At 58.3% G+C, this 115,343-nt stretch carries 93 protein-coding genes and 4 pseudogenes (2 of these 97 cut by a window edge); 38 read left to right on the top strand and 59 right to left on the bottom strand.

What is annotated here, in order from left to right:
* From ACD590_RS38075 to ACD590_RS38065, 3 genes are all read left to right on the top strand, one after another.
* Positions 1 to 230: the 3' end of an N-acyl homoserine lactonase family protein gene (locus tag ACD590_RS38075; RefSeq protein WP_064843771.1), read on the top strand. Its footprint begins 547 nt before the window's first position; only the last 230 of its 777 coding nucleotides appear in the window; its start codon lies beyond the left edge, outside the window; it ends in the stop codon at positions 228 to 230.
* A 151-nt stretch (positions 231 to 381) separates the two neighbouring features.
* The gene (locus ACD590_RS38070; protein ID WP_007636440.1) at positions 382 to 1,071 is read left to right on the top strand and encodes a GntR family transcriptional regulator; all 690 of its coding nucleotides are present in this window, start codon (positions 382 to 384) and stop codon (positions 1,069 to 1,071) included.
* A gap of 109 nt (positions 1,072 to 1,180) precedes the next feature.
* The gene (locus tag ACD590_RS38065; RefSeq protein WP_064843770.1) at positions 1,181 to 2,413 is read left to right on the top strand and encodes an alpha/beta fold hydrolase; all 1,233 of its coding nucleotides are present in this window, start codon (positions 1,181 to 1,183) and stop codon (positions 2,411 to 2,413) included.
* 373 nt (positions 2,414 to 2,786) lie between these two features.
* Here the strand turns inward: ACD590_RS38065 and ACD590_RS38060 are convergent, their stop codons facing one another.
* Entirely contained in the window at positions 2,787 to 3,554 is a 768-nt protein-coding gene (locus ACD590_RS38060) for an SDR family oxidoreductase (protein ID WP_040114027.1), read from the bottom strand.
* A 129-nt stretch (positions 3,555 to 3,683) separates the two neighbouring features.
* Between ACD590_RS38060 and ACD590_RS38055 the strand changes: the two genes are divergently transcribed.
* The 16 genes and pseudogenes from ACD590_RS38055 to ACD590_RS37980 all read left to right on the top strand — a co-directional run.
* Positions 3,684 to 4,193, top strand: a complete 510-nt coding sequence (locus ACD590_RS38055) for a flavin reductase family protein (RefSeq protein ID WP_064843768.1) — start codon at positions 3,684 to 3,686, stop codon at positions 4,191 to 4,193.
* Between the two features lie 70 nt (positions 4,194 to 4,263).
* Entirely contained in the window at positions 4,264 to 4,683 is a 420-nt protein-coding gene (locus ACD590_RS38050; RefSeq protein WP_007636445.1) for a carboxymuconolactone decarboxylase family protein, read from the top strand.
* Between the two features lie 56 nt (positions 4,684 to 4,739).
* Positions 4,740 to 5,864 (top strand): LLM class flavin-dependent oxidoreductase, encoded by a 1,125-nt coding sequence (locus ACD590_RS38045; RefSeq protein WP_064843766.1) that lies wholly within the window; start codon positions 4,740 to 4,742, stop codon positions 5,862 to 5,864.
* A 127-nt stretch (positions 5,865 to 5,991) separates the two neighbouring features.
* The gene (locus tag ACD590_RS38040; RefSeq protein WP_064843764.1) at positions 5,992 to 7,161 is read left to right on the top strand and encodes an ABC transporter substrate-binding protein; all 1,170 of its coding nucleotides are present in this window, start codon (positions 5,992 to 5,994) and stop codon (positions 7,159 to 7,161) included.
* An 82-nt stretch (positions 7,162 to 7,243) separates the two neighbouring features.
* The gene (locus ACD590_RS38035; protein WP_064843762.1) at positions 7,244 to 8,455 is read left to right on the top strand and encodes an LL-diaminopimelate aminotransferase; all 1,212 of its coding nucleotides are present in this window, start codon (positions 7,244 to 7,246) and stop codon (positions 8,453 to 8,455) included.
* A gap of 2 nt (positions 8,456 to 8,457) precedes the next feature.
* A complete protein-coding gene (locus tag ACD590_RS38030) occupies positions 8,458 to 8,856 on the top strand; it encodes a GFA family protein (RefSeq protein WP_064843760.1) in 399 nt (132 codons plus the stop codon).
* A gap of 538 nt (positions 8,857 to 9,394) precedes the next feature.
* Positions 9,395 to 10,954 carry a sugar ABC transporter ATP-binding protein gene (locus tag ACD590_RS38025; RefSeq protein ID WP_064843758.1) on the top strand — a complete coding sequence of 520 codons (1,560 nt, stop codon included), beginning with the start codon at positions 9,395 to 9,397 and terminating at the stop codon, positions 10,952 to 10,954.
* Entirely contained in the window at positions 10,954 to 11,922 is a 969-nt protein-coding gene (locus tag ACD590_RS38020) for an ABC transporter permease (protein WP_064843756.1), read from the top strand. The genes ACD590_RS38025 and ACD590_RS38020 overlap by 1 nt, the downstream gene beginning before the upstream one ends.
* 12 nt (positions 11,923 to 11,934) lie before the next feature.
* On the top strand, positions 11,935 to 12,951 hold the full coding sequence (locus ACD590_RS38015) for an ABC transporter permease (protein ID WP_064843754.1): 1,017 nt from the start codon (positions 11,935 to 11,937) through the stop codon (positions 12,949 to 12,951).
* 16 nt (positions 12,952 to 12,967) lie between these two features.
* Positions 12,968 to 13,477, top strand: coding sequence for an NADPH-dependent FMN reductase (locus tag ACD590_RS38010; RefSeq protein WP_064843752.1), 510 nt, complete (start codon positions 12,968 to 12,970; stop codon positions 13,475 to 13,477).
* Positions 13,478 to 13,492: 15 nt separating this feature from the next.
* On the top strand, positions 13,493 to 14,296 hold the full coding sequence (ribB, locus tag ACD590_RS38005) for a 3,4-dihydroxy-2-butanone-4-phosphate synthase (protein ID WP_081284273.1): 804 nt from the start codon (positions 13,493 to 13,495) through the stop codon (positions 14,294 to 14,296).
* Between the two features lie 6 nt (positions 14,297 to 14,302).
* Positions 14,303 to 14,465: pseudogene (locus tag ACD590_RS38000) on the top strand (IS6 family transposase); the annotation flags it as partial.
* 357 nt (positions 14,466 to 14,822) lie between these two features.
* Positions 14,823 to 15,824, top strand: a complete 1,002-nt coding sequence (locus ACD590_RS37995; protein WP_237359384.1) for an AraC family transcriptional regulator — start codon at positions 14,823 to 14,825, stop codon at positions 15,822 to 15,824.
* A 271-nt stretch (positions 15,825 to 16,095) separates the two neighbouring features.
* Positions 16,096 to 18,363, top strand: coding sequence for a methyl-accepting chemotaxis protein (locus ACD590_RS37990; RefSeq protein WP_064843750.1), 2,268 nt, complete (start codon positions 16,096 to 16,098; stop codon positions 18,361 to 18,363).
* Positions 18,364 to 18,537: 174 nt separating this feature from the next.
* The gene (locus tag ACD590_RS37985) at positions 18,538 to 21,237 is read left to right on the top strand and encodes a sensor domain-containing protein (protein WP_064843748.1); all 2,700 of its coding nucleotides are present in this window, start codon (positions 18,538 to 18,540) and stop codon (positions 21,235 to 21,237) included.
* Positions 21,238 to 21,287: 50 nt separating this feature from the next.
* A pseudogene (locus ACD590_RS37980) lies at positions 21,288 to 21,627 on the top strand (IS6 family transposase); the annotation flags it as partial.
* A 443-nt stretch (positions 21,628 to 22,070) separates the two neighbouring features.
* Here ACD590_RS37980 and ACD590_RS37975 read toward each other — a convergent pair.
* The 11 genes from ACD590_RS37975 to ACD590_RS37925 all read right to left on the bottom strand — a co-directional run bounded on the left by ACD590_RS37975 (position 22,071) and on the right by ACD590_RS37925 (position 34,926).
* Positions 22,071 to 23,240, bottom strand: coding sequence for an ABC transporter substrate-binding protein (locus ACD590_RS37975; protein WP_064843746.1), 1,170 nt, complete (start codon positions 23,238 to 23,240; stop codon positions 22,071 to 22,073).
* 220 nt (positions 23,241 to 23,460) lie between these two features.
* A complete protein-coding gene (locus ACD590_RS37970) occupies positions 23,461 to 25,977 on the bottom strand; it encodes a methyl-accepting chemotaxis protein (protein ID WP_096771276.1) in 2,517 nt (838 codons plus the stop codon).
* 183 nt (positions 25,978 to 26,160) lie between these two features.
* Positions 26,161 to 26,817, bottom strand: coding sequence for an SDR family oxidoreductase (locus tag ACD590_RS37965; protein WP_183621733.1), 657 nt, complete (start codon positions 26,815 to 26,817; stop codon positions 26,161 to 26,163).
* A 376-nt stretch (positions 26,818 to 27,193) separates the two neighbouring features.
* Positions 27,194 to 27,379, bottom strand: coding sequence for a hypothetical protein (locus ACD590_RS37960; RefSeq protein ID WP_013984708.1), 186 nt, complete (start codon positions 27,377 to 27,379; stop codon positions 27,194 to 27,196).
* A 95-nt stretch (positions 27,380 to 27,474) separates the two neighbouring features.
* On the bottom strand, positions 27,475 to 28,737 hold the full coding sequence (locus ACD590_RS37955) for an NAD(P)/FAD-dependent oxidoreductase (RefSeq protein ID WP_040140070.1): 1,263 nt from the start codon (positions 28,735 to 28,737) through the stop codon (positions 27,475 to 27,477).
* Positions 28,738 to 28,814: 77 nt separating this feature from the next.
* On the bottom strand, positions 28,815 to 29,126 hold the full coding sequence (locus tag ACD590_RS37950) for a putative quinol monooxygenase (RefSeq protein WP_013984706.1): 312 nt from the start codon (positions 29,124 to 29,126) through the stop codon (positions 28,815 to 28,817).
* Positions 29,086 to 30,237 (bottom strand): NAD(P)-dependent alcohol dehydrogenase, encoded by a 1,152-nt coding sequence (locus ACD590_RS37945; protein ID WP_064843743.1) that lies wholly within the window; start codon positions 30,235 to 30,237, stop codon positions 29,086 to 29,088. The genes ACD590_RS37950 and ACD590_RS37945 overlap by 41 nt, the downstream gene beginning before the upstream one ends.
* 62 nt (positions 30,238 to 30,299) lie before the next feature.
* A complete protein-coding gene (locus ACD590_RS37940; protein ID WP_013984704.1) occupies positions 30,300 to 31,298 on the bottom strand; it encodes an ABC transporter permease in 999 nt (332 codons plus the stop codon).
* A 5-nt stretch (positions 31,299 to 31,303) separates the two neighbouring features.
* On the bottom strand, positions 31,304 to 32,245 hold the full coding sequence (locus ACD590_RS37935; protein ID WP_013984703.1) for an ABC transporter permease: 942 nt from the start codon (positions 32,243 to 32,245) through the stop codon (positions 31,304 to 31,306).
* Between the two features lie 9 nt (positions 32,246 to 32,254).
* On the bottom strand, positions 32,255 to 33,781 hold the full coding sequence (locus ACD590_RS37930; protein WP_170961474.1) for a sugar ABC transporter ATP-binding protein: 1,527 nt from the start codon (positions 33,779 to 33,781) through the stop codon (positions 32,255 to 32,257).
* A 56-nt stretch (positions 33,782 to 33,837) separates the two neighbouring features.
* Positions 33,838 to 34,926 (bottom strand): substrate-binding domain-containing protein, encoded by a 1,089-nt coding sequence (locus ACD590_RS37925; RefSeq protein WP_013984701.1) that lies wholly within the window; start codon positions 34,924 to 34,926, stop codon positions 33,838 to 33,840.
* A gap of 666 nt (positions 34,927 to 35,592) precedes the next feature.
* Between ACD590_RS37925 and ACD590_RS37920 the strand changes: the two genes are divergently transcribed.
* Entirely contained in the window at positions 35,593 to 36,699 is a 1,107-nt protein-coding gene (locus ACD590_RS37920) for an NAD(P)-dependent alcohol dehydrogenase (RefSeq protein WP_064843739.1), read from the top strand.
* Positions 36,700 to 37,438: 739 nt separating this feature from the next.
* Here ACD590_RS37920 and ACD590_RS37915 read toward each other — a convergent pair.
* The 22 genes from ACD590_RS37915 to ACD590_RS37810 form a co-directional block, all read right to left on the bottom strand.
* Positions 37,439 to 38,926 carry an NAD-dependent succinate-semialdehyde dehydrogenase gene (locus tag ACD590_RS37915; RefSeq protein ID WP_013984698.1) on the bottom strand — a complete coding sequence of 496 codons (1,488 nt, stop codon included), beginning with the start codon at positions 38,924 to 38,926 and terminating at the stop codon, positions 37,439 to 37,441.
* A gap of 23 nt (positions 38,927 to 38,949) precedes the next feature.
* Positions 38,950 to 39,969, bottom strand: a complete 1,020-nt coding sequence (locus ACD590_RS37910; protein ID WP_013984697.1) for an ABC transporter permease — start codon at positions 39,967 to 39,969, stop codon at positions 38,950 to 38,952.
* Between the two features lie 11 nt (positions 39,970 to 39,980).
* Entirely contained in the window at positions 39,981 to 40,955 is a 975-nt protein-coding gene (locus ACD590_RS37905; RefSeq protein WP_050577727.1) for an ABC transporter permease, read from the bottom strand.
* On the bottom strand, positions 40,952 to 42,505 hold the full coding sequence (locus ACD590_RS37900; protein WP_064843738.1) for a sugar ABC transporter ATP-binding protein: 1,554 nt from the start codon (positions 42,503 to 42,505) through the stop codon (positions 40,952 to 40,954). Before ACD590_RS37900 ends, ACD590_RS37905 begins: the two co-directional genes overlap by 4 nt.
* Before the next feature lie 89 nt (positions 42,506 to 42,594).
* Positions 42,595 to 43,761, bottom strand: coding sequence for an ABC transporter substrate-binding protein (locus ACD590_RS37895; protein ID WP_064843736.1), 1,167 nt, complete (start codon positions 43,759 to 43,761; stop codon positions 42,595 to 42,597).
* A gap of 25 nt (positions 43,762 to 43,786) precedes the next feature.
* Positions 43,787 to 44,683 (bottom strand): alpha/beta fold hydrolase, encoded by an 897-nt coding sequence (locus tag ACD590_RS37890; protein WP_064843734.1) that lies wholly within the window; start codon positions 44,681 to 44,683, stop codon positions 43,787 to 43,789.
* Positions 44,680 to 45,063, bottom strand: coding sequence for a hypothetical protein (locus ACD590_RS37885; RefSeq protein ID WP_064843732.1), 384 nt, complete (start codon positions 45,061 to 45,063; stop codon positions 44,680 to 44,682). Before ACD590_RS37885 ends, ACD590_RS37890 begins: the two co-directional genes overlap by 4 nt.
* Positions 45,064 to 45,142: 79 nt before the next feature.
* Positions 45,143 to 45,571: a carboxymuconolactone decarboxylase family protein gene (locus tag ACD590_RS37880; RefSeq protein WP_170961475.1), complete on the bottom strand. Its 429-nt coding sequence runs from the start codon at positions 45,569 to 45,571 to the stop codon at positions 45,143 to 45,145.
* Between the two features lie 91 nt (positions 45,572 to 45,662).
* Positions 45,663 to 46,550 (bottom strand): NAD(P)-dependent oxidoreductase, encoded by an 888-nt coding sequence (locus tag ACD590_RS37875; protein ID WP_064843728.1) that lies wholly within the window; start codon positions 46,548 to 46,550, stop codon positions 45,663 to 45,665.
* Between the two features lie 88 nt (positions 46,551 to 46,638).
* A complete protein-coding gene (locus tag ACD590_RS37870; protein ID WP_040140051.1) occupies positions 46,639 to 47,322 on the bottom strand; it encodes a GntR family transcriptional regulator in 684 nt (227 codons plus the stop codon).
* A 423-nt stretch (positions 47,323 to 47,745) separates the two neighbouring features.
* On the bottom strand, positions 47,746 to 48,663 hold the full coding sequence (locus tag ACD590_RS37865) for a LysR substrate-binding domain-containing protein (RefSeq protein WP_040140048.1): 918 nt from the start codon (positions 48,661 to 48,663) through the stop codon (positions 47,746 to 47,748).
* Between the two features lie 43 nt (positions 48,664 to 48,706).
* Positions 48,707 to 50,323, bottom strand: a complete 1,617-nt coding sequence (locus ACD590_RS37860; protein WP_064843727.1) for a ribulokinase — start codon at positions 50,321 to 50,323, stop codon at positions 48,707 to 48,709.
* Positions 50,324 to 50,330: 7 nt separating this feature from the next.
* Positions 50,331 to 51,038, bottom strand: a complete 708-nt coding sequence (gene araD, locus ACD590_RS37855) for an L-ribulose-5-phosphate 4-epimerase AraD (protein WP_064843725.1) — start codon at positions 51,036 to 51,038, stop codon at positions 50,331 to 50,333.
* Between the two features lie 7 nt (positions 51,039 to 51,045).
* Positions 51,046 to 52,020, bottom strand: coding sequence for an ABC transporter permease (locus ACD590_RS37850; RefSeq protein WP_081284272.1), 975 nt, complete (start codon positions 52,018 to 52,020; stop codon positions 51,046 to 51,048).
* Positions 52,013 to 53,548 (bottom strand): sugar ABC transporter ATP-binding protein, encoded by a 1,536-nt coding sequence (locus ACD590_RS37845; RefSeq protein WP_064843723.1) that lies wholly within the window; start codon positions 53,546 to 53,548, stop codon positions 52,013 to 52,015. The genes ACD590_RS37850 and ACD590_RS37845 overlap by 8 nt, the downstream gene beginning before the upstream one ends.
* Positions 53,549 to 53,607: 59 nt before the next feature.
* Positions 53,608 to 54,678: a sugar ABC transporter substrate-binding protein gene (locus ACD590_RS37840; protein WP_004129729.1), complete on the bottom strand. Its 1,071-nt coding sequence runs from the start codon at positions 54,676 to 54,678 to the stop codon at positions 53,608 to 53,610.
* Positions 54,679 to 54,770: 92 nt separating this feature from the next.
* Complete coding sequence (locus tag ACD590_RS37835; RefSeq protein ID WP_064843721.1) at positions 54,771 to 55,175, bottom strand: cupin domain-containing protein; 405 nt, start codon at positions 55,173 to 55,175, stop codon at positions 54,771 to 54,773.
* Positions 55,175 to 55,642, bottom strand: coding sequence for a cupin domain-containing protein (locus ACD590_RS37830; RefSeq protein ID WP_004129736.1), 468 nt, complete (start codon positions 55,640 to 55,642; stop codon positions 55,175 to 55,177). Before ACD590_RS37830 ends, ACD590_RS37835 begins: the two co-directional genes overlap by 1 nt.
* Before the next feature lie 9 nt (positions 55,643 to 55,651).
* A complete protein-coding gene (locus ACD590_RS37825) occupies positions 55,652 to 57,154 on the bottom strand; it encodes an aminoacyl-histidine dipeptidase (RefSeq protein WP_064843719.1) in 1,503 nt (500 codons plus the stop codon).
* Between the two features lie 315 nt (positions 57,155 to 57,469).
* Positions 57,470 to 58,375, bottom strand: a complete 906-nt coding sequence (locus ACD590_RS37820) for a LysR family transcriptional regulator (protein ID WP_004129742.1) — start codon at positions 58,373 to 58,375, stop codon at positions 57,470 to 57,472.
* A gap of 349 nt (positions 58,376 to 58,724) precedes the next feature.
* Positions 58,725 to 59,483: an SDR family oxidoreductase gene (locus ACD590_RS37815; protein WP_245303124.1), complete on the bottom strand. Its 759-nt coding sequence runs from the start codon at positions 59,481 to 59,483 to the stop codon at positions 58,725 to 58,727.
* The gene (locus tag ACD590_RS37810; RefSeq protein WP_028753504.1) at positions 59,480 to 60,262 is read right to left on the bottom strand and encodes an SDR family NAD(P)-dependent oxidoreductase; all 783 of its coding nucleotides are present in this window, start codon (positions 60,260 to 60,262) and stop codon (positions 59,480 to 59,482) included. The genes ACD590_RS37815 and ACD590_RS37810 overlap by 4 nt, the downstream gene beginning before the upstream one ends.
* Positions 60,263 to 60,710: 448 nt before the next feature.
* Between ACD590_RS37810 and ACD590_RS37805 the strand changes: the two genes are divergently transcribed.
* Both ACD590_RS37805 and ACD590_RS37800 read left to right on the top strand, forming a co-directional pair.
* Complete coding sequence (locus ACD590_RS37805; RefSeq protein WP_040140034.1) at positions 60,711 to 61,562, top strand: SDR family NAD(P)-dependent oxidoreductase; 852 nt, start codon at positions 60,711 to 60,713, stop codon at positions 61,560 to 61,562.
* A gap of 29 nt (positions 61,563 to 61,591) precedes the next feature.
* A complete protein-coding gene (locus ACD590_RS37800; RefSeq protein ID WP_064843716.1) occupies positions 61,592 to 62,293 on the top strand; it encodes a RibD family protein in 702 nt (233 codons plus the stop codon).
* Positions 62,294 to 62,407: 114 nt separating this feature from the next.
* Here ACD590_RS37800 and ACD590_RS37795 read toward each other — a convergent pair whose 3' ends face one another.
* The gene (locus ACD590_RS37795) at positions 62,408 to 63,181 is read right to left on the bottom strand and encodes a DeoR/GlpR family DNA-binding transcription regulator (protein ID WP_040140030.1); all 774 of its coding nucleotides are present in this window, start codon (positions 63,179 to 63,181) and stop codon (positions 62,408 to 62,410) included.
* A gap of 230 nt (positions 63,182 to 63,411) precedes the next feature.
* Between ACD590_RS37795 and ACD590_RS37790 the strand changes: the two are divergent.
* Positions 63,412 to 63,572 (top strand): annotated as a pseudogene (locus ACD590_RS37790) (Re/Si-specific NAD(P)(+) transhydrogenase subunit alpha); the annotation flags it as partial.
* 112 nt (positions 63,573 to 63,684) lie between these two features.
* Here ACD590_RS37790 and ACD590_RS37785 read toward each other — a convergent pair.
* The 12 genes from ACD590_RS37785 to ACD590_RS37730 all read right to left on the bottom strand — a co-directional run bounded on the left by ACD590_RS37785 (position 63,685) and on the right by ACD590_RS37730 (position 76,712).
* Complete coding sequence (locus ACD590_RS37785; RefSeq protein WP_040140026.1) at positions 63,685 to 64,551, bottom strand: N-acyl homoserine lactonase family protein; 867 nt, start codon at positions 64,549 to 64,551, stop codon at positions 63,685 to 63,687.
* On the bottom strand, positions 64,523 to 65,026 hold the full coding sequence (locus ACD590_RS37780; RefSeq protein WP_237359381.1) for a hypothetical protein: 504 nt from the start codon (positions 65,024 to 65,026) through the stop codon (positions 64,523 to 64,525). Before ACD590_RS37780 ends, ACD590_RS37785 begins: the two co-directional genes overlap by 29 nt.
* Positions 65,023 to 66,066, bottom strand: a complete 1,044-nt coding sequence (locus ACD590_RS37775; RefSeq protein WP_096771277.1) for an aldo/keto reductase — start codon at positions 66,064 to 66,066, stop codon at positions 65,023 to 65,025. Before ACD590_RS37775 ends, ACD590_RS37780 begins: the two co-directional genes overlap by 4 nt.
* A gap of 249 nt (positions 66,067 to 66,315) precedes the next feature.
* Complete coding sequence (locus tag ACD590_RS37770) at positions 66,316 to 67,272, bottom strand: L-threonylcarbamoyladenylate synthase (protein ID WP_064843713.1); 957 nt, start codon at positions 67,270 to 67,272, stop codon at positions 66,316 to 66,318.
* 119 nt (positions 67,273 to 67,391) lie between these two features.
* Positions 67,392 to 68,372, bottom strand: a complete 981-nt coding sequence (locus tag ACD590_RS37765) for an aldo/keto reductase (protein ID WP_064843712.1) — start codon at positions 68,370 to 68,372, stop codon at positions 67,392 to 67,394.
* Positions 68,373 to 68,375: 3 nt separating this feature from the next.
* Positions 68,376 to 69,659, bottom strand: coding sequence for a 3-oxo-isoapionate-4-phosphate decarboxylase OiaX (oiaX, locus tag ACD590_RS37760; RefSeq protein WP_096771285.1), 1,284 nt, complete (start codon positions 69,657 to 69,659; stop codon positions 68,376 to 68,378).
* Between the two features lie 5 nt (positions 69,660 to 69,664).
* Positions 69,665 to 70,699: an aldo/keto reductase gene (locus ACD590_RS37755; RefSeq protein ID WP_064843711.1), complete on the bottom strand. Its 1,035-nt coding sequence runs from the start codon at positions 70,697 to 70,699 to the stop codon at positions 69,665 to 69,667.
* 64 nt (positions 70,700 to 70,763) lie between these two features.
* Entirely contained in the window at positions 70,764 to 71,762 is a 999-nt protein-coding gene (locus ACD590_RS37750; RefSeq protein ID WP_004129775.1) for a substrate-binding domain-containing protein, read from the bottom strand.
* A gap of 95 nt (positions 71,763 to 71,857) precedes the next feature.
* Positions 71,858 to 72,820, bottom strand: a complete 963-nt coding sequence (locus ACD590_RS37745; RefSeq protein ID WP_004129777.1) for an ABC transporter permease — start codon at positions 72,818 to 72,820, stop codon at positions 71,858 to 71,860.
* 38 nt (positions 72,821 to 72,858) lie between these two features.
* Positions 72,859 to 74,391, bottom strand: a complete 1,533-nt coding sequence (locus ACD590_RS37740) for a sugar ABC transporter ATP-binding protein (RefSeq protein ID WP_040140011.1) — start codon at positions 74,389 to 74,391, stop codon at positions 72,859 to 72,861.
* 70 nt (positions 74,392 to 74,461) lie between these two features.
* Positions 74,462 to 75,349, bottom strand: a complete 888-nt coding sequence (locus ACD590_RS37735; protein ID WP_028753509.1) for a 3-keto-5-aminohexanoate cleavage protein — start codon at positions 75,347 to 75,349, stop codon at positions 74,462 to 74,464.
* A 10-nt stretch (positions 75,350 to 75,359) separates the two neighbouring features.
* The gene (locus ACD590_RS37730) at positions 75,360 to 76,712 is read right to left on the bottom strand and encodes a four-carbon acid sugar kinase family protein (protein WP_064843710.1); all 1,353 of its coding nucleotides are present in this window, start codon (positions 76,710 to 76,712) and stop codon (positions 75,360 to 75,362) included.
* A 151-nt stretch (positions 76,713 to 76,863) separates the two neighbouring features.
* Here ACD590_RS37730 and ACD590_RS37725 point away from each other — a divergent pair, with 151 nt between their 5' ends.
* Both ACD590_RS37725 and ACD590_RS37720 read left to right on the top strand, forming a co-directional pair.
* Positions 76,864 to 77,658, top strand: coding sequence for an SDR family NAD(P)-dependent oxidoreductase (locus ACD590_RS37725; RefSeq protein ID WP_004129782.1), 795 nt, complete (start codon positions 76,864 to 76,866; stop codon positions 77,656 to 77,658).
* Positions 77,659 to 77,758: 100 nt separating this feature from the next.
* Complete coding sequence (locus ACD590_RS37720) at positions 77,759 to 78,460, top strand: FadR/GntR family transcriptional regulator (RefSeq protein ID WP_004129783.1); 702 nt, start codon at positions 77,759 to 77,761, stop codon at positions 78,458 to 78,460.
* 216 nt (positions 78,461 to 78,676) lie between these two features.
* On the opposite strand, the gene derI is transcribed toward ACD590_RS37720, so the two are convergent.
* From derI to tkt, 5 genes are read right to left on the bottom strand one after another with little or no spacing between them, the layout of a single operon-like run.
* Positions 78,677 to 79,132 (bottom strand): D-erythrulose-4-phosphate isomerase, encoded by a 456-nt coding sequence (derI, locus tag ACD590_RS37715; RefSeq protein ID WP_040140203.1) that lies wholly within the window; start codon positions 79,130 to 79,132, stop codon positions 78,677 to 78,679.
* 12 nt (positions 79,133 to 79,144) lie between these two features.
* Positions 79,145 to 79,915 carry a triose-phosphate isomerase gene (locus ACD590_RS37710; RefSeq protein WP_064843709.1) on the bottom strand — a complete coding sequence of 257 codons (771 nt, stop codon included), beginning with the start codon at positions 79,913 to 79,915 and terminating at the stop codon, positions 79,145 to 79,147.
* Positions 79,916 to 79,957: 42 nt separating this feature from the next.
* Positions 79,958 to 81,007 carry a class II fructose-bisphosphate aldolase gene (gene fba, locus ACD590_RS37705; protein WP_064843708.1) on the bottom strand — a complete coding sequence of 350 codons (1,050 nt, stop codon included), beginning with the start codon at positions 81,005 to 81,007 and terminating at the stop codon, positions 79,958 to 79,960.
* A gap of 6 nt (positions 81,008 to 81,013) precedes the next feature.
* Positions 81,014 to 82,036, bottom strand: coding sequence for a class 1 fructose-bisphosphatase (locus tag ACD590_RS37700; protein ID WP_064843707.1), 1,023 nt, complete (start codon positions 82,034 to 82,036; stop codon positions 81,014 to 81,016).
* Positions 82,033 to 84,027 carry a transketolase gene (gene tkt, locus ACD590_RS37695; RefSeq protein WP_064843706.1) on the bottom strand — a complete coding sequence of 665 codons (1,995 nt, stop codon included), beginning with the start codon at positions 84,025 to 84,027 and terminating at the stop codon, positions 82,033 to 82,035. The genes ACD590_RS37700 and tkt overlap by 4 nt, the downstream gene beginning before the upstream one ends.
* Before the next feature lie 456 nt (positions 84,028 to 84,483).
* On the opposite strand from tkt, the gene ACD590_RS37690 reads away from it, so the two are divergent.
* The 10 genes and pseudogenes from ACD590_RS37690 to ACD590_RS37645 all read left to right on the top strand — a co-directional run.
* The gene (locus tag ACD590_RS37690; RefSeq protein WP_096771278.1) at positions 84,484 to 85,614 is read left to right on the top strand and encodes a substrate-binding domain-containing protein; all 1,131 of its coding nucleotides are present in this window, start codon (positions 84,484 to 84,486) and stop codon (positions 85,612 to 85,614) included.
* A gap of 55 nt (positions 85,615 to 85,669) precedes the next feature.
* Positions 85,670 to 87,253, top strand: coding sequence for a sugar ABC transporter ATP-binding protein (locus ACD590_RS37685; RefSeq protein WP_064843704.1), 1,584 nt, complete (start codon positions 85,670 to 85,672; stop codon positions 87,251 to 87,253).
* Positions 87,243 to 88,220 (top strand): ABC transporter permease, encoded by a 978-nt coding sequence (locus ACD590_RS37680; protein ID WP_064843703.1) that lies wholly within the window; start codon positions 87,243 to 87,245, stop codon positions 88,218 to 88,220. Before ACD590_RS37685 ends, ACD590_RS37680 begins: the two co-directional genes overlap by 11 nt.
* Before the next feature lie 29 nt (positions 88,221 to 88,249).
* Positions 88,250 to 89,110 carry an NAD-dependent epimerase/dehydratase family protein gene (locus ACD590_RS37675; RefSeq protein ID WP_064843702.1) on the top strand — a complete coding sequence of 287 codons (861 nt, stop codon included), beginning with the start codon at positions 88,250 to 88,252 and terminating at the stop codon, positions 89,108 to 89,110.
* A gap of 13 nt (positions 89,111 to 89,123) precedes the next feature.
* Positions 89,124 to 89,849, top strand: coding sequence for a GntR family transcriptional regulator (locus tag ACD590_RS37670; protein ID WP_439021068.1), 726 nt, complete (start codon positions 89,124 to 89,126; stop codon positions 89,847 to 89,849).
* Between the two features lie 12 nt (positions 89,850 to 89,861).
* Entirely contained in the window at positions 89,862 to 90,977 is a 1,116-nt protein-coding gene (locus ACD590_RS37665; protein ID WP_064843701.1) for an isocitrate/isopropylmalate dehydrogenase family protein, read from the top strand.
* Positions 90,974 to 91,303 carry a putative quinol monooxygenase gene (locus ACD590_RS37660; protein WP_064843700.1) on the top strand — a complete coding sequence of 110 codons (330 nt, stop codon included), beginning with the start codon at positions 90,974 to 90,976 and terminating at the stop codon, positions 91,301 to 91,303. The genes ACD590_RS37665 and ACD590_RS37660 overlap by 4 nt, the downstream gene beginning before the upstream one ends.
* The gene (locus ACD590_RS37655) at positions 91,300 to 92,010 is read left to right on the top strand and encodes a haloacid dehalogenase type II (RefSeq protein WP_064843699.1); all 711 of its coding nucleotides are present in this window, start codon (positions 91,300 to 91,302) and stop codon (positions 92,008 to 92,010) included. The genes ACD590_RS37660 and ACD590_RS37655 overlap by 4 nt, the downstream gene beginning before the upstream one ends.
* Before the next feature lie 14 nt (positions 92,011 to 92,024).
* Positions 92,025 to 93,503 (top strand): aldehyde dehydrogenase, encoded by a 1,479-nt coding sequence (locus ACD590_RS37650; protein WP_064843698.1) that lies wholly within the window; start codon positions 92,025 to 92,027, stop codon positions 93,501 to 93,503.
* 3 nt (positions 93,504 to 93,506) lie between these two features.
* Positions 93,507 to 93,587 (top strand): annotated as a pseudogene (locus ACD590_RS37645) (hypothetical protein); the annotation flags it as partial.
* A 252-nt stretch (positions 93,588 to 93,839) separates the two neighbouring features.
* Here ACD590_RS37645 and ACD590_RS37640 read toward each other — a convergent pair.
* Positions 93,840 to 94,673, bottom strand: coding sequence for an oxidoreductase (locus tag ACD590_RS37640; RefSeq protein WP_096771279.1), 834 nt, complete (start codon positions 94,671 to 94,673; stop codon positions 93,840 to 93,842).
* A gap of 390 nt (positions 94,674 to 95,063) precedes the next feature.
* Between ACD590_RS37640 and serA the strand changes: the two genes are divergently transcribed.
* Positions 95,064 to 96,302, top strand: coding sequence for a phosphoglycerate dehydrogenase (gene serA / locus ACD590_RS37635; RefSeq protein WP_096771280.1), 1,239 nt, complete (start codon positions 95,064 to 95,066; stop codon positions 96,300 to 96,302).
* 329 nt (positions 96,303 to 96,631) lie between these two features.
* Here serA and ACD590_RS37630 read toward each other — a convergent pair whose 3' ends face one another.
* Both ACD590_RS37630 and ACD590_RS37625 read right to left on the bottom strand, forming a co-directional pair.
* Positions 96,632 to 97,198, bottom strand: a complete 567-nt coding sequence (locus ACD590_RS37630) for a hypothetical protein (protein WP_088395843.1) — start codon at positions 97,196 to 97,198, stop codon at positions 96,632 to 96,634.
* Between the two features lie 129 nt (positions 97,199 to 97,327).
* Positions 97,328 to 98,002: a transcriptional regulator gene (locus ACD590_RS37625; protein ID WP_081284270.1), complete on the bottom strand. Its 675-nt coding sequence runs from the start codon at positions 98,000 to 98,002 to the stop codon at positions 97,328 to 97,330.
* Between the two features lie 457 nt (positions 98,003 to 98,459).
* On the opposite strand from ACD590_RS37625, the gene ACD590_RS37620 reads away from it, so the two are divergent.
* Positions 98,460 to 99,053 carry a DUF6088 family protein gene (locus ACD590_RS37620; RefSeq protein WP_096771281.1) on the top strand — a complete coding sequence of 198 codons (594 nt, stop codon included), beginning with the start codon at positions 98,460 to 98,462 and terminating at the stop codon, positions 99,051 to 99,053.
* Complete coding sequence (locus ACD590_RS37615; RefSeq protein ID WP_096771282.1) at positions 99,046 to 100,068, top strand: nucleotidyl transferase AbiEii/AbiGii toxin family protein; 1,023 nt, start codon at positions 99,046 to 99,048, stop codon at positions 100,066 to 100,068. Before ACD590_RS37620 ends, ACD590_RS37615 begins: the two co-directional genes overlap by 8 nt.
* 211 nt (positions 100,069 to 100,279) lie before the next feature.
* On the opposite strand, the gene ACD590_RS37610 is transcribed toward ACD590_RS37615, so the two are convergent.
* The 4 genes from ACD590_RS37610 to ACD590_RS37595 form a co-directional block, all read right to left on the bottom strand.
* A complete protein-coding gene (locus ACD590_RS37610; protein WP_096771283.1) occupies positions 100,280 to 101,590 on the bottom strand; it encodes an HlyD family type I secretion periplasmic adaptor subunit in 1,311 nt (436 codons plus the stop codon).
* Positions 101,587 to 103,386: a type I secretion system permease/ATPase gene (locus tag ACD590_RS37605; protein ID WP_245424573.1), complete on the bottom strand. Its 1,800-nt coding sequence runs from the start codon at positions 103,384 to 103,386 to the stop codon at positions 101,587 to 101,589. Before ACD590_RS37605 ends, ACD590_RS37610 begins: the two co-directional genes overlap by 4 nt.
* Positions 103,358 to 114,484: a calcium-binding protein gene (locus tag ACD590_RS37600; RefSeq protein ID WP_439021067.1), complete on the bottom strand. Its 11,127-nt coding sequence runs from the start codon at positions 114,482 to 114,484 to the stop codon at positions 103,358 to 103,360. Before ACD590_RS37600 ends, ACD590_RS37605 begins: the two co-directional genes overlap by 29 nt.
* A 797-nt stretch (positions 114,485 to 115,281) precedes the next feature.
* Positions 115,282 to 115,343, bottom strand: the end of a protein-coding gene (locus ACD590_RS37595; RefSeq protein ID WP_179874269.1) for a hypothetical protein. The gene runs 511 nt beyond the window's last position; 62 of the gene's 573 nt are visible here — the last part of the coding sequence; its start codon lies off the right edge, out of view; it ends in the stop codon at positions 115,282 to 115,284.

Below are 115,343 nucleotides of genomic sequence, written 5' to 3'. Positions count from 1 at the left end.
GCGATGAAGTCGTCGTCATCGCATCGGACGCACTCCATTTTCAACGCTATCTGGAGCATGACGACGTCTTTCCGCTTTTTGCCGATTACGCCGACGTACTGGAGGGATACCGAACGCTCCGTGAACTATCAGGACCGTCCGGCTTACTTGTTCCAGGCCATGATCCCGCAGTCCTGACGGGTTTTCCATCGCTGTCACCCGATCTCGCTTTTGCAAAGGTTCTACGGTAATGGGGACGCGTGGAATGTCCGGTAAGAGATAAAGCTGAGGCGTTCTTCGCTTTTGTCAGACAATCGGGTTGTCTCACCAGGATAACCCACCATATAGTACCATGACTTGCACGGCCGCTTTCGGCCTTGGTAAAACGGACTTTTGGATCCAATGGGTGATATGGATTTACAGATTGCACGACAGAGTGCCACATTGCGCACTCAGGTAGAAGATAAACTGCGGCAGGCGATATCAAGCGGCCGTTTCAAGCCGGGTCAGCGCCTCGTTGAGCGAGAACTCTGCGAGTCGATCGGTGTAGGACGGACATCAATCCGCGAGGCGCTTCGACAACTCGAGGCCGAGGGCCTCATTACCAGCTATCCGCACCGCGGTCCCGTCGTCAGCACTATCACTTACGAAGAAGCCGCTCAGCTCTACAGCGTCAGGGCTTTGCTAGAGAGCTATGCCGGAAAGGAATTCGCTGAAAACGGAACCGCCCAGGATATCCATACACTCAATGAGGCGGTTGCTGAGTTTGCGGAAGCGGCGGCAAGCGGCGGTGGGAGCAGGCTCATCAAGGCGAAAACCGCGTTTTACGATTGCCTGATGCAAGGGAGTGGAAACGTCTTCGTCAAGCAAATGCTGACATCGCTCCACAATCGGGTGACTCTTCTGCGCATGACGTCGATGACGCAGCCGGGGCGCTTGAACCACAGTGTGGAAGAGATAAAGGAGATCGCTGCGGCCATTACTGACCGAAACGGAGCGAAAGCCGCCGCAGCCTGCAAGTACCACATCGACATGGCGGCTAAGGTCGCACTGGACTACCTTCGTAAAACCTCCGAAAACGACGGCGATTAAAGGAAGCGGCAACAGCCGGTATTGACAGATTGTCTGATAATCTGCTTATTCGAAGTCATGGCGCTGCCGACGCGTGCGGCCTGGCGCTCGTTCGAACAGGGAGGTTGCTTTGGGCACTTTTAATGAATTGCGGTCCCGCATGGCGGAGGCTCTTGGGGATCCGGAATTGCCCCGGCTCACTCCGGACCTGACAATGGACATCGCCTTCTACGTCGGCGATCAGGTGATCGCCCTCAATTTCGCTGAAGGCGGCGCGGCGATCTGGGGGGAAAGCGATGACCCCCAGGTGACAGTGAGGGCCACTGCAGACGCCTGGGAGCAGCTTCTGATGACGCCGCCGCCCGCCACCTTTCATTCCTTCACGGCGTTACAGCTTGCAAACCCTCTCTTCGAGATCGCCGGCTCACCGCTCGCCCTCGCGAAAGCACGCCCGGCTCTGGAACGGGTGATTGAGCTCGTCGTAACGTCCCCCGAGATGAAAGCGGAGCATGCGCAACGCGACCTGCGTCAAATCCGGGGGCAGTATGCCGTCGTCGATATCGATGACGTCCCCCATGAAATATATTACGAAGAAGCAGGCGAGGGGGTGCCGGTCCTGTTTCTCCACACCGCCGGAGCGGATAGCCGCCAATTCTTGCCTCAGCTGGCGGACACCGAGCTTGCGAAAAACTACAGGCTGATCGCGGTTGACCTACCATTCCACGGTCGGTCCATGCCGCCGCTGACATGGGACGGCGCACCCTACAAGCTCACGGCATCGCTGTACCTGAAATGGTGCACGGCCATACTCGAACAGGTGGTTCGCGAAAAGGCGATTGTCGCGGGTGGGTCCATGGGCGCGGCAATGTCGCTGGTTCTCGCCGCGGAACGGCCGGAGCATGTCCTCGGGATCGTGGCGATCGAGCCACCTTTCCGCTCCAAGGGACGCCGGAACCCATACCAGCACAACGTAAACGTACACGGCTCACTTCATAACTCGGCGTATGTCAGAGGGATCATGAGCCCACTCAGCCCCGCAGGGGACCGCAGGAGGTCAAGCTGGATCTATTCGCAGGGAGCACCCGGAGTTTACCCAGGCGATCTTTCCTTCTACAGCGACGAGTTCGACGGAGCAGTGACAACTCCCCGGATTGACCCGTCGCGCACCCCGGTGGCGCTGCTCTCGGGCGACTATGACTACTCAGCCACTCCGACGGATGGGGCCAGGCTCGCCGAACTTATTCCGGGATGCCTCCACCTCGTCATGGATGGGCTGGGTCATTTCCCCATGTGCGAACACCCGAATTTCTTTCGGAGCTATCTTGTAAAAGGGCTCGAGTTCGTACGGCAAGCCGCGCGCTAAGCGGTCGCAGTGACTCTGGTCGCTCGGTGCAACACGCCGGGCGATCAAATTTGAAAGTGGGCGGGCGCCTACCGAGGCTTCGCAATTGGCGTCCCGGCGATGACACAGCCGGCATCGGGGGCGGCATCCTCACGCTCCCGAGAAATTCCGGTAAGAAATTGGAAAAATTCCCGCGATATCTGAGTGAAGGATCAGGCGCGGCGATGCGTTTAAAAAATGCCGTAGCGGCGCCTCATCGCAGGGTCCTGATCACGCAGCCTTGCGCGTGATCTCTATCTTCCCGCCGCGGCCTCTGTGTTTCCGACATGTAGTTGCCACAGTAAAGGTGCCTCCCCTTGGTCAAGAAGGAGGCACCCATCAGCACCCATGTGCTTTAGCGCACCAAGTGGTTCCCGATCGACGATCCTCCGTCGACGGTGAGAGTGCTTCCGGTCGCAAACCGCGAGCGGTCCGAAGCTAGAAAAAGCATCGCCTCGGCGATCTCTTCCGGGTCGCCCATCCGGTGCAGGGCTGCACGGGCGTTGAAGTCTTCCCGCAGGGCTTGCGGGTCTGCCGCTTCGGCGAAAATCTTGGTGAAATAGGGAGAGTCGATCGTTCCGGGGGCGACAGCGTTGACGCGGATCCCGTCTTTTGCGTGGTCCAGTGCCATGGCTCTCGTGAGTGCCGAGATCGCGCCTTTCGACGCCACGTAGGCCGTGCGGTTAGCGATGGCTGACACGGCCGTGTATGAGGTCGTGTTAATAATGGATCCGCTGCCCTGTTCCGCCATGATGGGAACCACGTATTTCGAGCATAGGAATATCCCCTTCACGTTCACCGCCATGATCCGGTCCCAGTCGGATTCGGCGATGGTCGTGACGTTTCCGGTCATTCCGAACCCCGCGTTGTTGACGAGAACGTCGATACGCCCCCATTTTTCCTTAACTGACCTAACCATCGCCTCTACTTCGGCGGACAAAGACACATCGGCCTTTAACGCGATCGCACCTGTCCCCATTTCTCGCGCGACGTCTCGTGCGGCATCGATGTTGACGTCGACGACGCCAACCTTAGCGCCCTGGCGCGCAAACAGTTCAGCTGTAGCGCGCCCGATCCCGCTGCCAGCCCCCGTCACCACACATACTTTCGATTCCAGATCCATAATCGTCTCCTCTTTCGCTGTATCGAGAAAACATTTTCGCAGACAATCTGTCAATGACGAATAAAACGTGTTGACAGATTGTCTGCTAATCTGCTTATCTTGGCTATCAAATGACTTGGGGAGGTAACCATGGCTGGTGCTGAAATAGCAGCGCAAGCGGCGTTCAAGACCGCTTTGCGCCGGTTCACATCGACAATTTGCCTGATCACAACGGAATGGGAAGGTGCCCGTTACGGAATGGCTGCAACCGCCGTCCAGTCGGTGACGGCTGACCCGCCGACCCTCCTGGTTTGCATCAACCAATCTGCTTCGATCAGCGGCCCACTCAAGCTTACGGGAAAATTCGCGGTCAACATGCTGCATCTTAGCCATGCGCCTTTGGTTCCGCTGTTTAGTGGAAAACTGAAGGGAGAGGAGAGGTTCGCGCATGGTGAGTGGATCACGGCTGGCGGCGTTCCCATCCTCGGCGACGCCCAGGCCGCATTCGTCTGCAGCCTCAACTCCGCAGTCTCCGTCGGCACCCATGATGTCGTTCTAGGGGAAGTTATCGAGGCCCGGTTTATCGAGAATATTGCCCCGCTCCTCTACGAGGACGGGAAATTGGTTAGATCGGCAGCGCTGATCGATGCTGCCGCCTGAAACGTTTGGCCGAGCTTTTTCGGCCTATCACATCCACCAGCCTTTCGGCCGATAATGAGGAGTTTGATCCGTGACTATTGCCACCGATGTGAAATCGCAAGTGAATGGGCGTCCCGTCAGTGAACGGTTCGAAAAGGGTCTGCAGACCCGTCGGGAGGTTCTCGGCGGTGCATATGTCGACGCTTCGGTAAACAAGGCGACCGAGTTCAACTGGCCGATGCAGGAGCTTGTCACCGAGTATTGCTGGAACGAGATCTGGAACAGGCCCGGCCTCGACCGCCGTTCACGCAGCCTTCTCAATCTGGGCATGATTTCCGCCCTTAACCGCCCCCACGAGTTGAAGCTGCACGTTCGCGGCGCGATCAATAACGGCCTCAGCAAGGACGAGCTTCGTGAAGTTTTCCTTCAGGTCGCGATCTATTGCGGCGTGCCCGCGGCGATCGACAGCTTCCGCGTCGCACAGGAAGTCTTCGAGGACATGGGCATCTAATCGGTGCCCCGACCTTCGGGCCGGGAACAGACCAACTCTGTGGAGGAGACTTCAATATGACGACCAGCGATGATTTCCGCGCCGCCGGAAACCCGATGTTTAACAGCAACAAGCTGAAGCTTGGCGTATTTGGAACAAATTGTTCGAGCGCATGCGCCATCACCACCGCGGAATCAACGTTCGAACCGACTTTCGAACATAATGTCGAAATTGCCAAAAAGCTCGAAGCGGCTGGGTGGGAATGCATGGTGCCGATCGCCCGGTGGCGCGGTTTCGGCGGGCCGACGAACTTCAACGGCGTGAACATGGACACGTTCACCTGGGCCGCGGCCCTGGCTGCCGTGACCACGAAGCTGCAATTTTTCTCGACGACGCATATCCCGACCCTGAACCCGATCGTCGCGACGAAGATGGCGACGACGATCGACAATATTTCGAAGGGCCGATACGGCCTGAACCTGGTGACGGGTTGGTTTACCCCGGAAATGGAGATGTTCGGCGTTCCGATGATGGAACACGACACCCGCTACGAATATGCCACGGAATGGATGGAAATCGTTGACACCTTGTGGAAGAAGAACGGTGTCACCTATGACGGCCAGTTCCTCAAGGTGAAAGACGCGTTCAGCGAGCCGAAGCCCTATAACAAGGAGACGGGCCGCCCGGTCCTCATCTGCGCCGGCTCCTCGGGCAAGGGCCTGCACTTCACCGCGAAGTTCTGCGACTTCAACTTCGGCTTCATGCAGGACATGGAATCGGGCGCAGCCTGGGTGAAGAAGGTGAAGGAACTGGCTCGCGAGGAATACAAGCGCGAACTCGGAACCTTCACCGCGTGCCCGGTCGTCGTTCGCGAGACCGAAAAGGAAGCCCAGGACTACTATGACTACTACGTGAACCAGAAGGGCGATTGGGAAGCCTGCGAAAACATCTGCGAGGTTCTCCAGGTTCAGTCACAGAACCACTCGGCGGAGATGTACCAGAAGTTCAAGGAGCGCTTTATCGCTGGCTGGGGCGGCTACCCGATCGTCGGAACGCCGGAACAGGTCGCCGACAAGCTCGTCGCGTTGAGCAATACGGGCGTCGACGGCGCGCTTCTCACAATGGTCGACTACAACGAAGAACTGCCGTTCTTCAACGACCGCGTCATGCCCCTGCTGAAACAGGCTGGCCTCAGGAACTGACCGTTCCGCGGGCGGCTAAGCCGCCCGCCACCGATCCGAAATCGAAACACGTTTCACCAATTCCGTGGCTCGACGCCAACGGCGTCGACTGCTGTAGCGGATGTACGAAGGGGAGGAGACCCTACACATGCTGAAGAAGGTTTACACCGCATTGAGCGTGATCATCGGGCTAGGCCTGATGACCACCGCCGCATTCGCGGACGGATTAGACTCGCTACCACCGGACCAGAAGCAGCTTTACCAGCTCGTGGACCCGGCAATTCCCCTCGGCGGTACGCCGCTCAAGGATTTTGTGGCGAAGCGGCCGCCGCCGTGGAAAATCGGCTACGCGTCCACTTATGCCGGCAACACGTGGCGTGCCCAGATCCTCACTGAAATGAACGAGGTTCTGCTTCCCAAATACAAGGAGGCTGGACTGGTATCTGACCTTGTCGTCACGCAGTCCGACCTGAAGGACGCGACGCAAATCCAGCAGATGCGCCAGATGGTCGACGACGGCGTCGATGCCATCATCATCTGCTGCTCGAACGTGACGGCCATCAACCAGACCATCGAATACGCGCATTCCAAGGGCGTCCCGGTTTTCTCCTTCTCGGGTTACGTGACATCGCCCTACGCGATCAATGCGACCGAAAACAACACCCAGGGCGGTTACACGGCCGCGAAATGGCTGGCGGAGGAAATCGGCGGTAAGGGCAACGTCCTGACGGTTTCAGGCATCCCGGGCTTCGCATCGTCCGACAGCTTCAATGTCGGTGCCAAGAAGGCGTTCGACGAGTATAAGGACATCACCGTCGTGGGCGATGTCGCTGGCAAGTGGACCGATCAGGTCGCCCAGGTCGAAGTCCAGAAATTCCTCGCGACCAACCCTACCGAAATCGCAGGTATCCTGGTCCAGTCGGCGTCGGAAAACGGTGTCGTCAACGCGGTCCAGCAGTCCGGGCGCGACATGATGCCAATCGTCCTCGGCGGCGAGGCGTCGGCGGCGTGCTACTGGCGCAACAATCCCGACTTCATCAGCCAGAGCTTCCATTTCTGGCCGCCGCGGGCCGATGCTCGCCTGGTGTGGGACGTGATGATGAGGACACTCCAAGGCCAGGGGCCGAAGATCCAGTCGATCCTGCGACCGGCTCTTCCCTACACGATCGACGATGTGAAGGAAGCAATTCCGGAAGATTGCGATCCGAACTCCACGGCGTGGATCGAGCCCAAGGGCGACGCATGGTGGCCCGCGGACGTAGCAGCACAGTACTTCGAGCGCCCGGAAGATCCGCTGGCCTGGCGCCCGAAGAAGTAATCGACGACCTCCCAAGTTGTCCAGCGACCTCCGCGCCGGCTTCATCCGTCGGCGCGGAGGACCTACGATAAGGAGCCAGAAGTTGGAATTCCACAAGATACAGCGTTTGCCTCCTTACGTCTTCGACCAGGTGAACCGTCTCAAGTCCAGCGCGCGCGCGGCCGGAGTCGACATCATCGATCTTGGAATGGGCAATCCCGATCTTCCCACGCCAAGCTGGGTTGTGGACAAGCTATGCGAAGCGGTGCAGCATCCGCGCACGCACCGCTATTCGGCTTCCAAGGGCATTATCGGGCTTCGCCGCGCCAAGGCTGCGTATTACGCCCGCCGGTTTAATGTGAAGCTTGATCCGGATACCCAGGTTGTTGCAACGCTCGGGTCCAAGGAGGGGTTTGCGAACATGGCGCAGGCCATAACCGCCCCCGGGGATGTCATTCTCTGTCCGAACCCTTCCTATCCGATTCATACGTTCGGATTTGTCATGGCAGGGGGCGTGATAAGGTCGGTACCGGTCGAGCCGGATGAGACCTTCTTCCAAGCTCTCGAAATGGCGGTGCGGCATTCGGTACCGAAGCCTCTGGCGCTCATCATAAGCTACCCGTCGAACCCCACCGCTCGCGTCGCGACGCTCGACTTCTATAAGGACGTCATCGCCTTCGCGAAGAAGCACGATCTCATCGTTCTGTCGGATATCGCCTACGCTGAAATCTATTTCGACGGTCCGCCGCCGCCGTCTGTTCTCGAAGTCCCCGGCGCGATCGACGTGGCCGTCGAGTTCTCCTCGATGTCGAAGACATTCTCTATGCCCGGTTGGCGCGTTGGGTTTGCGGTGGGCAACGAACGCCTCATCCGGGCGTTGACGCGCGTGAAATCGTACCTGGACTACGGAGCATTTACGCCAATCCAAGTCGCCGCCGCTCATGCCCTAAACTCGGACGGGGAGGACGCCGCGCGGGCCCGAGACATTTACAAGACGCGCAGAGATACACTGGTGAAGACCTTTGCCGATGCCGGTTTCGACGTTCCAGCTCCTGCGGCGACGATGTTCGCATGGGCTAAGATACCTCCGGATTTCCGACACCTTGGCTCGCTGGAGTTTTCGAAACTCGTGCTCGAGAAGGCACAGGTCGCGATTTCGCCTGGTATCGGTTTCGGCGAGATGGGTGACGAATTCGTACGGCTGGCTCTCGTGGAGAATGAAGACAGAATCCGGCAGGCTGCACGGAACCTGAAGCGGTGGCTTTCCGCGAGCGCGCGACCGCCACAACTCGATAAAGCAATGAAAGGATTTTGAAGATGCCGATCCTCGGATCTTGCCAATGTAAAGCGGTCCAGTACGAAGTGTCGGAACTGGACGGCCCGATGTGGAACTGCTTCTGCCAGACGTGCAGAAAGTCCCATGCGGCCGATCATAACACTGCCGCCAAGGTGAAGAGTGAGAACTTTAATCTGATTTCCGGCGATGACGTCCTTCACAGCTTTGAGTCGACGCCTGGAAAACTGAGGTGGTTCTGCTCACGGTGTGGTTCGCACGTTTATGCCGAACGGCCTGCCAACCCGGAGATGAAGGTGCTGCGGGCAGGCACTTTTGACACTGATCCTGGTTCAGTTCCTATGTCCAACGTCTGGCTGTCCCACGCCACGCCGTGGCTTGCCCACGACCCCGCGAAGGAAAACTTCGAAGAATTCCCGTGATCCTTTCACGGTTGCGCGCCCCTATGGGCTGATCGACAATGAGTGCGGTTTGCCCGGGCACGCCCGTGAAGGGGCTAAATCGAGTGGCACTTGCCGCGTTCGAAGCGTGGAGGTTGGGCTGTGACGTATCCCCCAATTGAAACGGTCGCCTTCATCGGAGTGGGTGCGATGGTAATTCCCATGACCGGACACCTTCAACAGCGCTTTGGTCTTGGCTTGATAGCGGAGGCCGCCAGATCGCTTCCGATCTGGCGGACGAGTTCCGGTTGAGAACCACTGACCGGACGTCAGGTGCGTGCCAACGCGCTTTCGCAAATATCGGGGCGTCTAGCGACCATATCATCGTGATTTCATCGAAACCAACTCGACATCCCGACAAGGGCATGACGTCTCTATTGACAGATTAGCAGACAATCTGTCATTCTGCAGTTCGCCGGGTGAGTACTCGGAGCATTCAAAGACGGCAGTCACAACCCAGCAAGAGGCCGGGCATCGGATGCCCTGGCGCGATTTGCTGCTGCCTAAAGGGAGGATGGGCATGACGAATGACGTCGCCGTAAGCATGACGGCCGTTGCCAAATCGTTTGGCGAAACGAAGGCTTTGAAGAAATGCGATTTTGTCGCCAGGGCAGGAGAGGTGCACGCGATCGTTGGCGAGAATGGCAGCGGCAAGAGCACCATGGCGAAGATCATGTCCGGCGTTATCGCTGCCGATGGAGGATCTGTCCTAATCCTTGGCAAGTCCATCACCTCGCCAGTCGATGCCAAAGAGGTTGGTCTCGCTACGATCTTCCAGGAAGTCCTTGTCGCCGATGAGGCAAGTGTCCTCGACAACCTTTTCGTGGGAAGCGAGGACCTGTTCTCGCTTCGGAAATCCTCCAAGGAACGTGGAAGCGTTGCGCAAAGCCTTCTGGACCGCCTGGTCGGAAAGCATATCGATCTCAGGCAGAACGTCGGTGATCTTCCGCTCAGCATCAAGCAATGGATCGTTATCGCCCGCGCCGTCCTGAGGAAACCCAAGGTCTTGATCCTGGACGAGTCCTCGGCTGCACTCGATCTCGACGCGACCGTCCGGCTCCACGAAGAGATCGATCGGCTCCGGTCCGAGGGGTGCGCGGTAATCATCGTCACGCACCGCATCGCTGAGCTCGTCCGTATCGCCGACCGGGCGACAATACTGAGAGACGGTTTCACCGTCGGTGTCCTTGAGAAATCCGAGATCACCGAGGCGAACCTCCTCCGCATGATGACCCCTCAAGACCGCCAGATTTCCGCCGCCGCTTCAACGTCTGCAGCGGGCCTGTCGGGTGATCGCAAGGAGGTTCTTTCCGTGCATGGCGCGCGCCCCCAAGAGGCATCGCAACCCTTCGACTTCGTCCTTCCGCAGGGATCTATCGTGGGCGTTGCGGGTCTGGACGGCCAGGGCCAGGACGCGTTCGTGCGACTGGTCGCCAGGATTATGTCGCCGTTCGGAGGGGAGGTCCGGATCCTGGATCGGGAAAGCACCGGTCTCGTCAAAGTCAGCACGCTCGACGACGCCGCGAATAAGGGCATTGTGTACGTATCCGGAGACCGGAAGCGGGAAGGAATTTTCCCACAGCAGAGCATTTTCGAGAACCTCGCCATCGGTATCTACCAAAAGAACCTGGGGCCGTTCGGTGTCATCAGGCGTAAAAGGCTGAAGCAGACGTTTGCCCGGGAGGTCGAGCGGCTCCGCGTCAAGATCGGGCACCCGGACAACCGCATTACGTCCCTTTCCGGGGGTAACCAGCAGAAGGTCCTGATCGGTCGTGCCTTCGCCAATGATCCCAGAGTGATCGTTCTTAACGACCCTGCTCGAGGCGTGGACCTCAACACCAAACGCGACCTGTATCGCGAGCTTCGGCTGTTTGCCGAAGGTGGCGGCTCGGTAATCTACCTTTCAAGCGAGATCGAAGAGTTTCTCGGTTTCGCCGATCGCGTTGATGTCTTTCACAAAGGGAGCATCCATCGTTCCCTCGACGGCCCCGACATCAACGAAGAAACCATTCTCGCTGCAATGTTCGGCCGCTCGGTTGCCGACACCATGGAATTCTCCAAAGAGAGAAAGGCACACTGATGTCGCAACGTTTTGGATTTCCTGCGCTCGACAGGTCGCTGACCGTACCGCTCGTTCTTTTCGGAGTGTTGCTCGTCGCCGCAGCCGTGCTCTCGCCGCGGCTGTTCACCGCAACCGGAATGGGCGGAGCAATCATCGTCGCAGCACCTTTGATCCTCACGACGCTGGCCCTGACACCGATCGTGATGGCAGGCCGCGGTTCGGTCGACCTTTCCGTTGGCCCGCTGATGGGTTTCGTGAACGTCACCCTGATCGGCTGGCTCTCAGCAAGGGGTTACACGTCTCCGCTCGCAGTGATTTGCTGGGTGGTGGCAGTCGGCGCACTGTATCAGTTGCTGCAGGCGCTCATCATCATCTACGTCCGGGTCGCCCCCATCATCGTCACGCTCTCCAGCTTCCTCGTCCTTTCAGGCTTGAACCTCATGGTCATGTCAAGGCCGGGCGGCGTTGCGCCGGACTGGATGATGACGTGGGGAGCAGGAACGACGATCTTATCTCCGGTGCTGATCATCGTCTTGGCGGCGTTGGCTCTTTGGGCCGTTATGCGCCGGACCACCTTTTACTCCCACCTTCGCATGACAGGCGCTGACGAACGGATGGCCTACACGAGCGGGGTGAAAGTCGACACCGTACGCATCTGCGCCCATCTCCTCGGCGGCGTCTTCGTCGGCCTTGCCGCGCTCAGCTATACGGCATTGATCTCTTCTGGCGATCCTACCCAGGGAAGCAGCTACACGCTCCAGGCGGTTACCGCCCTGGTGCTCGGTGGCGCAAACCTGGCTGGCGGGAGAGGAGGAGCTTTGGGGGCCACGCTTGGTGCGCTGAACATGTTCCTCATCTCGTACCTGCTTTCCGCCTTCAGCTTCGGAAGCGTGACGGGGTTCGTGACGCAAATGGCTTTCGGCCTGATCCTCGTGGCATCGCTCCTCGTCAACGTATTCATGACGGCCCGGCGCACGGCTTTCTAGAGAGGACTGGTAATGACTTCACTCACAACGGAACAGACGATGAGCCAAATCACAGGACGATCGGTAAAGCTTCAGCGCAGCATCGTAATTGGCTTTGGTCTGCTTGCCGCACTTCTCGTGTTGGGTACGATCCTTGTTCCGGGGTTTATCTCGCCCCGTAACGCGCGTTCGATATTGCTGCTTGCCGCTTTCCTGGGGCTTGCATCGTTGGGACAGACGCTATGTGCCATGGTTGGCGCGCTTGATCTCTCCATTCCATATGTCATCGGGGGAGCGAATATTCTCTTCCCAAGCCTGTTGGTCACCGGGATGCCTGCCTGGCTGGCCGTGATAGCGGTCGTTCTCCTGGGAGCAGCAATCGGGCTTGCGAACGGCTTTTTGAGCTTCAAGCTGCAGGGCCAGGCTCTCATCATGTCCCTTGGGGTCGGCTTCGCATTTGTCGGCGCGGTACAACTCTACACCTCCATCGGTTCCGACTACGGCGGAACGGTTTTCGCCCCCGTACCGGACTGGCTCCGCAATATCGCCGCGTTCAACGGGAAGACCTTCGGGCTGCCCCTGCCGCCAGTGGTACTGGTGTGGCTCCTCGTCACGCTCGTCACCATCTGGGCTCTGTATAACACATGGTTCGGCCGCTCCATCTACGCCGTCGGCGGCAGCAGGACTGCAGCGGCACGGCTTGGCATTTCCGAAACCAAGGTCTGGACCAGCATTCACGGTATCAGTGGGGCGATGTCGGCACTGACGGGCGTATTGCTGCTCGGGTTTTCCGGCGGCGGCTTCGTTGGCGTCGGAGACCCATATCTCTTCACCACCGTTGCGGCCGTTGTGATCGGCGGCACCTCGTTGCTCGGTGGCGCAGGCGGATACGGGGCAACCGTTCTCGGGGTACTCGTATTGACGATATTGACGTCCCTGCTGGTCGGGCTCGGCCTCAGCTTTGCCGCGCAACAGGCGATCGTGGGTTTGCTGATCGTGCCGATGGTGGCCGTCTACGCGCGTACCCCGCATATCCGCAACCAGATCTGATCGGAGGGCCGGCAAAATGAAGATTGTCGCGATAACCGGCAATGTCTCGCGCCCCTCCAAGACGCGGGCGCTCGGGGAATACGCACTCTCGAGCGTCTCGCCCGGCCACGGCCGGTATCTCTTTGACCTGGTCGATGTTCTCCCGGTGTTAGGAACCACGCTGTGGCGTTCGGAGGCTCCTGCTGGACTTGCGAACGTTCTTGACGCAATCCAATCTTCAGACGTCCTCGTTGTGGGGACACCGGTCTTCAAGTCCTCGATGACCGGTCTTCTCAAGCATCTTTTCGACCTCTTCGAAATGACAGCCCTGCAGGGTAGACCCGTTTTGATATTCGCAACGGGCAAGGCCGAGGCCCATGGCGAGCATGTCGAGGCTCACCTGCGCTCATTGATGGGCTTCTTCAAAGCCGAGGTTCGCGGTGACTTCATCTATGCGATGGACGGCGACTTCCCGGATTCGGCACCATCTGCGGAACTTCGGGAGCGGGTCGACCGCCAACTCGCACGCACTCTGGGCCATGGTTAGTTCAAGGAGAAGAACATGAAGTTTGCTTCCATCGAGAGCGCGGTTAAAGCAATCGCCGCCGGAGAGATGATCATCGTCGTGGACGACGAAGACCGGGAAAACGAGGGCGACATCCTCGTTGCCGCGGAGAAGGTGACGAACGATCATGTTGCCTTCATGATGCGTTATGCGCGCGGCCTGATCTGCGTTCCCTTGACCGGGGAGCGGTTGGACGAACTGGATATCCCGCTCATGGTGGAGCGCAACTCGGATTCCATGCAGACGGCGTTCACGGTCTCAGTGGACCTGATAGAAGGCGTATCGACCGGTATTTCCGCAGAAGACCGCGCCAAGACCATCAGGGCGCTTGCCAACGCATCGACGATGCCGGAGGAGCTGTCCCGGCCAGGCCACATATTCCCCCTGCGGGCAAACCCGTCGGGTGTTCTCGGACGCCCCGGCCATACGGAAGCCGCGGTGGATTTCGCTCGGCTCGCCGGGCTCGAGCCAGCGGGTGTTATCTGCGAAATCGCCAACGACGACGGCACTATGGCGCGTCTTCCCGAACTCAGCGAATTCGCCGCGCGCCACAACCTTCTCATGGTGACCATCGAAGCCCTGATCGATTATTGCCGCGAGATCGATGAACGCGGCCCTCGTTTAGAGGACGCGGGCGCGGCGGCGGCGCTGTCGAATGTTTCGTATCTGGCAAGCAGACGTACTACATGCCCCCAGCGGGAGAGCGGAACTACTGCGTTCGCAGTCTCTGATACAGCACAAGAAAAGTGCGTTTCGCAGGTGCCAACGGGGGGAACGGACCTTGGGTTCGCTGTGCGATGATTGGGCATGACAAACCGTGACCCGCTTTATCGCCCCCGCCGCTTTCCTGCTGAAATTATTGCGCACGCGGTGTGGCTTTCTTTCCGCTTTGCTTTTGCGCCTGCGGGTGATCGAGGCCATGCTGGCCGGTCCTGGGATCATTGTCTCGCACCAGACGATCCGCCTGTGGGCAGAGTAATTTGGTCATACCTCCGCCAACAACAAGCTTCGATCCTACCACGCTGTAAAACGAGAGTTCATGCCGGATGTAGCGCTTCGGCTCCACCCTGTTCCACACCCCACCCCATGACCTCACCACGAGCCATCGTCGCGAACTGGGAGTAGAAGCGATGAACCTATGGGCCCAAATTGCTCGCGCATCACTGACAAAATCGACCGGCGTCATGGGCTCGTCTCTTTGCCCTTAAGTCTAAGATTCCCGTCGAAGTGACGGCGAAGGACCGGCTGCAAACCCTCAATTGCCCTGTTCGCCCGTCGATGGCGAAAGGCCGACCTCATGCTTGGAAACCGTTTCGGGAAGGAAGTGATGATGTGGAGAGTTGAGAGTGTCCCCTCCAAGATTGACCATTTCTCGCTCAAAGGCACTTGCAGCGAGGAACTCGCGGAAGCGCTTTCCAGGCTTTCCCCGCAATCTCCAGCGCATGTACAGGGCGACAAGACGATCGCCTACGATATACATGCGATTACCAATGGCCCGATTGCAGTTATTGCCGCGCATTACGAGGGCGACCTAACGGTCCAGCACCAGGGACCGGCGGAGGCAAACATTATCATGCTTCCACTATATGGGCGATCGGTCGTTACCGTGGACGGCAGACAAATCCTGTCAGAGGGAAGGCGTGGCGTTTTCGTGAACAGTATGTCGGCGAGTACAACCCAATTCATTGGGCCCAGGAAACATTTGGGTCTTAGGATCTCCCATGATGAGCTGACGCGCCGTTTAGCACGTCGGCTCAATACGCCAATAAGAGGCAGCCTCGATTTTTCGCCAGAAATCGACCTATCGGTCGGGTTCGGCTCCCTTTTGGTGCAACTGGTACCAGTGCTTTATGCTGGATTACGAGACGGAACCCTCCTTCAATCGCCGATAGCACTTAATCTCCTCACCGAAACGACGATAGAGCTTTTGATCGAAGCTGCGCAGCATCGCTACTCACCTGAGTTATGCCGCGTTGCTGAACCACCCTTACCCAAGGCCGTTAAGCGGGCGGTCGACTATATGCGTGCCAATATTGCTCGGCCGCTATCTCTTGAGGAAATCGCAACGGCTTGTGGCGTGAGCCGACGCACTCTTCAGAGCGGTTTTCGCAACTTCCGAAATACGACCCCTCTGGCATTTCTGCAGCACCTACGGTTGGAATCAGTGCATCAGGAACTGATGACAGGCGAGCCTGGCATCTCGGTCAAGCAGGTCGCTCTGAAATGGGGCTTCATTCATAGAGGCAGATTTTCTGCGGACTATCGCAAGCGCTATGGAGTATATCCCTCTGAAACATTGCGTATATCGGAGGCGGATTGCGCCGACTGATCTACGATCAGTCAGCGCGCTCGACCGTCTTCGAGGCTTGATAGCAACAGAACTCTCCAGCAAACCGACTGGCTCGGCCCAAGATCTGTCTTGCAGATGATCCCCTGAACGCAACGATGTTCCGATCTGCGCAACGCAGTTTCAAATCAGTACAGGGGTTAATCATATGGTAAGTCTGCCGAGCTCATCTCATATGTAGCGGTCGATTTCACAATGTTCTTGACCGCGTCGCTAATGGAATCCGGTGTAATTTATAGTCCATGAGGAACGTATGTCCAGACTGCCGCTATCCCTACTTTTAATGATTTTGGCAATTATTCCGTTGACGGCGTTCGTACTCATCGGAGTATCAACATCACTGGGATATTACCACGAATATTCTATGTTCCGAAGCGCACAAACAACGCAGCAACTTGGGCGGGAAGGCGGATTCCTCGCCCAGGCTATAGCGGCGGAAGCGTTTGCAGGCGCCGACGTCCGTCGGGCGAAGCGAGCCGCATCGGACAGGGCTTTTACAGCGGTCTTTTCCGCTTACGACTCTTGGAAAAAGGCATTTGACGATCCGGCCATAGAACGGGCAGTGCAGATCATTCGTGAAAGGCGAGACAATATCGATAGCTTCCGCCGGCGCATCGATGACGGAACGGCGGGCGAGGCGGAGGGAGCCGTTGCCTTGCGCCCAGCTGCCGTTGCGGGTTTGGAGCTCGTCCGTCGCACTGGGGCGACTGTCAATAATTTGAATTTGGCACGCCAAATTACCGGTTTTCACGCGCTGATGCAGATCACGGAAGCTAGTTTGCTGGAGATCAGGCCCGGCCGAGCTTTCATCAAAAATTCAGCGATCTCCGTCGATCTATTTTCGTCCCTCTTACAATCAAAAAATCTAAAGCAGCTTTATGTGCCTACGATGCACGAATTTCTCCCTGCCGATCTCGTCAAATCTTATGACGACTTCGAGGCCAGCGCCGCAGGCAAGTTCATCGCGGGCGTTCGCGATCAGATGTATGCGAACCAGCCGGGCGTTTCCTTCCCCCCCGAGACGTTGGATCGATGGAATGAAATCACCCAACAGCGGGCTGCTTTGTTGACCGAGCTCATAATGCGCACCGGCGACAAGTTGGACGAGATGGCATTTCAGCGGTACGCCGATCTTCGCAATGCCTTTATCGGCTACTCCGGCGCCACGCTTCTGATCATGTCTACGGTACTCATTCTGTGCATTTCGGTCGTTCGGAGAATTTCAAATTCCATTCGGACTCTGACAAGCCGAATGAAGGCACTCGCAGAAGGCGATACGTCGGCGCCGGTACCCTTGACGATCCGACGCGACGAGATCGGGGACATGGCGCGTTGCCTTGAGTTTTTCCGCGGCGCGGCCATACAAAAAAATCAAATGGAGACATCCGCGGAAGCTGAGCGCATTCGTTCTGAGAAAGAGAAGCTGGATATTCAGATAAGGGCTGAAAAAGAAGCAGATGAGCGCCTCGTTCGAGCGACGACGGCATTGGCAACCGGGTTGAAGCGGATGGCGGATGGAGACTTGATTTATGAGATTGAGGAGCCGTTAGCGCCACAGTTTGAAAGGTTGCGCGGCGATTTCAACGCTTCCATTCGTCAGCTCCGGGACGCGCTTGTTACCGTCGGCCATTCAGTCGAAACGGTCACGAATGGCAGCTCGGGCGTCTCGGCCGCATCTGAAAATCTTTCAAGACGCACCGAGCAGCAGGCGGCTTCGCTCGAGGAAACTGCAGCGGCGTTGGAGGAAATAACCGTCAACGTTGCATCGACGACAAAGAGGACGGCCGAGGCGCGCGGAGCCGTCCAACAGATGCGAGATCATGCGGAAATGTCCGGTCGGGTTGTACGCAATGCTATCGGAGCCATGCATCGCATTGAAAACTCCTCCAAACAGATTTCGCAGATCATCAGCGTCATCGACACGATCGCCTTTCAAACGAACCTCCTGGCGCTGAACGCCGGCGTCGAAGCAGCGCGTGCTGGCGACGCGGGAAAAGGCTTTGCGGTTGTTGCCCAGGAGGTCAGGGAGCTTGCGCAGCGCTCAGCGACAGCGGCAAAAGAAATCAAGGATCTCATCGGCAATTCAGCTCTGGCCGTCGACGAGGGCGTAAGGCTCGTGAGCGAAACCGGATCGGGCCTGAGAACGATTGAAGAGCTTGTGCAGGATGTAAATCTTCATATGGACGCAATCGCAACGGCCTCCCAAGAACAATCGTCGGGCCTGCGCGAGATCAACGGCGCGGTTAATCATATGGACCATGCCACTCAAGAAAATGCGAGCATGGTCGCGGAGATGAATTCTGCAGGATCACACCTCGCCCAAGAGAGCCAAAGCCTAGCCGCGCTGTTGAGACATTTCCACTTCAAAGACGAGAGCGGGGATTTCAAGCCACAGAAGGTCTCGGGCGAACCTGGCAAGAGTTTCCCGGCCGGTCAGACAATGGTTGACCGCGGAAACTATCCGATGCGCCGCGGTAACCTGGCGCTCGCGCCTTCGAATGATGATTGGCAAGCGTTCTAAATCATATGGGCGGCGTCGCCGACCACAGTCAAATACACATCTTTGATGATTGTGAACGAGAGCGATATCCCGGTGGGGTAGCGGCATGGTACTCCGCCAAATGACTTGTGCGGTCCTAACAAAACCCTGGCTTGACGCATGATTGTTCAGCCACGTTACAAGAGGACTTGGCACATGAAACAGATACGTCAATCGGAACTAACATCCCGCCTCGGACAGCCTGTAGAAACGCAGATGGCGACTGATGCTCAAAACATCCAGGGGCGTCACGCCTTACGCAATGCGGTCAATGCCAGTCCTCCGCTTGCTACGGGCACGGCACCGCCATTTTCGGAGGCCTCCATTGTCCGGCCATCGCCCGGTCACGACGAGGATGTCGCGAGGCTTGGGCAACCCTTTGAGAAGTCTTTTCGGGCGCCCCCCCGGCAACCTGAGACAAACGTCGACATGCCATTCAACGCCGAAGAGATGTCCAGTGCCGTCGTACTCGACGCGATCCCGCTACCCGTCTTCTTCAAGAACAGAGATGGGGTACACCTTGGTTGCAACAGGGCGTTTGAAAGCTTCTCCGGTCGCTCAAGAGCAGAGATTATCGGAAAAACCGTTTTCGATTTGGTACCCGCACCCATAGCCGAGACGTATGCCGCGTTGGACGAGGCGCTTTTTGCAAATGGCGGTGTTCAGCAATATGAAGCAAAGGCCACCGCCGAAGATGGTGGCGTAGTTGATCTTTTACTCAGCAAAACAGCGATCACTGATATAGCTGGCAATAGGGTCGGCTTGGTTGGCGCGATGTTGGACATCACAGAGCGGAAACGTACGGAGCATGATCTCAAAGAGGCTCTTGAATTCGCAGAGGGAATTATCGCCGCCATTCCTGACGTTCTGTTCGAGGTAGATGCCGACGGTCGCTACCTGCAGGTCTGGGCCAGGGATCAGGAGCTCCTGGCGCAACCAAAAGAAGTGCTGCTCGGCAAGCTTGTCCGCGATTCGCTCCTTCCAGATCAGGCCGACATCGCTATGCTGGCTCTTGAAGAAGCCGATGAAACCGGCGCCTCCTACGGTCGATGTATCCGTATCGCCCTTCCAAATGGCGAATCCCGTTGGTTTGAACTGTCGGTCGCAAAGCGACCAAGCAGCAATCACTCAACCGTCACTTTTCTTGTGTTATCTCGCGATATTACAGAGCGAAAGCACGCCGAGGGAACAATCATTGAAGCTCGGACTCGCCTCTTGAGTGTACTGCAGACCATTCCGGACATGGTATGGCTGAAAGACGTAACAGGCAAATATCTGTTGTGCAATCATGCCTTCGAAGGATTGGTCGGCAAGGCAGAAGCGGAAATCGTCGGGAGAACGGATTATGATCTGTTTACTCCCGAACTCGCCCAGTTTTTTCGGGACAAGGATAAAGAGGCCATGCAAGCCGGCCGTATTCTCATCAATGAGGAACGGATCACCGATCACGAGGATGATCGATCAGTGCTTTTGGAAACTCGTAAGGTTCCGGTATTCGCGGGGGGAAAGCTGACCGGGATTCTCGGCGTGGCCCGCGATATCACCGAACTGGACACGTCCCGTAAGAAAATCCGTCAGATGGCATTCTATGATTCTCTGACCGGCCTCCCTAACCGGACACTTTTCAATGAGCAGTTACGCGAGATGATCAGGGACGCGGCTTCGGCGGGCCAGCGAGCCGGGGTGATGCTAATCGACATGGACCATTTCAAAGCAGTCAATGACACTATGGGACATCCCGTCGGTGACGAGTTGCTGCGGCAGGTGGCGACCCGCTTGAGAGAAGGCGTCCGTACTACCGACACAGTGGCGAGACTCGGTGGCGATGAGTTTGCTGTCTTGCTTCCGAATGTTAAGGACACTGAGGATTTGGCTCAAATTGCCAGCAGAATGCTCGCCGCATTCGGAGAACGTTTCATGCTTTCCGACAGGGAGTTCTTTGTATCCTGCAGTATTGGGATATCGGTATTTCCAAATGACGGCGACGCACCCGACGATTTGGTGAAATATGCGGATTCTGCGATGTATCTGGCAAAGCGTTCTGGGCGTAGCAACTTCCGCTTTTACTCAAGAGATCTCACGATTGGGGCTGAAAAGCGCCTGGCGCTCGAATCAGACCTACGCCTTGCTATGAAACGTGGGCAACTTGAACTCCATTATCAGCCAAAGGTCCTTTTGGACAACGGAAAGGTGATCGGTTCAGAAGCCCTGCTTCGATGGCATCATCCGAAGGTGGGAATGATCCCTCCGGGCGAATTCATAGGTGTCGCCGAGGAGACCGGATTGATCATCGATCTGGGACGCTGGGTGCTGCATGAGGCGTGTCTGACGGCTGCCGCCATGAACGCAGATGGACTGTCCCCGCACAAGATCGCGATAAATTTGTCTCCCAAGCAGTTTCAATGCCCGCATTTGTCGCAAACGATCGCGGACATATTACAGGAAACCGGTTGTCGTGCGGAGTGGATCGAGGTCGAAATAACTGAGAGCCTCCTGCTCCACAACTGTGAGGGCGTTTCGACGACACTCTCTCAATTGCATGCGAGCGGAATTTCCATAGCGATCGATGATTTCGGCACCGGCTACTCATCTTTGAGCTATTTGGCCAACTTTCCCATTGATACCCTCAAGATCGACCGGTCATTCATCAATCGATCCGACAAGCGTAGTCGGGAACTGGTGAAGGCAATTCTCTCGATTGCGCGTTGCCTAGGGCAAAATGTGGTCGCTGAGGGCGTGGAGACGGTTGAACAAGAAAAATTCTTGACTGAAAGCGGCTGCGCTGTGGCACAGGGCTTCTACTATAGTAAGCCCATTCCGAAGTCCGAACTTCTCGTCGCGAACGCACGCCCCTGAGGGCATCGTGACGGCAACGGACCTTGGGATTTGTCGTGCGATGATATGGCATGATGGATCGTGACCCACTTTGTCGCCGCGAGCCCTTCTTGCTGAAATTATTGGCTACGCGGTGTGGCTTTAGTTCCGTTTCGTTTTTGAGCCTGCGGATGGTCGAGGACATGCAGGGCCGCTCGTGGGATCATTGCCTCGCACCAGACGATTGGCCTGTGGGCAGGGCACTCTGGTCGTACCTTCGCCAACGACATTCGCCGCCGCAGTTCCGGTCGGCTCGCCCACAAGTGGCATCTGGATCAGACCGGTGTTTCGATCCGTAGCAATAAGCATTGGCTCGGACGAGCCGTAGATCAGGACGGATTTGTTCTGGATGTGCTCATACAAAGCCAGCGACGTACCAGACGGCCATGCGGGCCGCACATCAGCCGGCTGATGACCTCGTTCCATTCCAATCCTGATTGTTGCCGTGCCGCTGTTGATTGTGCGCGTGAAGCATGCGCTCGAGGCCGAAGCATAAATCTCACGGAATTTGATGTTCCGGCGTGAAGGGCGCGCCGGGACCATCAGTTCAGAGCGCAAATAAATGGTTATTTCACCCTTAGTTTCAACAGGTTAGAAAAAAGCAGATAAGGGTTATTATGGAACAGGATCAGTAATAGCCAGTAGAATATCCCCAGCATCCGGGGCGAGAGTGCCCAGGCCGGGCACATCGTCGTTCCTTCGGAACCGGATCGTTTCTAGAATTCCTGCTGACGCGACCAGCGGCATCTCCCATGTCATCAACCCCGCCCGAGGCCGGCCGGGGTAGCGTTTCACTGCCTACACAGCACGCAAGATCAGTTGGTGGGTCTCCAGGAAAGCGGATCTGCTGGATTGTCGAAAAATTTAGCGGCAGCGTCAGCAGTCCACCAAGCTGCATCCTTCGGTTCGAGCCAGTCTTCACTATTAGGGTCGCAATCAGCTGGCAGATCCGATTTTACATCATCAATCGTGTAAGGAATCGCCGGTCGCAGAATAGACTGTATCTTCGGACCTTGACCCTCCAGAGTGCGCATCATCACGTCCCATACGAAACGAGCCTCGGAGCGCGGCGGCCAGAAGTGGAAGCTCCTGCTTACAAATTCAGGATTCTTACGCCAGTAGCATGATGCCGAAGCCTCTCCGCCAAGCACGACCGGCACAATCTCGCGCCCGGACTGGCGGACGGCGTCGATCACACCAGACTCGGCTCCCGACTGAACAATAATACCATCAATTCGGCCAGGGTTGGCGGCAAGGAACTTCTGAACTTCGGATTGTGCGACGCTGTCTGTCCATTTCCCGTCAACTTGTCCCACGACGTTGATCTCGGGATAGTACTCCAAGGCTTTTGTGGCGCCGGCCTGAAAGCTGTCTGAGGAGGCGAAGCCAGTGATTCCGGACACAAGCAGCACATTGCCGCTACCTTCGATCTCTTCCGCCAACCACTTTGACGCCTCAAAACCGCCCTGCATGTTATTCTCTGTCGCATTGATTGCGAACGGCGACGTCACATAACCGGAGTATGAGATAACAGGCACGCCCTTCGAATGGGCGTACTCTATTGTCGGGTTGAGCGCTGTAAGGTTGGAGCAGCATATGATTATGGCGTCGACACCATCATCTACCATCTGCCGCATTTGGCTGATCTGGGCGCTATCATCGAGATTGGACTGCGTAACGACGAGCTCGGATACCAGCCCAGCCTTCTTGAAAGTCGGCAGAAGCTTGTTTGTAAATTCATCAAGGACGTTCGCACGCCATGTGTTATCAGCGTAGCTCGAGGCGTAACCAATTTTCCACGGTGGCGCTCGCTTTGCTCTGAAATTCCGAAACACAGACTCTCCCGTGGGCAACCGCGGGTCCAATAACTCGTAGGTCTTCCGCTCTTCCCGCGGCAGTTCACTGAGCCCGCCAGCCTTCGCCGTCAGCGGGATGGCCAGGGTTGCAGCGAGAAAAAATCCAATTATCAACTCACGTACGCACACGGATAGGCACCTTTCAAAGTCTGAGCACTGGATGATAGTTTCGTTGTCTTAAGGTTGGCCCGGGCCGTGCTGAATCCTGCGCGACGGAGAGCGACAAAGAGCTACCAGGAGAGAGACCGGCGCATCGAAGCGAAATCGTGCGCTGGGGTATGTGACTTTCATTCGATCGAATGGCGGCATGGCCCGCCATCGGCATGCTTCGAATCTCACTACGCCTGCCTTATGCAGCGAGACTTACCCGATGAGCTGGCCTGTCATCTGTCAACTTGAACCCAGCAAGCCGTTCGCTGAGTTCGACAGTCTGATCAGAAAGCGTCTTCGTTGCAGCGTTTGTCTGCTCAGCCATGGCTGCATTCTGTTGCGTCCCCTGATCAAGAACATTGACGTTGTTATTGATCTCGGCCAGCGAAGTCGCTTGTTCGCGGCTGGAACTCACAATCTGGTCAATGCGATCAGAAATCTGCACGATGGATGCCGCTATACTGTGCAGAGCCTCCCCGGTCTTGCCGACGTAATCCGAACCGACGGCCACCTCTGACGAAGATTCTGAAATCAACTGCCGGATCTCGAGCGCTGCGGCTGACGATCTTTGGGCGAGCTCGCGCACTTCTTGTGCGACTACCGCGAAGCCTTTTCCAGCATCGCCGGCACGAGCTGCTTCAACGCCGGCATTCAGCGCAAGCAAGTTCGTCTGGAATGCAATGGTATCGATCAATCCTATGATCTGACCGATCTTGTAAGATGCATCCTGAATTCGTGCCATGGCGCTTATAGCATCAGTTACAATGATGGCCGCGCCCTCTGCATGTTCCTTGACTGCAGAAACAAACGCTTGTGTCTCGCAGGCATTCTCCGAAGAGTTCCTCACCGTCGCAGTCACCTGCTCAACGGCTGCTGCGGTTTCTTCGAGAGAAGCAGCTTGTCGTTCAGTCCGTCGTGACAAATCATCAGAGGCTTTGAAAAGTTCGTCGGTTCCCCATTTGATTTGTTGGGTGTTTTCGTCGATATGGGACACGGTTTCCCTGAGGACGCACAGTGAGTGGTTGAAGTCACGCCGCAGTTGCTCGAGATTGGGATGGAAGTGGCGGTCGATGGTCTGCGAGATGTCTCCTCGCGCCAATCTAGAGAGTGCCTCCCCGAGTGTTTGTACAGCGCTGGACACTTCTTTCTCAAGCTGAGCACGTTCAAACTCACGATCCGTTCGCTCCTGATCAGCCGTTTTACGGTCGTCTTGCGCGCGGGCTTCAACCTCGAGCTTCGAGACCGCATTTCCGCGAAAAACTTCAAGCGCGCGAGCCATATCGCCAATTTCGTCTTTCCGCTGGCAGCCAACGATGTCTGATTGAAGATCACCGGTCGCTAGCCCCTGCATGCGCCTTGCGATCCGTTCGATTGGAGCGCGCAATGTCACCATCAGGCCGGCTCCGGCCAAGAGGGCGACCAAAACACCGGAGACGGTAGCAGCTGCGGACAATAGTCGGGCGAAATCACTTTCCCGGTGAGCGTCATGTTCCTGAGTCGACGCGAACGACACGAGATTTTTCCATATCGACTGGACGGTTTTATCCGCCTCTGCGTATTGCGCCTGCCGCCCTTCCGCGATCTTGACCAACTTCTCGGTATTCTGTTCGATGGCATCCCCCTGTAAGTAGAGGACCTCCTCCATTTTGGGGAAGTCTGGCAATGAACCGGCTACGCCTCCAACCGCTACGGTGTCACGAGTCAGTTTCGTAAGCTGCTCAATGAGTCGCTCCTGGTTTTCAGTGCTGGCCGCCCGCAACAGGTTGTTTATCTCAATTTCTATCGAATCGGCATCCTGGCCTACCGATGCCACTGCCGCAATGAGCGTCTCCGATTCCGCCAATGGCTTATCCAAGGCTCGAACTGCTTGGGTTCCCTCGATCATATGCTGTATGGCGTCATCTCGCAGTCGCGGGGCAAACGCACTAAGGTCGATCCCTAGGCTGTGAAGGAAAGCGCTATCCAGCCCGGAATTGGCGACGACGCTGGAGATTGCCTGTTCCAAGTTTGCGACTGCTTGTCCACCATCGCCCGTTGCAACGACGCGCTTGACGGTTTTCATCGCCTTTTTGATCATGAGCGCCTGTTGCTGTGCCTCGGGGGTTTGCATCGCGCTGGCCGGCAGATTCACCAAATTTTCCGACAACCGCTGCATAATTGCCGCCGTGTCGATTGAGCGGGTAGCCTCTCTGAGCATCGTTTTGCCAGAGTTTTCCTGGTTGCGGACCTGCGCACGGACTTTAACCGCGGCCAGCTTCAGGTCGGCCGCGACCTGCTTGATCTCGGTCAAGCTTGCGGCAACGTCACGACGAATGGACAGCTCATCGTTGTGCAGGGACCACATGCGGTCCATGCTGTCAGAAATCGCGGACATTGCGGACTCACTGCTTTCAAGAGCACGAGTGTCACTACCAACGTCAGTGGCGACTTCCTGAAGCGACAGCATCGTGGCGCCCTGCCCCCTTAGACTTGCCAGGGCCTCATCACGGTTCTCCGTAGAACTCTGCGCCAAAAACCGGTTCATGCTCTCAGAGACGTCCCGAAATCCGCTCAAAGTCTCGAGAACTTCGCTCGATAGCCGAAGGCGAGATTGCAGCAATCCGGTCGCCTGTAGGCTCACGACACCGACGGCCGCCAGGATCATGACCAGCGGCACCAGTACTAATAAGACTTTCGCTCTGATGCTGAAAGCGGATAGCAAGCGATCGACGAACATAAAACCTCCAGATGACTAAAGCGGGCACTGCCACCCATTTCTGGAGTTTTAGTTATTCGACCTAAACGAAGAGGAAGAAAGTTCGACTGCGGAAATGCAAAGTGCTTTACATCTTGTTAGGATTTCCACGTCGAATTGACGCTCAAACTATCAACCTTAACGACAGGTTAATGTCTTCTCGAATTATCGTCGGAAAGGACTATCGTCAGGTTTCAGGTCGATGTGCAGGACGTTCCCCGTGAGCTTTCCAGACAGTTCTGGATTTGCGAGGAATTGGACAGCTTGAACAAGTGTCCTAAGCGTCTCACTTTGAACGTAAGATGTAGAACGCGCATTTCTGGTATGAACAGCGTTTATACGAAGCCCCGAGTCGAAATACTTCTTCGCCATCGCACTCGTCGTAGTTCGTAAGGCCGCTTGGAGCACAGCTTCGCGGTCGGCCTCTAGCAGCGACTTCTCGTCGAACCAGGCGATATTCACAACAGCGAGTTCCTCTCCCTGGAGGCGGGAGCCGAAAGCACTTGTCACCCTTATCAGGTTGGAGACGGCATCAAGCCCAAGATCCGTAGCGGAAAGCGGTTCGGCGCATTCACGGCGACGGAAGGCTATGTTCACCAGAATATCGACCCGGCTCCAGCGTAGGTAGACCTGATCGACCATTGAATTGACATACACGTCCCTATTCAAATTGACCTTAACCGGAAACAAATTCGTCCCCGAGACTGCGGTTAAAGAACTGAAGTCTGAAGGGTCGAGGTCACCTACGGCGACACGGTAGCCAGTTTCGAGGAAAGACTGCGCAAGACAGAAACCGACCGGGTTTGACGCGCCCACCAACACGCATACTTTGCCTGCATGAGAGCCGGCATCGGTTTGTCCTCCTTCGATAAACCCTTCCGTCGGCGGTGTCCGGCAAGCGTTGTGAGTCTTAGATCCTGGTTTCACGCGGAAAACGGTCCATGTGTGAAACCGTGAGATCTAGCAACTCGTTCGTATCTCAACAGGGAGACCACCACACACTTATCTCCAAATTACGTTGTCTCCCGCCTCTCCGACCCCAAGCCAAGAGGACATGGAAGATGATCGACGGACAATCCATCGATCCGGTTTCACGAGGTCTTTGGCGCGCGCCGGTTTGGTCTCGCCGTGCCACAGTTGGACCTTCCATGGAACAGCCCATGGATGTCTCTGGGGAACGGCATCTTTCCGGAAAGTCCTACGCTTTCACACGCGGCTCTCTGACGCGTATGGCATTCGTTTGGCCCTCAACGCTTGCACGCGCAGCATCGTCGAGCGCGTCAACGTCTATTGCAGACTGGCCTTCAGATAGGCACTCGCCATTCTCGCGTTCCACGGTCGAGGTCGGTGGAATGATAATGCTGTCTTTCAAAAACTCGCTCATGTTTCGTTCCTTCAATAGCTGCAGGTGACAAGGTCGTTCCGCGCAATGCCCACGAAAGCGTGGCGTGCTTCCGCCACGTCACTGATAAATCCCTGCTAGACCTCGTCCTTCAGCGTCTCCTTCTGGGTAATAAGGCGGGCAGAGTGGTGTCCGGAGGTAAATGCCCAAAGCCAGCTCAGCGCGACCGCCATGCGGCTCCGTGTTCCGATCAAAAAGTAGATGTGGGCAAAGCCCCAGATCCACCAGGCGATGGAGCCCTTGAGCCGAAGCCTGCCGAAATCGATCACCGCGGAGCTTGGCCCTATGGTGGCAAGATTACCAAGATGCCTGTACTTGAAGGGAAGCGGCGCTGAGCGCTGCTTAAGGCGGGCCTTGATCACCTGGGCGACGTATTTTCCCTGCTGCTTTGCGGCAGGAGCGATACCAGGAACCGGCATTCCCTCGCCGGTCTTAACGCTCGCGGTATCGCCGACAACGAAGATCTCCGGGTGTTCTGAGATCGTGAGGTCGGGCTGCACGATAGCCCGCCCTGCTCGATCTGTCTCCGCCCCGACCCATACGGCGGCCTTGGATGCCTGCACGCCCGCCGCCCATATGACCGTACGGCTCGGGACGAACTCGTCCCCGATCGATATACCTTCCTCGGTGCAGTCGGTTACCGGCCGTCCCGTGCGAACCTCGACGCCCATCGACGCAAGGGATCGCTCGGCGTATTGCGATAACGCCTCGTGGAAAACAGGCAGAACACGCGGTCCTGCCTCTACAAGAAGAATACGCGCCAAAGTCGTATCGATGTTTCTGAATTCCTCGACAAGCGTCCTTTGAGCCAGTTCGGCGATGATCCCGGCCATCTCGACGCCTGTCGGTCCGGCGCCGATTATCGAGAAGGTCAGCATTGCGGCCCGCGCTTGGGGATCGGTTTCCAGCTCCGCCTTTTCGAACGCCAGGAGAAGACGACGGCGGATGGTGGTGGCGTCTTCCAACGCCTTCAGTCCGGGCGCGAAAGGCTCCCATTCATCCCGGCCGAAATACGCGTGACGGGCCCCTGTTGCGAGAACAAGGGTATCGTAGGGAATGGCATGACCGCCCTTGAGCGAGACAAGCCGCTTCTCGACATCGACGCCCACGACCTCGCCAAGAAGCGTTGTGACATCTTTCCTTCCACGGAAGACCGCGCGAATGGGCCAGGCAATCTCGGAGGTTGCCAGGACGGTCGTTGCGACCTGATAGAGCAGCGGCTGGAACAGGTGATGATTGCGTCTGTCGACGATCGTGATCGAAAGGTTTGGACATTTGAGATCCTTGGCCAATTGGAGGCCGGCGAAACCGCCTCCCACGATGACAACTCGATGCTCCATTTCGTCCTCCCGCGAGCCTTTGGAAAAAAACCCGCCTCGGATCGAAGCGCGTCCTTCGGTGTTGCACGATCGCAAGCTCAGTCGCTGATGCGACTGCTCACAATGATGGAAGGGGGGCTTACCAGCAACGGAAGCAGCGGTTCGAGAACACGCTTGACGTTCGCAGATTCTCCGTGACGCGCGGCTGCCTCCTCGTTTGCCCAACCATCGAGAATGAAGAACGTATTCGGCTCGTCGGAGCGCTGGTAGAGATTGTAGTAAAGGCAGCCCTCTTCCTCGCGGGCAGGGCCGACAAACTCCTGGAGCAGTGTGTTGACACGGTCCCGGTTACGCGTCGATGTTTTAAACTCAACGATGAGATGCTGTTCGTCGGACTTGCTCGATGGCATGTGGGAAGCTCCTATTGAAGACGATGACGGGCTTGATCACGCGGCCAGCTTCGGCATCGGCGATGGCCTCGTTGATTTTCTCGAACGGGTACTTTGTGATCAGCTTCTGGAACGGAAACAGGCCGGCCTGGTTTAGTTCGACCAGTTGGGGGATGAAGAGCTGCGGGATCTGATCCCCGAGGATGGCACCCTGAATTTTCCGGTTGAAGACCATGAGGTCCAGCGGGATTGGAATATCCTTGCCGAGCGCGTCGAGCCCGAGGAGGACGACATGACCCCCTGCCCGCGTGCATTTGATCGTGTTCAGGATGACGGGAACGATACCCACGGCGTCGATCGCAAAATCGGCACCGCCGCCCGTCAAGGCGTGGATCTGCTCCACGACGTCTGGGTCCCTGCCGTTGATAGCGTGGGTCGCGCCCAACGTCTCAGCCATGGCCAAACGCTGCTCGTTCAGGTCGATGATGATGATCTTGCTGCACCGCCGGACCTTGGCGGCCATCACCGCAGCCATGCCGACCGCTCCCGCGCCGAACACGGCAATGGTTTGACCGATCTCCGGCTTCATGGCGTTGATGACGGTACCTGCTCCCGTTGCCATGCCGCAACCGAGCGGGGCCGCATTCGTCAGGTCGAAATCCTTGGGAAGCTGCGCGGCGTTGTTTTCAGTCGCCAGGACATGGGTCGCGAAGGATGACTGGCCGACAAAGTTGCTGCCGATGCCGACTTCATCACACAGCAAGGCCTTCTTGCCGTTCGGACGAAGCCCCGTCAGATTGTACTGGGTGTAGTTCTGGCAGTTCATCGGGTGAGAGCGCCGGCAATCGCCGCAGAAGCCACATGAACTCTGGCTGAGCGCAACGTGGTCGCCCACCCTTAAACCTTGGACGTCCGCCCCGATGGCCTCGACGATACCAACACCTTCATGTCCTGGTATGACCGGGGCGGGAGGCCCAAATATCCCATCACGGAGCAACAGGTCGGTATGGCAGATCCCCGTGGCGACCGTCCGCACGAGAATTTCATTGCCTTCTGGATCCGCCAGCTCAAGTTCACGAAACTCAAGCGGAGCTTTCGGTTTTGCGGCCACGGCCGCCGTTATCTTCACCATTCTTATCTCCTGCATTCTCCCGCGTTGACACCGGGAATGACCTGTTTGGCAGATCCTTGCGGCTAGACGCGACCGACGCGTGCTCCGTAAATGATCGCAGCAAGCGCGATGATCCCGCCCTGGACGATCAGCTTGCCGGGCTCCTGGATGCCGAACACCGTCAACATCGCGAAGAGGAAACTGAAGGCGACGACCGCCACGAAAGGCCCCGCGACGCCACCGCGGTCGACGCCGAACGTCACCCCACCGAGGATCGTCGCGGCGAGAGCGTTCATGAAGGTGTCGAAGCCGGGCTTGATCGTGCCAACGGCCAGAGCCGACACCTGAACCAGGGCGGCGATGCCTGTCAGCGTGCCCGCAAGTGTATGGGAGACAAAAATCGTGCGGGCCAGAGGTATGCCTGTTATCTCCGCCGCCCTCGGATTGTCGCCGACAGCGCGGAAGTAGCGCCCGAGGATCAAGAAGCGGAACGCTAATGCGACGAGAACGGAAATCCCGATCCAGACGATCACGGAGTAAGACAGGCCGTAGATGTTCCCGCTCGTCAGGACGCGAAGCCAGCTTGGTGTCGAACCCGGTGCACGGCCCGAACTCATGAATTGGATGATCCCGATGAGGATCGCCGATACGCTCAGCGTCGCGATGACCGCGGAGGCGCGGACATAGGCCACGAGGGCGCCGTTGATCAGACCGACGGCAAGGCCGATGACGATCGGCATCAGGACCGTGACGAAGGGCGGGTAACTGTTGAGGAGCCCGGAGCTGGCGAGATAGATCGAAAAAGCAAACACGCCACTGACCGAGAGATCAATAGAACGCACCCGCATGACAAGAGATTGCGCCAGCACCGCGATCCCAAGCGGCGCTGACTGTTTCAGGATCACGAACCAATAGTTTGGATTGATCAGCGTCGCGCTTACAGCGGGGGCCACAGCGATCAGGATTGCGAGCACGTAATATGCCGGGGGCAAACCGAGCACCCAGGAAAGTATGCGCCTGGCGGTGAGAGTGCGCGATGGCGTCTCAATTTTCGCATCCGTTGTGGTCATCGAGAGGTCCATCTCTTTCAAAGTCCGATCGTTTTGCGACGCTGTGAGACGACGAGTGCTAGCAGCAGAAGGCCCTTCACGACCGACTGGAGGAATGCCGAGACGTTAGCGAGGTTCATCACGTTGTTGACGATGCCGAGGATAGCCGCGCCGGCTACAGTGCCGAGGATGCTGCCGATACCGCCAGCCAGGTGAACACCCCCGAGCGCTGCTGCGGTAACGGATTCAATTCCGAATGTGGCGCCCCCCTTGGGATCGCCCGAGGCAAGGCGACCTGCGAGGAACATCCCGGCAGCGCAAGCAAATAGCGCCGACAGGATGTAGGCCTTGATGACTGTGCGCTCGACCGGGACGCCATTCATGCGGGCATTGAAGTCGTTACCACCCGAAGCGAACAGGTAAAGGCCAAACGGTCTGCGATAAAGCAACCAGGCAGCAACGAACGTGGCGACGATCAGCCAGAGCAGCGAGTTTGGCACGGGCCCAACGGAACCCGCGACTGACGCCGAAAGCCATTCGGGCACCTTCCCGCCGGGGATAGGAAGAATGATAAGCGCCAATCCCTGGCCGATACCCATGGTTGCCAGGGTCATGATGATCGGATGGACGTTGAGCCTGGCTACGCCGTAGCCATTCGACAATCCGAATGCGATCGCAACCGCAATGCAAAGCATGACACGGACAACCTCGGGCATGTCGAGTGTCATGATCGTAGTCGTCACGCTGATGATCGAACCAACGGAAACGTCTAGGCCGCCCGTCAGGATCACAAAGGTCTGGCCTAGCGCAGAAATAACAAGAACAGTGGATTGGGCCAGCAGGTTCGACAGATTCTCCGGCGCCAGAAATTGTGGAAGCAGGATAACCGAGGCGACCACCAGCACGAATAGCGTCCCGATCGACAGCCGGATCGCACCCGCCCTATAGGGTGCCTTCAGGAACTTTGCGACGGTATTCATGTATCCTCCTCAATGAACAGCGGCGCGCGGATCGTGCGCGGAGTTCGAACCGAGTGCGGTTCCCAGGATGGTTTCCTCTGTGGCATCAAGCGCGGGCATCTGTCCGACGATCTTTTTGTCGTGAACGACCAGGATGTTGTCACAGAGCCCGATCAGTTCGGGGTGCTCGCGTGACGAGACGATCACTGCACCGCCACGATCGGCAAAATCGCGAAGGAGCTTATAGATTTCCGCTTTAGCGCCGACATCGACGCCACGTGTCGGCTCCTCGATGACAAGGATATCAACCCCCGAAAGCAGCCAGCGGCCAAGAAGGACCTTTTGCTGGTTTCCGCCCGAAAGTTTGCCGACGGGCGAGGCTGGGTCGGCAGCCGCAACACGGAGCGACTTTATGACATCGTGAACCCTGGAGATGGAACGCCATGCAACGCTCGCCATGTTCCGGTTCAACTGCTTGCCAAGTGCGATGTTATCGTAGATCGGAAGCCGAAGAAATAAGCCTTCCTGCTTGCGGTCTTCAGGAATGAAACCAATGCCGGCTGAGATCGCACTCGAAAAGCCGGAGGATACGTTCACACCGATCATGCTATCGTCGCGGCGACGCCGGACGGTCACAACTGCGGCGGTTTCGACCCCGACGACCGCACGCATGATTTCGCGCTGCCCCTGGCCTTCCAGCCCGGCCAGTCCGATGATCTCGCCCGTGCGTACGGAAAAACCGACTGGCGGGCCATGGTCATTGAGACGAAGCCCTGCCACGTCGAGCATCGGCGACCCAATGGTCTGCGCCCTCGGCGGAAAGAAATTCTGAAGCTCGCGTCCAACCATGTTTGCCACAAGCGTTTGGAGATTGAAGTCTTCTGCCCTGGCTGTCTTTACCCAAGCCCCATCCTTCATGACGGTGATGGTGTCGCACAGTTCGAACACCTCGTTCATCCGATGCGAGATGTAGACGACAGCCTTCCCTTGCGCCTTCAGATCGCGGATGACCTTGAAGAGATGAGCGACGTCCGTCGAGTTTAGTGCCGCGGTCGGTTCATCGAAAATGAAGACATCGGCATTGGATGTCAGACCTTTGGCGATTTCCACTGCCTGCTGCTGGGCAACCGTCAGCGTTTCCACAATCGCCGTGGCGTCCAGTTGAGGGAAAACGTCGACAAGCAGCTTGCGGGATCGCTCGACGACCTCGGCGGTGTCTATCGACCCGTCGGCACGCCGCGGTTCGTGTCCAAGAAACATGTTTTCGGCGACCGTGAGATTGGGGATGAGGGTGAACTCCTGAAACACTGTCGACACCCCGGCGAGACGCGCTTCCTTGGGGGAACGGAAGGTCACCTCTTCTCCTCGCAGACGGATGCGTCCAGCGGTCTGTTGATAGACGCCGGCCAGAATTCGCATCAGCGTGGATTTTCCCGCCCCGTTCTCGCCCATCAATGCGTGGACGGAGCCGCGTTCAAGCGAAAATTGAACATTCGACAGGACTTTGGCCGCACCAAAGGACTTGTTTATGCCGACCATCTCGACAAGCATACTCATGAACACTTCCATCTGCGAGGGTGAAGAGGGCGCGCTTTGTCCGCGCCCTCCATGCGTCAGGCCTTGAAGTACTCGAGGAGCTTCTCATTCGGCATTTCTGTCGGAGCCCAGTAAGCGTCCGTGAGATCGGAGCGGTAAAACTGTGCAAGATTGTCGTCGACGATCGGCTTGGGCCGGTTGGTCCAGTTGCGCTGGATCGGCTTGCCTTCGAGAAGCGCGAAGGCCGCACGCAGGGCTGCCGTCGAAAGAGCCGGAGGGCAAATGGGCCCAATCGAAGAGAGCTTTTCGTCATTCCAACGACGCATCCAACCGTTGAGCGCTTCTCCCGTGATCGGTGGAATGGTGGAAGCCCCGGCTTCCTGCAGCGCGTCCAAGACCCCGAGCGACATGTTCGCGCCGTCAGTCCAGACCCCGGCGACATCCGGATCAGACAGATAGAGGCTTTCGGCTATCTTCTTTGAGTCCTCGTAGGACCAGCTGCCGTGCTGGGTTGAGGTGATTTGGAGACCGGACTTGCTGAAGACCTCGATCGCCCCGGCGTAACGATCAGCATCGATCGGATGTCCGGCGACGCCACGCAGCACCCACACTTTTCCCTTGTTGCCGAGCTTATCGACCAGGAACTGCGCCATCACCCGGCCAAAGTAGAAGTCGTCGCCTTGGACCTGCACCGTGAATTCGTCGGTGTCGACGCGACCGAGATAGACGACCGTCGGAATGCCGGCAGCCTTCGCCTTCCTGATGCCTTCCACGGCCGAGCCTGTCGTAAGCGGCGCAATGATGATTGCATCTACCTTTTGTGCGATCAGATCCTCGATGTCGGCGACCTGTTTTGAGGCGTTGAGGTCGGCGCTTCGGAATTGATAGTCGCCGACACGGGCCTTGTTCCTGCTGATTTCGTATTCGGCCTCGAATGCGGTTTGATAGGTGTGCGTCGAACCGGCCAGGCCATAGTGGCTGTGACCAATCTTCCAGGGACCTGACTTGGCAAACTTACCAGCGTCGACGACGGGGTTTTCCCCTTCGGACGGCCAAGTGTCGGGCAGCAGGGTGATCGTATCCTCTGCCCGCAGGATGCCCGGTATTCCGAACGCGCCAGCTGCAATCAAGGCACTGCCCGTCTGTAGGAATGTACGTCTTTTCATCGAAATTCTCCTCCTCTTGCCACCCAACGTGGTCATTTTGTCTGCGATCTGGAGCGCCGCTATCCTCCAGACATCGCTGAATTCTCCCCACAAACGGCAGATCGCATCATTATGAATAAGCAGACAATCTGTCAATAAACTATATTGAATTTCAGCTTTTTGACGTGTCTTCTGTGTTATCATACTGATTTTTTTATTCTTTTATTGCTGCTTGGTTCGATATAGCAATAAGACAAAGCAGCCGCCCGTCACCTCACCCACGAGCACGCCAACAGGAACCAGAGGAGACCGCGCCTCGCCGGCGAGGTTCATAAAAAGGAAGTTGGGAGCCATAATCGCTACCATCACCCGGAAAGCGAGGCCGCGAGGCAGGAAATACGGGCACCACCGTCAGCCGGCGCGTTCGATGAATGCCACTTCTGAATCAGTCAATCTGTCAAGCGAATTCCAGTTTTAAGACAGCCAACAATTCGGACCAAGATCTAGATCGGCCGAATACCCTGAGGAAGCAATTGATATTACATCGATTTTTCTCTTTACATGTCCGTGTAGCGGGCTGGGATGGCCTCAGCGACCATTTTGGTTCACTGAAGATAATTGACTGATTGTCTGCGAACGCCTACAAGTGTCACCTACCGGCCGAGCGCGCACTGATGGAGTCATTTTATGAAAGAAGCATACGCTGCAATTTCGCGCGAAAAGGCAAAGCCTCTTGTTCTGGAGTGCATCGGTATCGATCAACCTCGCCCCGACGAAATCCTCGTCCGGATCGTGGCGAGCGGTGTCTGCCACACCGACATGGTTGTTCGCGACCAAGGATATGACGTACCGCAGCCCGTGGTTCTCGGCCATGAAGGCTCCGGCGTCGTGGAAGTGGTCGGGGCCGATGTAAAAGAGCTTTCGCCCGGCGACCACGTGGCTCTAAGCTACGCATATTGCGGGAAATGCGAGAAGTGCCGGGGAGGCACGCCTTATTATTGTGAAGACTTTTTCGGCAGAAATTTCCGTGGCACCCGGCCGGATGGCAGTTGCCCGCTACATGATTCACACGGTACCCAGATCAGCGGGTGCTTCTTCGAGCAGTCTTCTTTCGCCACCTATGCCATCGCCAGCGAGCGCAATGCGGTCAGGGTTTCCAAAGATGTTCCCCTCGAACTCATGGGACCGCTGGGCTGCGGGCTGCAAACTGGCGCCGGAGCGGTTCTCAACTGCCTCAAGCCCCAACCGGGATCTTCCATTGCAGTGTTCGGCGCGGGTGCGGTCGGCATGGCAGCCGTCATGGCGGCGAAGATTGCCGGATGCTCGACCATTATCGTGATCGACCTTAACGATGAACGTCTCGAACTGGCGATTGAACTGGGTGCAACCCACATCATAAACGCCCGCAATAGGGATAGCGTCAAGGCGATCAGGGAAATCATTCCCGAAGGCGCAGACTTCAGTCTCGAATGCACGAGCTCGCCGAAGGTGTTTCGCCAGGCGGTCGATTGCCTCGGCACCCCAGGAACCTGTGGACTGGTCGGATCGTCCGCGCTCGGAACGGAAGGGATCGTCGATATCGGCAACTTTCTGTTCGGCCGTACGCTCGTCGGTGTGGTCGAAGGCCAGAGCATTCCCTCCAAATTCATACCCGAGCTCATCGAATACTGGCAGCAGGGACGGTTCCCGTTCGACAAGCTCGTCCAGTTCTACGATCTCAACCAGATCAACGAGGCAATGGCCGATTCCGAGAGCGGCAAGGTCATCAAGCCAATCCTGCGCATGAAGCACTAAGCTCTCGTCACGAACATTGTCCAGAAGTCAGCCTCCCAAGGCAACGTCCGGCGGGGCCGTGGTCGTCACGGTCTCGCCCGGACACTCTGGAACGCAGGTGTGAGGCGCAACCCCGTTTCATCATTGCAACGCGACCAGGTCGCGGTAACGGTAGTGGGCTCTTCCAGGTCAAAATATTAGTCTGCGACGGCGCAATTTCTCGGCGATCCGTGACCCCCTCATCAAGGCCTTGCGGCAGTTGACGACCGCACGTCATTCAACTGATGCTGCCCTTGGGCCATAAGAGCACTCGGGCCGGCAGGCCGAGCGTCCCCCGACACGTGCGCCTTGCGTCGACGTGCCACCAGCAAAATGCCAGACAATCGGCGATGATCTTGCCAGCGAGTGGCCAGTGGCGCGCTTTCTCCGTCCCGTCGAAAAATACCAACGAAACTTTCGAGATGGGTCATCAGGCGTTGGGCCAACGGAAGCCTTAAGCAGACAGACCCACGACAAAGGCGAGTCTCGCCCCTGCCTCTCTCCGCACGTTCCGACGTTCCATTGCCGTTCTGCCCTCGACGTTCGCCTGGGCAGCGTGATCGGCCGGGTCCTGCTCGCGGTCGGCCGCCTCGTTTTGAAGGCTGTCGGCGCGGTCTTGACCAAGACTCTCCCCGCCTTCTGCAGAATGTGTCATCGGGCTTCCGTGACGAGCTCAAACCTTGCTGGTGGCGAGCCTTAAGACCCACCACCAGCCGTTGGACTATGACTGTATGCCGCCCATGCAGACGTATTTCATGGAAAGGAAGTCATCCATGCCGTATTTCGAGCCCTCGCGGCCGAACCCCGACTGCTTGACGCCGCCGAACGGTGCAACCTCCGTGGAGATCAGGCCCGTGTTGACGCCGACCATCCCGTACTCCAGGGCCTCCGTAACCTTCCAGACGTTTCGAAGGTCGTTGGCGTAGAAGTAGGCGGCGAGACCGAACTCTGTGTCGTTGGCCAGTTCAATGACCTCTTCCGTCGTTTTGAACCTGAAGACAGGAGCGAGCGGCGCAAAGGTCTCCTCTCGTGCGACCTTCATTTCCTTCGTGGCTTCCGAGAGAAGCGTCGGCTGGACGAAGGTGCCACCACGCTCGTCCCTTGCGCCGCCCACAACGATCTTCGCACCCTTACCGACCGCGTCATCGATGTGACTATAGAGCTTCGCCACCGCATCGTCGTTGATCAGCGGACCGATGGTGGCTCCATCCTCGAACCCGTCAAGGACCTTGAGCGCGGAAACCCGCGCCGCGAGTTTCTCTATGAAGCGGTCGTAGACCCCGCTCTGGACGTAGAGACGGTTGGCGCAAACGCAGGTCTGGCCGGCATTGCGGAACTTGGACAGCATCGCTCCTTCCACGGCCTCGTCGAGGTCGGCATCGTCGAAGACGATGAAGGGAGCGTTGCCGCCGAGTTCGAGGCTGAGCTTCATGATCTTTTGTGCGCCCTGCGCCATCAGGATGCGGCCGACCTCGGTAGACCCTGTGAAGGTCAGCTTCTTGACGACGGGGTTCGAGCAGACTTCTTCACCGAACATCCGGGCGTTGTCTGTCGGCAGGACGCTGAACAGGCCGCCGGGTATTCCCGCGCGCTCAGCGAGTATGGCAAGAGCAAGGGCCGACAATGGGGTTTCGGCGGCCGGCTTGAAGATGATGGCGCAGCCGGATGCCAGCGCCGGGGCGATCTTGCGGCAGACCATGGCGGAAGGAAAGTTCCAGGGCGCGATGGCCGCCACCACGCCGACGGGCTGTTTGATGACTATCAGGCGCTTGTCGGCCTGATGCCCCGGAATGGTGTCGCCGTAAACGCGCTTGGCTTCTTCCCCGAACCATTCAATGTAGGAAGCGCCGTAGGCGACCTCTCCGCGTGCCTCGGCTAGAGGCTTGCCCATCTCGGACGTCAGGATGATCGCGAGGTCCTCGGTGTTGGCCGTGACGAGGTCGAAGAACTTCCGCATGACGCCGGCACGTTCCTTGCCCGATCGTGCGGCCCACTTTTTCTGGGCGAGTTTGGCGACGTCGATGGCTTCGCGGACGTCCTGGAGTCCTGCGCTCGGGAGGCTCGCAATCACGTCCCCGGTCGAGGGATTGTGGACCTGGATCGTCTTGCCGCTCGCGCCCTCTTTTCGCCAGTCGCCTCCTACCAGCATTTCCTCGCGTACCAGGGAGGGGTCTTTCAGGCGATCCAGTAGAGCGGTGGAGATAGCCATTGGTATTCCTTTCGATGCAACGTTCAAATCTGATTACGGATGTGTGGTGAGCGGGCGTAGATCGCGACCATGGGGACGATCAGCAGCCCTACGACGGCCTGTTGTGCCGGGAAACTGAGCCCCAGGCCGACGAGAAGCGAGGTCAGGACAGTAAGGACGAGGACGCCGAGGACCGTCGCTCCATACCCGCCGGCACCGCCTAGAAGAGACGTTCCGCCGATAACGACCGCCGCCACGGTGGTGAACAGATAGGGATCACCGACCCCGACAAAACCGCCGCCGGAGAAACCGAGGAGCAGCATTCCGGTGAGTGCCGACATCGCCCCGCTGACGCTGTGAATCACTGTCCAGATCTTGAATTCCGAGATTCCGAGGCGGGCGGCGGCCGTGCGGCTCCCGCCAACAGCATAGAGGCTCCGGCCAAACCAGGTGTTGTGCATTATCCAGCCCAGAGCGACGGCGATGAAAGCCCATATGACGATAACCGGTGGAAACGGCAGACCGAAGAACCTGCCATTGAACGCCGAAAGGTTGCGAAGCCATCCGGGGACGGGCGCAAAGACGGTACCGCCGAACTGCGATCCGAGCGAGGTGTAGATCTGGACCGCCCCGACGGCGGCAAAACCAAGACCGAGCGACATGATCAGCGCCTGACCCTGCAGCCGGAAGCTGAGGGCGCCGTTGCAAGCCCCGACCAAAATGCCAAGGAGAAGCACGACGATCATGGCGACGGGGGCGGGAAGACCCGCCACCATGAGGCTTGGAAGCAGGATATTGGCGCCACCGATGATGTATGGGATGGAAAGATCCAGCGCTCCAACGAGCGCGCAGAGCGTCTGCCCAACAGACGCCAGCCCAAGGAAGGCGGCGAGAAGGAGGATCGATCGCGCGTTCTGCGGCGACACGAAGCCCGGCACGAGCAGGGCTCCAAGAATGAGCAGACACGCAAGGAGACAGAAGCCGATCGAAATACTCTTGTGCTTGCGCAAAGGGCTGGCGCCACGGGTCGCGCCGATTTCTGTGTTCAAGACAGTGGAGATCATTTCCTTACTCCTCACGCGACAGTGCGGCGGCTGATGACGAAGACGTTCACGAGAAGTGACCCAACGAGGATCAGGCCAAAGGCCATTTGCGTGACGAAGCCGGAAACCGTCCCGAAGTTGAAAGTGGACAGAAGATACGAGATGAGGAACATGTTGATCGCGCCGAGCGTCGAGCCGAGCGCACCGCCGCGGCCCCCGGAGAGACTAGCTCCGCCAAGGACCAGCGCCGTCACCGCTTGCAGCGTGTAGGTGCTGCCCTGGGTCGGGTCGCCGGATGAGATCAGCGCGGTGTAGCTCAATGCGGCCAGCCCGGCAAAAACGCCGCCGACCGTATGGGCGATGATGCGCACGACGTCGACCTGCACACCGCTGGTATAGGCCATCCGCTCGTCAGCGCCTGTCATCCGCAGGTTGCGGTAAAACATCGTGCCCCTCAGGACGCCCCAGATTGCGAAAGCGCCGAGCAGAAGCAACAGGACAGGCGAAAATATGCTCGTTCCCGCGCCCCAGCTTAGCATCCAGTCTGGAGCGACACCGCCGGGACGCGACATGACCATCAGGTTGACGCCCGACAGAACGAGGAAACCGGAGAGCGTGACGATGATGGGCGCGACGCGCACATAGATGATCACAAGTGCTTGCACCAGCTGGAACGCTGCTCCCAATCCCACCGCCCAGGCAATGATGGCCAACGGGTGCGTGATGCCGTTGCCGACCAGCCACGTAATGAGCGTGACGTTGACGAAGCCCATGAGCGGGCCCACGGAAAGGTCCACCGCTCCGCGGCCCGCCATGACGATCGGTGTTATCGCGAGCGTGGTCAGGATCAGCGGCGTTGCAACCAGAATGGCTCCGGCCAGACCATTGTTCGTGAACAGACCCTGGCCCCGGAAGGCGACAGCGCAAAGGAGGACGAGGAAAAGCCCGGCCGGAACGAACAACGAGCGGTCCTGCGTGACTTGACGGAAAGCGGTTACGGACATCATGCGGTCCTTTCCAGATCGAAATCAACGGAAGCGTCCCGGGCTTTCCCGAACATAGCGGCGAGGATTGGTGCCTCGGCGATTTCCTCGCCGGTCAGGGATCGAAACAACGTTCCCCCGAAGAACACGTCGACGCGATCGGCAAACCCGATGAACTCCTCGATCTCACTCGAGACGTAGATGACACTGCCGCCTTTTTCAGCGAACAGACGTAACTCCCGGTAGAGGTCACGCTTAGTGCCGAGATCGACACCGCGCGCGGGGTCATTCAGGAGGATGACTTGGGGATCGTTTGCGAAGGCGCGCCCGATAAGCACCTTCTGCTGGTTGCCGCCCGACAGTGAGGTGATCCTGTTCGACGGGCTGCCGATCTTGATGCGCAGACGATCCACTTCGCGCTTAAACATGGATTTCAGCGTGGGCTTGCGGATCACGCCCAGGGGTCCGAGCGTCTTCCTGTAGACACCGATGGCGAGGTTTTCGAAGATGCTTTGTTGCGGGAAGATACCCTCGCGCTTGCGATCCCCGGAGACGTAGGAAACACCGAGCTTCGCCGCATCGTCGAGCGATTGCAGCGCGATCATCTTGTCCGTATCAACCGAGCGGACCTTCACCTCGCCACCGAACGGCTGGATGATGCCGGCCAAGACGCGGATAAAAGCGTCCTGCCCCTGCCCATCAAGCCCGGCTACGCCGACGATGCTCCCCTTGGGAAGGTCGAAATCGAATAGGCGCGCCGACCTGTGCGCGGCGAGACCCGTCGCGGTTAGTATGAGAGGGGCCGATAGCGCCTTCTTTCGGGAGGCGTATTCTGTCGCATCGCTGGCGCGCCGATCTGCCGGCGTCATCATGGACAGCAGGTTTTCCTCGGTAATCTCATCCTTTCCGAGCGTACCGACAGTTATCCCATCACGCAGGATCGTCGCACGGTCGGCGATACGCACGAGTTCCGCGATCCGGTGGGTTACGATGAGGATCGTCGCGCCCTCGGCACGAAGGCGGTCGATTTCCGCGTGGAGCCGGAGGGTCGAGTCGAGGTCGAGCGCGGCCGAAGATTCGTCGAGGATCAGCACCTGCGGCCTGCGAAGAATAGCCCGTGCGATGACGATCCACTGTTTGATGCTGAGCGGCAGGCTGCCTGCCAGTTGATCGAGGTCTACGGATTTTCCAACGAGCCGCGCCAGGATTTCAGCTGCTTCGCTCCGCCGATCGCCGGTCGACTGCGAACGAAAGACACCGTCACGACCGACATAGAGGTTCTCGAATACGCTAGCCTCGTCAGCAACCAGGACTTCTTGGAAGATGGTGGTCAGGCCGGCCCGCTTGGCGTCGACGGGCGAGGCAACCTTTTCACCCAGGATCGTGACCTTGCCTGCGTCCGGGTGCAAAACGCCCGACATGATCTTGGCCATCGTGCTCTTGCCGCTGCCGTTTTCGCCAACGATGGCGTGCACCTCCCCGGCGCGGGCCTCGAAGTCGCACTTCTTGAGTGCCTTCGTCTCCCCGAACGCCTTGGCGACATCTACCATTCTGACTGTTATCTCGCTGCCCATCGCAGACCTCCCACCCGCAACGTCCGCCAAGGCGGCTTTTACGATCTTCCAACGGTCGCCCGGCAGTTAAGCCACCGGGCGGATCCGGCTTACTTGGCTACCGGCTTCCAGGGATCGGCAGGACGCTCGAAGTACTGGTCGGCAATCGCACTTGGGAACCATCCGTCCGCCTTCGGTTCGACGAAATCCGTCGAGTTCACATCGCAATCCTCGGGGATCGAAGCGCGAACGTCATCGATGGTGAACGGCAGGACAGGGCGCAGGAAGGACTGTACCTTCGGCCCCTGCCCTTCGAGCGTGCGAAGCATGATCTCCCACATCTGCTGCATCTCGCGGCGCGGCGGCCAGATATGGAAGCCAGCATCGACCCATTCTGGATTCTGGCGCCAGTAACATGCCGCCGAAGCCTCGCCGCCCAGCGTAATGGGCACCATGTCACGACCCGACTGGAGCATGGCATTCAACACGCCGTTCTCCTGCGCGCCCTGTGTCAGAATACCGTCAATCTGAATGGGGTTCGTCGCCAGAAATTTCTGCACCTCGACCTGTGCTACCTGGTCGGTCCACTTGCCAGCCACTTCGCCGACAATCTTGATGTCGGGATACTTTGCCAGCGCTTCTTTGGCGGCCTTGTCGAAGCTGTCGGATGAGGCGAAGCCAGGGATGCCCGACACGAGAAGCACGTTGCCTTTCTTGCCGATCTTGTCTGCGAGCCAGGTCGCCATCTCGCCGCCGCCCTGCGCGTGATTGGCAGCGCCGTTGATCGCGTAAGGCGACGTCACGTATCCCGAAAACGAGAAAACAGGAACGCCTGCCTTATAGGCGTACTCGATCGTCTGGTTGAGGGCGGTGACGTTCGAGCAGCAGATGATGATGGCATCGACCCCATCATCAACCATCTGGCGCATCTGCTGAATCTGGACGGCGTCCTTGAGGTCGGACTGAGTGACCACGACTTCAGATACAAGCCCCGCTTCCTTGGAGCGCGGCAAGAGGTCATTCATGACGGCATCGAGGGCGGCTGCGCGCCACGTGTTGCCGGCATAGCTACTGGCGTAGCCGATCTTCCACGGCGGTCCTTTCTTTGGCTTGAAGTCCTTATAGGCGCTCGCTCCGAGCGGAACCTGCGGGTCGACGACCTCGTAGATTTTCTTCTCGTTGGGGGGGAGCTGGTCGACGCCGTCAGCCCAAGCAGTGGTCGTCAGGGCGCTGACCGCGATCAGCGCCCCCATGGTTCCGGTTAAACTCCGTCTCATTGGATGCTCCTCCCAAGAGATTGTTTCAGGCGACCTTCGCCCTGGTTGCGGATGCCTGCTGGATTTCCTCGAGGATCGGCAGCAGGTATTTTCTGAACTCGGTGTAGTCTTCAGTGACCGGGAAATGTCCGAGCTTCTCCATCGTCCAGAACTTGCTGCCCTTGACGAGATCGGCGGCGATCTTGGTGTCGGCCGGGGAGGTATTCGGATCGTATTCGCCCGTCAGGAAGTACAGCATGCACTTCGACGTATCGATCTTGCTCGCCTCTTCGGGCGAGACATTGTGGTCATAGTAGTAATAATAGAGGTCACCTGCGAAGACGCCCGGACCGCCGCAGCTATATTCCCATTGGATTTCGCGGACATTGGCTTCTGGTGAGTAGGGCGAGATATTGAGCATCATGGCCGCGCCGATGGAGGTGCGGTTCACGTTTGGGTTGTCGAATTCTTTCCGAATGCCTGCCATGCCGACATCGACATATTCGGCAGCCGAGCGCAGTGCGCCTTCGACGGAGATAGTAGCGCGGAAGTTGTCGGGGTAATTCGATGCGAGATCGATAGCAAGATGTCCGCCCATCGAGCTACCCATATAAACGGGGCGGTCCAGACCAAGGGCCTTAGAGAGTTCCAGTTGGAAATCCATCATGAACTTCTTGGTCATGTTGTACTCTTTCTCCCACCAGCGAACGCCGTGGGGAGGAAGAGACTTCCCGTGATAGGGCAAGTCGAACGCGATGACGCGGAAGTTCTTGGTCACGTCTTCGTCGCAGAGCGTGTGCCGGTACTGGCGGCCGTCGGAGCCCGCCGTGTGACCGACAAGCAAGGGAATGCCCTCTCCGGCTTCCTCGTAATAGACGCGATATTCGATGCCTTCGATCGTCAGGTAGACGTAACGGCCCGTGATTGGATCATGCCTAGTCATGCTGCTACTCCTTCCGGGCGGGCTTCGCGCATCAGGTTCGTCATGCGATTGAGCGCAGGGAGATACGCGAAGGTTTCGTTATTGTTGCTAAGGTACAGACCGTGTTTGATGTTTGACGACTGCAGGCACTGATAAAACGGCCGCGGCTTCTTCTGGAGAAGCGCATCCCACTGTTCACCCGTGCCCCGGATGACGATCTTGCACGTCTCGTCGTCGTAGGCGGCTTCTTCGACCTTCACCATCTTGCCGTCTTCGAAGTGGAGTGCGACGCTGCGGGTCGGAAAATCGCATTTGATAATGCCGTTGAGATAACGGGTTTCGCGCTTGAACTCGAAGTCCTCCAGCGCCAGTTTTTTGAACTTCTCGAGATCGATGGCCAAGTTCGGCTCCTCCCTAGTTAAAACGGCGCGGCCGATCCACGCCCTTCAAAATTTTCCGCCACGCCTAGCGGCGGCGGCTTCAGATGCCCATTTCGTTGAAGACCTCCTGGGCGTTTCGGAAGCTGTCGATGCCCGCCGGTACGCCGGCGTAGATCGCGACCTGCAGGAAAATCTCCTGGATTTCCTCCTTGCTAAGGCCGTTGTTGATCGCGCCGCGCACGTGGCCCTTGAGCTCATGCGGACGATTGAGAACAGAGATCATGCCAAGGTTCAGAATGGACCGCGCGCGCCTGTCGAGGCCTGGTCGATTCCAGATCTCGTTCCAGCAATACTCAGTGACGAGCTGCTGCATAGGCCAGGTGAAGTCGGTCGCCTTACCGAGTGCTGCGTCGACATAGGCATCGCCCATGACTTCACGACGCGTCGCCAGCCCTCGAGCGAACTGTTCCGAAGGGACAGGCCGCTCCTTGCCGTGTGTTTTCACTTTCGTTTCTTTCGTGGCGGTCATTCGACAACGCTCCTAGCTCTACTGTCTACGACAAGATAAACTGATTATCAGACAATCTGTCTGTTTCGCCCGAATTCGCGAGTTTCCGAGGCTAATTGTGATCTTCGACGTATCGGATGATGCGGGTGTGGTCCTCGGATGGGCCTAGCGCCTTCTGTGCAGCATCCCAGGCGTCTGCCGTGCTGGCGAGAGCATCGAGGCGAAGACCAAGCGTCTTGGCGAGATCGGCGGCGATGCGGATATCCTTGGCCATCAGGCCAATGGCAAATCCCGACCCGAACGTCTCAGAGAGGATGAACTGCTTCATCTTCACTTCGGTGGCGTTGTTCTTTCCAGACGACGAGTTGAGAATATCGACGATCGTCGCCGGCTCCAGGCCGAAGGCACGTCCAAGAAGGACACCCTCGATCGCCGCCAGCACACCTGCACCGGATACGAAGTTGTTAATCGCTTTCATCGCGTGACCCGAGCCAACTGGCCCCGTCCGGAACACCTGTTGTCCCACTGCCTTCAGCAGCGGCTCGGCCTCCTCGATATCAGCATCCTCCCCACCGGCCATGATTGTCAAGGTGCCAGAAACGGCGCGCTTGACGCCTCCGGAGACCGGGGCGTCAACCAGCCGAAGGCCACGAGAAGCAAGTTCGAGACCGAGCTCCCTTGTGTCGTTTGGAGCAGACGAACTCATGTCTATGACGACGGCATTCTGCTTCAGGCCGCCACAGGCGTTTTCGCCCAGCAGCGCCTCGCGCACGATCTTGCCGTTCGGAAGCATGGTGATCACGAAACTGGCCCCGACCATGGCGTCAGAAATCGTTTCGGCGGCTCGCCCGCCCGCATCAGCGAGCTTTGTCTTGGCGTCTTTCGAGAGGTCGAAACCGACGACATCGAAGCCCGCCGAAATGAGATGTTGAGCCATAGGTTGGCCCATCGCGCCCAGCCCTATAAAGGCCACGCGCGTTGCGTTGAGTGTCGATGACATTTTTTCCTCCGGACGCGTGCGAGCAATGAAACCCGCCTTCCTTCAGAGAGGATTAAAAAGATTATCAGACAATCTGTCAATCGAAATTTTAAGTTTCTAGCGCTGCGTTCTTCCGGAGGTATTCAAGTGCGACCTTGGCAGCCTGGTCGATATGGAATTTGCAGGCCGCCGCCGCCAACGGCCCGTTGCGATTCTGGATTGCGTTCGCAATATCCTTGATTTCGGCAATGCTGTGCGCAAGGCGTCCCGGTTGCGTCATGGTTGTCATTCGAAGGAGATTGATCCGATTGTGCAGAGCTGTCAGCATTTGCCTTACGAACACGTTTTTGCTGCCGTCCATCAAACAGTTGTAAAATGCGTTTTTCGCATCTATGAGGCGCGCACCGACGCCACTTTCGGCGGCGGCTTCGAATTCGACCACCGCGGCTAGAAGTGTCGCTATGTCGGCGGCAGTGCCATGCTCAGCGAACTGCTGGCCCGCGAATCCTTCAAGAAGAGCCCGAACGGTATAGAGTTGCTGCGCTTCCTCGTAGGTGATCGTACTGACGACCGGTCCCTTATGGGGATAGCTTGTGATAATGCCTTCAGCTTCGAGCTGTCGCATTGCCTCGCGAACCGAGGTCCTGCCGACGCCCAGCATTTCGCAAAGTTCTCGCTCTACCAGTCGCTGGCCGGGCTTAAATCGCCCACTGGCTATCGCCTGACGTAGAGTCTCCTCAACTTTTACGCGCAACGTCGCACTTTGTCTGGATATCTGTAGGTCTGTCTGCATCGCCCGCCAACACCTGTAATCGGCTCACGCCGCGCTAAATCATTCTCTACATATGGAGGCATTCGCTCTTAATATCAATCCAGATTGTCTGAGAGCTGCCAGTCTCAGTTGATCTCTTCGCGACAGCTTTGCCTGCTCGTCGTGTCTGACAGCCATAGACTTGCGGGCTCTTAAGTCGCGGATAGCGCCGCCCGGAGCGCGATCTGACACGGTCCTACAGCTATGGCCTTGAAGTTGTCAGCGCATAGACTGGTGAGAAGGACAGAAGACGGCGCATATCGCGCTCGGTGGCCGCTCCCCTCGCAATCGCAAAAACTTCAAAAAATCTCGAGGCATGGCTAAGAGAAGGTTGGGCATCACGCATATTGCTGTCTCAGCGTTTCAAAGAACGCCGGACGATCTTGCTGCCCGTCAGAGGTTCGATCAGCCTCGCGCCCGCATTTCAGCCGAGGCAGCGTCTTCAAGCCATACGTTTTCCAGCCATTGCTTGAACGCGTTGACCTTTTCTGATCTGAGCCGCGAGCGGACATATGTGAGCGTGTGGCAACGAAGGTTGGGGCCTGTCATCCCGAACGGAAGGACGAGGTTACCTCTTTCCACATCCCGTTCAAGAAGCCGGTAGCTCTCCAGGCACACGCCGCGTCCTTCGACAGCGGTCGCGATCGCCATAAACGCATCGCGAAATCGAGCGCCGCGATTGACGTCAATCGCCAAGCCGTGGTCCTTCGCCCATTGTTGCCAGCTGTAAAGCGTCTGCTCCGACTTGATTAAGGTGTGGCCCACCAGATCCGATGGCTTGCGTATGGGCCGCTCGCCATTCGCCACCTCGGGAGAGCAGGCTACGACGATTGTCTCAAGGGGGAACTCCTCCGCCGCGATAGAGCCCAGTCGAGGAGCGCTGCCGTAGCAGATATCGACATCGACCGAGCCATCGGACAATTTTGCAGGATCCGATGTCGACAGAAGCCTGATTTCGATCGAGGGATACAATTCTTCGAACCGAGGCAATCTTGGCATAAGCCATAGCGAAGCCAGACTTGAAGCACAGCCGACGCTCAGGACGTCGACGCTGTTGCGCCGGCACACCTCATCGGTCGCCTGCTCAATCATCGAAAGCGCTTCTGAAAGATCACGGTGGTATCGCTCGCCAATCTCGGTGAGCGACACGTTCCTTCCAATGCGGTGAAAGAGTTTTTCCCCAAGGTCGTCTTCCATCAGCCTGATTTGGTGGCTGATCGCCGACGGAGTAAGCTGCAGCTGGGCAGCAGCCTCGAGAAATGAACCCTTTCTGCCGGCTGCGACGAACGACTGTATTGCACGAATGGATGGAAGTGACGTCATCACGTTCTCGATCCATAGACATCTGATCTAAGAGCACAGCGGGTCATAGCAATGCTACCTTGCGCGCGGCACGGTGGCCAAACTCGGACCGAATACTCTCACCTGCAGCAATCCGCTTGATGTCTCCGAGAACTTGCGAGAAGTCTGCGAGGCTCGAGGTGCCAAAGCCCATATAGACCTGCTTGAACAGCTGATAGAGGGTCTCATAACGTCCGCGCGTGCTCGGATCAGGCTCAAACTTTCTGTAGCCCACGCACATGGCTGCCTGAGCGCTCTCGATTGATCCATGATCTTTGGCTGCAAGAGCGGCGAATATTCCCGAACCGAGACCGGTCGGAATACCGTCGGGGACCAATATCGGCTTGCCTATAACATTGGCGTAGATCTGGTTGAGGATGTCGTTCCTTTGCGGGATACCTCCCCCATTAATGACGCGGTTCACTGGAACGCCGTGCTGCTCCATCCGCTCCAGGACAACCCGTGTGTGGAAAGCCGTACCTTCAATCGCGGCATACAGTTCGTCCTGCGCTGTATGGCCGAGATGCCAGCCAAGCGTCATTCCACCAAGGTCGGAGCGGACGAGAACCGTCCGGTCCCCGTTGTCCCAGGGGAGACGCATCAGACCGGTCTTTCCGCCTTCGATGCTTTCCAGGCCTTCAGCGAGCCTGGACACCGTCGTGCCGGCACGTCGTGCTATTGCATCGAACAGGTCGCCTGTCGCAGACAGGCCTGCCTCAACTCCCACAAGGTCTGGATGTGCACTCCCTGGGACGACGCCGCAAACACCGGGGATTAGCTTCACACGTTCACTAACGGCAATGATACAGGTCGACGTACCGATCACATTGACGACGTCCCCCAGACGGCAGCCAGCGCCAATTGCATCCCAATGGGCATCAAACGCACCCGTGGGAACTGGTATCCCGGAGGTCAGGCCGAGTCGTTCGCCCCAGTATGTGCTGAGCCCACCTGCGATCGAAGCAGAGGTCTGATATGTTCCGCCAATCTTCTCGCGCACGCCGTCGAAAAGCGGATCGACGCGGGACAAGAAAGCCTGCGAGGGCAAGCCACCCCATTTCGGGTTCCACATCCACTTGTGTCCCATGGCGCAGACGCTGCGCACCATGCGAGCCGTGTCGGTCACTCCGGTGAGGACCGCGGCCGCCATGTCGCAATGTTCCACGGCGGTCCCAAAGCGCTCGCGCTGGTCGGGATTGTGGCGCATCCAGTGGAGAAGCTTGGCAAAGCCCCACTCGTGGGAATAGGTTCCGCCGCACCATTCAATTGCTTCAATGTGCATGTCGTGCGCCATCGCCGTTATCTCTTCGGCTTCCGCTTTGGCGCGGTGATCACACCAGAGGTAGTAGTCCCCCAAAGGCTGCATATTTTTGTCGACAGGCAACACCGAGGACCCCGTCGTGTCGACCGCAATCGCACGGATCTCCTTGGAATCTACGCCGCATTCGTCGATCACTCGATGCATCGCCAGCACAAGCGCTTCCATATGATCTACGTGGGACTGCGTTGCCAGGTCGGGATCGGAACGACGCCGCTCGAGAGGATATTCCGCGACGCAGGTTCCAAGGGAACCCTTCTTGGAATCAGCCAGCGTTACCCGCACGCTCAAAGTTCCGAAATCAACTCCTGCTACAATCGACATGATAATCCTACTTGGAACTGTCTGGCTGGCCGTAGGTCGCCGACTGGCCGTGCTTGCGTTGATAGTGGAGGTCCAGCAAAGCGTCGGAAATTTCTGGATCGTCCTGGTTCAGTTGCCGGGCGTGGAAGGCAATCTTGGCGACAGCCTCGAGCATCTCCGCGTTATGAACGGCGTCGGCTGCGTCCTTGCCCCAGCAGAAGGGACCGTGATCGTTAACCAGGGCTGCGGGGACGGAGAGCGGCGCATTATTTCCGAGTGCCTCGACGATGACCTTGCCCGTGTTGCGGACGTAACCGTCTATGATTTCGTCGTCGCGCAGCTTGCGAGTAACGGGGATCGTTCCGTTGAAATAGTCGGCATGGGTCGTTCCCATGGCAGGGATACCCCGGCCGGATTGGGCCCACACCGTCGCGAAGAACGAGTGCGTGTGGACCACGGCACCGATAGACTTGAAGCTTTTGTAGAGTTCCAGGTGCGTATCGAGATCAGACGATGGTCGCAGCGTGCCCTCTAGGATATTGCCATCGAGGTCGGTTACAACGATATCTGCGACCTGCATTGCCTTATAGGAAACGCCACTCGGTTTGATGGCGACAACACGCTTCTCGCGGTCGATAGCGCTGACGTTACCGAACGTCGAGATGACAAGGCCGCTATCGTAGAGCGCGGCATTTGCATCAAGAACGGACTTGCGGAGCTCGGAATATTTAATCATCGTCTCCTCAGGCCTTTTGGCGGCGACTGAAACGATCGGCTGCCACGGCGATCAGGATGATCGTGCCGATGACGACCTGGTGCCAGAAGGTGTTCACGTTGAGCAGGTTGAGCGCGTTGCGGACGACCGCCATCAAAACGGCACCTACGGCGGTTCCAAAAAGAGTGGCGCGCCCGCCGGACAAACCCGTTCCGCCGATAACCACGGCAGCTATGACATCCAGCTCGTACCCCTGGCCGGCTTCAGGCATGGCGGCTTCAAGGCGCGAGGTGAGCAGAACGCCCGCGAAGGCCGACAGGACCCCGACCAGCACGTAAACGGCGATCTTGACCTTGTCCGTGGGGATGCCGACCAGCCGGGCAGCGTCCGGATTGCTGCCGATCGAGAGAACGAAACGGCCGAAACGCGTGTAATAGAGAAGGTAGAAGGCGATCGCGAAGACGATGGCGGTCAGAATGACCGGAACAGGAACACCGCCGGCATAGCTCTGGCCGATCATTCGGAAGGCGGGGTCGGAGGCTCCGACGATCGGAATACCCTGAGTGTAGACCATCACGATACCGCGGCTGATGACCATGATGGCCATTGTGGCGATAAAGTCCGTGATCCCGACCTTGGTGATCAGGATGCCGTTCACCAGTCCGATCACCGCACCGACCGCAATCCCCCCTGCGCATGCCAGAGGAACGGGATAGCCAAGCACAATCAGGTTTGCGGTCACAAGACCGCTCAGCGCAAGTGTCGAACCGACGGAGAGGTCGATGCCCCGCATCCCGATCACAAAGGTCGCTCCAAACGCGGTCACGGCAATGGGGACCGCCTGACGAAGAACGTCAGTCAAGTTGCCGAAGGTGAAAAACCGCGGAGCGGCAAAGCCGAGCGCCACCAGAAGAACGACGAAGGCCAGATAAACGCCGGCATTGCCGCCGCTGCGTGCGAGCGTAAGGGGCGAGCGCGGGCGTGTAGCTGCAATATCAGCCATGGATACCTCCCTGAAGATGATGGCCTTGCGGCGGCCTCACCGAATGAAGAGCGAGTGTTTCTTCCTTGGAGGTCGCCGCATCGACGACCGCCGAGATCCGTCCTTCGAACATGACCGCGACCCGGTGACACAGTCCAAGAAGTTCCGCGTTGTCGGCGGACACCACGATGACAGCACAGCCGTCCTTCGCAGCAGCCTGGATGAGGGTGTAGACCTCGGCCTTGGCACGCACGTCGACGCCACGCGTTGGCTCCTCAAGCATGAGCACCTTTGGCTGGGTGAGCAGCCAGCGAGCAAGCATGACTTTTTGCTGGTTACCGCCGCTCAGCGATGTGATGTCGGCACCGGGGCCGTCGCATTTCACGCCGAGCTTGGCGATGTAGCCGGAGGCAATCTCGCGCTCCTTTTTCGGCATCAACGTGATTTTGCCGAGCGTTCGAAGGTTGGCGATAGAGAGGTTCCAGGCGACATTGTGTTGTGGAAAAATCCCCTCGGTTTTACGTTCGGCGGGCAAGAAGGCGACGTGTTGACGAATAGCGTCCGTCGGGTCCGAAATCGCCGCTTGCTTTCCGTCGATCAGAATCGAGCCGGTCTCATGCGGGATCTGCCCGAAGATCGCCCGCAGGAGCGCGCTCTTGCCTGATCCTTCGAGACCCGTGACGCCGAGGATTTCACCCTGGGCTACCGAGAAGGTGATGTCTTCGAAGACACCCCTTTTCGTCAAACCGCGAACGTCCAACGAGGGTTCGGACCTTGCCGGGACGCGGGGAGGAAACTGTTTTGCGAGAGAGCCGCCGATCATCGCACTGACGACCTTGTCTACGTCGAGCTCCGATACGGGCAGGTCTGCGACCGCGCTGCCATCGCGCAAGACCATCACGCGGCTGACGATGCCGAGGAGTTCCTGGATCCGGTGAGACACATATATGAGAGCTTTACCGGCCTGCTGAAGCTTCTTGATGATGGCGAACAGCTGTTTGCGTTCGACCTCCTCGAGCGCTTCGGTCGGCTCGTCCATGATGATGATGTCGGCGTTGCTGCTAATGGCTTTGGCGATCTCGATCATCTGCCGATGCGAGAGGCTAAGCTCTCGAACTGGCCTGTCGAGAGGTACGTCGACGCCTAACTCGCCCTTCAGGATACGCGAGGCGGCTGCCCGCATGGCCGAATGGTCAAGCGGTGATGCACTTGCACGCCCGTGCCGCAGCTCCCTGCCCGCGAATATATTTTCGGCGGCGTCAAAGTCCGGAAACAGGCTCAGCTCCTGGTAGATGATCGCGATGCCGGCCCTGGACCCGTCTTTGGGATTGTTCAGATCGACCCCCTTACCTCTGACAGCAATGGTGCCTTCGTCGCGTGCATATGCACCAGAGAGGATTTTCATGAGCGTCGACTTGCCTGCGCCGTTCTCACCGACCAGGCCGAGAACCTCGCCGGGATTGAGTACGAGCTCGATGCCATCAAGCGCCTTCGTGTTGCCGAAGCGTTTGGCAATGCCTTTCATCTCGAGCAGCGGAGCGTTTGTCATTCAGGTCGCCCTTTTTGAGTGGGCGGCCCCGCGCGAGGCGGGGCCGCGTACTGTCACATCTACTTCTGCTGGACGTAGACGTAGTCGTTCTGATCGAAGGTCTTGATGTTCTTCGCATCGTAGGTTTTGGGCGCCACGAAGATCTTCTTCGGCAGGGCGGTGCCCTTCATCACGAACTCATCCACCGCTCGAATGATGTTGCGACCTTCTTCCTTGGCCCCGGTGTCGACCGTTGCTGCAAAGTCGCCGGTGAGGATCGCGTCGTTGGCTTCCTTCATATTTTCGTAGCCGACGATTGCCACCTTGCCGTTCAGCCCCTTAGCCTTGAGGGCCTGCAGACCGCCAAGGGCCATCTCGTCGTAGAGCGCGACGAGGACTTCGATATCGGGGTTGGCGGTGAACATGTTTTCAGTCACCGACAGGCCTTGGGCACGCACCCAGCCAGCCGGCTGCTGAGCGACGATTTTGAAGTTGGGGTGCTTCGAGATGACCTCATTGAAACCCTTCATGCGCTGGCTCGTATGCGGACCGGGCAGGCCCTCCAGGATCCCGAGCTTGACTTCCTTGTCGCCATAGGTGTCAACCAGCCATTGCGCCTGCGCACGACCACCGTCACTCTGGTCGTAGCCGATATCGCTGACATAATATGGGTTGTCGGCGACGGGTGAATTGAAGAGGAAGATCGGAATGCCCGCCTCGGTGGCGCGCCGGATGGAGGGCAGCAACGCGCCTTCGTTGTATAAGGCAACCGCGATCGCATCCACACCGTCGTTGATCCAGGCTTCCATGGTCCTGATCTGGTCGTCCGTGGCAGACTGGCTGCTCGGAGCTTGCACGAGAAGCTGGATAGTGCCGTCGCCACCGCGCTTATCGATTTCTTCTTTCACGCCAGCCAGAACACGCTGATAGTAGGTGTCCATCGCCGTCGGCAGGAAGCCGACCTTGAGCGGGCGGTTATCCTTCTTAGCGGGTTTGACTTCCTGGCCTGTGGGCTTGATGTCCTTGTCCATCAAGATGCCAGGAAACACCTTCGAATAATCCAACTGCTGTGCAAGCGCTGGGCTGAAGGAAAGCGAAGCGGTGAGCCCGAGAGCAGCACCGAAGATTAACGTCCGTCTGAAAATTGTCACATGATCCTCCCTGGTGGTGACAAGACAAAGTTTTCCCAACCGCGGAACGGGTCCGCGGCGAAGCTTGGCAATCTGAGATTCAAATCTTCGGCTTACAGTCCCGGTGCGATCGTGAAGACCATCCGGATCGGGTTGGAGCCGTAGTTTAGGCACTGGTAGCTGATGCCGCCGGGCAGGAAGAAAGACTCGCCGTCACGGATGTGAAAGGTTTCGTCGGTATCCGCCAAATAGAAGGTTGCGGGGCCTTGCAGAACGTAGAAGACTGCGTCCCCTCCATGGCTGTCGGGTTCGCTCGCGCGCGGTCCAACGCCACCCACAGGGATAGTCAGCTCTCCGACGTGCATGTAATCGTTGCTGACGCAGAACTGGACGAGAACGGGATGATCGCGGCCGGAGACGATGTTCAGACGATCGCTTTTTGCGACCTTCACCAGGTCGCCCCTCTTGCGCGCCTGAGCGCCGTCTACTGGATAGGCTCCGAGTTTCTCAAGGCTCATCACGCTCTCCCTTCGTGCTTATAGAGGCGCGTCGGCCCGTCATAGCCGGTCGGAGGGCCATTCTCGTCCCAGATACGCGGTGCGATGCAAAACAGGATAACTGCAGCCTTGTCGCTGAAGTTATAGCCGCGATGCGGAGCGCCCTTGGGGATAAGCACCGCGTCACCGGGTCCGAGTTCCTCTGTCTGCCCGGTTTCGGGGTTTAGGAGATGCACAACACCTTCGAGGACATAGTACACCTCGTCACCCGCGTGAATGTCGGCCGGGTCGAAGTTGCTTCCCGGCGCGAGCTGATAGATGCCAGTGGTCTGCTGGTCCGTGCTGGCGAGCAGGTAGTTGAGGTCGCTCGAGTACGGCTTCGTCCCCGTATAGATGAACATCTTGTAGCTATCGCGCGTCAGATGGACCGGCTTCTTTTCGCTGGGCGGATGTGGGAAATTGCCGAAGTAGCTTGGCAGTTTTGGCATTTTAGTACCTTAGGTCCGGAGTTCGCGGAGCAGCGACTTGAGAAGCCGCCAGGTCGGATCGACTGTCGTGTGGTTGAGGCGCTCGCGCGTGGTGTGGACGTCGAACGCTTCCGGTCCGATCGACAGCATGTCAATGTCAGGAACCTTCTTTCGAAAAAGGCCGAGCTCGAGACTGGAGTGAGAGACTTCCACATGTGGCTGCTCGCCGAACTCGCGCTCGTAAGCGGCTTTGGCGGCGTTGAGCATTCGCGAATGAGGATTGTATGGCCATTCCGGGCAATCCGCGAATGTCTCCACGCTCGCGCCGTTGCCGATGAGTTCTGACAGCTGCCGGATTTTGTCGACGATGTTGTAGCGACGGGAGCTGACGGCGCTTGGGACCGTATTGACGATTTCGATGGCCTCCTTATCGCTTGAAAGCAACGCCACGGTGTTGGAGCTCTCGACGAGGCCCTCGACTTGAAGGCTCTTGCTCTGGACGCCGTTGGGAAGCAGGTTCAGGGCATCGACCAGCGCCCGGGCGGACTGAGCCGAGAAGACTTCAGTAATCTGCCTCCCTGACTCGCTGACTGTGACCTTGAGGTTGGGATCGCTTGCTTTGTACTCAAGCGCAATCGAAGCCGCTTCCGCTTCAATTCTCTGTCTGAGATCGACAATCCGCGAGGCATCGATCGAAATGATCGCCTCCGCCTCACCCGGGATAACGTAACGGTTCACGCCACCCTTGACTTCGGCTACGCTGGCCCCAGCATCCCGGATGGCAATCCGGAGCAGCCGTCCGAGCTGGACGATCGCGTTAGCGCGTTCAAGATGGATGTCGAATTCGGAATGACCGCTGCTCAGGCCGGAGATCCGCAGCGAAAGGGCGGCCTGCCCCGAAACGCGCGGTTCCCACTGAACCGGAATCTTGAAGCGCACTGAAATATCGCCAGCGCAGCCTGCGAAAAGCGACTTGGGATCGTGCCAGTTCATGTCGAGAAGGCGCTTACCGCTAAGCTTTGTGCCGTCGAAGTGTTGTGCGCCGCCCTTGCCGACTTCTTCTTGAACCGTCAGGATGACTTCAAGCGGCGGATGCGAGATATCGTCGGATGCCAGCAACGACATTGCGAAAGCCACACCAACGGTGTTGTCCGCCCCAAGGGTTGTCCCCGTCCCATGGATGAAATCGCCGATAACCTGAAGTTTGATGCCTTCGTTCTCAAAGTCGTGGTCAACACCCTCGTCGCTCTCGCAGACGATGTCGGTATGCCCATGAAGAATGACGGTCGGCGAGTTTTCGTAGCCGGGTGTGCCCGGCTTCTTGATGAGGAGATTGTAGATCTCGTCCTGGTAAACCTCGAAGCCGCGTGCCCGGGCAAAATCGGCGATGTGATCGCTGACCTGCTTTTCGTTGTAAGAACCGCGCGGGATCGCACTCAGCTCTTCGAAAAAGCCAAAGAAGATCGCCGGTTCGAGACCAGCAAGAATAGAATTGTCGCGTTTATCTACAGTTTTTCCAGCGGGGAAACTCATTCGGCCCTCCTCCTAATACGGCATCTGCGCAATACTTCTTCCCTCGCCGAACATAGTCCGGCGACCTCGTAAACCGTATTGCATCTCATCTTACGCGCTAAGGCGATCCAGGTTCAGATGCCCTCCACGCATCGAACCATCTCTGCTTTCAGCTCCTATTTCAAACGCAATATTTCATAAAATAGATGAGCTTTTTTCATCTGAATTCGTTATAGTATAAGCTAACGCATCCATTGAAGCGCAGGCCGAAACCTCTACGAGTTTCGGATACCATGTAGGCATCTGCGTAATTTGGAGCTGGCTCGCGAGGTCGCTTCAATCGTCCGGAAGCGGCGCCTTAAGGTGGTCGAGAAACGTCCGGAGCGCGGACGGCACCTGTCGGTGCGAAACGTAGTATGCATGAAAACCCGGCCCAGTAGACGACCAGTCCGGCAGCACCACTTCGAGCAGACCAGCCGCCAGTTTGTCCTCGACGCGTGCGCGCAGGCAGTAAAAGAGACCGCCCCCCTCCTGCGCCATGCGGATGGACAGTTCTGAATCCCCGAGCGTGAGCAGTCCAGGGACGTCTAGGGTAACCATGCGGTCTCCGTCGCCAAGTTCCCATTTGCAGACGTGGTCTGTACCGGTTCGGATCCGGATGCACTCGTGCGTCAAGAGATCTTCCGGCCGCTCCGGCCGCCCTCGTTCGTTGAGATAGGTTGGAGAGCCGACGACGATCCATTCAAGTTCGGCAGTCAGACGCGACGCGATCATCCCCTCGGGAACTGTTCCTCCATAGCGGATGCCCGCGTCGAAACCCTCGGCGACCATATCGATAAAGCGATCCTCGACGCTGACTTCGATCTCGACATCTGGGTAGTTGCTGCGAAAACTGTGCAGTCGAGGAGCGATCAACAGCTCGGCGGCGTCACGCAGCGTGGTCACTCTCACCCTGCCCGTAGGACCGCTCCTGAAACTGTCCAGGAGATCCATCGCAGCCTGGATGCCGAGGAAACGGGGCTCTAGTTCGGCAAGCAGTACTTCGCCGGCGGCGGTGAGACTGATGCTCCTGCTTGTCCGATGAAACAGACGGACGCCGAGACGGGCCTCCAAACCCCTGATCGAGTGGCTGAGAGCGGAGCCGGAAACGCCGCGAAGCGCGGCCGCCTTTCGGAACCCCCCCGCCCTCGCGATCGCGACGAAAGTTTCAAGGTCGGCCAGATCGGCCCGCGTGGATACCATGAGTTATGGATACTCCCACTTCGACTGAATAAGATCGCCCTGGCCGACGCCGACCTTGCTTCAGACGGCTGGTATCTTCAATCCTTATTCATCTAACCTGGCTTTGGTATGTGATGACCACGGAAGCAGTCAAAAATTTGACATTAGTTGATCCATGTCGGATCCGGGGAGCTACGACGGGAGATGGGCCGGGTCGCTGAATAATAGCACCTCCGGGATTAATCGTCATGCAATGAAGATCATCTTGTCCACAGCCACGAGAGACGGCACCGGTTGGAACGGATACCACCTCCGCGCGGGCGGCCTGACGGTCCCGGAGGTTCAAGTTCTGAGCTTTCGAAAACGCCGGCTACCAGTCCTGCCGGGTTGGATGGACGACAATGTCGTTGATCGTGATCTCCGGGGGCTGATCTAGGGCATAGACCACGGCTTCAGCCACCGACGACGGCGGAATACCTTGCTTGTTGAGCTCTCCGGCGATCTTTCTGCCCGTCTCGTCATGAACCTTGTCGGCCCAGCCGGTATCGATCACGCCAGGGCTGATCATAGACACCTGGATCCCACTTCCCACGCCCACCTCCTTTCTGAGGCTTTCGGTGATACCGCGTATAAAGAACTTCGTGGCTCCATAAACGCCTGCCGCCTCGCCGACATGAACGCCGGCGATAGAGCTCATATTCAGGATGCGGCCGGACCGGCGCTCCAACATCGACGGCAGCACGGCGGCAATCGCATGTAGATAGCCACGCAGGTTGGTATCGATCATCTTGTTCCAATCGCCGACCGCGGCATCCTTCCAATAGGAAAAGAGCATGAGGCCCGCATTGTTGACCAATATATCGACCGGGCCGTACGTCGTCGTGGCGAACGGGACGAGGGCCTTGGTACTCTCAAAATCCGTGGCATCGGCAACCTTGTAGCTGGCAATACCTCCGGAACCGGCGATGTCTTCGACAATCTGACTGAGGCGTTCCTCATTGCGGCCGGCAAGGACGACGCGCGCACCTTTTTCCGCCAATCCTTTGGCGGTCGCTGCTCCAATGCCCGAGGAAGCTCCCGTGACGATTGCGACCTTGTCTTTCAGATGTGCCATGATGTGCTCCTTCACTGCGGTTGGGTCAGTTCGGCTTGCCGGGCGGCTTTAACAGGCTCCGGGGTCGTCCGGTTTTCCAACACCTGCCGCTTGGTTTTCTGGTCTCCGCCGACGACATGGTCGATGTCGTTCATGAGGGCCTCGAAGCCCTGCTTGGCGACGAGCGTCTTGTCGTTTTTCTGCTGGCCACCGAGCTTAGTATCGCCCATCCCAGCGTTCGCGTGGAAGTCGCTGTTGGTGGCGCCCGGAAGGAGTGCCGTCACCGTGACCCCGGTCGAGCGCAACTCCTCGCGCAGAGATTCCGCGAACATGTAACCGAATGCCTTCGACGGGCCGTAGACGGTTTCGTATGGCGTGGGCAGGGTCGCCGAAACCGAGGAGGTGATGAGGATCCTGCCGCGGCCGTTCTTGACCATATGTTGGACGACGCGTTTGGCCATATGGACGGTCCCAGTGACATTGATTGCAAGCAGGCGAAACTCATCCTCGAGATCGTTATCGACGAAGGCGCCGCCGATACCGATACCCACGTTCAGAGCCGCGGCTTCCAGTGGGCGCCCCAGCCCCTGCGTGAAGGTCCAGAACCCCTCAACGCCATCGTATGTCGAGGCATCCGCTTTGAACGGATACGCTTCGGCGTCAAGGCTTCGTAGCGCATCGGCGGCCTCGTTTACCTTGTCGCTTGAGCCTGAAATAGCGACGTCAAATCCATTCTTGGCGAATTGTTTGGCAAGCTCGAAGCCTATTCCAGATGAGCCGCCCGTGACCATTGCGAGTGGTTTATTACCAGTCATGATTTCACTCCTTTGGTTTTATCAGCACCTCGATCGCCTCGAGGCGCTGGTGACCTAATGCCCGTGGAGCCGGTTGGTTACATGAGCAAAATCGATCGGGGCGGTGAGCAAAAATCAACCACCGATCTGGCAGACACCAGAAGTGAGGGACCTTTTGGTCGCGTCCGCAGCCAAATTGACGAGGCATTCCCGACGTCACGAAGGCACCCAAGAGTGAACACGGCTCATCGGTGCGTGCGATCCAGCTCACTTCAAGTGGTCGGCGGAGTGCCCTATGTTGTTAGGGAGGTTGAGCTGTCGTTCGCAGCCAGCAGATATGGTCCGAGCACACAAGCGCCCGCGTAGCGCTGACGCACTTCTTGCGATGGTGCCGTCGGCCGAGAAAATCCACGCGACGGCGTGTCCGGCCCACCTTCCAGCGGTGACGGCCAATGACGGGAAGACAATGATGAGCGAGAGAATGAACAGCATCGTTGCTCCTGGCCGCGTTGCGGTCATCACGGGAGCTGCGAAGGGCATCGGCTTGGCGATCGCGAGGGCTCTCGCGGCCCGCGGCATGAAGCTCGCATTGCTGGATCTCGACGCCGACGCACTTGAGGATGTTGCCTCGGCACTCGATACGGACATCCTGATCGTGAGCGGCGACGTATCAGATCTGTCGGCACTAACTAGGTTGCGGGACAAAACGATTTCGCGGTTTGCTGACGTCGCCGTCCTTGTCAACAACGCGGGCATTACGCAAGGAGCCGGCCCCTGGGATGATCCTGCAAAGTGGCGACGCCAAATCGATGTAAACTTCGGAGGTGTTTTAGCCGCACAACACGTCTTCGTGCCCCACATGATCAAGGCAGCCCGACCATCGGCGGTCGTCAACCTCGGCTCCAAGGAAGGAATTACAACTCCTCCGGGCAATGCCGCCTATTCGGTGGCAAAGGCAGCTGTCAAGGTCCTGACCGAACAGCTGTCGCACGCGCTTTTGAAGGAGACGGGAGGTCGTGTATCGGCTCATCTCCTCGTCCCTGGCTACACGTGGACGCCCATGAACATCGCACTCAAGCCGCATGGCGCTGCCAAGCCCGATGAGGCATGGACCGCTGAGCAGTTGGTGGAATACTTCCTGGCCCGTCTGCTCGAGGAGGACTTTTACATCATTTGTCCCGATAATGCGGTTACGTCGGAGATAGATGCCAGACGGATCCGCTGGGCGGCCGACGACATGATCCTGAACCGGCCGGCGCTTTCACGTTGGCACCCCGACTGGATGGATAAATTCGCAGCCTGGTTGAAGGCAGACCACTGACGGTGGAATGTTTGTAGAGGAGTAATCCAATGCCCAGACCCCATGTAATCTGTCACATGATGTCGCCACTGGACGGTCGATTGATCGTCAATGATTGGGCTGAGGCGACCGGCCATTCGGTGGAGGAACTCGTGAAGGTCTATGACGACCTGCATGAGAAGATTGGTGCCGACGCCTGGCTTTCGGGAAGAGCGACAGGCGAGGAATTCGCAGACGCCGTCGACCGTCCCTATGAAACAACCGGCACAGTACCGCGGCCGATCCATAACGCCAACCCGGATGCCAACGAGTTCGCTGTTATCGTTGATAAGGACGGTCGGCTACGCTGGGACAAGAACGACATTGAGGGTGCTCAACTTATCGTCCTGACAGGATCTGACGTGGATGATGCTTACCTGGCGGGCCTCACCCAGGCTGGCGTTTCCTATATCGTATCCGAGAAAGATGGCGTCGATCTGAAAAACGCGCTCGATGTTCTCGGCACCGAATTCGGTGTGAAGCGCTTGATGCTGGAAGGCGGGGCGCAAACCAATGGCCATTTCTTGAATGAGGGTCTTGTTGACGAGGTCAGCCTAGTCATCTTCCCTGCGATCGGAGGCAAGTCGGATACACCGGCCATATTTGAGGGCGGCGAGGATGGGCTTGCCGGCGGGGCGAGGCTCACGTTTATGAGCGCCGAAGCCGCTGGCCTCGGCTCCGTCCATCTGAGATATCGCGTTGAACGTCCATAGGAGAAGCCCACAGGAGAAGATTGTGGAAGGGCTCCCCCCATCAAGGGCCGAACTTGAGATTCGGGGACGGGTGCCGCCTTGCGCGGCATCTACCCGAAGGATCGTTGGCCATATTCACTTCCTCTCCTGCGATGCCACTCTAAGCTGCACATTGGATCCTTCCAAAGCCGCGCGGACGTCGATTGTCGGTTCCTGGTCGGTGATGATAACTTCGAACTCGTCAATGGTGGCCAGGACATGAAGAGCAGTATGATTGAAGCGCTTATGGTTTAAGAGCAAGCAGCGACGCGCGGCGCTTGCAATCATCGCTCGCTTCGAGCGGACAACGTCATCATCCATATGGTAGACGCGCAATCCAGAAACTGCCGGCGTTGAGATAAAGGCGATGTCGGCGCTGAGACGCGACAATGCCTGTTCGGCGACGACGCCGAAAAAACCATTGAACTTCATCGAATAGCGTCCACCGACCGCAATCAGGTTGATCCCTGATTCCGTCTTGAGCCGATCGATGACCGCCGCATTGTTGGTGATCACCGTCAGCGGTCTCCTCTGTGGCAGCAATTCCCCGAGCACCGACGCCATAGATCCGTCGTTGACCATCACCGTCATGCCGGGCTCGACGAGTTCAAGGGCGGCCTCTGCCATCCGGCGCTTGGCCTCGCCCTCCTGCTGCTGGCGAAACCGGAAATCGCTTTCGAAATGGCCTCCTGCCTCGATCGTTGCCCCGCCGCGGACCTTGCGAAGCATCCCTGCCTGCTCAAGATCATCCAGATCCCGGTGGATGGTCATCTTGGATACAGCGAACCGATCGGATAGGTCGTCCAGATCCACTACCCTCTGCGCGACCAACAGGTCCATAATGGCCTGCCTCCGATCATCTCTCTTCATATTCTAGTCCTCCGGCGCACTAATCCGATCCTTTAACATCAAGATCCGACGCTACAAATCACATGCAAACATCATTTTTCGTTAGTTTGTGTTGCTCTATTCGACAACGCCCCTGACGCTGCTGGCATGATGGGACACGTGAAGACGCATGATGGTGCGATTGCACCACTCCATGCATGGCCGAAGGCGCTCATTTTCTAACGAAACAAGGATGGTTTGGAGGTTCAAGCGCAAATGTCGTCGCCATGGAGAATGGTCCCGCGCGTCAGCCGCGCACGGAAGATGGAGGCCTTGTCCTCCAGGGTGAACATCGCGGACTACCGGGCCGTCATCAAAGCGGGCGCGAATATAGGGCTTCTTCACCGGGCAGATCACCGTAGCGGGCAAGGTGTTTGGAAAAGGCCGGAGTCACTGTGAACTGACACCCGGCCTTTTCTCTGCTTATCGCCTTGGGAGGACGATTGTGAACGATGCAGCTTGGCGTTCGCGCTGCTTCAAATCGATCAAACTCTTGATACGTCTCCGTCGGCCACACAAATCTCGACGAGCATGAGCTGGCGAGCCGTCAGACGCGACGGATAGATTTTTGACAGCTGCTCCTCGTGCATGGGAACAATTCGTCGTTCGTCCATACCAACGATTTTGAGCATCTCCTCGGCGGACTCGATCAGACGTGTCTGGCTGCCATTGGCAAGGCCCGGCGGCACAAAGCAGGGATCGGTGGCGTCCTCACCCGTGAGGTTGCTGTAGGTGTAGATGACGTCGCCGGACAGGATAAACTTGCCGTCTCCACCGCCGGTCTCCACCACCACATATTGCGATCCTGCGGTATGGGTGTCGAATGCCGGATAGACGTGAACGCCTGGCACCAGGTTTTCCCGCTCTCCCTCCACCAGCTCCAGGCGGCCTTCGATATTTGCCTGGGTCAGATAGAGGATATCCGCCGGATTCAGTCCGGCCTGCAATGAACGGAAGCGCCGACCCTTTGCCAGAATCCACATCCAGGATTCCAATTCTTTCTTCTGAATGAAAATCTTAGCATTTGGGAAGAACTTTAGGCCGCCAATGTGATCGAAGTGCGCGTGCGTGAGGATGACATGCGTGACGTCCTGGGGCCTGATCCCGCATTCCCCGAGAACGATTTCCGGAGGCGTCCAACCGGTAACGCCAATCGAATTGGCGATCTGGCCTCCGAAATCGGCGGCGTCGTGACCGGCATCAACCAGAACGACTGCATCTCCTGTCTTGATGAGAATGTATGCGAACGGCAGGTTCATCGTGCCCTGATTATGGGCGCCGTAAAAAACCCCGCTGACCGGGTGCACCGGGCTTCGAGAGTATTCAAGCACCCAGATCGAATGCGTTCCCATGGTCTTCCTCCCCATGTCCAAGGGACCCTCCACAGCATGCTGTCGTGTCGAAGGTCGACGTGCCTAAGATGGCGGCCGATCGTTTCAGCTGGATCGCCGCATTTGAAAGCAGCCCCAGCAGGGATGCATCTGAAACCAGGACACCGCGCTGCAGGTGCTCCTCCGCCTCGACAAGCAGGCCATCTGCCCGTCCAAGATGGTAGACTGCGTGGCCCTGTCCTGCGAGAAAGCGCGAGCCCGCAAGCGAGGAACGGACGGATCGCTTTATCTCTGTGGCGCGATCGGCGAGTTCTCCAATCAAGAGGCGCATGCTCTTCTCCCTCAATGCCATATGCATGAAGGAGTAGATCGCGAGAAGCTCGCCATAAGTCCTGACGAGCGCCTCGAGGCATGCGCGCGCCTCCGGCGATGGAACCGAACCCACGAGCGCTTCGCAGCGGAAGCCGCCGAAAACGGTGCCTCCGCGGGCCATCATCGTACAGCCGTCGGCAGCGGAGCGTTTGACGGAAGAAGGCTCGCTTCAGTCAAAGCGTCCCAAAATGCAGGGGGTATTGTCTCGTTGATCGCCTTGACGTTCTGCTCGACTTCCAATGCGCTCTTTGCACCCATGACCAGCGTGGCCACTGCCGGATGCGCATAAACGAATTGCATCGCCGCTGCAGGCAAGCTCACCGCAAATCTCGAGCAAATGCTCTCGATGGCCTTGACCTTTTCGACGACGGCCGCAGGAACCTTGCCGTAATCGTAAGTGGCCGCGGGACCGCCGACGCCTGTCGCCAGAATTCCGGAATTGAAGATCCCGCCGGCGATCACGGAGACGTTCCGCTGGAGCAACTCGTCGAACGCGGCCTCAAGCGGGGCATGATTCAAAAGGGTGTAGCGGCCGGCGATCAACGAGCAGTCGATCGGAAATTCACGAGCGACACCGACCACGGAGTCGGTTTCGTTGACCCCCAAGCCGATGGCTGAGACGGCTCCGCTGGAGCGAAGCTCGTCCAGTGCCTTATAACCGGAGGCCCGCAGCTGATTCCAATAGAACTCGCTTTGGTCGCCGTGCCATGCCCGACCAACGTCATGCACGAGAAGAACGTCGATATAGTCCAATCCGAGGCGCTGCTGGCTGTCTTCGAATGCGCGCATCACGCCATCATAGGTGTAATCGTAGGTATCGAGAAACGGAAGCGGGTCGATCCACTCGATGCCGTAGACGGTTTCAAGCTTCTTTGTCCTGCTGGCGGGCTTCAATACACGACCAACCTTGGTGCTCACCACCACGTTTTCGCGCAGCTTGTTCGCCCTGAGGGCATGGCCAAGATAATGCTCCGATTTCCCAAAGCCATACATTGGCGCGCAATCGAAGTAGCGGATTCCGACCGCGTAGCCAGCGAGGATCGTCGCTTCGAATTCGCCGTAGGAGACATCGGCGTTGAAGCCAGAGAGCGGCACCGTGCCTAGCCCCAGCGAAGTTACCCGCACTTTGCTTTTTCCGAGCGGTCTAGTTTCAAGTTCGGTCATGTGATCATCCCTAGATGTCGGTAGGAGGCGTCGAAGCGATGTAGCTTCCGCCATGCCGTCATTGTTTGATTAAAGCCCGTGCCCCAATGCGTGCCAGGTCGCGCCGGCGTCTGCCGCCAACCTCACCAGAAGGACCTCCGTGGCCTGACTCCTCAATCAGCAAGGTGTAAGGTATAAGGTCATACCTATAGAGGCAAGCGTTTTTTGCATGCCGCCATCCGCATTTGGCGAATCGCTTAAAAATGCCGCCTACGCGCAACGGGGCGCGGCAGCTCGTCTCAGCCGATCGTTGATTGCCCTGCCAAGGCCAATCAGAGGCACAGGGGCGAATGCAATCACGTCACCCGCGCCGGCCAAGGCGTCGGCTTCACTCATGGCGGTGTAGAGGTTGCGGGCAGCTTCCTGAAGGTCACCGGAAGAAGACAGCGTCATTTGACAGCCCTCGCACCCCGGTCCGAAACCGACCCAGACCATATTGGCGGCAGGACGGTCGACATTCATCTGAACGGCGGCTTCCGGAGCATAATGGCTCTTTAGCTGGCCTGGTGCCGAGACCTTTTGGGGGCCAGTGTCCTCGTCAATCGGGCCGAGTAACGCTTCCAGTGCCTCCCGCGGAACTGACCCGTGGCGTAGAATGATCGGAGATCCGACCAAAGACAGAATAGTCGATTCCAGGCCGTGATCACATATGTCTTCTTCCACGATTCCCGAAATCCGTCCGTCCAACTGGCGGACAACTTCCACGAAGCGGGTCGAGGTGACCTTCCCGGAACGATTGGCTGAAGGCGCTGCCACCGGAAATCCGACGGCCCGGATCAGCCGTTGGGCGACACTCGACGAGGGAAATCGGATTGCGACATTTTTCATGCCCGCGGTAACTGCGGTTGCGAGCCCCGCGTCTTCCCGCTTTGGCAGGAGCAATGTCAGAGGTCCCGGCCAAAAGCTGGCAGCAGCCAACTCTGCCTCCGGATTGAAATGTGCCATCCTGCGCGCCATTTCCACGTCCGAAACGTGGATAATCAGGGGATTATGCCGCGGGCGTCCTTTGGCTTCATAGATGCGCTCGATCCCGGCGGGGCTGCTGGCGTCCGCGCCGAGCCCGTAAACCGTCTCCGTCGGAAACGCGACAACTTCGCCATTTCGCATGAGCCGGGCGGCAGCTTCAATCGCGCTGTCGCTGACGTCAAAATGACGGGTGGTGGTCATCTTTTTCCTCGCGCTGGTTCTGGAAGGGAGCAGAGATCGATAGACCAAAGCCATTGGCTCAGGAGGCCCGGTTCGGCGTGCCTCCTGACAGCCTCAACGTCGTCCCCGCTGAGCCAAACTCAGTTCAAGCCGACTACGCTATGCGGCACGTATGGCTCCTCGAGTTCGCGGACCTCGTCGTCGCTTAGCTTGACGGCCAAGGAAGCGACGGCATCCTTCAGATGCTGTAGCTTCGTTGCGCCGATTATAGGAGCCGTCACGCCCGCCTTTGTGTTAAGCCACGCCATCGCAACGAGGGATCGCGGGACGTTCTTGTCGTCTGCAATCTTTGCGACGACGTCTACGACGCGGCGATCCGCCTCGTCCGCGTGACCGTAGAACCGAGCGGTGACATTGTCGGTCTCGGACCTCAAACTGCTTTCCTCCCAAGGCCGGCTGAGGCGCCCGCGAGCCAGCGGACTGAACGCGATGATCCCCACCCCTTCAGCTTTACAGAGCGGCAACATCTCCCGCTCTTCCTCGCGATAAAGGAGGTTCATCTGAGCTTGCATCGAAACGAAACGCGACCATCCGGCAGCGTCCGACTTGTAGAGCGCGCGCGCAAATTGCCATGCGTAACAATTGCTGGCTCCGATGTAGCGAACCTTGCCGCTTCGAACGAGATCGGTCAGCGCTTCCAGCGTCTCTTCGATCGGGGTCGAATTGTCCCAGAAATGAATTTGGTAGAGGTCGATGTAGTCGGTCGCCAGCCGCTTGAGGCTGGCCTCAGCCTCCGCGATGATTGCCTTGCGGGAAAGTCCGACCGCATTCGCTCCGTTGCGCATCTTGCCGTAGACCTTGGTGGCAATGACAACCTCATCACGCTGCACCATCTCCCTGAGCAGCTTGCCGATGATCTCCTCGCTGGTGCCGTCCGAGTAGGCATTGGCCGTGTCGAAGCAGTTTATGCCCTGTTCGAGTGCCTCTTTGATAAATGGCCTACTGTCGTCTTCGGACAATGTCCAAGCATGGTTGCCGCGATCGGCGACGCCGAAACTCATGCAACCGAGAACCAGTTGCGAAATTTTGAGACCTGACCGGCCAAGCTGACGATATTCCATCTGTCATCTTCCTTCTGATACGGTTTTAGAGCCGAACTTGGCGAGCGACTGCGCCAGCTCTGGATGAGATTTGGCATATTCATGGAGATCGATCCCGGCGACCGCGGCATCCCAGGCCGCACGAACCGCTCTGACACCCGCCGACGGCCCGCCGGGATGGCTGACGACGCCACCACCACAAAGGTAAAGGTGGTCAAGCGTCTGCTCCGTCCTTCGATAGGTCTCAGGCGCCTGTCCACCCCATTGACCCGAACAAACGACCGGTAACGGGCGGTCGGCATCACTGAAGATCGGTTTCTGGAGATCATGGAACGACTGAACGAAAGACGCGTCCGGCTCCCAGTATTTGGCGGCAATGCCGTTGATCTGGAATTGGTCGACGCCGAGAAGTCGCCAAAGCTGTTGGTAGACCGAGAAATCGAACCCAAGACCAGGATGTCGGGTGAGAAGATCCCAGCCGTTGCGATGGGCGTGCAAGACAAGGGACGACCGCCGACGCAGGAACAGAAAAGCGCCCTTGCCGATCGAATTGATGTTGATGACGGCGGCGTTTCCACCCTCGCGCACGACCAGGTCGTGCTTGCGAACCATCTCGTCGGGATCGACGTCGGAAATGCCGAAGGCATACATCACCTTCTTGCCGGTGCGCTGCTCCTGATCCCGGACGATCGGCATGATCGCTTTCACCCGCGCCTCCAACGAGGAGTACGGTGGCGACATCAGTTTCTCGTCGTCCTTGATGAAGTCGACACCGGACGCGACGAGTTCAGCAACCACCTGCGCCGTTTCGTCCGGGGTGAGGCCGAGCGCGGGCTTGATGATCGTGCCGATGATTGGCCTATTGTAGACGCCGGTCAGACGCCGGGAGCCTTCGATCCCAAATTGAGGCCCCGGGTAGACGCCTTCAAACTCTGGAGGCAGCTGCAGGCCGACGACCCTCAGCCCGGTGAATTCCTTGATCGACCAGACCCCGCCCAATGCAACCGTGGTGACTGCCGCGAGGTCAGTTCCGACGGCCTCCAGGGGATAGGCGATTGTTGTCTCCGCTCGGTTGAAGACTTCGCCCGCTGCAGGGAGCGAGGGAACCTCGACAGAGTCCAGTTTCTCGAAAGCGACCACGCGCGCGGCCGCGCGCGCCTTCAGTTGCGGCGTCTCTCCGGGCAGGTCAACAAATGTACCCGTCGACTGGTCGCTTCCGATCTTGACCGCCAAGGCCTCAGCGCTCCCGGCGGTCTCAATCCGATAGGTGACCAGAATGTCCGAGGGCCTGCGCTGAGCCAGATCCATCGCGATCATGCCTCCGGAACTGGCGCGGCTTCAGGGATGAGGCCGGACGACTTCAGGTCGGCCCAGAACGCAGCCGGAACCGGCGTCGAGATCGCGGCGACGTTTGCGACGACGTGTTCGGGCGCCAGCGCTCCCTGTACCACCGCGGTCACTGCAGGATGTGCGTAGACAAATTGTGTCGCTGCAGTCGCAAGCGAGACGCCATGGCGCTCGCAGACGGCTTCGAGCGCCTCGACCTTGCGGACGATCGCTTCAGGCGCGGGCTGGCAATCGTAGGTGCGGGTGGTTGTCATCGACTTGCTACCCTCGGCGAGGATGCCGGAGTTGTAGATGCCAGCCGCAATGATACCGATGCCGCGACGCTGCATTTCTGGATAGAAATGGTCGAGAGCGCCGTGGTTGAGCAGGGTGTAGCGCCCGGCGACCATGGAGCAGTCGAGATCAAATTCCTCTGCCACCTGCAGGACCGACGCGGTTTCATTGACGCCGAGGCCGATGGCCTTCACGGAGCCTGTGCTGCGCAGCTCGTCACACGCCTTGTAACCGCTCGATCTCAGCGCCGAAAGGTGGGTGCTATACGCCTCGCGGTGCCATTCGCCGCTCACGTCGTGGAGATAGAGGATGTCAATGTGGTCCATACCCAGGCGCTGCTGGCTATCTTCGAAAGCGCGCATGATGCCGTCATAGGAATAGTCGTAGTCATCGACGAATGGCAGCGCCTTCACCCAGTCGATGCCGTAAAGGCTCTCGGCGCGCTTTGCGCGGCTTTCCGGCTTGAGTATCCGCCCCGCCTTGGTGCTGACCACGACCTTGCCGATGAGATCGTTGTTGCGAAGGACATGGCCGAGGGAATGCTCGGACTTTCCAAGGCCGTAAAGGGGCGCGGTGTCGAAATAGCGGACACCCAAGTCGTATGCCTTGAGGACGACCGCTTCGAAAGTCTGGAAGCTCACATCGACATTGCACCCACCGAGCGGCGAGGTACCCAGCCCTAGCGAGGTCAGCGTCACATCGGTCTTTCCAACTTTTCTCTTCAACATGATGGTCGATCCTATTTCCCTGGTGTAAGGCGGACGGCCGTACGGGCCGTCCGCCGTTGTCCGATTACATGTACTTCTCGACATTGGTGGAATCGAGCACGAGCCACGGCACGACGTAGTCCTTCTCGGTGCCGCCCTTCCATTCCATCAGCGAGCCCCAGATTTCGGACTGCGGCTTGTAGCTCTCGCCCTTGATCGCCCGCAGTGCGAGGTCGACCGCGCCCTGGCCTTCGGCGCGGGCGTACTTGTAGAGGCTGACCGCCATCTCGCCCTTCTTCACGGCGCGCTTTGCGTCCGGAATGCCGTCGATCGCAAGAACGGGAACGGTCTTGAGATCGATGCCGGCGCTCTTCATGGCTTCGATCGCGCCAAGCGCCATCTCGTCGTTTTCCGCAAGGACGCCGTTGATCTCACCCGGGTGTGCGAGCAACCAGTTCTCCATGAGCGCCTGACCCTCGGCGCGGCTCCAGTTGCCTGTCTTGTCTTCGATGAGCTTGAGGTTCGGGAACTTGGCGAGACCAGCGTCTATGCCTGCGCGGCGCTCGATCTGGGCCGACTGGCCGATCGGACCCTCCATGAGGACGACGTTGCCGCCGTTCGGAAGGCGCTTGGCGAGTTCCTCAGCGATGATCCGGCCGCCTTCGGTATCGTTAACGATGATGGACGCGGTGTATTTCGTCGACTTGGTCTTGAGCGCCGACACGATAAGCGGGATTTTCGCTTCGGCGGCCTTTTCGATCGGCGGCGCCGAGGCCTCGAGGTCGAAGGGTGACATGATGATCGCGTTGAATTGTTGGGTGATCGCTGTGTCGATCTGGTTCGCCTGTGTCAGTGGATCATACTTGCCGTCGAAAACGGTGATCTCGACCTCGCCCGATTTGACGGCGGGATGGTTCTGGATTTCCGTCGACCAAGCCTTCATGTACTCGCCGGACTCACCGAACGAGAGAGCCGCGATCCGAATTTTGTCCTGCGCGAAGGCGAAGTTCCCGCCAGCCAACGTCGCTACGGCGATTGCCATACCCACACCCGCATTGAGCAGGTTCCTCCTAGACATCTGCATTTCATATTCTCCTCTGGTTTAAGATACGTCCGGACGCGACACGCTGGGCCGGACATTGTCGCCGGCCTTCCCCGGCGGCAATTTCGGGATTGGTCTTATTTGCGGATTTGGTCGGCGATGACCGCGACCACGATGATCGTGCCCTTGAGGACCTGCTGGTAGTATGAAGACACGCCCATGAGGTCCATGCCGTTGTTGATCGTGCCGATGATGAGCGCGCCGATCAGTGTGCCGAGCAGCGATCCGCGGCCGCCCGCAAGGCTCGTCCCGCCGATCACGACGGCGGCGATCGCGTCAAGCTCATAACCGATGCCCGCTTGCGGCAGCGCAGCGGTGGTGCGAGCCGTCAGGACAAGCCCCGCAAGACCAGCCAGGAGGCCCGAGATCACATAGGTCGCACCGACGATCACCTTGGTGGAAATGCCGCTCGTGCGAGCCGCCTTCTCGTTGCCGCCAACTGCGTACACATAACGGCCGAAAGTCGTATAGTTTAAAACGGTCCATCCAATCAGGAAGACGACGAACAGGATGACGATCGGTACCGGGATATACATGATCTGCCCGGAGCCGATCCACTTGAAGGGATCCGACAGATTCGGGATGGGGCGTCCTTCCGAAAAGATCAAGGTGAGACCGCGGGCCACGCTCAACATGCCAAGCGTCACTACGAACGGCGGGACCTTGACCGCGGCAACAAGCACGCCGTTCACCAAGCCGAGGCCGGCTCCCGCCGCGAGGCCCGCAAAGATACCGAAAAGCACGAACTGCTCGTTGGTCTCCGTTACGAGGCTGGCGGCGATCATGCCCGCGAGCGCCATTACGGAGCCGACCGATAGGTCGATGCCCTTAGTAAGGATGACGAAGGTCACTCCGATCGCCAGAATGCCGTTGATCGACGACTGGCGAACGAGATTCAGCCAATTCAACCATGTCATGAAGTACTGGTTCGCGAACGCGAAGAACGCGACGATCAGGAAAAACACGAGAACGATGCTGAACTGCCTGATCATTTCCCCGGCGCGGAAGTTTCCGGGCTTCGCCGCAGCGATGGTATTCATTACTCAAGTCCTCCCGTGAATGGGGCTATGACCGCTCATCAGCTCGCCATGTCCATAAGCGTCTGTTGCGTTGCTTCGGCACCGTCGATGATGCTGAGGAGCTGCCCCTGTTTGAAAATCGCGATCCTGTCGCTGAGCTGCATGATCTCCGGTGCCTCCGAGGAGACCACGAGGACGCCGTTGCCCTTTGCCGCGAAGTCTCGCAGGAACGCGTAGATCTCCTGCTTGGAACCTTCGTCGATGCCACGCGTCGGTTCGTCGCAAATGAGAAGCTTTGGATTTGTCAGAAGGCACCGGGCCAGCACGACTTTTTGTTGGTTGCCCCCTGACAGAGTTTCGACGGCAACATCTGGCGACGCCGACTTGATCCTCTGTGAGACGATCATGTCTTGAACTGCGCTGCGCTCTTTGTCCCCGCGGATGAAACCGCTGATGGCCATCAAGGCCAGCGATGAAAGCGTGATGTTGTGGGCGATCGATGCCGAGAGCACGAGACCACTGTCCTTGCGATCCTCGGTCACCATCGCCATTCCACGTTGAATTGCGTCCTTAGGACTGCCTGGCTTGACCTTACCGCCGTTGAAGACAACTTCGCCTCCCGTTGGTGAGTGCAGCCCGAATATTGTCTCGAGGAACTCGGTTCGTCCGGACCCAAGCAGCCCGTAGATTCCGACCACTTCGCCGGACGCCACGTCTAGCGAGATGTCTCGGAAATGAGGCCCGCGCGCCAAGTTCGAGACCGAAAGCAGGATTGGCGCGTCTTCGAGAGGCTTGCCCTTCTCGACCAGCTTGACTTCACGGCCGACGATCTGTGTCACAAGATGACGGCGGTCGATGTCTTTGATGTTTCCAGTCTCGATGAAACGGCCGTCGCGGAAGACTGTGTACTCATCCGCGATCTCGAAGATTTCGGTGAGTTTGTGAGACACGTAGATAATTGCGGAACCGCGCGCGGTGATCTTGCGGAGCGCGTTGAACAAGACATGGACTTCGTGTTCGCCGATAGCAGATGTCGGCTCGTCCATGATGACGATATGTGCCCGATAGCTGAGAGCCTTCGCAATTTCGACGAGCTGAATCTGGGCGAGGCTCAGCTCCCCCATCTTCTTGGCAGCGTCGACTTCAAAGCCGAGTTCATCGAGGAATGCCTGGGCGTCCCTGCGCATCTGGCTAAAATCGACGAGCACGCCAAGTCGCTTCGGCTCGCGGCCAAGGTAAAGGTTCTCGGCGACGGTCATCTCGGGGACGGGGGAAAGCTCCTGCGTGATGATCGCGATGCCGTGACGCAAGGCGTCAGCGGCGCTTTTGAAGTCGACCTGCTCGCCATCGATCTCCACTATCCCTCCATCGCGGCGGAGCAGTCCCATCGTGATGTTGAGGAATGTCGACTTGCCGGCGCCGTTACCGCCGCACAAGGCATGGACGGTCCCGGCCTTTAGAGTTAGTCGGCCATCAACGAGCGCTGGGACGCCGTTGAACGACTTTTCCACGCCCTCGGCCCGCAGAAGCACGCGTGCCGAAGACGACTGCGCGGTTCCCTGAACTGTTATCTTCTCAGTTGCGTTGACCATGATATGACGTCATACCTCGTAAAAATCCAAATCTATGCCTCGTGTGTGCGGATCGCATGCCTTATTGGATCTACGCGGCGTCCAGTTCGAGGATCGCGCGTGCCTCCTGGGGTGTAGCGGGCTCACGTCCGACCTTTTGGGCAATCTCAACAGCGCGCGATATGACTTCCGCGTTCGTGGGTGTGCCGAACTCGCGATAGGGATAGTCGCCTATTCCAATAGCCATGTGGCCGCCCAGACGGCAGATCGCAGGAGCAATGTTCAACAGATTGCCCCCAAGGCAATTGACCGTCCATTCGATCGGCCGGTCGTCGGGCAGAAATGCAAGATGCGCCATGAGACCCGCCTCGGTCGGCGGATGCCCGGTAATGTATCGCCCTCCCGTTAGGTGCAGGAGAAAGTAGGCGGGCCCCCTCACAAGGCCCGCGTCCATCAGAGCGATCGCGCGGCGCGTGAACCCGACAGACCAGGAAACCAGCTTCGGCTTTACGCCCTTTTCGGCCAAGGTACGCGCGTAGTGCGCGAGACTTTCGGTCGTGTTGAGATACAAACGTTCTGGATTTTCGAACCTGCGCGTCTCGGCATCCCAAAGCTCGAGATTGGCCGAACCGGTATCGATGGGCGCAATATCGGGCTTCGTAGCAGGGTCCAATGCCAGGGTTGCGACCGTGTCGATGCGCTTCATGGCGTCGGCATCATTCGAGATAAAGCCGAGCGTGGGAAGGATGAGTAGATCGGTCGCCTGCCTGACTTCGCGGATGATTTCGGCGTTTGCCTCAACGGTGTTTGTCGCACCGCCGTCGGCTGTCCTGGCATGATAGTGGAGAATCGCCGCTCCCGCCTTGCGGGCTGCAACGGCGGCCTCAACGATCTCGTCGGCGGTGTATGGGATATTAGGGTTGGATGTGCGCGGCGCGTACTCGTTGACCCTGGCTTCGAGGATGATTTTCTTTTGCATCTTTCGCTCCTTACGCCGCCAGATAACCCGAGGTGCCCGCCTTTGCCCGCAGGAAGAAGTCATCGGCACCAATCTGCCCGCCCTTCAGCATGACTTCGAGGCCATCGACTTCGGCGTCGCCCGGCGCATCCAGGCGGCAGACATGGCAATTTTGAACTTCGTCAAAAACGGCGATCTCGAGCGCTTCGGCGCCGATTGTCCGCACCGCATAGCTCGAACTGTCACCGCCCGAAAACACGATCCGCGGCAAGGAAACCGCGCGGCGCACGGCACGCGCAACGTCACAGTAGATGGCGCCCAAGCGTTCCGCGGGAACATCGCCGCCGGCCAGACGGCCGGTTTCCCCGCGAGCCGTGTAGATGATTGTAGATCGACCGCGCACAAGGCTCTCGATCGCCTTCAAAGCAGCCTCCCGCGCAACTGCCTCAGCATCATCATCGGACCGGACTGTCGAGACATCCAAGTGGACAAGGTTCCACCCGGAAGCTTCGGCCACCGCAATCTGGCGCCCGGTTTGCAGGGCGCAACTACCTGATAAGACGAGTAGATTTTCGACGCCGGCAATCTCCGTCTTGACGGGCTCCGCCGACGATAGCAGGCCCAAGCGGGCCCAAAGAGCGCCGAGTTGTTGCGCCAAGCCTTGAGCTGCTAGCGCGAACATCGGACGTGTCGGATACCGCGCCCAGAGCAGATCGGCGACAGCCGCAAGATCCGCATTTTCGAGCCCATCGAAAATGACCCCTGCCCCCTCTTGGAAGGCCTTGAAGACACGCTCCTCCATTGCCGAGCGGTTCCGGATTGCGGGAAGCGTGACGTTGACGAATTCCTTATCTGTCTGCCCAGCCAGATGCATGCGCAGATCCGCCTCGTGCATCGGCGTCCTGGGGTGGCGCGACATGCTCGGGTGCCGGTCGAGCCGCTCAATCCTGTCGGCAAAGCGCGCGAAATGATTTCCGAAACAGGTGTAGCGCCCGAAGTCCGGGGTCGCGGCGAGGACTGGAACGTCCCTCTTGCCGAAGTGAGCCGCAGCGCGCGCCAGAACAGCACCATAGCTTCCAACGGTGGGCGACGAGTCGAACGTCGAACAGATCTTGTATTGGATAAGCGGACTGTTGAGGGTGCGCATGATCGAAAACGCGCTGTCAAGCTCCTCGTCGAGCTCGACGCCGGACAACGCCCTTGCGGTACCGGCGAAGCCAAGCACATCATAAGACAGAGCATCTGTTGACGCCGTCTGTGCTGAAGGGCGTGCGAGATAGAGTTTTCCCTTCACACCACTGCGATGGAACTGCGCCAGGTTTTCGGAAGAACCCGTGAAGTCGTCGCCGTAAAACACGGCCTTGAGCTTGCCAGCTGATGTCATCGGATCCTCCCAATATCCCGGCCGAGGATATCTTCCTCCATACATCAGCCGGGCTTCACTCTTGACAATACTCATAGAAGCAGCTCATAACTCTGTCAAGGTCATACCTTATACCTTATACCTCATATCGAGAAAATTGGAGGACGACGAGATGAGACTTTCTGGACGCACTGCCGTGGTGACGGGCGCTGGCCGGGGCATCGGACTGGCAATCGCTGAAGCCTATGTTCGCGAAGGCGCGAATGTCGTTATCGTCGACCGCGATCTGGAAGTGGCGAACGAAGCCGCCGAGCGGCTTGGGGAGCGGGCTTTGGCCGTCCGCGCCGATATTTCCGTCAACGAAGACGTTGAGACGATCGTTAAGGAAACGATTGGCCGATTCGGCACGGTCGACATACTCGTGAACAACGCGGGCGTGGGCGCAACCACTCTGTTTCTCGAAAGCTCACGGGAGGAATTCGAACGCGTCGTCCGGATCAATCTGACCGGAACATTCCTCGTGGCGCAAGCCTTTGCTCGGATCATGGCCGCCAAAGGCTATGGGCGGATCATCAATATCGCTTCGCTGTCCGGTCAGAAGGGAGGTGTCGGGCGTTCGGCCTATGGAGCCTCAAAGGCCGGCGTCGAACTCCTCACGAAGGTTATGGCGGTCGAACTCGCGGAATCGGGAATCAATGTGAATAACATCGCACCGGGCCCGATATTGACCGAGGTCTCGAAAGTCATGCACACGGTCGAAACGCGTGACGCCTATCATCGGCTCGTTCCGCAACGCCGTTATGGCGAACCATCGGAAATCGCTGATGCCGCGGTGTTCCTGGCGAGCGACGATGCTGCCTATATTACGGGGCACACCCTGAACGTCGACGGCGGCTTCCTGGCCGCTGGCCTCATGTTCCCATTCGATCCAAAAGCCTCGAAGCGGCTGGGACAAATCAGCGAATAACCTGGAGAGGTGGCCAGTTCGACGTTCGGCATTTGTCGCAAGCGGGAAAACGCGGTATGACCTCGTACCTTTTCGATTTCTGATTGGAGCGTGACCAGGAATGCTGTCTGTTGACCCAAAGAAAATCCCAAGCCGGCTGGACATAGCGCTCGACTACATTACGGGCGAAATTGCCAAAGGCAACCTCGGGCCTGGTGACAAACTTCCCAATGAAAAAGAGCTGGCCCAGCTTCTCGGGATCAGTCGCACTCCAATCAGAGAGGCGATCAAAACGCTCGCGGTCTCGGGTCTTGTCGAGACGCGTCATGGCTTTGGAAATTACATCCGTAAGGACGAAGGCCTTCCGGCGATGCCGCTCGCGATGTTTCAGCTCTATCTTCAGAGCTCGACGCCTGAGATGCTGATGGAACTGCGATACATTTTCGACCGCAACTGTTCAGAACTCGCGTCGCTGCGGCGTACGGACGAAGACCTCGCCACGATGAGAGAGTGCATCGACCGACTAAAAAGGCTGTCGGAGGATGCGAACTCCGCGATCGAAGATCTCCTCAAGGCCGATCTCGATTTCCACCGAGCAATATACAAAGCCGCCGGAAACCCGTTGATCGTCGTGATCGCCGACTTCGTGCTGACGATGGTCGCGCCTTGGGTGCAAAAATCGCTAGAGGTCAGTGGCAAATGGCGCGCAGTCGATCTCCACGAACACATGTTTCAGATGATCCGGGACAGAAAGACCGGTGACCTCAGCCGCGAGAGCGTCGAGGAAAACATGGAACACTTCCGCACATCCCTGCTGAAATGACAGCCAGGGCATCACGTCAAGGCGTGGCGCATCTTACATTTCCCGCAGGTCGCACTGCGATCATCACCGGCGGCATCTGAAGGCGGACGCGAAGCCCGGATACCGTATGCCGCCCGGCCTATTCGCCGGGTTCTGAAAATTGCCAGAAAACGATAATGCGCCAGGCTGATTGCGCCTGGCGCATCGACCGCGAGCAATGCATGCCCAGCCTTCCAACTAGCGGGCGTGGTATTTCGTATCGACCTCGTCGATGGCGGCAACATTGCTGGCCGAGCGACCGTTCTCGTCGAACCTCTGGGCGAGGAATGAGTCGACGATCGTCTTCGCAAGTTCCGATCCAATGACGCGGGCGCCCATGGTAATGATCTGGGCGTTGTTCGACAACGCCGCCCGCTCGGCGGAATAAGTATCGTGTGTGAGGGCTGCCCTAATACCCGGCACCTTGTTTGCCGAAATGCAGACGCCGATCCCGGTGCCGCACACCAGGATGGCCTTGTCATAGGTGCCGTCGAGCACGCCGTTGGCGACCCTGTCGGAGAGGTTCGCATAGAAATCGTCGAGACCGGCGTCCGTCCGGGAGACCTCGAACACCTCAAAACGGTCCTTGAGATAATCGGCGAGGACCTTGGCGAGGCCCTCGCCCGCGCTGTCGCCTGCTACTGCAATTTTCATCTTCATCACTCCTCAGATTTTGGCCGCGCACTTTTCGAGGATGTCGAGGTAGCCCTCGATCTTCCAGGCCGAGCGGCCGATGAACAGCCCATCGACATGAGGGCAGGATATGAGCTCTTCGCAGTTGTCTGCGTTGACCGAACCGCCGTAGAGGCAGGGAATGCGCCGGCCGAGCACGGCTTCCGCGAACGCGATGATCTCGGCCTGGCGGGCGTCGGCGTAGTCCGCTGTCGCGGGGATCCCATCGACGCCAATGGCCCAAACAGGCTCGTAGGCAAGCAGTATCGGTTTGTGCTTCTGGTCGGTAGAAAGGCTTCCCAACGCGCCACGAACCTGGCGCTCGAGGACGTCGCGGGCTCGCCCGGCCTCGCGTTCGGAAAGTGTCTCCCCTATGCAGATGAGCGGGATCAAGCCGTGGCGAACCGCCGCCTCGACTTTCAGTCCTACCGTCACGTCCGTCTCACCGAAATGTTCACGCCTCTCGGAGTGACCAAGCTCGACGATGTCGAGGTTGCAGTCTGTAAGCATCAAGGCCGAAATCTCGCCCGTCCAGGCGCCCTCCTCGTCCCAGTGCATGTTCTGCGCGCCGACCTTTACCGACGTGCCCGCCAATGTGGTCTTCACTTCCCGGACAACAGTGAAAGGAGGGATGACAAAGCGCTGGATGCGCGGATGGGACGTGATGTCTGCGGCCCTGAGACCGTGCGCAAATTGCGCGGCATCGGCAAGCGTCTTGTTCATCTTCCAGCTGGTGCCAATCCAGAGGGTTTTCTTCTCGGTCATGTCCCGCTTCACCACGTTTGCGTTCGAACTGCTGTGACCTACCTAGAGCGAGCCGGCTCGATACCGCTTCGCCATTTCCGCGAGTGGCACGACGTTGATAGAGCTTGCGCGCCCTGCCGTTCCGAAAGCTTCGAATCTTTCGCGACAAAGCTTCGAAAGCGCCGTCATTGCGGGCTTCAAATATTTGCGAGGGTCGAATTCTGTCGGATCTTCGGACAGCACTCGGCGCACCTGCCCGGTCATTGCCATGCGGCAATCCGTGTCGATGTTGACCTTTCGCACACCATGCCGAATGCCGCGCAGGATTTCCTCGAGCGGCACGCCCCAGGTGGGCTTCATCCGCCCGCCGAAGCGATTGAAGATTTCCTGCAACTCCTCCGGCACGCTTGACGAACCGTGCATGACGAGATGGGTATTCGGAAGTTTCCGGTGGATCGCCTCGATAACATCCATTGCCAGCACGTCACCGTCCGGCCGGCGTGAGAACTTGTAGGCGCCATGGCTGGTGCCCATTGCGACGGCAAGCGCATCCACCTTGGTCTCCGCGACAAATTTCGCCGCCTCCTCCGGATCGGTCAGAAGCTGATGCGGATCGAGCTTGCCTTCGACGCCGTGACCGTCTTCCGCCTCGCCCGCACCGGTCTCAAGCGAGCCCAGAACGCCAAGCTCCCCTTCCACCGAAACCCCTGCCCAATGGGCCGTGTCGCTGACGCTTCTCGTGACCTTGACGTTGTAGTCCCAATCCGCCGCGGTTTTCCCGTCAGCAAGGATCGATCCGTCCATCATTACGGACGTAAAACCATGCTGGATCGCGGTGACGCAGGTGCTCGGTTCGTTTCCGTGGTCAAGATGGACGCAAACGGGGATATGCGGATAGATTTCCGTCACCGCCTCCATCATGTGCTTGAGCATGATGTCGTTGACATAGGCTCGCGCCCCACGGCTCGCCTGGAGGATGACAGGCGAATCCGTTCCGTCGGCCGCTTCCATGATGGCAAGCGCCTGTTCCATGTTGTTAATGTTGAACGCCGGGACGCCGTAGCCGTGTTCGGCGGCATCATCCAGCAGCTGGCGGAGAGTAATCCTGGCCATGACATGTTACTCGCTGGTTGGATTGGAATTGAGATAGCTTGCGATCACGTCGACCTCCGTCGCCGAACCGAAAACCAGCGGCGTGCGGCAATGGTGAGAGGTCGGGATCTTGTCCAGGATGGCGGTCGTGCCGTCGGTGGCCCGCCCCCCGGCCTGCTCCATCAGGAACGCGATCGGATTCGCTTCATACACCAGTCGAAGGCGCCCATTTTCAAAGCCGGGTCGCTTGTCGCCGGCGTAGAAGAACACACCGCCCCTGATCAGGATCCGGTGGAGCTCTCCGACTGCCGATCCGAGCCAACGCATGTTGAAATCACGGCCGCGCGTTCCCTCCTTGCCGGTCAGACAATCCTGAAGATACAGGCTCATGGCAGGGTGAAGGTGACGGTGGTTGGAAGCGTTATATGCAAGCTCGGACGTGTCGCAAGGTATCAGAACCTGCCTTTTGACGATCAGGAACTCGCCGGTTTGGGGATGCATCGTCGCCAGCAGCACACCCTCACCGACCGAAAAGCCCAAATCGACGGTGTTGCCGAATGAGACATAACCGGCCGCGGCCTGGCGCTTTCCAGGGGTTAAAAAGGGATCTTCAGCTTCGCAGAAAGGCATGATCGAGAAGATCGTGCCGACGGGCGTGCCCAGCCCGACATTGCCTGAACCGTCGATCGGGTCGATTGCGACCGCAAAATGCTGGCCATTGAGCATAACTGGCGCGTCGGCCTCCTCGGACAGGACCCTGGCAGCGCCTGCGCGTGCGAGTATTTCGATGAACAACTCGTGCGACGCGATGTCGATTGCCTTTTGCGCATCACCGTCGGTATTTGATCCGACAAGGTGGGCCAGATCGCCCTCCAGGGAACCGGCTGCGATGCGTGCGGATAAAAGACAGGCGGCATCCAACACACCGTTGATTAGAGCCGCCACCCCCTGACGGGACAAATCTTCACCAGCCCAGGTCGAGAGGTACTCATCGACAGAACCATACTGGACGCCCGCTTCGTCATTTCCGGGTGTCGCCGGCGCGCTCATTGCTTGCCCCTTATCCTTGCTAGGGCGCGCGTGACGATTGCGTCACGCGTGATCCCAAATTGCTCGTACAGCGTCTCGGCCGGCGCAGACGCTCCGAAGCCGGACATCCCGATCACGTCGTCTTCGCTGTCGACATACCTAGTCCAGCCGAACTTCGAGAGCGCTTCCACGGCAATGCGCGGCGCGTTGCCGAGGACCGAGCTGCGGTAATCCTTGGGCTGCTTTTCGAAGAGATCCCAGCTCGGCATCGAGACGACAGCGGCGGGAACGTTTCTCGCCTCAAGCTCGTCGGCAGCCTGGATCGCAAGCGCGACTTCCGTTCCAGTGGCGATGATTGTGACGGCACGTTCGCTGCTCGCTTCCCGCAGCACATAGGCTCCCCGTGCGCAGCGATTGATGCCGTCACGCTGGGCGCGCAGTTGCGGGACATTCTGCCGCGAGAGCGCCAAAACCGACGGCGTGTTCTTGCTGGTTATTGCAAGATCCCAGCATTCCAGCGTCTCGATGGTGTCGGCGGGCCGGAATACATGCAAGTTCGGCATTGCCCTGAGGCTGGCAAGATGCTCGACCGGCTGGTGCGTCGGACCGTCTTCGCCAAGACCGATCGAGTCATGCGTCATCACGAAGATAGAGCGGACGCCCATCAGAGCCGCCACACGAATGGCATTGCGGCAATAATCCGAGAAGACGAGGAACGTGCCACCATAGGGTATGACGCCGCCGTGAGCCGCCATACCGTTCATCGCGGCGGCCATGGCAAACTCTCTAACGCCATAGCTGACATACCGCCCGCTTGCAGCGGCGGTGAAATCGCTGTCGACGGCCGGAACCCGGGTCAAGTTTGAGTGGGTGAGGTCAGCGGACCCGCCGATCATTTCCGGAAGCAGCTCCGTCAGCGCTTCCAGTGCGATCTGGCTTGCCTTACGCGTTGCCACTGATTGCGGCTTGTCGAGCAGCTTTGCCTTGGCGGCGTTGACCGCTTCCTCATATCGCGCTGGCAATGAGCCGGCGGTGCGGCGTTCAAACTCACTTCTGACATCTGCGCCCGCTGCTTCGAGCCGCGCTTGCCAGTCCTTGCGCGCCTTGGCGCCCTTCGCGCCGACTTCGCGCCAAGTTTTGAGGATTGGAGCAGGAATCTCGAAAGTGTCCGCCGTCCAGCCATAGACTGCCTTCGTCGCGGCGGCTTCGCTGGCGCCGAGCGGTGCACCATGTACGGAGCTTGTTCCTGCCCTTGACGGAGAGCCGTATCCAATGATGGTTTTCAGGGCTATGAGGGATGGTCTGGATGCTTCCGCCTTCGCCTGCGAGATCGCCGCGTCGATCGCATCCGGATCATGACCGTCAACGCGCTGCGTGTGCCATCCGTACGCGTCGAACCTCGCGAGCACATCTTCTGAAAACGCGATTGCGGTCGAGCCGTCGATGGTGATGGAGTTGTCGTCGTAAAGGACGATCAACTTGCCGAGCTGCAGGTGGCCGGCCAGCGAAGCAGCTTCCTGACCAACACCTTCCATGAGACACCCATCTCCACAGAAAACGTACGTCCGGTGATCGACAAGCGCTGCGCCAAATTCGGTTGATAGGCGCCGCTCCGCAATAGCCATTCCGACAGCCGACGCGATCCCCTGTCCGAGCGGCCCGGTGGTCGTCTCGACGCCAGCGGTGTGCCCATATTCGGGATGACCTGGCGTTTTGGAGCCCCATTGGCGGAAGTTGCGAACCTGCTCAATGGTCATGTCTTTGTACCCGGTGAGGTGCAGAAGGCTGTAGAGCAGCATCGAGCCATGGCCGTTCGACAGGACGAAACGATCGCGGTCCGGCCAGCCAGGTTCGCTTGAATCGAACTTGAGGTGCCGGCCGAACAGCACCGCCGCCGCATCAGCCATGCCCATGGGCATTCCGGGGTGCCCGGACTTTGCGGCCTCAACCGCGTCGATCGACAGGACACGGATAGCGTTCGCGAGATCGCGGATCGAAACTGCTGCTGTCAATTCTTCCTCCCCATAAACCGCGACCAATGTGGCGCATTTTTCTGGACATCACAATATCAGAACACAAAATAACGCAATACACACGATAAACATAACAATATCACATTCCGCTGCGACTGCGAAGAGTCTGCCCATCGACATCATACCTCATACCTTATACCTCTGTATTTGCGCAATAGCTTTTATTTGGCTACCGCGTCCATCGGGAGCCGGAAGGATCGTCCCGGGTCGCTTTCACGGGGGCGGTCTGCCTCGATCCGTTTGGTGGCAAACGGACAAGACGACCACCGTGATGACTACCGCGTTGGGCACTCACGGGTGGTTGAAACCATTCCAAATGCGGAATGCTCGATGCGGCTCGCCGATGTTTCCCGACATTTCTTCAGTTGACAGCTTTTACAAATGCATTAACGTATACGTTATTGAACTCAATAGGCCTTAAAGGGAGGAACCGAAATGCCTTTGACGATGCGCAAGTCCTTACAGATGATCGCCCTTGCCACTGCCCTCGGCGGTAGCGCTGCCTATGCGCCGAGCGCCTTCGCGGTCGATATCGATAAACAGATCAAGGATATTGAAAGTCACCCGGCAAGCGGGCCCAACGGCGAAAAAGCGACCCTCGCGAGCGACCTGAAGCTATCCGCCGAAGAGATCGAAAAGATCAAGGCGAAGCATGCCAAAGCGGCCATTGTGATGCACTACACGGCGTCTGACTGGGCCAAGGCCCAGATGGCCGGGCAAAAGAAGGCCCTGGAAGAGCTCGGCGTCGAAATCGTTGCGACGACTGATGCTGGATATCGCGCGGAGCAGCAAGTTTCAGACATCGAAAGCGTCATGGCGCTCAAACCTGACGTCATGATTACCGTTCCCGCCGAGCAGTCAGCCACGGCCGCAGCATACAAGAAAGCTGCTGCCGCTGGCATTAAGATCATCTTCCTTGACCAGACCGGCGCCGGGATGAAGGCTGGCAAAGACTATGTGAGCCTCGTCTCTTCCGACAACCGCGGGATGGGAAAGGTCGCCGCACTGCTCATGGCCAAGGCGCTCGACGGCAAGGGCGAAATTGGTCTCATCCCGCATGCGTCCGACCTTTTTGCCACCAAAGAACGCGTGGTCGGCTTCGAGGAAGCGATCAAGGATTATCCGGATATTAAGGTCGTCCAGGAGACCGGTGTCGGAGGCCCTGATTTCTCAAGCGAATCCGAGCGCGTCGCCTCCGCAATGCTGACGGCCCACCCCAACCTCAATGGCATCTGGGCCGTGTGGGACGTGCCAACAGAAGGCGTCCTGTCAGCGGCGCGCGCAGCGGGCGCGTCCAAGAGCCTCGTCATCACCACTTGCGACCTTGGCGTCAACATCTCGATCGACATGGCTAAGAAGGGTTACGTCAAGGGAACCGGATCCCAGCGTCCGTACGGCGCCGGTTATGCCGAGGGCATCCTTGCCGGATACGCCCTTCTCGGAAAGGACGCACCTCCCTACGTCGTGCTCCCGGCCCTTGCGGTGACCCGCGATAACCTGATCGAGGCGTGGCCGCAGTCGAACGGCGACCAGGCACCGAAGATTCTCACCGACGCAATGAACTAACGGTGCGCGGGAGCGGCTCCGACCGCTCCCCGTGCCCCAGCGGCGGACAACGACCATGAACACTCAAGCAGTCACCGAAACCCTCGCCGCCGTCAGGATGAGCAACGTGAGGAAATCGTTTGGCGGCGTGCACGCATTGCGCGGTGTCAGCCTGACGATCCAACCCGGGACAATCCATGCGCTGGTCGGCGAAAATGGCGCCGGCAAGTCTACGCTGTTGAAGATCCTGCAGGGCGTGGTCACACCCACGGAGGGATCCATCGAGGTTTTTGGCGAGCACATGTCGTCCAGCTCTCCGGAGAATTCCCGCAGGCTCGGCATTGAGATGATCTTCCAGGACCTCAGCCTGATCCCCACCCTCTCGGTCGCCCAGAACATTTTCCTGAACCGGGAGCCCCGCCGCCTGTCGATCTTGGTCGACGAACGCAGGGAAATCGCACAGGCAGCCGAGATCATCGGCCAGCTCAACCTCAGGGTTGATCCGAGGACGCCTGTTTTTGAACTCAGCCCCGGCCAGGCCCAGCTGACCGAGATCGCCAAGGCCATCCACCAAGACGCCAGGATCCTTATCCTTGACGAACCAACCTCGTCGCTGAGCGCACAGGAAGCCGACACTCTGTTCGGCATGTTGAAGAAGCTCACTGCGGCGGGAACAGCCGTGATCTACGTTTCCCATCGCATGACCGAGATCATGACGATCGCCGACGAGATTACAATTCTCCGCGACGGTCAGAACGTGACCTCCGGGAAGACATCCGAATTCACGCTCGACTCGATCGTGCAGCACATGGTCGGCAAGCGTGTCACCGGCTTCCAATACCAGGCGCGCGCCATTGATCGCAGCGGCAAACCCGCGCTGAGCGTACGTGGCCTTTCGGGCCCTTCGGGAAAACCCAGCGATGTCAGCTTCGACGTCCACAAGGGCGAGATTGTGGGAATAGCAGGCCTCATGGGCGCTGGCCGGAGCGAGCTTGCCCGCCTTCTTTTCGGCGTCGATAAGAAAACTGCGGGAACCGTAGAACTCGGCGACACTGCCGTTGAGTTCAAGTCACCTTCGGATGCGATCAAGGCAGGCATCGTCCTTGTTCCGGAGAGCCGCCACGAGGAAGGTCTGGTTGTCGAGCACAGCGTCGGCGACAATCTTGGACTGCCGCAGATCGGTCAGCTCGTCCGCGGTCCCTTCATCGATCGTCGACGCGAGGGAACACTGACCTCCGATCTCATCAAGCAACTGAGGATCAAGACGCCGTCCGCTGACAACAAGGTCAGGAACCTTTCCGGCGGCAACCAGCAGAAGATCGTTATTGCCAAATGGCTAGCGATTGATCCTTCGGTTGTCATTCTCGACGAACCGACAGCAGGCGTAGACATCGGTTCAAAGGCCGAGATCGTAGAACTCATTCGGAGCGTCGCCTCCTCCGGAAAGTCCGTCATCGTCATCTCGTCGGAACCAGCCGAGCTTCTGGCAACGAGCGACCGCATCCTGGTCATGAACAACGGACGTCTCGCGCGCGAAATCGAGCGCGACGAAATCGAAAGCTGGGCCACGATTGCCGGCGACGAAACTCAATCTCCGCTGATCCGCACCGAACTCGGTCTGCAGGTCGCGATTCAGAAGGCAACCCAAAATGTCCACTGAAGCCAAGACATTGAACACAGAGACGGATGCAACCCACATGCGGCCGTGGCACAGCAACTGGCGCGACTACGTCGTCTACATCGGCTTCGTCGTCATCTTCATCGTCTTCGCGATCTTGCTGCAGGATCGCGGATTCCTATCTTCAAACAACCTGCTCAACATCCTGCGGCAGACTGCGATCGTCGCCATCGTTTCCATGGCAATGTCGTTCGTACTCTCGGCGGGCGAGATCGACCTCTCGGTCGGAGCCATTGCCGGATTGTCGTCGGTGGTCGCTGGCCTGGTGCTGAGCAAGTACGGTCTATTCCCCGGCATTCTCGCGGGCTTGACCCTCGGGCTGCTGGTAGGCGCCATAAACGGCGGCCTGACTGCCTATCTCAACATCCCGTCGTTCTTGGTGACGCTCGGCATGATGGGGATCGCGCGAGGGGTCGGAATGTGGGTAAGCGGCACTTCGCCTGTTCCAATTATCAACGACCCGTTCATTTTCGTCTTTGGTTCCGGCAACATCGGCCCTGTTCCTGTCCTCGTTGTCTGGGTCGCCGTTCTGGGCATGATCGCCCATATCGCGCTCCGAAAGACACCGTTCGGCCGCAAGGTCATGTCGGCAGGCGGAAACTCGGTCGCAGCTCGCTACAGCGGAGTCGATGTCCGGAAAATCAAGTTCCAGGTGCTGCTACTGACGGGGATGGCCGCTGCGATCGCTGGCATGCTCTATGCTGGACGCCTGCAGTCTGGACGCTTCCAGCTTGGCGAAGGTGATGAGCTGTCTGTCATTGCAGCCGTGGTTCTCGGCGGTACCAGCCTATTCGGCGGACGCGGCACCGTGATCGGTTCCATCGTCGGTGCCCTGCTCATCGGTGTCATCAACAACGGTCTTATTCTTGGCGGCCTCGACTACAGCCAGCAGCTCATCGCGCGCGGAATGCTCATCATCCTGGCTGTGGCGGTCGGCCGAAGCCGCTAACCTGGAAGGTTCTACGGAGGTATTAGGATATGAGAGTTTTAGTCACAGGCGGCAGCGGCAAACTGGGTAGAGCCACGATCAAGCATCTGGTTGAGAGCGGCCACGACGTCATCAACGCGGATACGATCGCTCCGCCAGAAAACCTCTGCCCCTTCGTCAAGGTCGATTTCGAGGATATGCGCGCCACGATCGAGGCGATCAGTGGCTTTGATTGGGACCACAATCGCAACACTGAAGCCGTCGTCCATCTGGCCGCTGTGCCGATGCCGGGGCGCGTTGCTCCTGCGGATGTTTTCCGGGTCAACACCATCTCGACGTTCAATGTTTTCGAGTCATGCCGCTTGCTCGGCATCAAGAACATCGTGTGGGCGTCGAGCGAGACCCTGCTCGGCATTCCTTACGAGATCAAGCCTGACTATCTGCCGGCGGACGAGAATTATCAGTCGCGCCCGGAAACCTCCTATTCCCTCTCGAAGCATCTCGGCGAGGAGATGGCAAAGCAGTATTGCCGCTGGGACAGCGAGCTCAAGATCGTTTGCCTACGCTTCTCCAACGTTATGGACGAGAGCGAGTATGCCGACTTCCCGGCCTTCGAGCAGAACCCGGGCAGCAGACGCTTCAACCTTTGGACCTATATCGACGCCCGCGACGGGGCACAGGCGATCCGTCGCTCGCTCGAGTGGAGCGGCAAAGGTGCCGAGGTGTTCATCATCGCAAACGACGATGGGGTCATGACCACCTCCAACGAGGAACTCGTCAGGAGGTGGTATTCGGGGGTCCCGTTCAAGAAGCAGATCGGGAACAACGAAACCTTGCTGTCAATCGACAAAGCAAAGAGCGTTCTCGGATACCAGCCTGAACATAGCTGGCGAAAATATGTAGGCTCCTGAGAAATCAGCCAGCTTGAAGGGAAAGAAAATGCCGACCAGGAAACAGACAGCACCGGTCTCAGAGATCAAAGAGGACGCCTTCGCGAAAACAATGACCGCGACAGCGCACCTTCGGTTGCGCCAGCTCATCCTGGATAACAAGTGGGCGCCCGGTTACCAGGCGACCGAACAGGAAGTCGCCTCCCAGTTGGGAATGAGTCGGACGCCCGTGAGGGAGGCGCTCATGCGCCTCCAGCAGGACGGACTTGTTTCGGTTATCCCGAGGCATGGAATGCGGGTCCTGCCGATTTCTATTTCTGACATGAAGGAAATTTACGAAATCCTGACGTCGCTGGAGAGTACGGCTGCAGAGCTGGCCGCCAGCCGCCAGCTTTCCGAGGATCAACTCCGGGGTCTCGAAAAGGCTACCGCCGATATGGACCATGCGCTTTCGCAAGATGACTTGGAGCGCTGGGCGCAGGCGGACGCGAGATTTCATGAGCAACTGCTCGAACTTGGCGGCAACCAGATGCTCAAGTCGGTCGTCCTCAATTTCATCGACCGCGCACATCGCGTCAGGATGGTGACGCTGAAGATGCGTCCTAAGCCCGTCAACTCAACCCGCGAACATGCAGAACTCGTGCAAGCAATCCGCGAAGGCGATCGCGAAAAGGCACGAAACATTCACAAGGCGCACCGGGAGCGGGCAGGCAAGGAACTGCTCGACCTCCTCGAGCGCCTCGGCCTCAACCACCTCTAGGACAGGTTTCAAATGTCATCGTTGAACAACACTCTCAAGATCGCAGTCCTTCCCGGCGACGGGATCGGCAGGGAAGTCATGCCTGCCTGCATGGAATTGATCGACGCCGCCGTCGGCCAGGCGGGCGCGCCACCGCTCGTGTTTGAGACGCATCAGGCCGGTGCGCAGCACTACGCGGAGACCGGCCAGGCCCTGCCCGCCGCCGCGCTCGAGGCCTGCCGGACATCCGACGCAATCCTCTTCGGCGCGATGGGCTGGCCCGACATCCGCTTCCCGGACGGGACGGAAATCATTCCGCAGCTCGACCTGCGCATGGAGTTCGGCCTGTTTGCAGGTGTCCGTCCGATCCGGTGGTTTCCGGGCCTTCCGAAAGTGCTGTCCGATCCTCGCGCCGAAGGAATCGACTTCGTGCTGGTCCGCGAGCAGACAGAAGGCCTGTTTTATGCGCGCGGGCGCGGCGAGGTCCTGAACAACCAGGAGGCCTACGACACGATGCAGATCACGCGGGCCGGCACCGAGCGCGTTACCGAATTCGCTTTCCAGCTCGCCGCCCAGCGCAAACGTCGCGGCAAGCCCGGCACGGTGACCTGCGTCGACAAGGCGAATGTCTTCAGTTCGATGGCTTTCTTCCGCAAGGTCTTCGATGAGATCGCTGCAAAGCACCCTGAGTTGCACAGGGACTATGCCTACGTCGACGCGCTAGCGCTCAACATGGTGAAGAAGCCCTGGACGCTCGACGTGCTGGTGACAGAGAACATGTTCGGCGACATCCTTTCCGACCTTGCGGCCGGCCTGATCGGCGGCATGGGGATGGCCCCTTCGGCGGACATCGGTGATACCCACGGCCTCTTCCAGCCGGCACACGGGACCGCTCCCGATATCGCGGGTAAGGGCGTCGCCAATCCGGGCGCAATGTTCCTGTCAGGAGCGATGATGCTCGACTGGCTAGCGGTAAAGCACGGCGATCAGCGGCTTGCTGACGCCGCCGGGCTGATCGAGGCGGCGGTCGAGCACACCTTGTCGACAAAGATCGCGGTTCCAATGGAGTATGGCGGAAGCGCCAATTGCGCGGAGATGACGCGCAGCGTGATCGGCGCTCTGGGTGCCGTCCGCGAGGAGGTCGCATGAGTTCGGCATCCACAGGCTTCGTCGTGGTCGTTGAGTTCGTCGTTCGGAGCCAGTTCGCCGATAATTTCCATGCGGCGATAATCGAGAATGCGGCGACGTCGCTGCGCGACGAACCAAACTGCGAAGTGTTCGATGTCTGCCGCGATCCTGAGCGGCCGGAGCGCACCTACCTCTATGAAGTCTACGGCTCAAAAGCCGATTTCGACTTCCACCTGAAGACGCCGCACTTCCTGAGCTTTGATGCGATGGTTCGAGACTGGGTGGCCGAAAAGCGAGTGGAAACGTTCGAGCGCGTTTCGTCCCACAAGAAGGAGGGCGCTAGATGACCAATAGCGTCAAGGCCATTGTCTTCGACACGTTCGGCACGGTCGTCGACTGGCGGGGTTCAATCATCCGCGATCTCACCGGCTGGGGCGCGACGGAAGGCGTGGAGATCGACTGGCCCGGCCTCGTCGACCGCTGGCGAGACCGTTACAATCCCCAGAAAGCGCGGGTGCGCAGCGGCGAGTTGCCGTGGACGAACCTGGACGAACTTCACCTCGATGCCTTGAAGGCAGTGTTCGCAGAGATGGGGCTGGCCGAACTAGACCACGACCGGATGATGCACGTCAACAAGGTCTGGCATCGCCTGGACGGCTGGCCCGACGCATCGCGCGGGCTACACCGGCTGAAGTCGAAGTTTATCATCGGCCCGCTGTCCAACGCCAATGTCGCGATTCTCGTCAACATGGCAAAGCTTGCCGACTTGCCGTGGGACAACGTGTTCTCCTGCGAGCTTTTCCAGCACTACAAGCCCGATCCGGAGACCTACCTCGGGGTCTGCAAACTCCTTTATCTGGAGCCCGGGGCCGTCATGATGTGCGCTGCCCACAACTACGATCTTGCCGCCGCGCGCAGCCTTGGCCTTAAAACCGCATTCATCGCACGACCCACCGAATACGGCGAGGGTCAGACGACCGACCTCACAGCCGAGCAGCGCTGGGATTACGTCGCCGACGATCTCGAAGACCTCGCCCGACAACTCGGATGCTAGAAGAGAGAAAGACAATGCAGACATACAAGATGTTCATCGACGGCAAGTGGGAAGACGCTGCCAATGGAGATACGTTCGAGACGAAGAACCCTTTCAACGGGCAGACCTGGGCCGCTATTCCGAAGGGCGGCAGGGAAGATGCGGAACGAGCAGTCGAGGCTGCGCACCGCGCCTTCACGAGCGGTCCGTGGCCGAAGCTCACCGCGAGCGCCCGCGGACACCTTCTTCGGCGTCTTGGCGACCTGATCGCCGAGAAAGCGGAGCATCTCGCGACGATCGAGGTTACGGACAACGGCAAGCTCATCAACGAGATGCTGTTTCAGCTCAAGTACATCCCGCAGTGGTACTACTACTTCGGCGGGCTGGCGGACAAGATCGAAGGAGCGGTCATCCCGATCGATAAGGCGGACACCTTCAACTTCACTCGTAATGAGCCGCTCGGCGTCTGCGTCGGGATTACGCCGTGGAACTCCCCTCTCCTGCTGCTCGCCTACAAGCTGGCACCGGCACTCGCCGCAGGGAACACCTTCGTGGCAAAGCCCTCGGAGTTCACGTCTGCTTCGACCCTTGAGTTCGCAAAGCTCGTCGAACAGGCTGGCTTTCCCGCGGGCGTCTTCAACGTCGTCACAGGGTTCGGCGCGGATGTCGGCGAGACGCTGACGACCCACAAGTACGTCGCCAAGATCGCTTTCACGGGAAGTGAAGGCACCGGGCGCAAGATCGGCGAGCTTGCAGCGCGCAACTTCAAGAAGGTTACGCTTGAACTCGGCGGCAAGAGCCCGCACATCGTCTTCGACGATGCGGAGATCGACAATGCCGTCAACGGGGTGATCTCCGGCATCTTCGCTGCCACCGGTCAGACATGTATCGCGGGCTCACGGTTGCTCGTGCAGCGAAAGATCCACGACCAGTTTCTCGAGAAGATCGTCAACCTCGCAAAAACGGCGAGAATGGGCGATCCGCTATTGACGTCGACGCAGGTTGGCCCCGTGACGACGCCGCCGCAACTCGAGAAGATCCTCGGCTATATCGACATCGCAAAAGGCGAGGGCGCCGAATGCGTTCTCGGTGGGGGGCGGCCGGACAATGCCGAGCTCTCCAGGGGCTGGTTCGTCGAACCTACGATTTTCTCCGGGGTCCGAAACGACATGCGCATCGCGCAGGAGGAGGTCTTCGGCCCGGTTCTGGCGGTCATCCCCTTCGACAGCGATGAGGAAGCCGTGCATATTGCCAATGACACCAATTACGGGCTGGCCGCGGGCTTCTGGACCCAGGACATGCGTCGTATCCTGAAAGTTTCGGCCGCCATCCAGGCTGGCACGGTCTGGGTCAACACTTACCGCGTCATCAGCTATATGTCGCCTCTTGGAGGCTACAAGCACTCCGGCATCGGTCGCGAGAATGGCATCGCGTCGATCCAGAACTACATGCAGACGAAGAGCGTGATGATCTCGACCGCTGACGACGTCGCCAACCCCTTCATCATGAGGTGATCCGTGGTGGCCGCCGGAAAGTTGCTGGTCGGCTGCGTGGCCGACGATTTCACGGGAGCGACCGACGTCGCGAACATCTTCGCGCGCGCCGGCCTCAAAACGACGGTGCTGATCGGCGTTCCTGAAGACGACCGGGACATTGACGCCGACGTGAGCTCGGCTCTAATGGGCTCGCCCGGGCTACGGCACGCTTTGAAGCCGGCGAACGCTGCGAGACATTGTCACTGGATTCCCAGTCTCGCTCGGGCCCCAAGCTCTGATACGGAAACTGAAAGGACGTCTCCCTTTTCCGCGATACGCACCAATAGCGTCATCGCAGAAGCCACCCGAACAACGTCAATCCCGATCCGCGGCGCGGCTGACCGCTTCTCGCTTCGCGATCTCCTGACGGACCTGCTCGAGTTTATTGAGAATGCCGTCATAGCTGATATTGCCAAGCGGCAGTCGCAGAGGCTTGTCCTCGTCATGAGCGACATTGACAATCGCCACGGCCGCCTTTGCCGGATCCCCTGGCTCGTTGCCGACGTTCTGTCGGAAGGACGCGCGCTGGCCACCCGCCGTATTGCCGTAATCGGCGATTTCACCGTCCGGTGGTACTTCATGTGCTGAGTTGCCAGCCCAATCCGTCGCAAACGGGCCGGGCTCGATGAGGACGATGTCAATACCGAGCGGCTGCAATTCCTGCGAGAGCGATTCAGAAATAGCTTCCACAGCGAACTTGGACGCGCAGTACCATCCGACAGCCGGAAAAGCTCGGATGCCTCCGACGGACGAGACGTTTATGATGGTACCTGAGCGCCGCGCCCGCATGGCAGGAAGAAACGCATTGGTGACGTTGACAAGACCAAAAACGTTTATCTCCATCATTCGTCGAATTTCCGCCTCCTGGCTTTCCTCGACCGCAGCGAAATAGCCAATCCCAGCGTTGTTGAAGAGGAGGTCGATGTGGCCAAAGCGTGCTTGGGCAGCGGCTACGCTGTGCTTGATCTCTTCGGAATTGGTGACGTCGAGTTGAATCGCCGCGACGCCTTCGGGAGAAAGTGCCACAAGGTCTTGAAGCGCTTCGACGGAACGAGCGGTTGCGGCGACTTTATCACCGCGGCGAATGGCTTCCTCGGCGACAGCGCGACCGAAACCGCGGGATGCACCTGTGATGAACCATGTTTTCATTTGCTAATACTCCACATTGCTGAGGTGGTGCCGCTACCAGCGACGCATCAGCGATATGGGTTGGATTTCGATTTGGTTGAGATCACATGACATCATCACTGCGTTGAGCTAAGCTCATCTGCAATCCACAAAAGCCGCGCGACGCGTGCGTTGGCCGGCGACAATTCCGCAGACAAGGCAGTCGTCGCACGGCTCTATGACCAGTTCGGCTTCAATAGGAAATGATGTAGATCTTTGGACAATGCGGAACTGTCCGCTGGCGCGCCATATGTTCTACCGCCGGAGTCGGTTATTATGTGCAAATGTCCGTGGATCTGACTGAATCCTGTTGCCCTGTCTGTGGGCTTTTGTGGCCTCTTCTTAATGAATTCCAAAATCGAGAGCAATCCAATGTCCCGACCTCTTTCGCTTCCGCGCGACCGGATTTCCGTACTTCTGCTTGAAGGGATCAGTCAGAGCGCGGTGGACTACTTTTCGTCATCAGGCTACGTCAATCTCACGCATCTGCCGAAGGCTCTGGATGACAAGGATCTTAAAAGTCATATAGCCGAAGCACATATTGTGGGAATTCGCTCACGCACATATCTGACAGAGGAAATCTTCAGATCGGCTAAGAAGCTCATGGCCGTCGGCTGTTTTTCTGTGGGGACAAATCAGGTCGATCTGGATGCGGCCCGCCGACGCGGGATACCCGTGTTCAACGCTCCCTATTCAAATACGCGCTCGGTCGCCGAGCTTGTGATCGGTGAGATCATCATGCTGACCAGGCGGATCTTCCCGCGTTCGGCTTCGGCTCATGAAGGCGGATGGGAAAAATCTGCCGTCGGCAGTCGTGAGGTTCGCGGGAAAACGCTGGGCATCGTTGGCTATGGCAATATCGGTTCGCAGCTTGGCGTTCTTGCGGAAAGTATGGGCATGAACGTGCGCTATTTCGATCCCTCGGACAAGCTTCGCCACGGCAATACAGAATCGATGGCGACGCTCGGGGCACTGCTCGAAATCTCAGATTATGTGACGATGCATGTTCCAGAGACCAGATCAACGCGAAACATGATCACTGAGGCTGAACTGCGCCGAATGAAAAAGGGAGCCGTTTTTATCAACAATTCCCGCGGGACCGTGGTCGATCTTGAGGCGCTTGCGACGGTTTTGAAAGAAGGGCATCTCGCAGGCGCGGCTGTGGACGTGTTCCCGAAAGAGCCGGCATCCAATAAAGAACTTTTCAAGACGCCGCTACAGGGTTTGGACAATGTAATTCTGACGCCACATATCGGCGGCTCAACCGAAGAAGCGCAGGAGCGCATCGGAGGGGAAGTCTCAAGGAAGCTCGTCGAATATTCGGACGTCGGTTCGACGCTGGGCGCGGTCAATTTTCCCCAGGTTCAACTGCCTCCGCGACCGAACGGCACACGTTTCATCCATGTTCATGAAAATCGCCCTGGCATCTTGAACAGTTTGAATATGATTTTTTCGTCCCGCGGACTAAATATCGTCGGCGAATTCCTGCAGACCTACGGCGAGATGGGTTATGTGGTGATTGAGGCCGAGAGCATTGGCCAGAGAGCGGGTGACATCCTTGATGAAATTCGCCAGATTCCGGGAACGATACGCGCTCGATTGCTTTACTAACCCGGTGGATTGCGCGTCATTTCGCTTTGGCCTAAACGTTTGCGAATTTGCGACTTATGCTGGCGCTATGTCCGTTGTCGATTCATTGGTCCGCGATCTCTGGAGGCGGACCGGTGGTCGAAGAAGAACTGGCCGTAAGCAGCGTCCCCTGGCACGTTGGCTGAAACTCGTTGATTGTCGTCGGAGATTTCGGCCATCAACACATCGCAAGTTGCGCCACATGTCATCGTCGCCTTTACATGCACTCCCAGCATCTAGCCCACTATGCAAGTTGACCAGGGTCGAACGCCCATTCAAATGCGTAGAGCAAAATCAACTCGGCCCCACGTTCACCGTTCAAATCGCTCCAGCATTTTTCTTAACTGCGCGTTTTGCAGCGTTAGCTTTCTCGCCAGCTGCCCCCTGAGCACCCTGATCTCTTCATCGAGCCTTATCTCCTCTGCAATGTGTGCGATCTGGGATACGGGCGAAACGTTCGCAACCGCTACCGCTTCCTTGCTGCGACGTCTTTGCTTTCGCGGTGCCACTTTGACAGTTCGCCTGATCTGCGTAGTATCATCATGTGCAGCGGTGACGTCGATACCAGTACCGCCGGATAAAGCCTGATTAGCGGCCTGCCCAATTTTTGCTGCACCGCGTTCGACCCTATCGCGGGCACCGTTTTTGGCTTCATCCGAATGCACCGGCTCTACGGAAATTGCAGCGGCTTGACCATGACGAGGTAGCTCCTCGCTAACCGGTCGATCAGCGCCATTCACGCTCTCCTCGGCAGGCGCTTCAGTCGGACCGGAAATAGGCAACGCCACCGACGTAACCTTCTCGTTCGAGCCGCTTTCTCTTTTTTGTTGGCGTCCAGGTGAGATCAGACGGGCAAGAAATTTCCAGGGAGACGCCATCTATCCGACCTCGCGATTTATCCCGCAAGCAGGCAGTGAGTTTTAGTTCCGGCAACAGCATTCACCGTTGCCAAATTGTATCTCTCGATAAGCATGGAAATGCGGCCGGCGATTGACCAGCCGCTTTTGTCAATCGAGCTTGAGCCGTTTGCGCAGATCGGCATTTTCAGCGCGAAGTTTTTCAGCCAGAAGCTTGCGCAGTCGCTGATTTTCCTCTTCCAACTGCAGGAGATCCGCCATCTCATCGATCGCCGTCATCGGCGCGACCGGCGCTGTCTGCACAGCCTTTGGAGTGCGGCGCACAGGTGCGCGTTTGGCGCTCGCCGTAACTTCGATCACCTTTGCCTTGCGCCTTCTCCTTTTCACACCACCGGCGGCGACCAGAGCAACTGCTGGCTCTGCCGCAGCGTCAGCTGACGGCGTCTCAAGTGCCGCGGTTTTCTTGGCCCGGAGTTTGCGCTGTTTCTTCGGCGCAATAGGCGTTTCGACAACGGTCGGCACATCGGCACTGGTTGCAGTATCAGTCTCGTCGGCCATGCTTATCTCCTGTGTGTCTGATGCAGTTGTCGACGGCCCGAGAGGCGCTGTCAACAACGGCTCGACCTGATCTGCTTTTGGTAAAGACATTTCGCAGTCGGATTTGCCACTCTGAGAGCTACCCGACAGAAACGGCATTGCCTCTTCCTCCAGGTCGCGAGCGACGGATTTCAAATCAACGTTGCCCCAGATCGAGTTTGACCTGGTATCGAGTTTTCGCCTGCCGGTTTTGTACTCGACGGCAAAACTGCGTTGCACTTTTTTCAATACAAGAGGCCTTGGAGAATCCACGGGATGGTTTGCTGATGTTGGTACATCACGAATAGCGCCTACCGGACCACGCGTCTATACCTACCGTCATAATCGGTCCACCCCACCATTTCGGGAGCAGAATATGTGGCCAATCGAATGGGGCTGATGGCGGTCCATACTGAAAGGAAGCGGCGACCTGTAGTTTGTCCGAGACATACATAGGTTCCCGACGATCCATTATGCGATCTTCCTGGCCTAAAACGCGAACTCTATGGCAACAAGCCGGTCGCTGGCCTCGAGAGCTCTGGCCTGCCGGCGACGTTCGACGCCTTGCATAGGCAGCGGGCGCCTTCCTCGATCTTCCCAGAAAGAATACGAACGCGGCAAAAAAATACCAGTATGACACGCGTCGTCTTCCCCTCTCATTGCAAACTGTCAGAAAACTGTATATATTTCTGACAGGAGACATGCCATGCAAAAGCTGACGTCACAAATCATGGGCCATGCTGAACGACTGCCGGAAGGGTCCGCGCTTTCGGCAAAGAGCTTTTTGCATCTCGGAAATCGTGCCGCCCTGGACCAGGCTCTGTCGCGCCTGGCCGAGCGTGGCGAGCTCGTCCGGGCCGGCCGTGGTATCTATATGCGGCCCGTCAAAAGTCGTTTTGGCAGTCGGCTGCCGACGGTCGAACAGGCCGTAGAGGCAGTGGCGCAGCAGCGCGGCGAGGTCATTGTCTCAAACGGCGCCGCCGCTGCGAATTCCCTGGGCCTGACCACCCAGGTCCCGGTCCGCTCCGTCTACCTTACATCCGGCCGCAGCCGGACGATGAACCTTGGACAGCAAACGGTCGAGCTTAGGCATGTCCCTCGCTGGCAACTGGCCTTGGCCGATCGGCCCGCCGGCGTGGCGGTCCGTGCGCTCGCCTGGCTTGGGCCCGAGAAGGCCGATGAAGCACTGTCGCGGATCAAGCGAAAGCTGCCGCCAGACGCGTTCGGCGAGTTAGTGGCGGCGGCTCCGCAGTTCCCGACTTGGCTTGCAAGAAGCGTGGGAAAGGCTGCGCATGGCTGATCAGTTCCTGACCTTGTCAAAGGACGACCGGCGCGAAGCCTTGGCCGTGGCGGCCGACCGCACCGGACGGCCCATTCACCTGCTCGAAAAGGATGTCTGGGTCGTCTGGACGCTGCAGACGCTCTTTTCGTCCAAGCTCGGCGAGCACCTCGTCTTCAAGGGCGGCACTTCGCTTTCGAAAGGCTACGGCGTCATCAAAAGGTTCTCCGAGGACGTCGACCTGACCTATGATATCCGCGCCCTGGCGCCGGACCTGGTCGGCGATAATGATGAGGCGCTGCCGAAAACCCGCAGCGAAGAGAAACGCTGGACCAGCGAAGTACGGAAGCGGCTTCCGGTCTGGGTTTCGGAGTCGGTGGAGCCGGTCATCGCCGGTGCGCTGCGCGATCAATCTCTTCCGGCGGCAATTCGCCTCGAGGATGATACGCTCTATCTGGACTATGACGCGGTGAGCAGCGGATCCGGTTATGTCGCCCGGAGCGTCATGCTCGAATTCGGGGCCCGATCCACCGGCGAGCCAGCCAGTATTCGCGATGTCGACTGCGACGCCGCGGGTCAGGTCGATGGTGTCGAATTTCCGAAGGCGAGCCCCCGCGTCATGCACGCGGAGCGGACGTTCTGGGAGAAGGCGACGGCAATCCATGTCTTCTGCCTGCAGGAGCGCCTCCGCGGCGATCGTTTTGCTCGTCATTGGCATGACGTCGTCCGGTTGAACGATGCTGGTTTCGCCGACAAGGCATTCGCGGATCGGCAGCTCGCCAATGCCGTGGCGAAACACAAATCAATGTTCTTTGCGGAAAAGGCGGCCGACCGCTCGCCCATCGACTACGCCGCAGCCGTCAATGGCAATCTGGTTCTGACACCCTCCGGAGAAGGTCTGCGCGCACTCGGTGAGGATTACGCGCGCATGGTCGACGACGGTCTGCTGCTCGGCGATTCCGAGCCGTTCGAACACCTGATCGAACGATGCACGCAAATTCAGGCGCGCGCCAACAAAGCCGACACGCCGAAATAGCCGAAATTTGAAAGGAACAGGACCGTCGACCCCGCTATTTTCAGTGTCAGTGGCGTAACCGGTATTTATGGAACGACTTTAATGGAAGTTTCGCTACCTCAGTCACCCGACACTATCCTACGCGGCCCCAGGGAATGCCGAACGGTCGAGAGTGTCGGCATTGGTCAGCTGTCTTTCTTCCCCCGGTCGGTGATTAAGGCGCCGCATCTTTTTATTCTTCCTTGAAGGCTCGCGCGACCTGATCCATGAGAGGCTTCGTCAAATATGCCAGCGCCGTTCGTTCGCCGGTCTGTATGAAGGCTTCGACCGGCATGCCGGGAACGGGCGTGACCTGGCCAAGCCTCTGCCATTCGCCATCGGAAACCTTGGTACGGACGACGTAGTAGCTGAGGCCCGAGCGCTGATCGCTCGTCAGGTCTGCTGCAACACTGGTCACGACACCATTCAGCTCCGGCGTGTTCCGCTGGCTGAAGGCAGAAAATCTCAAATGCACCATCTGTCCGATGGACACTTGATCGATATCGGTCGGCATCAGCTTGACTTCGGCAACGAGGGCATCGCGATCCGGAACGATCTGCATGATCGCTTCTCCCGGAGCGATGACGGCGCCGGATGCGTGCACGGCAAGCTGATGCACAATGCCGCCCTGCGGCGCGCGAATGTCGATACGTTGCAAATCATCCTGAGCAGCGACCAGGCGTTCGGAATATTCGCCGATATCTCCCTCGGCCTGTCGAAGCTGGTCGGAGACCTCGCTACGCTGGTCATCATCGATCTGGATGATCTGGAGTTCTGTTTCCGTGACCTTACCCTTCGTCTGTGCTTCGGTCGCGACGAGGTTGCCGAGCTCGCCAGTGAGGCTCGCGGCCTCACGCTGCAACGCATATACCCGGTTGGCGGGAACGAGCCCTTGATCGAACAAGCGCTGAATGCTTTCCAGTTCCTTTTCGATCAGCGCAATCTCCTGGCGCTTGCCGGTTTCCTGGGCGACCAGACCCTCGGCTTCCTGCTTGAGTTGCTCGATCCGCTCACGCAATTGCGCCTTTCGCCCCACCAGCGATGACCGGCGGTTGGCAAAGAGGCGTTTCTCGCCCTCGATCGAGCGCGCGGCCTCTGGATCGCTGGCCTTTGCCAGCAACTCTTCGGAAAAAGCGATCGACTGTGTGCCGTCGCGTTCCGCTACAAGCCGAGCCGTCCTTGCGGAAAGCTCGTTCAGCCGCTTGGTTACGATGGCGAGATTGGCGCGGGTCTGGGTATCGTCCAAATGGATGAGGATCTGGCCGGCTTCCACCAGATCTCCATTCTTGACGAATATCTGGCCGACGGTACCGCCTTTCTGATGCTGTACCGGCTTCACATAAGTGTCAACGACGACCATTCCGGAGGCGATGACCGCGCCTGAAAGGTGGGTGGTGGCAGCGAGACCGCCCATCACACCGCCGAGTAGGACGACGATGCTGAGGGCGGCTACCGTCAGCTTGCGGATGGCGCCTTCCGCCGATGGCGCTCCGACATCGCTCATGTTCCCGTCTCCTCGCCGCCGATCAGCAGGCGCATCGGCTGCGGGGTCGCCGTGGCTGGCCTCGCCGTGGTCTTTTTCAATACTTCGTCCTTCGGACCGAAGGCCTGCATCTGGCCATTGCCCATGACAAGAACCTGATCGACTGCCGTGAGCGCGCTCGGCCGGTGTGCGATCACAATCGCAATCCCTCCCCTCGCGCGAACCCCAGAGATCGCTTTCGTCAGGGCCGCCTCGCCATCGGCATCAAGGTTGGAATTAGGCTCGTCGAGAACCACCAGAAACGGCTCGCCATAGAGTGCGCGAGCAAGCGCTATGCGCTGGCGCTGACCGGCCGAGAGCACCGATCCCTGTTCTCCGACCTTGGTGTCAAACCCATCTGAAAATTGCACGATCATGTCGTAGACGCCAGCTGCCTTCGCTGCGGCGATGACAGTCTCGGAGTCGGCCTTTGGGTCAAACCGTGCAATGTTCTGCGCGATCGACCCATCGAAAAGCGAGACATCCTGTGGCAGATAACCGAGATGGCGGCCGAGTTCGTGCGGATCCCACTGGGTAAGGAGAGCCTGGTCGAGCCTTACCGCGCCGCCCAAGGGCAACCAAAGGCCGGTGATTGCGCGGGCGAGTGTGGATTTTCCTGATGCGCTCGGACCGATAACGCCAACTGCCTCTCCTGCCGAAACCTTGAAGGAGACGCCGCGAAGAATAGGGCTGCGCCCGCCCGGCGCGGCGATCTGCAGGTTCTCGACGATCAGGTTTTCCCGCGGCGCCGGTAGATCGACCTCGCGCTGCTCCGACGACATGAGCGTCATCAGCTTAGTCAGCCGCCCCCAGCTTTGCCGGGCGGCAACGAAGCCTTTCCATTGCCCGATGGCGAGTTCTACGGGCGCCAGGGCGCGGCTCACCAAAATGGAACTAGCAATCATGATGCCGCCAGTTGCCTCCTGACGGATCACCAGAAGGGCGCCGACGGCGAGCACGCCCGACTGCAGCATCATGCGCAGGATTTTCGATGCCGTCGCCAGCCCGCCCGTGACCGTGCTGGCGGCAACGTGGTTTGCCAGATATTTTCGGTTGAGCTCGGTCCAACGCTCACCGATGAAATGGCCGAAGCCCATGGCGAGGACGGCTTCCGAGTTCCGTTTGGTCGCTTCGGCAAGATTGATGCGCTCGGCGGCAAGCTTGGCTGCTTCCTTCGCCGGCTGCCGCGACCGAACCTCGGTAAGCATGGTCAAGGCGATAAGGATCAGTGCACCGGCAAGCGCAGTCACTCCGATCCAAATGTGGAAGAGGAAACAAAGGAAAAGATAGAACGGCATCCAGGGCATGTCGAACAGCGCGGTCGGCCCCGGTCCCGACAGAAAACCGCGGACGGTATCGAGATCCCGCACGCACTGTAGCCCGTCGCCCGGCATCTGCATGCGCGACGGCAATAAGACGAGAGAGCCGTAAACGCGGTCACCGAAACGTTCGTCGACCGCAGTGCCAACCCGGACGAGCAACATCGACCGGATCAATTCCAAGACGCCCTGGAAGACGAACAGCGTTGCGGCGATGATCCCGAGTCCCACCAATGTCGGCAGGCTACGGCCGGGAATGACCCGGTCGTAGACCTGAAGCATGAAAAATGAGCCGGTCAGAGCAAGGATATTGATGACGCAGCTTGTCAGGCCGACTCCGAGGAAGGCCTTTCGAAGCGACGAGAGAACCGCCACAAGGAATACTTGTGACGACTGTTCTGCAGCCTTGTTCAAGACGATTTCCTCTTTCTCACGCTGCAGCCGTGAAGCGGAAATCATCCTGGTGCAGGCTTGTCAGCGCGACGTTCTTCAAAGTGATCGACGTGTTGGCGTCATGAGTAATCAACGTGTCTGCTCCGACCTGGGTGGCGGCCGCCATCACCGATGCAAAATCCGCGAAGAGGTCGTCACTGATGTCGAGGACATCACCAATGCCCGCACCGGCGGAGAAATCTGTCACCGTATCTTTGCCGAAGTCAGCCTTGAACACGAAAGTGTCATTTCCACCCACCCCGCGAAGAGTGTCGTTGCCAGCCCCGCCCTGGATTGTATCGGCGCCATACGTCCCCCAGATGATGTCGTCGCCGGCGGTCTGCTGGTCGGCTACACAGCGTGCCGCGATCTGAGTCTTGTTCCAGACGGTGCCGTCGGCAAAACGAACGAATTCGACACCAGCATCGCCCCAGAGCTGGTTATCGACAACGATGGAGCCTGTCATCCCTTGGAATGACAGCTTCATGTCGTTCACATCGCTCGTGACGTGTGAGAAGACAACGTCTGTTACCGCAATTCCGGCACCAAACTCGAGGACGTTGTTGCGGCTGCTTTGGTAGTCGAAGATAGCGTCGTCGCCATCGCCGACGTTGTACACGTAGACGTCGTTACCGCCGCCGCCGTCCAGGCGGTCGTTGCCCGCCCCGCCGGCTAGACGGTCGTTGCCATCGTAGCCGGCAATCGTGTCATTGCCGGCGCCGCCGACTACATTGTCGGATAGGTTCGTTGCCCAAATGGTGTCATCACCATCCGTCGTTTGACCCGCGACATATCGACGAGCGATCTCGGCATCATCCCAGATCGTGCCGTCGGCGAACCGAATAAACTCGACGCCGGCGTCGCCCCAGTGCTGATTATCGAGCACGATGGAGCCAGCCATCGATTGAAATGTCAGTTTCATATCGGCCGCATCGCTCGCGACACGTGAAAACACTACGTCCGCTGCCGAAATTCCGGCACCGAATTCGAGAACGTTGTTGCGGCTGCTTTGGTAGTCGAAGATAGCGTCGTCGCCATCGCCGCCGTTGTACACGTAGACGTCGTTGCCGCCGCCGCCGTCCAGCCGGTCGTTGCCTGCCTCGCCGATAAGACGGTCGTTGCCGTCGTAGGCTACGATCGTGTCATTGCCGGCGCCGCCGAATACGTTGTCGGATAGGTTCGTTGCCCAAATCGTGTCGTCACCAGCCGTCTTTTGATCTGCAACGTATCTGCGAGCGATCTCGGCATCGTCCCATAGGGTGCCGTCGGCAAACCGAATGAACTCCACACCGGCGTCACCCCAATGCTGATTGTCGAGCACGATCGAGCCGGACAATGAGCGGAACGTCAGCTTTATGTCGGCCGCGTCGCTCGCGACGCGTGAAAACACCACGTCCGCTGAAGAGATCCCCTGCCTGAACTCCAAAACATTGTCGCGACTGCCGGTGTAGTCGAAAATCACGTCGTCCCCATCGCCTGCCTCGTAGACGTAGACGTCGGTACCGCCGCTGCCGTCAAGGCGATCGTTACCTGTCCCGCCGACCAGACGATCGTTGCCGCCAAAGGTAGTCAGGGTGTCATCGCCCGCACCACCCGTTGCCAGGTCGGATAGATTCGTACCCCAGATGATGTCGTTGCCGGACGTCTGCTGGTCCGCAACATACCGACGCAACATCTCTGTTTCGTTCCAGACCGTACCATCGGCGAACTGAATGAACTCAACACCCGCATCGCTCCAAAGCTGACCGTCGAGCGTGATCGATCCAGACATCGAGCGGAAGGCGAGCTTAATATCGTTCGAGTCTGCGGCAACGCGCGCGAAAACAACATCGCTGGCGTCTATTCCAAGTCCAAGTACGAGTCGATTATCACGAGACCCTCGGTAGTCGAAAATGACATCATTTCCGTCGGCGGGTCGATAAATATAGGTGTCGGTGCCTTCCTTGCCTTCAAGTCGGTCGTCGCCCGCACCCGCATCGATGATGTCATTCGCCGTCGTTCCGGCAAGTGTATCGTTACCTGAGGTTCCATAGATTGCCAGCAGCCCCGTGAGCGCAGTATCCAACGCGCCCGCGGCACCACCGAGAACCTCGCCATCCTTGAAGACGATCGACTCGACGCCTCCGGCAGTATCGAATTGGTTCTTCAGCGTAATCGTTTCGCCGGTTGCGAGGACTGTGATGATCAAGTCGCTTGCGGATGTTGTCGACCGAGCAAAGAGAACTTGACTCTTGAGCAAGTCATCCAGCCTGAGAACATCGCTATCGGTTCCCGACGTCGGCTCGTCGATGATGTCGTTGCCATCACCTGCAAGATAGATGTACGCATCACTGCCGGCCCCGCCCTTCAAGGTGTCGTTGCCCAGTCCTGCACGCAACACATCTGCGGCCGAAGATCCGGTGATGATGTCGTTGCCGACGGTGCCTCCAGTATAGGCGATATGTGTCAGCATGTCCGCCCGCGTCCAAATCGTGCCGTCGGCAAAGACGATCTTCTCAAGGCCGCTCTGATAGTACTCGTTGAGATTGCCCTGGAGCAGGATGGAGCCGCCATCGCCCGCACCCGCCGCACTCTCGGCGATGACAAGCGTCACATCGTTGCCGTTGCGCACCAGCGTCACGTCGCCGGGATTGATGCCGGACAACACCAGCCGGTCGTCGGTATCCCACATGCCCGAATCCGAGATCGTTTCGTTGCCGTCGCCGCGGGAATAATAGATCGTGTCGTTGCCCCAGCCGCTGTCGATCGTGTCGTTGCCGATCCCGCCGGTGATCGTGTCATTGCCATCACCGGCATTGATCGTATCGTTGCCGGCGCCGGCATTGATGATGTCGGCCGCGTTGAAGCCGGTGATCACGTCGTTGCCTGACGTCGATGCCTCGGCCAGCACTGCTGCCCGCATCGTGTCACGCGTCCATATCGTGCCGTCGGCAAAGACGACTTTCTCAAGGCCGGTCTGATAGTATTCGTTGAGATTGCCCTGGAGCATAATGGAGCCGCCGTCGCCCGCACCCGCCGTACTCTCGGCGATGACAAGCGTCACATCGTTGCCGTTGCGCACCAGCGTCACGTCGCCGGGATTGATGTCGGACAACACCAGCCGGTCGTCGGTATCCCACATGCCCGTATCCGAGATCGTGTCGTTGCCGTCGCCGCGGGAATAATAGATCGTGTCGTTGCCCCAGCCGCTGTCGATCGTGTCGTTGCCGATCCCGCCGGTGATCGTGTCATTGCCATCACCGGCATTGATCGTATCGTTGCCGGCGCCGGCATTGATGATGTCGGCCGCGTTGAAGCCGGTGATCACGTCGTTGCCTGACGTCGATGCCTCGGCCAGCACTGCTGCCCGCATCGTGTCACGCGTCCATATCGTGCCGTCGGCAAAGACGACTTTCTCAAGGCCGGTCTGATAGTATTCGTTGAGATTGCCCTGGAGCATAATGGAGCCGCCGTCGCCCGCACCCGCCGTACTCTCGGCGATGACAAGCGTCACATCGTTGCCGTTGCGCACCAGCGTCACGTCGCCGGGATTGATGTCGGACAACACCAGCCGGTCGTCGGTATCCCACATGCCCGTATCCGAGATCGTGTCGTTGCCGTCGCCGCGGGAATAATAGATCGTGTCGTTGCCCCAGCCGCTGTCGATCGTGTCGTTGCCGATCCCGCCGGTGATCGTGTCATTGCCATCACCGGCATTGATCGTATCGTTGCCGGCGCCGGCATTGATGATGTCGGCCGCGTTGAAGCCGGTGATCACGTCGTTGCCTGACGTCGATGCCTCGGCCAGCACTGCTGCCCGCATCGTGTCACGCGTCCATATCGTGCCGTCGGCAAAGACGACCTTCTCAAGGCCGGTCTGATAGTATTCGTTGAGATTGCCCTGGAGCATAATGGAGCCGCCGTCGCCCGCACCCGCCGTACTCTCGGCAATGACCAACGTCACATCGTTGCCGTTGCGCACCAGCGTCACGTCGCCGGGATTGATGCCGGAGAGCACCAGCCGGTCGTCGGTATCCCACATGCCCGTATCCGTGATCGTGTCGTTGCCGTCGCCGCGTGCGTAATAGATCGTGTCGTTGCCCCAGCCGCTGTCGATCGTGTCGTTGCCGATCCCGCCGGTGATCGTGTCATTGCCATCACCGGCATTGATCGTATCGTTGCCGGCGCCGGCATTGATGATGTCAGACGTGTTTGATCCGGTAATCACATCGTCGCCTGGAGTACCGGCAAAGTTCACCAGCATCGCTCTGAGATCAGCTCTGCTCCACACCGTGCCGTCGGCGAAGACGATCTTATCAAGGCCGCTCTCAAGGTATTCGTAGAGATTGCCCTGGAGCAGGATGCTGTCGCCATCGCCCGCACCCGCCGCACTCTCGGCGATGACAAGCGTCACATCGTTGCCGTTGCGCACCAGCGTCACGTCGCCGGGATTGATGCCGGACAACACCAGCCGGTCGTCGGTATCCCACATGCCCGAATCCGAGATCGTGTCGTTGCCGTCGCCGCGTGCGTAATAGATCGTGTCGTTGCCCCAGCCGCTGTCGATCGTGTCGTTCCCGATCCCGCCGGTGATCGTGTCATTGCCATCACCGGCATTGATCGTATCGTTGCCGGCGCCGGCATTGATGATGTCGGCCGCGTTGAAGCCGGTGATCACGTCGTTGCCTGACGTCGATGCCTCGGCCAGCACTGCTGCCCGCATCGTGTCACGCGTCCATATCGTGCCGTCGGCAAAGACGACCTTCTCAAGGCCGGTCTGATAGTACTCGTTGAGATTGCCGCTGAGCAGGATGGAGCCGGCGTCGCCCGCACCCGCCACACTCTCGGCGATGACCAGCGTCACATCGTTGCCATTGCGCACCAACGTCACGTCGGCGGGATTGATGCCGGACAACACCAGCCGGTCGTCGGTATCCCACATGCCCGTATCCGTGATCGTGTCGTTGCCGTCACCACGGGCGTAATAGATCGTGTCGTTGCCCCAGCCGCTGTCGATCGTGTCGTTGCCGGTCCCGCCGGTGATCGTGTCATTGCCACTACGGCCATCGATCGTGTCCGCTCCCGCACCTGCGGCGATGACATCGTCGAAATCAAAAGCCGTGACCGTGTCGTCACCCTCGGTCACCTGGGCAGCGATCAACCGAACGATGATGTCGAACTTCGATAGAATCGTGCCGTCAGCGAACGCAAACTGCTCGACATCGTTCATGTCCCAGACGGCGATATCGTATTCGTTCCGAATGAGAAGAGAGTCATTCGATCCGGCAAGCGTTATCAGCAGGTCGTAGTCGCCGACACGTTGGAATGTGACGTCATCAACGTTGACGTTGCTGTTGAACCGGACTGTGTCGTTATCGGAATAGAGCACAATGCCATAGCTCTCTTGGACGATGTCTTGTCCGTCGCCATAGCCGAAGAAATAGGTGTCATCGCCATCGCCACCTGCGAGGTAGTCGTTGCCTGCCCCCCCATCCAGGGTGTCATTTGTCCAGAATCCGTAGATGGAGTCGTTGCCTGCCGTTTTCATCGAAAGCAGATATTGGCTGCGGATGTCGGCGGCGTTCCAGACAACGCCATCTGAGAAATGGATCTCATCGACCTGGTCTGGTCGATAATTTATGGCATTGTAAGAGAATTGGCCGATCAGCGTCAGCGTTTCGCCGCTGTCGCGAAGCCTTATGACGAGATCGCTGCTACCTGCATCTCGAACTAGCTGAATGTCAGATGCGACTACCTGATCGTTGAAAATGATCTTGTCGAAATCGCCGCCATTCAGAGCGCCGGCGCCACGCTCCTGGATCGTATCGTTGCCGTAGCCATGGCCCCATACGTAGGTGTCGTTGCCGTTGTAACCGTACAGGGTGTCGTCGCCGGCCCCTCCATCAAGTATGTCGTCAATATCCAAACCTTCGATGATGTCGGCACCGCTCGTTTTTTCCGACGCGATGAGCATCGTCGCGAGTTCGTGCCAGGAAATGCTCTGGTCGCCCGACGTGAAATCAATGCGCTCGATACGGTCGAAGAAGATATTTCCAAAGACACCAGATGCGGCGTAGGCGAACTCGTTCTGGAGCGTAATGCTTCCCTGACCACCATTGACGTAGATAACAATTGAATGGCGGTCGCCATCCACCCTGCCGAAGCTAATATCCTCTCGGCCGATACCTGCTCCAAATCGCAGGAAGTCATCGGTTCCGGACAGAATGTTGGTCATTCGATCCTGAATGACGTCGTGACCGTCTCCAAGCGCATAGAGATAGAGATCGCTCTGATTTCCGCCGGAGATGAAGTCGTCACCCTTGCCAGCCCGCAGGATGTCTTCGCGCTCCATGCCATAGAGCTCGTCATTTCCATCAGTAGAATGGGCTTGCAACACGATGCTGGCGACCTGATCGCTTGTCAGGCTGCTGCCGTCATCGAACGTGAACAGGTCGATGCGGTTCATGTACCAGGTGCCATAAGGACCGGTATAGGTCGCAGCGAATTGTCCTTGGATGGTAATCTGGTCGAGCGGACTATTCTTGAAGCGGATGACGAGATCGTTCGATGCGCCATCGCGGAGGAATATCAGATCCCCACTACGGATGCCGTCCAGGAACTGAAGCATATCCTGGTCATTGCGGAAGGCATTGCCCTCGAAGTCGTGGATCGTATCCTGCCCGTCGCCACGACCGTAGCGATAAATATCAGTATCACCGCCGCCCTCGAGCAGGTCGTCTCCCTTACCACCCTGCAGGACATCGATGTCCTCCGTACCTGTGACGTGGGTCGATGCATCATCGATCTTCGAAACGGCTTCGGCAATGTCCACCTTAGTCCAAACGCTGCCGTCCTTGAATACGATCTGGTTGATTCCGAAGTCGTGGGAGGCGTCGCTAATCATCAAGCCAGGCCAGCGCCCTTCGAACTCGTTGGTGATGCGCAATACAGCGCCGGTGACCTTATCGGTCAGAAGCAGGTCGATACCATCGCGCGAGGCTATGATGTCGCCGGCATTGTGGGCGGAGAAGCGGACCGTATCGACGCTGCCGCCGAGACCATCGTCGTCAAAGATCTCAGTCGAGCCGAAGCTCTTGCCGATAACATAGTTGTCCGAGCCTGTCCCGCCGCGAACGACCGTTTCGCCACCATCGACGATCAGGATGTCGTCCTGTCCGCTGCCAATGACCACGCCGGTTCCGGTGAAGAACAGATCCTGCGCCATGCCGAAGGCATGCGCGAAGTCGACGACTGAGATGCCGCCGGCATGCTGCTCAACCGCGTTGAGCATGTTCTGCACCAGGAAGGCATAGGTGTTCTTCTGAGATGCCGATCCACGGGAATAGTCGGACAGGAATACGTCGAAGAAAGGCTTCCAATCGGTGAGCCATGACACGGCGTCGCTGCTTTGCTCGGCATCGGCAAGAAGCGCAGTGAAGACAGCGGCAATCTGCGAGCCGCTCTTCGAGGTGAAGCCGTCGCTTTGGGCATTATAGTCGATGCTATCGAAATAATGCGCAAGGGGACCGCTTTGCACCGCCAGCCGAACCGCAAAGAGGTCGAGGGCATCATCCATCTTGTCGAGGAAGGCCGCAACCGCCTGGTAGCCGGCGGTGGCGGAGTCCGGAACATCGAAGAACGCGTGCAGCGATTCACCGATCAACCGTTCATAGAAGGAGAAGTCCGAGCCGGAGATCGTGTCGATGACGACGCCGCTGCCGAGCGTGTGATTGGCCGACGATGCAAGATTGCTGCTCCAGTCGGCCTTCTGGTAGTTGTAGATGCGCAGGTAGTCGTCACCGTCGCGGTAATCGAGATAGGATACCGAAACGCCGTTATGCAGTTCCGTTCCGGTCGTGACGACAATCGATGAGTCGCCACCCGTCCATTGCGATAGGAGGCTGGAGAGCTCGCCGCGTCCCGACGTACCCTCACTGCTCGAGACGATGACGCCCGAGGCCATCCGGATGCCCGGAATGTCGGACGTGCTGTCACCGGCGGAGGAAACGCCCCAAGCGTAATCGACGACATTGCCGTCTTTGCGAACGATCGCAAGGTCGTCATACGCGGTCAGGCCCGCGGCGCCTGTTATAATATCAGCACCAATCTTGACCGGAGAGCCTTCAGCCCATGCCGTCAGGATAGGCCGGATTGCCTCGCGCAAGTCCGATAGGACCGGCGACGTCAGCGTTTGGACTGCAGCGCGCACAGCCGTCTCGGCTGTCGGAAGAACGCTCAGTGCCTCGTGCAAAGACACGAGGGTGCCACGCCCCTTAAGGTCGGCAAGGTCGAGGACCGACTGGGAGACCTGGATCGGAGCACCGACATAGGTGGTGTTCTGGTTGTCGAGACTGAGCAGCACGTCTGCGATCGTGCGAACCGTACCGTCAGCGAGCGTATAGCCTGCGGTGCTGGTGATTGTATTTCCATTGACCGTCTGGGTCGTGGTTCCGGTGTTCGGCGTCACGTTGATCGAGGTAATGCCACGATCCACGACACTCTTGAGCTCACCGGTATCGGTGCGGTGGTTCTCGTTGGCATCCTGCCAGACGAGAAGTGAGGAGAAGCTGTCGGCCGATGTGACCGTACCATCGCCATTGAAGTCTGCGAGCCCACTATCGTTGGCGTCGACCTTACCGTCGTGATTGCCGTCGAGAAGGGCGAGTGCGGCGAGTCCCGAAGTGGTGGCGTTGCCGAACATCTCGTCGGAACCAGTGATCTTGCCATCACCATTAAGGTCACGGACAAGAACGCCGTCGTCCTTGCCGACGAAACCGGATGACTCGGCATAGAGATCGTTGTCGAGATCGAGCTTCGATTTGGAGCGATCAAGCGCCGTGAGTTCGATGCCGTCACCATCGAGGTCGAGGACGAGAGGATCCTGACCACCCCAGGGATAATGACCCGTCATCGTCTTGATCATCAGGCCGAGAATGTCGAACGCGCCCTCGCCGAGCACGGAATACTGCCCCTTCATATCGAGCGTAATGTCACGGAAGCGGACGAAGTACATATGGTATTCGGCCAGGAAGATCCCGCCTGGCCCAACTTCGCCTTCGCCGCCTGGGCCCGCCGTCGCCTGATCCTTCCAATTGAGGACATACATCGTCGCGACGCCATCCGACGGGGTCCCATCGGCATTGGCCACATGCCAGAATGCATTGCGGATGACGAGTTCTCCCTCGGCATTCAATGCATAAGCTGTTCCATACGGACCCCAGGCATAGGGATCCTCCGACGCTTCGTTTTTGAGGCCGCCATAAAGCGTCAAGACACCGCCGAGCGCGATGCGGTCTTCGCTGCTGAGGTCAGTCACACCGATGCCGTTGGTGAACCAGATCTTGTCCTGGCCCTCACCGGTGGTGATGATCGAGCCGAAGTCGGCACTGATCAGCACATCATCATGATCGCTGAGCTTGACCTGATCGGCGCCTTGAACATGCAGCGCATTGTTGTAGCCAAGCGCTCCCTTGGCCGCGTAGTCGACAATGGTCAAGAGTTCCTGATCGTAACCCTGCCATTGGAATACGTTGTCAAGCGTGTAGACGTCATCGTGGTCCGACGTCACACCGTTGAGGTAGTTAATGCCGTGCGACAGCCCAGAGTAGTCGACGACATCGACGTTTTCAGTGAAGGCGTTAGGGCTCAACCTCTCGCCAGCCGGCACCTCGGATTGGATACGCCCGGATTTGCCCATATCGATGAGGATGGGTGCATCGAGTGCGGCATCGTTCAAAACAAGTTCGTCAGCTCGGTCTGACAATTCGACCTTATCGATCGAAAGAAGGATGTCAGTACCTTTTGCGCCGCTATTGGCGTCCTCTATAGTTATTTTAATGGCCTCAGCCTGGCCGAGCGTGGTTTTCTGGAGATCGGTGACGCGAAGGCCTTGTGTGAAGTCAGAAAGATCTCCGGTCGCCTCGGGATCCGTTGCTGACGCACCCGGATCAACCGTGTATCGGACCGTGTCTGTTTCGGTGCCGAATACGAGCCACTCGAGGAAATCAGTTAGAAGGCCAACCTTTTGATCGCTGCCGACGTAAATATCGTTATCGTTCTTATGGCCAGTGTTTACGTTCTCTTCAGTGACCGAGTCGATGAACAAATCGTTTCCGGAACCCCCGATCAAGATGTCGCGGCCGCTATGTCCATCCAAAACATCATCACCGTCCGAGCCAGCAATTATGTTGTTCTTAGAGTTGCCATCGACCGCGTCGTCTCCATCGGTAGCAGCTAGCAATGACGCATGGTGCGGGTCGTATCCGCCGTACCACTCAGGCAGCTTTGTCTTGAGCGGATCTTCGGAAACCGAAAATTGTATCGCGCCGATTACCTCTTGGATCGGCTTGTCTTCTGAGCTGGGATACAGAGTATGAATTGCCTCCGTAACGACACTGCTTCCGATTGTATCAGCCGTGCGCTCGAACAGGCTCTCCAGAAGCGTCTTCACGCCTCGGATTTCGATAAACGCGTTAGGGTCGTCCTGCCCCAAGCGCCATAGTTCCTGGTTTATTTCAAGCGTAAGAATACTTGCTTGATCAGCGGTCTGGACTGCATCGCCATTCTCGTCAGAAAGCTGAACAACTCCTTGCTCGGGACGGTAGGGGCTTGATTCGCCGTAGTCGTGATAGTTGACCTGTCGAACAGCCATCAAACCGGCAAATTGCACGATTGCTTCCGCCAGACCATCCAAAGCACCTTCCAGAACTGCTGATGACTTCCCCGATGAGACTAGAACTCCGAGAGCATCAGCGTCGTCGAAAAGAGCGCGCGCCCCCGTGTTGCCGAAGATAAGATTGCCCTCGTCGAGTACGGAATAAGCGATCGCATTCAGCATCTTGCTGGCTGCCGTTCCATATCCGCCCAGTTGATCCGCTTCAGCCGCAACGCCAAGCTGTTCGTCAAAATATGCTTTGAACAGAGACCCGCCTACGGAACTCCAGCTCACATGATGTTCAGCATCGGCGTAAGTCGTGAGAACCATAAGCGCCTGAGAATGCAAGCTGATGGCATCCAGCAAGCCGCCGCCATAGGCATTCATGGGCACGATATGAGACTGTCCATCGACCGAGAGCCCATATACGAGAGCTGCCGCCGCGATGGCGTCGACCTGAGCCGCGTCTGCACCGCGAAGTTTGTCGATCAACAGATTCGTTGGTATCCCGAGAAACGGCCCAAGGACGCGCGCCAAAGCTGCCACCTCTCCATCCATTCGATAGGAGGTTACGCTCGTGGCCATGGGGAGCCTGAAACCGTTAATGGTTAGGCCTTCCCCTTTCAGCGCATCGAGAACTGTGTCGGCAATCTGCTTTGGATCGTCAGCGATTGTCAGGGTACTGAAAAACGTATCAAGCGACGCCGTAAGCGCGAGGCCTAAGTAGGGTATCTCGTTAAAAACAACAGTCTCGGTTCCTGTCAGAGACCCGATGAAACCAGCAAGACTACCGCCGAGGGAGTGACCGGTTATGATCACATTTGACGGTGTGGACGAGTCATAATCGTCATCGCTGGAGTTCCATCCGGGGAAGACTTCATGACCCGTTACGTTTTTATAGAATTCTTCAGCATAGTAGGGCTGGAGATGAACGATCGGGACACCTGTATCGTCGCCGGTCATCCCAAAGGAACTGGACCAGCCGGCAATTATGTCCTTTAACGTCTCGATCGATGGCCAGCCGCCATTGGTGATAAAATCCGTGCCTCGATAGGCAATTACCGTTTCCGTAGTCCCGCCAACTGTCCATTTATAGGAAGTGGCGCTAAAACCAGATATGCTTGCAGTTCCGTCAAGTACATCGCTGGACAACTTGTCGACTTGGGCATTTCCAATTCTATTGGAGAGTTCGTTCCCGTCCTTGTCTGTAACTTGCGGGTTATCTCCCCTTGAATATGCATCCAGAGCAAGCAGGGCCAACATTACGTTCTTGTCGGTGGGCGTCTCTGTCATCGGCTTCCATCTCCAAAGAATCTGGCGGGAGTTATTATGTAGCTAAACGGCAGTTCAT

Origin of the sequence: Rhizobium sp. 862_C5_N1_2, assembly GCF_051811205.1 — a bacterium.
Lineage (GTDB): Bacteria > Pseudomonadota > Alphaproteobacteria > Rhizobiales > Rhizobiaceae > Rhizobium > Rhizobium leguminosarum.
This window is presented reverse-complemented; position numbering and strand designations above follow the sequence as displayed.

What these genes read in the sequence shown, in the direction of transcription:
- derI (WP_040140203.1), bottom strand. Translation starts at nt 79,132, where the DNA reads ATGAAAATTGCAGTAGCAGGCGACAGCGCGGGCGAGGGCCTCGCCAAG.
- ACD590_RS37850 (WP_081284272.1), bottom strand. Translation starts at nt 52,020, where the DNA reads ATGGCTGATATTGCAGCTACACGCCCGCGCTCGCCCCTTACGCTCGCA.
- ACD590_RS37930 (WP_170961474.1), bottom strand. Translation starts at nt 33,781, where the DNA reads ATGAGTATGCTTGTCGAGATGGTCGGCATAAACAAGTCCTTTGGTGCG.
- ACD590_RS37725 (WP_004129782.1), top strand. Translation starts at nt 76,864, where the DNA reads ATGAGACTTTCTGGACGCACTGCCGTGGTGACGGGCGCTGGCCGGGGC.
- ACD590_RS38070 (WP_007636440.1), top strand. Translation starts at nt 382, where the DNA reads ATGGGTGATATGGATTTACAGATTGCACGACAGAGTGCCACATTGCGC.
- ACD590_RS37675 (WP_064843702.1), top strand. Translation starts at nt 88,250, where the DNA reads ATGAGAGTTTTAGTCACAGGCGGCAGCGGCAAACTGGGTAGAGCCACG.
- ACD590_RS37610 (WP_096771283.1), bottom strand. Translation starts at nt 101,590, where the DNA reads ATGAGCGATGTCGGAGCGCCATCGGCGGAAGGCGCCATCCGCAAGCTG.
- ACD590_RS37820 (WP_004129742.1), bottom strand. Translation starts at nt 58,375, where the DNA reads ATGGTATCCACGCGGGCCGATCTGGCCGACCTTGAAACTTTCGTCGCG.
- ACD590_RS38040 (WP_064843764.1), top strand. Translation starts at nt 5,992, where the DNA reads ATGCTGAAGAAGGTTTACACCGCATTGAGCGTGATCATCGGGCTAGGC.
- ACD590_RS37755 (WP_064843711.1), bottom strand. Translation starts at nt 70,699, where the DNA reads ATGTTGAAGAGAAAAGTTGGAAAGACCGATGTGACGCTGACCTCGCTA.
- ACD590_RS37665 (WP_064843701.1), top strand. Translation starts at nt 89,862, where the DNA reads ATGTCATCGTTGAACAACACTCTCAAGATCGCAGTCCTTCCCGGCGAC.
- ACD590_RS37990 (WP_064843750.1), top strand. Translation starts at nt 16,096, where the DNA reads ATGTCCAGACTGCCGCTATCCCTACTTTTAATGATTTTGGCAATTATT.
- ACD590_RS37860 (WP_064843727.1), bottom strand. Translation starts at nt 50,323, where the DNA reads ATGTCGATTGTAGCAGGAGTTGATTTCGGAACTTTGAGCGTGCGGGTA.
- ACD590_RS37865 (WP_040140048.1), bottom strand. Translation starts at nt 48,663, where the DNA reads ATGACGTCACTTCCATCCATTCGTGCAATACAGTCGTTCGTCGCAGCC.
- ACD590_RS37660 (WP_064843700.1), top strand. Translation starts at nt 90,974, where the DNA reads ATGAGTTCGGCATCCACAGGCTTCGTCGTGGTCGTTGAGTTCGTCGTT.
- ACD590_RS38020 (WP_064843756.1), top strand. Translation starts at nt 10,954, where the DNA reads ATGTCGCAACGTTTTGGATTTCCTGCGCTCGACAGGTCGCTGACCGTA.
- ACD590_RS37925 (WP_013984701.1), bottom strand. Translation starts at nt 34,926, where the DNA reads ATGAAAAGACGTACATTCCTACAGACGGGCAGTGCCTTGATTGCAGCT.
- ACD590_RS38045 (WP_064843766.1), top strand. Translation starts at nt 4,740, where the DNA reads ATGACGACCAGCGATGATTTCCGCGCCGCCGGAAACCCGATGTTTAAC.
- ACD590_RS38060 (WP_040114027.1), bottom strand. Translation starts at nt 3,554, where the DNA reads ATGGATCTGGAATCGAAAGTATGTGTGGTGACGGGGGCTGGCAGCGGG.
- ACD590_RS37775 (WP_096771277.1), bottom strand. Translation starts at nt 66,066, where the DNA reads ATGACCGAACTTGAAACTAGACCGCTCGGAAAAAGCAAAGTGCGGGTA.
- ACD590_RS37845 (WP_064843723.1), bottom strand. Translation starts at nt 53,548, where the DNA reads ATGACAAACGCTCCGCTGCTCGAGATGAAAGGCATTGCCAAACGCTTC.
- ACD590_RS37955 (WP_040140070.1), bottom strand. Translation starts at nt 28,737, where the DNA reads ATGGAGCATCGAGTTGTCATCGTGGGAGGCGGTTTCGCCGGCCTCCAA.
- ACD590_RS37630 (WP_088395843.1), bottom strand. Translation starts at nt 97,198, where the DNA reads ATGGCGTCTCCCTGGAAATTTCTTGCCCGTCTGATCTCACCTGGACGC.
- araD (WP_064843725.1), bottom strand. Translation starts at nt 51,038, where the DNA reads ATGATTAAATATTCCGAGCTCCGCAAGTCCGTTCTTGATGCAAATGCC.
- ACD590_RS37880 (WP_170961475.1), bottom strand. Translation starts at nt 45,571, where the DNA reads ATGACCGCCACGAAAGAAACGAAAGTGAAAACACACGGCAAGGAGCGG.
- ACD590_RS37680 (WP_064843703.1), top strand. Translation starts at nt 87,243, where the DNA reads ATGTCCACTGAAGCCAAGACATTGAACACAGAGACGGATGCAACCCAC.
- ACD590_RS37655 (WP_064843699.1), top strand. Translation starts at nt 91,300, where the DNA reads ATGACCAATAGCGTCAAGGCCATTGTCTTCGACACGTTCGGCACGGTC.
- ACD590_RS38015 (WP_064843754.1), top strand. Translation starts at nt 11,935, where the DNA reads ATGACTTCACTCACAACGGAACAGACGATGAGCCAAATCACAGGACGA.
- ACD590_RS37805 (WP_040140034.1), top strand. Translation starts at nt 60,711, where the DNA reads ATGAGCGAGAGAATGAACAGCATCGTTGCTCCTGGCCGCGTTGCGGTC.
- ribB (WP_081284273.1), top strand. Translation starts at nt 13,493, where the DNA reads ATGAAGTTTGCTTCCATCGAGAGCGCGGTTAAAGCAATCGCCGCCGGA.
- oiaX (WP_096771285.1), bottom strand. Translation starts at nt 69,659, where the DNA reads ATGGATCTGGCTCAGCGCAGGCCCTCGGACATTCTGGTCACCTATCGG.
- ACD590_RS37915 (WP_013984698.1), bottom strand. Translation starts at nt 38,926, where the DNA reads ATGGCTATCTCCACCGCTCTACTGGATCGCCTGAAAGACCCCTCCCTG.
- fba (WP_064843708.1), bottom strand. Translation starts at nt 81,007, where the DNA reads ATGGCCAGGATTACTCTCCGCCAGCTGCTGGATGATGCCGCCGAACAC.
- ACD590_RS37995 (WP_237359384.1), top strand. Translation starts at nt 14,823, where the DNA reads ATGATGTGGAGAGTTGAGAGTGTCCCCTCCAAGATTGACCATTTCTCG.
- ACD590_RS38055 (WP_064843768.1), top strand. Translation starts at nt 3,684, where the DNA reads ATGGCTGGTGCTGAAATAGCAGCGCAAGCGGCGTTCAAGACCGCTTTG.
- ACD590_RS37740 (WP_040140011.1), bottom strand. Translation starts at nt 74,391, where the DNA reads ATGGTCAACGCAACTGAGAAGATAACAGTTCAGGGAACCGCGCAGTCG.
- ACD590_RS38030 (WP_064843760.1), top strand. Translation starts at nt 8,458, where the DNA reads ATGCCGATCCTCGGATCTTGCCAATGTAAAGCGGTCCAGTACGAAGTG.
- ACD590_RS37910 (WP_013984697.1), bottom strand. Translation starts at nt 39,969, where the DNA reads ATGATCTCCACTGTCTTGAACACAGAAATCGGCGCGACCCGTGGCGCC.
- ACD590_RS37950 (WP_013984706.1), bottom strand. Translation starts at nt 29,126, where the DNA reads ATGCCATCGAGCAAGTCCGACGAACAGCATCTCATCGTTGAGTTTAAA.
- ACD590_RS37785 (WP_040140026.1), bottom strand. Translation starts at nt 64,551, where the DNA reads ATGGGAACGCATTCGATCTGGGTGCTTGAATACTCTCGAAGCCCGGTG.
- ACD590_RS38025 (WP_064843758.1), top strand. Translation starts at nt 9,395, where the DNA reads ATGACGAATGACGTCGCCGTAAGCATGACGGCCGTTGCCAAATCGTTT.
- ACD590_RS37905 (WP_050577727.1), bottom strand. Translation starts at nt 40,955, where the DNA reads ATGATGTCCGTAACCGCTTTCCGTCAAGTCACGCAGGACCGCTCGTTG.
- ACD590_RS37895 (WP_064843736.1), bottom strand. Translation starts at nt 43,761, where the DNA reads ATGAGACGGAGTTTAACCGGAACCATGGGGGCGCTGATCGCGGTCAGC.
- ACD590_RS37745 (WP_004129777.1), bottom strand. Translation starts at nt 72,820, where the DNA reads ATGAATACCATCGCTGCGGCGAAGCCCGGAAACTTCCGCGCCGGGGAA.
- ACD590_RS37940 (WP_013984704.1), bottom strand. Translation starts at nt 31,298, where the DNA reads ATGGACCTCTCGATGACCACAACGGATGCGAAAATTGAGACGCCATCG.
- ACD590_RS37720 (WP_004129783.1), top strand. Translation starts at nt 77,759, where the DNA reads ATGCTGTCTGTTGACCCAAAGAAAATCCCAAGCCGGCTGGACATAGCG.
- ACD590_RS37945 (WP_064843743.1), bottom strand. Translation starts at nt 30,237, where the DNA reads ATGGTGAAGATAACGGCGGCCGTGGCCGCAAAACCGAAAGCTCCGCTT.
- ACD590_RS37605 (WP_245424573.1), bottom strand. Translation starts at nt 103,386, where the DNA reads ATGATTTCCGCTTCACGGCTGCAGCGTGAGAAAGAGGAAATCGTCTTG.
- ACD590_RS37870 (WP_040140051.1), bottom strand. Translation starts at nt 47,322, where the DNA reads ATGCAGACAGACCTACAGATATCCAGACAAAGTGCGACGTTGCGCGTA.
- ACD590_RS38010 (WP_064843752.1), top strand. Translation starts at nt 12,968, where the DNA reads ATGAAGATTGTCGCGATAACCGGCAATGTCTCGCGCCCCTCCAAGACG.
- ACD590_RS37900 (WP_064843738.1), bottom strand. Translation starts at nt 42,505, where the DNA reads ATGGGCAGCGAGATAACAGTCAGAATGGTAGATGTCGCCAAGGCGTTC.
- ACD590_RS37710 (WP_064843709.1), bottom strand. Translation starts at nt 79,915, where the DNA reads ATGACCGAGAAGAAAACCCTCTGGATTGGCACCAGCTGGAAGATGAAC.
- serA (WP_096771280.1), top strand. Translation starts at nt 95,064, where the DNA reads ATGTCCCGACCTCTTTCGCTTCCGCGCGACCGGATTTCCGTACTTCTG.
- ACD590_RS37685 (WP_064843704.1), top strand. Translation starts at nt 85,670, where the DNA reads ATGAACACTCAAGCAGTCACCGAAACCCTCGCCGCCGTCAGGATGAGC.
- ACD590_RS37765 (WP_064843712.1), bottom strand. Translation starts at nt 68,372, where the DNA reads ATGGAATATCGTCAGCTTGGCCGGTCAGGTCTCAAAATTTCGCAACTG.
- ACD590_RS37690 (WP_096771278.1), top strand. Translation starts at nt 84,484, where the DNA reads ATGCCTTTGACGATGCGCAAGTCCTTACAGATGATCGCCCTTGCCACT.
- ACD590_RS37825 (WP_064843719.1), bottom strand. Translation starts at nt 57,154, where the DNA reads ATGAGTTTCCCCGCTGGAAAAACTGTAGATAAACGCGACAATTCTATT.
- ACD590_RS37730 (WP_064843710.1), bottom strand. Translation starts at nt 76,712, where the DNA reads ATGACATCAGCTGGCAAGCTCAAGGCCGTGTTTTACGGCGACGACTTC.
- ACD590_RS37615 (WP_096771282.1), top strand. Translation starts at nt 99,046, where the DNA reads ATGGCTGATCAGTTCCTGACCTTGTCAAAGGACGACCGGCGCGAAGCC.
- ACD590_RS37890 (WP_064843734.1), bottom strand. Translation starts at nt 44,683, where the DNA reads ATGACTAGGCATGATCCAATCACGGGCCGTTACGTCTACCTGACGATC.
- ACD590_RS37985 (WP_064843748.1), top strand. Translation starts at nt 18,538, where the DNA reads ATGAAACAGATACGTCAATCGGAACTAACATCCCGCCTCGGACAGCCT.
- ACD590_RS37735 (WP_028753509.1), bottom strand. Translation starts at nt 75,349, where the DNA reads ATGCAAAAGAAAATCATCCTCGAAGCCAGGGTCAACGAGTACGCGCCG.
- ACD590_RS37800 (WP_064843716.1), top strand. Translation starts at nt 61,592, where the DNA reads ATGCCCAGACCCCATGTAATCTGTCACATGATGTCGCCACTGGACGGT.
- ACD590_RS37795 (WP_040140030.1), bottom strand. Translation starts at nt 63,181, where the DNA reads ATGAAGAGAGATGATCGGAGGCAGGCCATTATGGACCTGTTGGTCGCG.
- ACD590_RS37935 (WP_013984703.1), bottom strand. Translation starts at nt 32,245, where the DNA reads ATGAATACCGTCGCAAAGTTCCTGAAGGCACCCTATAGGGCGGGTGCG.
- ACD590_RS37835 (WP_064843721.1), bottom strand. Translation starts at nt 55,175, where the DNA reads ATGAGCCTTGAGAAACTCGGAGCCTATCCAGTAGACGGCGCTCAGGCG.
- ACD590_RS37920 (WP_064843739.1), top strand. Translation starts at nt 35,593, where the DNA reads ATGAAAGAAGCATACGCTGCAATTTCGCGCGAAAAGGCAAAGCCTCTT.
- ACD590_RS37640 (WP_096771279.1), bottom strand. Translation starts at nt 94,673, where the DNA reads ATGAAAACATGGTTCATCACAGGTGCATCCCGCGGTTTCGGTCGCGCT.
- ACD590_RS37970 (WP_096771276.1), bottom strand. Translation starts at nt 25,977, where the DNA reads ATGTTCGTCGATCGCTTGCTATCCGCTTTCAGCATCAGAGCGAAAGTC.
- ACD590_RS37650 (WP_064843698.1), top strand. Translation starts at nt 92,025, where the DNA reads ATGCAGACATACAAGATGTTCATCGACGGCAAGTGGGAAGACGCTGCC.
- ACD590_RS37830 (WP_004129736.1), bottom strand. Translation starts at nt 55,642, where the DNA reads ATGCCAAAACTGCCAAGCTACTTCGGCAATTTCCCACATCCGCCCAGC.
- ACD590_RS37780 (WP_237359381.1), bottom strand. Translation starts at nt 65,026, where the DNA reads ATGATGGCCCGCGGAGGCACCGTTTTCGGCGGCTTCCGCTGCGAAGCG.
- ACD590_RS37875 (WP_064843728.1), bottom strand. Translation starts at nt 46,550, where the DNA reads ATGTCATCGACACTCAACGCAACGCGCGTGGCCTTTATAGGGCTGGGC.
- ACD590_RS37620 (WP_096771281.1), top strand. Translation starts at nt 98,460, where the DNA reads ATGCAAAAGCTGACGTCACAAATCATGGGCCATGCTGAACGACTGCCG.
- ACD590_RS37750 (WP_004129775.1), bottom strand. Translation starts at nt 71,762, where the DNA reads ATGCAGATGTCTAGGAGGAACCTGCTCAATGCGGGTGTGGGTATGGCA.
- ACD590_RS37960 (WP_013984708.1), bottom strand. Translation starts at nt 27,379, where the DNA reads ATGAGCGAGTTTTTGAAAGACAGCATTATCATTCCACCGACCTCGACC.
- ACD590_RS37770 (WP_064843713.1), bottom strand. Translation starts at nt 67,272, where the DNA reads ATGACCACCACCCGTCATTTTGACGTCAGCGACAGCGCGATTGAAGCT.
- ACD590_RS37810 (WP_028753504.1), bottom strand. Translation starts at nt 60,262, where the DNA reads ATGACTGGTAATAAACCACTCGCAATGGTCACGGGCGGCTCATCTGGA.
- ACD590_RS37700 (WP_064843707.1), bottom strand. Translation starts at nt 82,036, where the DNA reads ATGAGCGCGCCGGCGACACCCGGAAATGACGAAGCGGGCGTCCAGTAT.